General features: G+C 67.8%; 101 protein-coding genes, 3 tRNA genes and 1 pseudogene (1 of these 105 cut by a window edge). 50 read left to right on the forward strand and 55 right to left on the reverse strand.

What is annotated here, in order from left to right:
* The 3 genes from AC5Y3Z_RS10890 to AC5Y3Z_RS10900 all read left to right on the forward strand — a co-directional run.
* Positions 1-586: the 3' portion of an amino acid ABC transporter ATP-binding protein gene (locus tag AC5Y3Z_RS10890; protein WP_473138931.1), read on the forward strand. It extends 143 nt beyond the left edge of the window; 586 of the gene's 729 nt are visible here — the last part of the coding sequence; its start codon lies beyond the left edge, outside the window; the stop codon is at positions 584-586.
* Positions 587-653: 67 nt separating this feature from the next.
* Complete coding sequence (locus AC5Y3Z_RS10895) at positions 654-1157, forward strand: MarR family winged helix-turn-helix transcriptional regulator (RefSeq protein ID WP_463826326.1); 504 nt, start codon at positions 654-656, stop codon at positions 1155-1157.
* A 1-nt stretch (position 1158) separates the two neighbouring features.
* A complete protein-coding gene (locus tag AC5Y3Z_RS10900; protein WP_473138728.1) occupies positions 1159-1824 on the forward strand; it encodes an SDR family oxidoreductase in 666 nt (221 codons plus the stop codon).
* 97 nt (positions 1825-1921) lie between these two features.
* Here AC5Y3Z_RS10900 and leuS read toward each other — a convergent pair whose 3' ends face one another.
* Positions 1922-4816, reverse strand: a complete 2895-nt coding sequence (leuS, locus tag AC5Y3Z_RS10905; protein ID WP_473138727.1) for a leucine--tRNA ligase — start codon at positions 4814-4816, stop codon at positions 1922-1924.
* 196 nt (positions 4817-5012) lie between these two features.
* On the opposite strand from leuS, the gene AC5Y3Z_RS10910 reads away from it, so the two are divergent.
* Positions 5013-6098 (forward strand): LpqN/LpqT family lipoprotein, encoded by a 1086-nt coding sequence (locus AC5Y3Z_RS10910; protein ID WP_473138726.1) that lies wholly within the window; start codon positions 5013-5015, stop codon positions 6096-6098.
* A gap of 56 nt (positions 6099-6154) precedes the next feature.
* The gene (locus AC5Y3Z_RS10915) at positions 6155-6502 is read left to right on the forward strand and encodes a hypothetical protein (RefSeq protein ID WP_473138725.1); all 348 of its coding nucleotides are present in this window, start codon (positions 6155-6157) and stop codon (positions 6500-6502) included.
* A gap of 23 nt (positions 6503-6525) precedes the next feature.
* Here AC5Y3Z_RS10915 and AC5Y3Z_RS10920 read toward each other — a convergent pair whose 3' ends face one another.
* Positions 6526-7134, reverse strand: coding sequence for a YqgE/AlgH family protein (locus AC5Y3Z_RS10920; RefSeq protein ID WP_463826321.1), 609 nt, complete (start codon positions 7132-7134; stop codon positions 6526-6528).
* Positions 7135-7259: 125 nt separating this feature from the next.
* Here AC5Y3Z_RS10920 and AC5Y3Z_RS10925 point away from each other — a divergent pair, with 125 nt between their 5' ends.
* Together AC5Y3Z_RS10925 and AC5Y3Z_RS10930 are read left to right on the forward strand one after the other, a co-directional pair.
* Positions 7260-8558 carry an MFS transporter gene (locus AC5Y3Z_RS10925; RefSeq protein ID WP_473138930.1) on the forward strand — a complete coding sequence of 433 codons (1299 nt, stop codon included), beginning with the start codon at positions 7260-7262 and terminating at the stop codon, positions 8556-8558.
* Positions 8559-8571: 13 nt separating this feature from the next.
* Positions 8572-9345 (forward strand): TIGR03084 family metal-binding protein, encoded by a 774-nt coding sequence (locus AC5Y3Z_RS10930; RefSeq protein WP_473138724.1) that lies wholly within the window; start codon positions 8572-8574, stop codon positions 9343-9345.
* 234 nt (positions 9346-9579) lie between these two features.
* On the opposite strand, the gene AC5Y3Z_RS10935 is transcribed toward AC5Y3Z_RS10930, so the two are convergent.
* From AC5Y3Z_RS10935 to AC5Y3Z_RS10960, 6 genes are all read right to left on the reverse strand, one after another.
* Complete coding sequence (locus AC5Y3Z_RS10935; RefSeq protein ID WP_473138723.1) at positions 9580-10737, reverse strand: PPE domain-containing protein; 1158 nt, start codon at positions 10735-10737, stop codon at positions 9580-9582.
* A gap of 4 nt (positions 10738-10741) precedes the next feature.
* Positions 10742-11050, reverse strand: a complete 309-nt coding sequence (locus AC5Y3Z_RS10940) for a PE domain-containing protein (RefSeq protein WP_473138722.1) — start codon at positions 11048-11050, stop codon at positions 10742-10744.
* 71 nt (positions 11051-11121) lie between these two features.
* On the reverse strand, positions 11122-15213 hold the full coding sequence (gene eccCa / locus AC5Y3Z_RS10945; RefSeq protein WP_473138721.1) for a type VII secretion protein EccCa: 4092 nt from the start codon (positions 15211-15213) through the stop codon (positions 11122-11124).
* A 2-nt stretch (positions 15214-15215) separates the two neighbouring features.
* Positions 15216-16718, reverse strand: a complete 1503-nt coding sequence (gene eccB / locus AC5Y3Z_RS10950; RefSeq protein WP_473138720.1) for a type VII secretion protein EccB — start codon at positions 16716-16718, stop codon at positions 15216-15218.
* 51 nt (positions 16719-16769) lie between these two features.
* On the reverse strand, positions 16770-17126 hold the full coding sequence (locus tag AC5Y3Z_RS10955; RefSeq protein ID WP_473138929.1) for a DUF2710 family protein: 357 nt from the start codon (positions 17124-17126) through the stop codon (positions 16770-16772).
* Between the two features lie 33 nt (positions 17127-17159).
* Entirely contained in the window at positions 17160-18419 is a 1260-nt protein-coding gene (locus AC5Y3Z_RS10960; RefSeq protein WP_473138719.1) for a DUF5631 domain-containing protein, read from the reverse strand.
* Between the two features lie 91 nt (positions 18420-18510).
* Here AC5Y3Z_RS10960 and AC5Y3Z_RS10965 point away from each other — a divergent pair, with 91 nt between their 5' ends.
* The gene (locus tag AC5Y3Z_RS10965) at positions 18511-18654 is read left to right on the forward strand and encodes a hypothetical protein (RefSeq protein ID WP_473138718.1); all 144 of its coding nucleotides are present in this window, start codon (positions 18511-18513) and stop codon (positions 18652-18654) included.
* Here the strand turns inward: AC5Y3Z_RS10965 and AC5Y3Z_RS10970 are convergent.
* Genes AC5Y3Z_RS10970 through AC5Y3Z_RS10995 form a run of 6 tightly spaced genes read right to left on the reverse strand, consistent with a single transcriptional unit; the run spans position 18651 to position 22811 of the window.
* On the reverse strand, positions 18651-18962 hold the full coding sequence (locus AC5Y3Z_RS10970; protein ID WP_473138717.1) for a DUF2694 family protein: 312 nt from the start codon (positions 18960-18962) through the stop codon (positions 18651-18653). The genes AC5Y3Z_RS10965 and AC5Y3Z_RS10970 overlap by 4 nt on opposite strands.
* 15 nt (positions 18963-18977) lie before the next feature.
* A complete protein-coding gene (locus AC5Y3Z_RS10975) occupies positions 18978-19289 on the reverse strand; it encodes an ESX-1 secretion-associated protein (protein ID WP_473138716.1) in 312 nt (103 codons plus the stop codon).
* 59 nt (positions 19290-19348) lie between these two features.
* Positions 19349-20773, reverse strand: a complete 1425-nt coding sequence (locus AC5Y3Z_RS10980) for a DUF4226 domain-containing protein (protein WP_473138715.1) — start codon at positions 20771-20773, stop codon at positions 19349-19351.
* A 50-nt stretch (positions 20774-20823) separates the two neighbouring features.
* Positions 20824-21168 (reverse strand): DUF4226 domain-containing protein, encoded by a 345-nt coding sequence (locus tag AC5Y3Z_RS10985; RefSeq protein ID WP_473138714.1) that lies wholly within the window; start codon positions 21166-21168, stop codon positions 20824-20826.
* Between the two features lie 48 nt (positions 21169-21216).
* Complete coding sequence (locus tag AC5Y3Z_RS10990) at positions 21217-22020, reverse strand: C40 family peptidase (RefSeq protein ID WP_473138713.1); 804 nt, start codon at positions 22018-22020, stop codon at positions 21217-21219.
* Positions 22017-22811, reverse strand: coding sequence for a helix-turn-helix domain-containing protein (locus AC5Y3Z_RS10995; protein WP_473138712.1), 795 nt, complete (start codon positions 22809-22811; stop codon positions 22017-22019). Before AC5Y3Z_RS10995 ends, AC5Y3Z_RS10990 begins: the two co-directional genes overlap by 4 nt.
* A gap of 143 nt (positions 22812-22954) precedes the next feature.
* Here AC5Y3Z_RS10995 and AC5Y3Z_RS11000 point away from each other — a divergent pair, with 143 nt between their 5' ends.
* The 4 genes from AC5Y3Z_RS11000 to AC5Y3Z_RS11015 all read left to right on the forward strand — a co-directional run bounded on the left by AC5Y3Z_RS11000 (position 22955) and on the right by AC5Y3Z_RS11015 (position 26195).
* On the forward strand, positions 22955-23371 hold the full coding sequence (locus AC5Y3Z_RS11000; RefSeq protein ID WP_473138711.1) for a WhiB family transcriptional regulator: 417 nt from the start codon (positions 22955-22957) through the stop codon (positions 23369-23371).
* Positions 23372-23459: 88 nt separating this feature from the next.
* Positions 23460-24842 (forward strand): acyl-CoA dehydrogenase family protein, encoded by a 1383-nt coding sequence (locus AC5Y3Z_RS11005; protein ID WP_463826317.1) that lies wholly within the window; start codon positions 23460-23462, stop codon positions 24840-24842.
* Between the two features lie 22 nt (positions 24843-24864).
* Positions 24865-25857, forward strand: a complete 993-nt coding sequence (locus AC5Y3Z_RS11010; protein WP_473138710.1) for a pirin family protein — start codon at positions 24865-24867, stop codon at positions 25855-25857.
* Positions 25854-26195, forward strand: a complete 342-nt coding sequence (locus AC5Y3Z_RS11015; RefSeq protein ID WP_473138709.1) for a GNAT family N-acetyltransferase — start codon at positions 25854-25856, stop codon at positions 26193-26195. The genes AC5Y3Z_RS11010 and AC5Y3Z_RS11015 overlap by 4 nt, the downstream gene beginning before the upstream one ends.
* 9 nt (positions 26196-26204) lie before the next feature.
* Here AC5Y3Z_RS11015 and AC5Y3Z_RS11020 read toward each other — a convergent pair whose 3' ends face one another.
* The 3 genes from AC5Y3Z_RS11020 to AC5Y3Z_RS11030 form a co-directional block, all read right to left on the reverse strand.
* A complete protein-coding gene (locus tag AC5Y3Z_RS11020; protein WP_473138708.1) occupies positions 26205-27686 on the reverse strand; it encodes a PPE family protein in 1482 nt (493 codons plus the stop codon).
* 88 nt (positions 27687-27774) lie between these two features.
* Complete coding sequence (locus tag AC5Y3Z_RS11025; RefSeq protein WP_473138707.1) at positions 27775-28041, reverse strand: YdeI/OmpD-associated family protein; 267 nt, start codon at positions 28039-28041, stop codon at positions 27775-27777.
* A gap of 79 nt (positions 28042-28120) precedes the next feature.
* Entirely contained in the window at positions 28121-29368 is a 1248-nt protein-coding gene (locus tag AC5Y3Z_RS11030; protein ID WP_463826432.1) for an ammonium transporter, read from the reverse strand.
* Positions 29369-29580: 212 nt separating this feature from the next.
* Here AC5Y3Z_RS11030 and AC5Y3Z_RS11035 point away from each other — a divergent pair, with 212 nt between their 5' ends.
* Entirely contained in the window at positions 29581-30573 is a 993-nt protein-coding gene (locus AC5Y3Z_RS11035) for a hypothetical protein (protein WP_473138706.1), read from the forward strand.
* Positions 30574-30661: 88 nt separating this feature from the next.
* Here AC5Y3Z_RS11035 and AC5Y3Z_RS11040 read toward each other — a convergent pair.
* Positions 30662-30744 (reverse strand) — tRNA-Leu (locus AC5Y3Z_RS11040).
* 223 nt (positions 30745-30967) lie between these two features.
* On the opposite strand from AC5Y3Z_RS11040, the gene AC5Y3Z_RS11045 reads away from it, so the two are divergent.
* From AC5Y3Z_RS11045 to pknB, 7 genes are all read left to right on the forward strand, one after another.
* A complete protein-coding gene (locus tag AC5Y3Z_RS11045; RefSeq protein ID WP_473138705.1) occupies positions 30968-32632 on the forward strand; it encodes an FHA domain-containing protein in 1665 nt (554 codons plus the stop codon).
* Positions 32633-32755: 123 nt separating this feature from the next.
* Complete coding sequence (locus AC5Y3Z_RS11050) at positions 32756-33223, forward strand: FHA domain-containing protein FhaB/FipA (RefSeq protein ID WP_463826294.1); 468 nt, start codon at positions 32756-32758, stop codon at positions 33221-33223.
* Positions 33220-34722, forward strand: coding sequence for a PP2C family protein-serine/threonine phosphatase (locus AC5Y3Z_RS11055; RefSeq protein WP_473138704.1), 1503 nt, complete (start codon positions 33220-33222; stop codon positions 34720-34722). Before AC5Y3Z_RS11050 ends, AC5Y3Z_RS11055 begins: the two co-directional genes overlap by 4 nt.
* Complete coding sequence (locus AC5Y3Z_RS11060; RefSeq protein ID WP_463826292.1) at positions 34719-36131, forward strand: FtsW/RodA/SpoVE family cell cycle protein; 1413 nt, start codon at positions 34719-34721, stop codon at positions 36129-36131. The genes AC5Y3Z_RS11055 and AC5Y3Z_RS11060 overlap by 4 nt, the downstream gene beginning before the upstream one ends.
* The gene (pbpA, locus tag AC5Y3Z_RS11065) at positions 36128-37606 is read left to right on the forward strand and encodes a D,D-transpeptidase PbpA (RefSeq protein WP_463826291.1); all 1479 of its coding nucleotides are present in this window, start codon (positions 36128-36130) and stop codon (positions 37604-37606) included. Before AC5Y3Z_RS11060 ends, pbpA begins: the two co-directional genes overlap by 4 nt.
* On the forward strand, positions 37603-38826 hold the full coding sequence (locus AC5Y3Z_RS11070) for a serine/threonine-protein kinase (RefSeq protein WP_473138703.1): 1224 nt from the start codon (positions 37603-37605) through the stop codon (positions 38824-38826). The genes pbpA and AC5Y3Z_RS11070 overlap by 4 nt, the downstream gene beginning before the upstream one ends.
* A complete protein-coding gene (pknB, locus tag AC5Y3Z_RS11075; protein ID WP_463826289.1) occupies positions 38823-40703 on the forward strand; it encodes a Stk1 family PASTA domain-containing Ser/Thr kinase in 1881 nt (626 codons plus the stop codon). The genes AC5Y3Z_RS11070 and pknB overlap by 4 nt, the downstream gene beginning before the upstream one ends.
* On the opposite strand, the gene AC5Y3Z_RS11080 is transcribed toward pknB, so the two are convergent.
* Together AC5Y3Z_RS11080 and AC5Y3Z_RS11085 are read right to left on the reverse strand one after the other, a co-directional pair.
* Positions 40681-41382 carry an aminodeoxychorismate/anthranilate synthase component II gene (locus AC5Y3Z_RS11080; RefSeq protein ID WP_473138702.1) on the reverse strand — a complete coding sequence of 234 codons (702 nt, stop codon included), beginning with the start codon at positions 41380-41382 and terminating at the stop codon, positions 40681-40683. The genes pknB and AC5Y3Z_RS11080 overlap by 23 nt on opposite strands.
* A 34-nt stretch (positions 41383-41416) precedes the next feature.
* Positions 41417-42172, reverse strand: coding sequence for a DUF881 domain-containing protein (locus AC5Y3Z_RS11085; RefSeq protein WP_473138701.1), 756 nt, complete (start codon positions 42170-42172; stop codon positions 41417-41419).
* A gap of 154 nt (positions 42173-42326) precedes the next feature.
* Between AC5Y3Z_RS11085 and crgA the strand changes: the two genes are divergently transcribed.
* Together crgA and AC5Y3Z_RS11095 are read left to right on the forward strand one after the other, a co-directional pair.
* Entirely contained in the window at positions 42327-42608 is a 282-nt protein-coding gene (gene crgA / locus AC5Y3Z_RS11090; protein WP_418013974.1) for a cell division protein CrgA, read from the forward strand.
* A 156-nt stretch (positions 42609-42764) separates the two neighbouring features.
* Complete coding sequence (locus tag AC5Y3Z_RS11095) at positions 42765-43184, forward strand: PH domain-containing protein (RefSeq protein ID WP_473138700.1); 420 nt, start codon at positions 42765-42767, stop codon at positions 43182-43184.
* 73 nt (positions 43185-43257) lie between these two features.
* On the opposite strand, the gene AC5Y3Z_RS11100 is transcribed toward AC5Y3Z_RS11095, so the two are convergent.
* On the reverse strand, positions 43258-43803 hold the full coding sequence (locus AC5Y3Z_RS11100) for a peptidylprolyl isomerase (protein WP_463826431.1): 546 nt from the start codon (positions 43801-43803) through the stop codon (positions 43258-43260).
* A gap of 118 nt (positions 43804-43921) precedes the next feature.
* Here AC5Y3Z_RS11100 and cwsA point away from each other — a divergent pair, with 118 nt between their 5' ends.
* Positions 43922-44350: a cell wall synthesis protein CwsA gene (cwsA, locus tag AC5Y3Z_RS11105; protein WP_473138699.1), complete on the forward strand. Its 429-nt coding sequence runs from the start codon at positions 43922-43924 to the stop codon at positions 44348-44350.
* 39 nt (positions 44351-44389) lie between these two features.
* Positions 44390-44743, forward strand: coding sequence for a VOC family protein (locus tag AC5Y3Z_RS11110; RefSeq protein ID WP_473138698.1), 354 nt, complete (start codon positions 44390-44392; stop codon positions 44741-44743).
* 40 nt (positions 44744-44783) lie between these two features.
* On the opposite strand, the gene AC5Y3Z_RS11115 is transcribed toward AC5Y3Z_RS11110, so the two are convergent.
* From AC5Y3Z_RS11115 to dnaA, 10 genes are all read right to left on the reverse strand, one after another.
* Positions 44784-44856, reverse strand: a tRNA-Ala gene (locus AC5Y3Z_RS11115).
* Complete coding sequence (locus tag AC5Y3Z_RS11120) at positions 44847-45002, reverse strand: hypothetical protein (RefSeq protein WP_473138697.1); 156 nt, start codon at positions 45000-45002, stop codon at positions 44847-44849. The genes AC5Y3Z_RS11115 and AC5Y3Z_RS11120 overlap by 10 nt, the downstream gene beginning before the upstream one ends.
* A 5-nt stretch (positions 45003-45007) precedes the next feature.
* Positions 45008-45081 (reverse strand) — tRNA-Ile (locus AC5Y3Z_RS11125).
* 65 nt (positions 45082-45146) lie between these two features.
* Positions 45147-46004, reverse strand: a complete 858-nt coding sequence (locus tag AC5Y3Z_RS11130) for a DUF3566 domain-containing protein (RefSeq protein WP_463826283.1) — start codon at positions 46002-46004, stop codon at positions 45147-45149.
* A 45-nt stretch (positions 46005-46049) separates the two neighbouring features.
* On the reverse strand, positions 46050-49142 hold the full coding sequence (gene gyrA / locus AC5Y3Z_RS11135) for an intein-containing DNA gyrase subunit A (protein ID WP_473138696.1): 3093 nt from the start codon (positions 49140-49142) through the stop codon (positions 46050-46052).
* Between the two features lie 33 nt (positions 49143-49175).
* On the reverse strand, positions 49176-51209 hold the full coding sequence (gyrB, locus tag AC5Y3Z_RS11140) for a DNA topoisomerase (ATP-hydrolyzing) subunit B (RefSeq protein ID WP_463826281.1): 2034 nt from the start codon (positions 51207-51209) through the stop codon (positions 49176-49178).
* 242 nt (positions 51210-51451) lie between these two features.
* A complete protein-coding gene (locus AC5Y3Z_RS11145; protein ID WP_473138695.1) occupies positions 51452-51988 on the reverse strand; it encodes a DUF721 family protein in 537 nt (178 codons plus the stop codon).
* Positions 51985-53130, reverse strand: a complete 1146-nt coding sequence (gene recF / locus AC5Y3Z_RS11150; protein ID WP_473138694.1) for a DNA replication/repair protein RecF — start codon at positions 53128-53130, stop codon at positions 51985-51987. The genes AC5Y3Z_RS11145 and recF overlap by 4 nt, the downstream gene beginning before the upstream one ends.
* A gap of 16 nt (positions 53131-53146) precedes the next feature.
* Positions 53147-54343, reverse strand: a complete 1197-nt coding sequence (gene dnaN / locus AC5Y3Z_RS11155) for a DNA polymerase III subunit beta (RefSeq protein ID WP_463826278.1) — start codon at positions 54341-54343, stop codon at positions 53147-53149.
* Between the two features lie 527 nt (positions 54344-54870).
* Positions 54871-56352, reverse strand: coding sequence for a chromosomal replication initiator protein DnaA (gene dnaA / locus AC5Y3Z_RS11160; protein ID WP_473138693.1), 1482 nt, complete (start codon positions 56350-56352; stop codon positions 54871-54873).
* 576 nt (positions 56353-56928) lie between these two features.
* Here dnaA and rpmH point away from each other — a divergent pair.
* From rpmH to AC5Y3Z_RS11205, 9 genes are all read left to right on the forward strand, one after another.
* The gene (gene rpmH / locus AC5Y3Z_RS11165) at positions 56929-57072 is read left to right on the forward strand and encodes a 50S ribosomal protein L34 (protein ID WP_003898363.1); all 144 of its coding nucleotides are present in this window, start codon (positions 56929-56931) and stop codon (positions 57070-57072) included.
* Positions 57073-57096: 24 nt separating this feature from the next.
* Complete coding sequence (gene rnpA, locus AC5Y3Z_RS11170; RefSeq protein ID WP_463826276.1) at positions 57097-57471, forward strand: ribonuclease P protein component; 375 nt, start codon at positions 57097-57099, stop codon at positions 57469-57471.
* Entirely contained in the window at positions 57468-57776 is a 309-nt protein-coding gene (gene yidD, locus AC5Y3Z_RS11175) for a membrane protein insertion efficiency factor YidD (protein ID WP_463826275.1), read from the forward strand. The genes rnpA and yidD overlap by 4 nt, the downstream gene beginning before the upstream one ends.
* Positions 57760-58854 (forward strand): membrane protein insertase YidC, encoded by a 1095-nt coding sequence (gene yidC / locus AC5Y3Z_RS11180; protein WP_463826430.1) that lies wholly within the window; start codon positions 57760-57762, stop codon positions 58852-58854. The genes yidD and yidC overlap by 17 nt, the downstream gene beginning before the upstream one ends.
* A 104-nt stretch (positions 58855-58958) precedes the next feature.
* Positions 58959-59510, forward strand: a complete 552-nt coding sequence (locus tag AC5Y3Z_RS11185; protein WP_463826274.1) for a Jag family protein — start codon at positions 58959-58961, stop codon at positions 59508-59510.
* Positions 59511-59606: 96 nt separating this feature from the next.
* Positions 59607-60320 carry a 16S rRNA (guanine(527)-N(7))-methyltransferase RsmG gene (gene rsmG / locus AC5Y3Z_RS11190; RefSeq protein WP_473138692.1) on the forward strand — a complete coding sequence of 238 codons (714 nt, stop codon included), beginning with the start codon at positions 59607-59609 and terminating at the stop codon, positions 60318-60320.
* Complete coding sequence (locus AC5Y3Z_RS11195; RefSeq protein WP_473138691.1) at positions 60317-61333, forward strand: ParA family protein; 1017 nt, start codon at positions 60317-60319, stop codon at positions 61331-61333. Before rsmG ends, AC5Y3Z_RS11195 begins: the two co-directional genes overlap by 4 nt.
* Positions 61334-61336: 3 nt before the next feature.
* A complete protein-coding gene (locus tag AC5Y3Z_RS11200; protein WP_463826271.1) occupies positions 61337-62320 on the forward strand; it encodes a ParB/RepB/Spo0J family partition protein in 984 nt (327 codons plus the stop codon).
* Between the two features lie 354 nt (positions 62321-62674).
* Positions 62675-63436, forward strand: a complete 762-nt coding sequence (locus AC5Y3Z_RS11205) for an acetyltransferase (protein WP_473138690.1) — start codon at positions 62675-62677, stop codon at positions 63434-63436.
* Here AC5Y3Z_RS11205 and AC5Y3Z_RS11210 read toward each other — a convergent pair.
* The 8 genes from AC5Y3Z_RS11210 to AC5Y3Z_RS11245 all read right to left on the reverse strand — a co-directional run bounded on the left by AC5Y3Z_RS11210 (position 63433) and on the right by AC5Y3Z_RS11245 (position 74302).
* Positions 63433-64659: an N-acetylmuramoyl-L-alanine amidase gene (locus AC5Y3Z_RS11210; RefSeq protein ID WP_463826269.1), complete on the reverse strand. Its 1227-nt coding sequence runs from the start codon at positions 64657-64659 to the stop codon at positions 63433-63435. The two genes, AC5Y3Z_RS11205 and AC5Y3Z_RS11210, sit on opposite strands and share 4 nt — an antisense overlap.
* Before the next feature lie 134 nt (positions 64660-64793).
* Positions 64794-65144 carry a thioredoxin gene (gene trxA, locus AC5Y3Z_RS11215; protein ID WP_463826268.1) on the reverse strand — a complete coding sequence of 117 codons (351 nt, stop codon included), beginning with the start codon at positions 65142-65144 and terminating at the stop codon, positions 64794-64796.
* The gene (trxB, locus tag AC5Y3Z_RS11220; protein ID WP_473138689.1) at positions 65141-66130 is read right to left on the reverse strand and encodes a thioredoxin-disulfide reductase; all 990 of its coding nucleotides are present in this window, start codon (positions 66128-66130) and stop codon (positions 65141-65143) included. The genes trxA and trxB overlap by 4 nt, the downstream gene beginning before the upstream one ends.
* Before the next feature lie 100 nt (positions 66131-66230).
* Positions 66231-66938, reverse strand: a complete 708-nt coding sequence (locus tag AC5Y3Z_RS11225) for an RsmA family anti-sigma factor (protein WP_463826266.1) — start codon at positions 66936-66938, stop codon at positions 66231-66233.
* Positions 66901-67512, reverse strand: a complete 612-nt coding sequence (gene sigM / locus AC5Y3Z_RS11230) for an RNA polymerase sigma factor SigM (protein WP_473138688.1) — start codon at positions 67510-67512, stop codon at positions 66901-66903. The genes AC5Y3Z_RS11225 and sigM overlap by 38 nt, the downstream gene beginning before the upstream one ends.
* 36 nt (positions 67513-67548) lie before the next feature.
* Positions 67549-71100: a lipid II flippase MurJ gene (locus AC5Y3Z_RS11235; RefSeq protein ID WP_499930099.1), complete on the reverse strand. Its 3552-nt coding sequence runs from the start codon at positions 71098-71100 to the stop codon at positions 67549-67551.
* A gap of 80 nt (positions 71101-71180) precedes the next feature.
* Positions 71181-73571: a DUF6049 family protein gene (locus tag AC5Y3Z_RS11240; protein ID WP_473138687.1), complete on the reverse strand. Its 2391-nt coding sequence runs from the start codon at positions 73569-73571 to the stop codon at positions 71181-71183.
* Entirely contained in the window at positions 73568-74302 is a 735-nt protein-coding gene (locus AC5Y3Z_RS11245; RefSeq protein ID WP_463826263.1) for an NUDIX hydrolase, read from the reverse strand. The genes AC5Y3Z_RS11240 and AC5Y3Z_RS11245 overlap by 4 nt, the downstream gene beginning before the upstream one ends.
* 299 nt (positions 74303-74601) lie before the next feature.
* Between AC5Y3Z_RS11245 and AC5Y3Z_RS11250 the strand changes: the two genes are divergently transcribed.
* From AC5Y3Z_RS11250 to eccA (AC5Y3Z_RS11295), 10 genes and pseudogenes are all read left to right on the forward strand, one after another.
* Positions 74602-76053: a CCA tRNA nucleotidyltransferase gene (locus tag AC5Y3Z_RS11250; protein WP_473138686.1), complete on the forward strand. Its 1452-nt coding sequence runs from the start codon at positions 74602-74604 to the stop codon at positions 76051-76053.
* Between the two features lie 147 nt (positions 76054-76200).
* Positions 76201-76710, forward strand: a complete 510-nt coding sequence (locus tag AC5Y3Z_RS11255) for a pullulanase (protein ID WP_473138685.1) — start codon at positions 76201-76203, stop codon at positions 76708-76710.
* A 229-nt stretch (positions 76711-76939) separates the two neighbouring features.
* A pseudogene (locus tag AC5Y3Z_RS11260) lies at positions 76940-77236 on the forward strand (WXG100 family type VII secretion target); the annotation flags it as partial.
* Between the two features lie 56 nt (positions 77237-77292).
* Complete coding sequence (locus tag AC5Y3Z_RS11265) at positions 77293-77583, forward strand: WXG100 family type VII secretion target (protein ID WP_463826259.1); 291 nt, start codon at positions 77293-77295, stop codon at positions 77581-77583.
* A 62-nt stretch (positions 77584-77645) separates the two neighbouring features.
* On the forward strand, positions 77646-78479 hold the full coding sequence (locus AC5Y3Z_RS11270; protein ID WP_473138684.1) for an ESX secretion-associated protein EspG: 834 nt from the start codon (positions 77646-77648) through the stop codon (positions 78477-78479).
* 36 nt (positions 78480-78515) lie between these two features.
* On the forward strand, positions 78516-79529 hold the full coding sequence (locus tag AC5Y3Z_RS11275; protein ID WP_463826257.1) for a MinD/ParA family ATP-binding protein: 1014 nt from the start codon (positions 78516-78518) through the stop codon (positions 79527-79529).
* On the forward strand, positions 79529-81031 hold the full coding sequence (gene eccD, locus AC5Y3Z_RS11280) for a type VII secretion integral membrane protein EccD (RefSeq protein WP_463826256.1): 1503 nt from the start codon (positions 79529-79531) through the stop codon (positions 81029-81031). The genes AC5Y3Z_RS11275 and eccD (AC5Y3Z_RS11280) overlap by 1 nt, the downstream gene beginning before the upstream one ends.
* Positions 81028-82662 carry a type VII secretion-associated serine protease mycosin gene (gene mycP, locus AC5Y3Z_RS11285; protein WP_473138683.1) on the forward strand — a complete coding sequence of 545 codons (1635 nt, stop codon included), beginning with the start codon at positions 81028-81030 and terminating at the stop codon, positions 82660-82662. The genes eccD (AC5Y3Z_RS11280) and mycP (AC5Y3Z_RS11285) overlap by 4 nt, the downstream gene beginning before the upstream one ends.
* 2 nt (positions 82663-82664) lie before the next feature.
* Positions 82665-84203 carry a type VII secretion protein EccE gene (eccE, locus tag AC5Y3Z_RS11290; protein ID WP_473138682.1) on the forward strand — a complete coding sequence of 513 codons (1539 nt, stop codon included), beginning with the start codon at positions 82665-82667 and terminating at the stop codon, positions 84201-84203.
* Entirely contained in the window at positions 84200-86041 is a 1842-nt protein-coding gene (gene eccA, locus AC5Y3Z_RS11295) for a type VII secretion AAA-ATPase EccA (protein ID WP_473138681.1), read from the forward strand. Before eccE (AC5Y3Z_RS11290) ends, eccA (AC5Y3Z_RS11295) begins: the two co-directional genes overlap by 4 nt.
* Positions 86042-86076: 35 nt before the next feature.
* On the opposite strand, the gene AC5Y3Z_RS11300 is transcribed toward eccA (AC5Y3Z_RS11295), so the two are convergent.
* Positions 86077-87252 (reverse strand): thiolase family protein, encoded by a 1176-nt coding sequence (locus AC5Y3Z_RS11300; protein WP_473138680.1) that lies wholly within the window; start codon positions 87250-87252, stop codon positions 86077-86079.
* A gap of 309 nt (positions 87253-87561) precedes the next feature.
* Between AC5Y3Z_RS11300 and mycP (AC5Y3Z_RS11305) the strand changes: the two genes are divergently transcribed.
* The 6 genes from mycP (AC5Y3Z_RS11305) (at position 87562) to AC5Y3Z_RS11330 (ending at position 95584) form a co-directional block, all read left to right on the forward strand.
* The gene (mycP, locus tag AC5Y3Z_RS11305; protein ID WP_473138679.1) at positions 87562-88914 is read left to right on the forward strand and encodes a type VII secretion-associated serine protease mycosin; all 1353 of its coding nucleotides are present in this window, start codon (positions 87562-87564) and stop codon (positions 88912-88914) included.
* Positions 88911-90299 carry a type VII secretion protein EccE gene (gene eccE, locus AC5Y3Z_RS11310; protein ID WP_473138678.1) on the forward strand — a complete coding sequence of 463 codons (1389 nt, stop codon included), beginning with the start codon at positions 88911-88913 and terminating at the stop codon, positions 90297-90299. Before mycP (AC5Y3Z_RS11305) ends, eccE (AC5Y3Z_RS11310) begins: the two co-directional genes overlap by 4 nt.
* Positions 90300-90378: 79 nt before the next feature.
* Complete coding sequence (gene espB, locus AC5Y3Z_RS11315) at positions 90379-91779, forward strand: EspB family ESX-1 secretion system-associated protein (RefSeq protein ID WP_463826249.1); 1401 nt, start codon at positions 90379-90381, stop codon at positions 91777-91779.
* A 5-nt stretch (positions 91780-91784) separates the two neighbouring features.
* The gene (locus AC5Y3Z_RS11320; protein WP_463826428.1) at positions 91785-92117 is read left to right on the forward strand and encodes a YbaB/EbfC family nucleoid-associated protein; all 333 of its coding nucleotides are present in this window, start codon (positions 91785-91787) and stop codon (positions 92115-92117) included.
* Between the two features lie 299 nt (positions 92118-92416).
* Positions 92417-94708, forward strand: a complete 2292-nt coding sequence (locus AC5Y3Z_RS11325) for an EspK C-terminal domain-containing protein (protein WP_473138677.1) — start codon at positions 92417-92419, stop codon at positions 94706-94708.
* 114 nt (positions 94709-94822) lie between these two features.
* The gene (locus AC5Y3Z_RS11330) at positions 94823-95584 is read left to right on the forward strand and encodes a hypothetical protein (RefSeq protein WP_473138676.1); all 762 of its coding nucleotides are present in this window, start codon (positions 94823-94825) and stop codon (positions 95582-95584) included.
* A gap of 3 nt (positions 95585-95587) precedes the next feature.
* Here AC5Y3Z_RS11330 and eccD (AC5Y3Z_RS11335) read toward each other — a convergent pair whose 3' ends face one another.
* From eccD (AC5Y3Z_RS11335) to AC5Y3Z_RS11400, 14 genes are all read right to left on the reverse strand, one after another.
* Positions 95588-97123 carry a type VII secretion integral membrane protein EccD gene (eccD, locus tag AC5Y3Z_RS11335; protein ID WP_473138675.1) on the reverse strand — a complete coding sequence of 512 codons (1536 nt, stop codon included), beginning with the start codon at positions 97121-97123 and terminating at the stop codon, positions 95588-95590.
* Positions 97120-99024 carry a MinD/ParA family ATP-binding protein gene (locus tag AC5Y3Z_RS11340; RefSeq protein ID WP_473138674.1) on the reverse strand — a complete coding sequence of 635 codons (1905 nt, stop codon included), beginning with the start codon at positions 99022-99024 and terminating at the stop codon, positions 97120-97122. Before AC5Y3Z_RS11340 ends, eccD (AC5Y3Z_RS11335) begins: the two co-directional genes overlap by 4 nt.
* Before the next feature lie 116 nt (positions 99025-99140).
* Positions 99141-99428 (reverse strand): WXG100 family type VII secretion target, encoded by a 288-nt coding sequence (locus AC5Y3Z_RS11345; RefSeq protein ID WP_463826244.1) that lies wholly within the window; start codon positions 99426-99428, stop codon positions 99141-99143.
* Between the two features lie 40 nt (positions 99429-99468).
* On the reverse strand, positions 99469-99771 hold the full coding sequence (esxB, locus tag AC5Y3Z_RS11350; protein ID WP_065144405.1) for a type VII secretion system ESX-1 WXG100 family target CFP-10: 303 nt from the start codon (positions 99769-99771) through the stop codon (positions 99469-99471).
* Positions 99772-99862: 91 nt separating this feature from the next.
* On the reverse strand, positions 99863-100966 hold the full coding sequence (locus AC5Y3Z_RS11355; protein ID WP_463826243.1) for a PPE family protein: 1104 nt from the start codon (positions 100964-100966) through the stop codon (positions 99863-99865).
* Between the two features lie 212 nt (positions 100967-101178).
* The gene (gene eccCb / locus AC5Y3Z_RS11360) at positions 101179-102927 is read right to left on the reverse strand and encodes a type VII secretion protein EccCb (RefSeq protein WP_473138673.1); all 1749 of its coding nucleotides are present in this window, start codon (positions 102925-102927) and stop codon (positions 101179-101181) included.
* Positions 102924-105167: a type VII secretion protein EccCa gene (eccCa, locus tag AC5Y3Z_RS11365; protein WP_473138672.1), complete on the reverse strand. Its 2244-nt coding sequence runs from the start codon at positions 105165-105167 to the stop codon at positions 102924-102926. The genes eccCb and eccCa (AC5Y3Z_RS11365) overlap by 4 nt, the downstream gene beginning before the upstream one ends.
* Positions 105164-106609, reverse strand: coding sequence for a type VII secretion protein EccB (gene eccB, locus AC5Y3Z_RS11370; RefSeq protein ID WP_473138671.1), 1446 nt, complete (start codon positions 106607-106609; stop codon positions 105164-105166). The genes eccCa (AC5Y3Z_RS11365) and eccB (AC5Y3Z_RS11370) overlap by 4 nt, the downstream gene beginning before the upstream one ends.
* 3 nt (positions 106610-106612) lie before the next feature.
* The gene (gene eccA, locus AC5Y3Z_RS11375) at positions 106613-108343 is read right to left on the reverse strand and encodes a type VII secretion AAA-ATPase EccA (protein WP_463826239.1); all 1731 of its coding nucleotides are present in this window, start codon (positions 108341-108343) and stop codon (positions 106613-106615) included.
* The gene (locus AC5Y3Z_RS11380; protein ID WP_463826238.1) at positions 108340-108891 is read right to left on the reverse strand and encodes a DUF2694 domain-containing protein; all 552 of its coding nucleotides are present in this window, start codon (positions 108889-108891) and stop codon (positions 108340-108342) included. Before AC5Y3Z_RS11380 ends, eccA (AC5Y3Z_RS11375) begins: the two co-directional genes overlap by 4 nt.
* Before the next feature lie 44 nt (positions 108892-108935).
* The gene (locus AC5Y3Z_RS11385) at positions 108936-109784 is read right to left on the reverse strand and encodes an ESX secretion-associated protein EspG (RefSeq protein WP_463826237.1); all 849 of its coding nucleotides are present in this window, start codon (positions 109782-109784) and stop codon (positions 108936-108938) included.
* A gap of 2 nt (positions 109785-109786) precedes the next feature.
* Positions 109787-110095 carry an ESX-1 secretion-associated protein gene (locus AC5Y3Z_RS11390; protein ID WP_463826236.1) on the reverse strand — a complete coding sequence of 103 codons (309 nt, stop codon included), beginning with the start codon at positions 110093-110095 and terminating at the stop codon, positions 109787-109789.
* A 91-nt stretch (positions 110096-110186) separates the two neighbouring features.
* The gene (locus AC5Y3Z_RS11395; RefSeq protein WP_463826235.1) at positions 110187-111425 is read right to left on the reverse strand and encodes an EspA/EspE family type VII secretion system effector; all 1239 of its coding nucleotides are present in this window, start codon (positions 111423-111425) and stop codon (positions 110187-110189) included.
* 206 nt (positions 111426-111631) lie between these two features.
* Positions 111632-112489 (reverse strand): ESX-1 type VII secretion system transcriptional regulator EspM, encoded by an 858-nt coding sequence (locus AC5Y3Z_RS11400; RefSeq protein WP_463826427.1) that lies wholly within the window; start codon positions 112487-112489, stop codon positions 111632-111634.
* Positions 112490-113004: 515 nt separating this feature from the next.
* Between AC5Y3Z_RS11400 and AC5Y3Z_RS11405 the strand changes: the two genes are divergently transcribed.
* Entirely contained in the window at positions 113005-113295 is a 291-nt protein-coding gene (locus AC5Y3Z_RS11405) for a WhiB family transcriptional regulator (protein WP_463826234.1), read from the forward strand.
* 15 nt (positions 113296-113310) lie between these two features.
* On the opposite strand, the gene AC5Y3Z_RS11410 is transcribed toward AC5Y3Z_RS11405, so the two are convergent.
* Positions 113311-114726 carry a MinD/ParA family ATP-binding protein gene (locus AC5Y3Z_RS11410; RefSeq protein WP_499918388.1) on the reverse strand — a complete coding sequence of 472 codons (1416 nt, stop codon included), beginning with the start codon at positions 114724-114726 and terminating at the stop codon, positions 113311-113313.
* Between the last annotated feature and the right edge of the window lie 617 nt (positions 114727-115343).

The following is a 115343-nucleotide window of genomic DNA, read 5'->3' on the forward strand; positions in this document are numbered from 1 at the left end:
GCGCACCTTGAACCGGTTGTACGAGCCGGACAGCGGCGACATCCTGCTGGACGGCCGGTCGGTGTTGCGCGACGACCCCAACGAGCTGCGCCAGCGCATCGGCATGGTGTTCCAGCACTTCAACCTGTTCCCGCACCGCAGCGTGCTGGACAACGTCGCCTTGGCGCCGCGCAAGCTGCGCGGGCTACCCGCCGCGGCGGCCCGCGAGCTGGCGATGCACCACCTGGACCGGGTGGGGCTCAAAGGCAAAGCGGGTGCGCGCCCCGGGGCGCTGTCAGGTGGCCAACAGCAGCGGGTCGCGATCGCTCGCGCGCTGGCCATGGCCCCGCAGGTGATGTTCTTCGACGAGGCCACCTCAGCACTGGACCCCGAATTGGTCAAGGGGATCCTGGCGCTGATCGCCGACCTGGGCGCCGACGGCATGACAATGGTCGTAGTCACGCACGAGATGGGCTTCGCGCGCTCCGCCTCGGATGCCGTGGTGTTCATGGACCACGGCAAAGTCGTGGAGTTCGGGCCCCCGGAGCAGATCTTCGAAACCGCCGAGACCGAGCGGCTGCAGCGATTCCTCTCCCAGGTGCTGTGAACAGGGCGGGCACACCCTTCCAGACAGGGTCTTCCTTCGCCCCATGGTCGGGTTAGACTGCCGGTTTATGTCGGACAGCGAACCCACCGCCCCAGCGCTGGCGGACCTGGCGGAGGGGTTGCACCGCTCGCTATCCAAGCTGTTCGCCATCTTGCGCCGCGGCGACCCCACCACCGGCGCGGTGGCCAGTGACCTCACCCTGGCGCAGCTGTCGATCCTGATCACGCTGCTCGACCGGGGCCCGATCCGGATGACGGACCTGGCCGCACACGAACGGGTACGCACACCCACCACCACCGTGGCCATCCGCCGGTTGGAGAAGGTCGGGTTGGTGAAACGCTCGCGCGACCCGTCCGACCTGCGCGCCGTGCTGGTCGACATCACTCCGCAGGGCCGGGCGGTGCACGCCGAGTCCCTGGCCAGCCGGCACGCCTCACTGGCCGCGATGCTCAGCCAACTCCCCCACTCCGACCTGGAGGTGCTGATGAAGGCGCTGGCGCCGCTGGACCGGCTCGCCTCCAGTGAGCCGACGGGTCCCGCCCCGGCCTCGCCGTTGCCGAACCAGGTCTGAGATGCCCACCGCGTTGATCACCGGCGCCAGCGGCGGCATCGGTTCGGCGATCGCCACGGCGTTGGCACCCAGCCACACCCTGCTGTTGGCCAGCCGTCCGTCGGGACGTCTGGATGCCGTCGCGGAGCGCCTCGGCGCCACCACGTTTCCGTTGGATCTGACCGACACCGACTCGATCGAGTCCAGCTGCGAGGTCGTCGACGAACTCGACGTGCTGGTCCACAACGCCGGGGTATCCGTCCCGGGCCATGTCGCCGAGTCGCACGTCGACGAGTGGCGCGCCACGTTCAGCGTCAATGTCATTGGGGCGGTTGCGCTTACGCTGGCGCTACTGCCGGCGCTGCGCGCGGTCCGCGGCCACGTGGTGTTCATCAACTCCGGCTCGGGCCGCAACGTGTCCGCCGGCATGGCCTCCTACTCGGCCAGCAAATTCGCCCTGCGCGCGTTCGCCGACTCGCTGCGCGCCGACGAACCGCGGCTCTCGGTCACCTCGATCTACCCCGGTCGCGTCGACACCGACATGCAGCGCGAGCTCGTCGCGTACCAGGGCGGTGACTACGATCCGGCGAAGTTCCTGCGGCCGCAGACCGTCGCCGAGGTGGTGGCCAATGTGGTGGCCACGCCGCCGGACGGACACGTGCACGAAGTGGTGATCCGGCAGCGGTAGCCGCGTCCCCCGGCCCCACTGCCCGCCGAATGTGCGGCCTGCGACGGGATTTCCGCGAGTCGCGTCGTCACATGCACAGTCAGTGTTGCCGATGGCGTTAGATCACCAGGTTCACCATCCGGCCGGGGACCACGATGACCTTGCGGGGCTCCGCGCCTGCCAGGAAGGCCAGCACTTTCTCGTCCGCCAGCGCCGCGGCCTGCACGGCATCGGCGTCGGCGTCGGCGGCGACCAGCACCCGGCCGCGCACCTTGCCGTTGACCTGCACCGGGTACTCGACGGTGTCGTCGACCAGAAACGCCGGGTCAGCGACCGGGAACGGGCCGTGCGCCAGCGAGGTGGTGTGGCCGAGCCGTGACCACAACTCCTCGGCAAGGTGCGGAGCCAGCGGCGCCAGCAACAACACCAGCGGTTCGACGGCCGCCTTCGGGACACCGTCACGATGCACCTTGGTGAGGTGGTTGGTGTATTCGATCAGCTTGGCGGCCGCGGTGTTATTACGCAGTGCCGCATAGTCTTCGGACACGCCGGCGATCGTGCGGTGCAGGGCACGGGACGTCTCGGCGGCCAATTCGGCGTCCACCACCCGAAGTTCGCCGGTGTCCTCGTCGACGACGAGACGCCACACCCGCTGCAGAAAACGGTGCGCACCGACGATGTCCTTGGTGGCCCACGGACGCGACGTCTCCAGCGGGCCCATCGACATCTCGTAGACCCGCAGGGTGTCCGCGCCGTACGCGTCGCAGATGTCGTCCGGGGTCAGCGAATTCTTCAGGCTCTTACCCATCTTGCCGAATTCCTGGAACACCTCGATCTCGCCGTCCGGTGTGGGATACCGGAAGGTCCCGTCGCGCTCGATCACCTCGGCGGCCGGCACGTAGGTGCCGCGGGCGTCGGTGTAGGCGTAAGCCTGGACCAGGCCCTGGTTGACCAGCCGCCGGAACGGCTCGCGGGAGCTGACGTGGCCGAGGTCGTACAGCACCTTGTGCCAGAAGCGCGAATACAACAGGTGCAACACCGCGTGCTCGGCGCCACCAACGTAGAGGTCCACCCCGCCCGGGTCATCGACGCCGTGCTCAGCCGGGCGCGGCCCCATCCAGTAGGCCTCGTTCTCCTTGGCGCAGAAGCGCTCCGAGTTATGCGGGTCGGTGTAGCGCAGTTCGTACCAGCAGCTGCCGGCCCACTGCGGCATCACGTTCGTGTCGCGGCTGTAGGGCCGCAGACCGTCCCCCAGATCCAACTCGACGTGCACCCAGTCGGTCGCTTTGGCCAGCGGCGGTGACGGTTCACTGGCGGCGTCGTCGGGATCGAACAACACCGGCAGATAGTCCGGGACGTCGGGCAGTTCGACGGGCAGCGCGGCCTCATCGAGCGGGTGTGGGCGTCCGTCGGCGTCGTAGACGATCGGGAACGGCTCGCCCCAATACCGCTGCCGCGCGAAAAGCCAGTCCCGCAGCTTGTATTCGATCCGGACGCGGCCGCGGCCGGCCGCCTCGAGGCGCTCGGTGATGGCACGCTTGGCATCCGCGACGTGCAGGCCGTCGAGGTAGTCGGAATTGACCAGCACCCCGTCGCCGGGATACGCCGAGTGCGAAATGTCGCCGCCGGCAATGACTTCGACGATCGGCAGGTTCAACGCCCGGGCGAAGTCCCAGTCGCGTTGATCGTGTCCCGGCACGGCCATGATCGCCCCGGTCCCGTATCCGGCCAGCACGTAGTCGGCGATGAAGATCGGCACCGGTTGGGCGTTCGCCGGATTGACGGCGTAGGCGCCGAGGAAGACACCCGTCTTCTCGCGACTCTCCTGGCGTTCCAGGTCGGTCTTGGCCGCGATGGCGCGCCGGTAGGCGGCGACGGCTGCACCGGGTGTCGCGGCCCCGTATGTCCAGGACGGGTGGGTACCGTCCGGCCAGGCGGCGGCGACCAGCCCGTCGACCAGTTCATGCTCGGGGGCCAACACCAGATACGTGGCGCCGAACAGGGTGTCGGGCCGGGTGGTGAACACCTCGATGTCCCGGGCATCCCCGTCGGCCCCGGTGGCCGAGAACAGTGCGGCCACACCGGTCGAGCGTCCGATCCAGTTGCGCTGCATGGTCTTGATCGGTTCGGGCCAGTCCAGGGCGTCGAGGTCGTCGAGCAGCCGATCGGAATAGGCCGTGATCCGCATCATCCACTGCCGCAACCGTTTCCGGAACACCGGGAAGTTGCCGCGGTCGCTGCGGCCGTCAGCGGTGACCTCTTCGTTGGCCAGCACGGTACCCAGCCCGGGGCACCAGTTCACCACCGAGTCGGCGCGGTAGACCAGCCGGTGACTGTCGACGACGTCGGCCCGCTCCCCCGCCGGCAGCGTCGCCCAGTCCCTACCATCGCTCAGAGTCCTTGCACCGGAATCGAATTCGGCGACCAGTTCGGCGATCGGGCGGGCCTTGCCGGCGGCGGGGTCGAACCAGGCGTTGTAGATCTGCAAGAAGATCCACTGCGTCCACGTGTAGAACTCGACGTCGGTGGTCGAGAAGCTGCGCCGGCTGTCGTGGGCGAGACCCAGCCGACGCAGTTGCCGACGGATGTTCACCTCGTTGGCCTGGGTGCGGGTGCGCGGGTGGGTGCCGGTCTGCACCGCATACTGCTCCGCGGGTAGCCCGAACGAATCGAAACCGAACGCGTGCAACACGTTTCGGCCGTTCATCCGGAAATACCGGGCGTAGACGTCGGTGGCGATGTATCCCAGCGGGTGACCGACGTGCAACCCGTCCCCCGACGGGTAGGGGAACATGTCCAGCACGAAGAGTTTGTTGTCCGGGACCGCCGCGCCGTCCGCCGGCGCCAGCGTGCCCACCGGATTGGGCACGTTGAACGTGCCCTGCTCGGCCCAGTTGTCCTGCCAGGTGCGTTCCAGCGCAGCCGCCACCTCGACGGTGTAGCGGTACCGCGGCGCGTCGGCGTCTTTGGCGCCGGGCGGGTCGACGGGAGCGGTGGGCGGCGATTCGGTCACGCCCAACAGGGTATAAGGGGCCTTTCGCCGACCCGGCCCCGATCGCCCGGCCACGGGTTGGTCTCGGTTGCGTTGCACAGCGATCAGAGGTTCATCCCAGCTGTGTTTCGAGCGTGGTCGGCGCTGTGAGCAGTGGTTACATTCAGCCTCGATGGCGGGCTTGAACAAGCAGCTCTTCTGGAGGGACCGGGGCGAAGTGATTCGAATCGCGTGCAGTTGGCGGACCTTCGCCGGCGGTGTTGCCGCCGGGGTCGTCGGCGTCGTGATGGCGGCGGGCGGGACAGCATCGGCGGAACCGCTGGTACCTCAGCCAATCAATCCCGGACAGGTCCCGATGCAGCAGACCAGCCCGCCGGCTCAAGGATCGGCAATCTTCCCGGGCGGCGTGACGAGCAACAGATTCGCCCCCGCCCCCGCGCAGGCACCCGCCGCCGTCCCGGTCCAGGCACCCGCGGCCGTCCCGGTCCAAGCGCCCGCGGCCGTCCCGGTCCAGGCGCCCGCGGCCGTCGCCCCCGCCCCGGCGGCCACGGCACCGGCCGTCACCGGGACCCTGCGCGAATACCTGGAGGGCAAGGGCGTCAAGCTCGAAGCGCAACGACCGCTGGGATTCAAGGCCCTCGACATCACCGTGCCGATGCCGCCCCGCTGGACTCAGGTACCCGACCCCAACGTGCCCGACGCCTTCGTGGTGATCGCCGACCGGGTGGGCGGCAACAGCGTGTACACATCGAATGCGCAGGTAGTCGTGTACAAGCTGATCGGCGACTTCGACCCTGCGGAGGCGATCACCCACGGCTTCGTCGACAGTCAGCGGCTGCTGGCGTGGCAGACGACCAACGCCTCGCAGGCCAATCTCGGCACCTTCCCGTCGGCGGTGATCGAGGGCACATACCGCGAGAACGACATGACGCTGAACACCTCGCGCCGGCACGTGATCGCCAGTTCCGGCTCCGAGCGGTACCTGGTGTCGCTGTCGGTGACCACCGCCGCGTCGCAGGCGGTCAGCGACGGTCCCGCCACCGACGCGATCATCAGCGGCTTCCGGGTCAGCGCACCCGGCGCTGCTGGCCAGGCACCGCCCGCCGCGGCTCCCGCACGAGTCGGCACGCCTGCCCCGGCCTCGCTGGTACCCGCCGCACCAGTACCGGCGCCTGCTCAGTCACCGGCTCCTGCCCAGCCGCTGCAGCCCGCACCTCGGGCCGCGGTCCCCGGGGCGGTCCAGCCCGGCGCCGCCCCGGCGCAGGCGGCACCACCGTTGCTGGCCGTGGTCCCATCGCGCTGACCCGCGGGCACGGATCCCGGCGCGCACAATCGTCGGCGGGCTCGTATTGTGAGCGCATGCTTATCGCGGGCGTGCTGTGCGTGTGTGCGGCGCTAGCCGCTGCCGCCTTCGGGATCTGGTCTCTTGCCCAACCGCCCGCCGCCGATCCCACCCAGCTGGCCCTGCGCGCCATGGCGCCGACCCAGCTGGCCGCGGCCGTGATGCTGATCGCCGGGGGAGTGGTGGCGCTGGCCGCGCCGGCGCAGACCGCGCTGGTGGTGGTGATCGTGTGCGTCACCGGCGCGCTGGGCACCCTGGCTGCCGGGTCGTGGCAGAGCGCGCGCTACGCACTGCGTCGTGAGGCCGCCGCGGCCGAGGCCGGCTGTGCCGGTAACTGTGCGGGCTGCACACTGTCCTGCAACTGAGGTCCTGCCACTGAGCAGACGGGCTAGTTGCGGCTGAGGTCGATCGGGTGAGTGGCCAGCAACGAAAGCGGCAGCGGCTGACGGCGCAGCACCTGACCCCAGAGGTCCGACCGCGGTGGCGCCAACACGTCAGATGGCAACGCCGACAACACAATCCAGTCGTCGCGCTCGATCTCGCCCTCCAGTTGGCCGATGGTCCACCCCGAGTAACCCGCGAAAATTCGCACCCCTTCCACCACCGGCGCGATCAGATCGGGGTCGGCATCCAGATCGACCATCACCATGCGCCCGGCTACGTGACGTAAGCCCGGCACACCGTCGGGTTCGGCACCGACGCGCAGTACCGCCAGGCACAGGGCGGCGTCGCGCTTGACCGGTCCGCCGATGAACATCGTCTTCGGCTTGGCCGCGAGCTTGGCCCACTGCGGCAGGACGTTGTACACCGCTGTCTCGCTGGACCGGTTGAGCACCACTCCCAAGGTGCCGCCGTCGTTGTGCTCGACGATGTAGATCACGCTGCGCCGGAACGTCGGCTCGAGCAGGTCGGTGTTGGCCAGCAGCAGGGTACCGGCGCGCACGCGTTGCGCGGCTGGAGCGACCGAGTCGTCAGGGTCATCGTGCTGAGCCACCACAACATCATCGCACTCGCGGTCGCCTCACCGGTGCAAACATCCGCCGCCGGCGAAGATTTGTACTGTATTGAGACGACGCACGGCCGCTTCAGCCTTCGCCTGCGCCGATCGTGGAAGTGGGTCCCGTGATTCGCAGCCGGTTGCAGGCGAGCGCGCCCGTCGAGCTCTGGCGGTCGGTGCGGGCGCTGCCCGACTTCTGGCGACTGCTGCAGCTGCGCATGGCCAGTCAGTTCGGTGACGGACTGTTCCAGGCGGGTCTGGCGGGAGCGCTGCTGTTCAACCCCGACCGGGCTGTCGGGCCGCTGGCGATCGCCGGGGCTTTCGCGGTGCTGTTTCTGCCGTACTCGCTGTTGGGGCCGTTCGCCGGTGCGGTGTTGGACCGGTGGGATCGGCGGCTGGTGCTCATCCGGGCCAACGTGGTGCGGCTCTGTTTCATCGGCGCGATCGGCGTCATCCTCGCCGTCAGCGCGGGGGAGGTGCTGCTGCTGTGCGCCGCACTGTTGGCTAACGGCATGGCCCGGTTCGTGGCCTCCGGGTTGTCGGCGAGCCTGCCGCACGTGGTGCCGCGCGAACAGGTGGTGACGATGAACTCGGTGGCCACCGCCTCAGGCGCGGTGGCGGCCTTCCTGGGCGCCAACTTCATGCTGGTGCCGCACTGGCTCGGTGGCCCCGGTGATCGGGGTGCGGCGGTGGTCATCTTCACCGCGCTGATCCCGGTGTCGCTGGCGCTGCTGCTGTCGCGGCGCTTCGCGCCCAAGGTGCTCGGACCCGACGACACCAAACGCGCCATCCACGGCTCGGCGGTCTATGCGGTGGTCACCGGGTGGTTGCACGGGGTTCGTACCGTTTTACAACGCCCGACGGTGGCCGCCGCCCTCTCGGGCCTGGCCGCGCACCGGATGGTGGTCGGGATCAACTCGCTGGTGGTGCTGCTACTGGTCCACCACATCAAGGACGCCGATAAGACGGGCTTCGGCACCGCGCTGGTGTTCTTCGCCGCCACTGGTCTGGGAGCTTTCCTGGCCAACGTGCTGACCCCGGCTCTGGTGCGGCGCTGGGGTCGTTACGCGACGGCCAACGCTGCGCTGGTCGCGGCCGCGGTCATCCAGTGCGGCGGCGCCACACTGCTGTTGCCGGTGATGGTGGTGTGCGGCTTTCTGCTCGGGTTGGCCGGTCAGGTGGTCAAGCTGTGCGCCGATTCGGCGATGCAGATCGATGTCGACGACGCGCTGCGCGGGCACGTGTTCGCGGTGCAGGATGCGCTGTTCTGGGTGTCCTTCATCGTTGCGGTCACCGTGGCGGCGGCGTTCATTCCCGACGACGGCCGCGCGCCGGCGTACGCGTTGTACGGTTCGGTGATCTATCTGGCCGGGTTGCTGGTGCATAGTCTTGTCGGCCGACGACGCGCGGCGGTCAGCAAATAGTCGAGGAGGAATCATGGCAGGTCCAGGTCCGTTCGTCGCCGACCTGCGCGCCGAGAGCGACGACCTGGACGCGTTGGTGGCGCCGTTGCCGCCGCAACGCTGGGCCGAGCCGACCCCGGCGCCGGGCTGGACCATCGCCCACCAGATCGGGCACCTGTTGTGGACCGACCGGGTGTCGCTTTTGTCGATCACCGACGAGAACGGGTTCGCCGACGTGCTGGCCGGTGCGGCTGCCGATCCCGGTGGATTCGTCGACGCCGGCGCGGAGGAGCTGGCGGCCAGGCCTGCCGCTGAACTGCTCACCGACTGGCGCGATACCCGCGGTCGGTTGCACGCGGCGCTGTTGGAGGTTCCCGACGGACGCAAGCTGCCCTGGTTCGGGCCGCCGATGAGCGCCACGTCGATGGCCACCGCGCGGTTGATGGAGACCTGGGCGCACGGGTTGGACGTCGCCGACACGCTCGGCATCGCCCGGCCGGCCACCGACCGGTTGCGGTCGATCGCGCATATCGGTGTGCGCGCACGGGACTACGCGTACCTGGTCAATAATTTGACCCCGCCCGCCGAGCAGTTTCGGGTGGAGTTGCGCGGGCCCGGCGGGGACGTGTGGTCGTGGGGTCCGGCAGAGGCGGCGCAGCGGGTTACCGGTTCGGCGGAGGACTTCTGCTTTCTGGTGACGCAGCGGCGGCCGCTGGGGTCTCTGGATGTGACGGCGGTGGGGGAGGACGCGCAGCGCTGGCTGGGGATCGCTCAGGCGTTCGCGGGGCCGCCCGGCGCCGGGCGATGAGCGCGCCCAAGCGCGCGAAGAGAGCCGGCGCCATCTACCCAAGCTCCGGGCGATGAGCGCGCCCAAGCGCGCGAAGAGAGCCGGCGCCATCTACCCAAGCGCCGGGCGATGAGCGAACCCAAGCGCGCGAAGAGAGCCGGCGCCATCTACCCAAGCGCCGGGCGATGAGCGAACCCAAGCGCGCGAAGAGAGCCGGCGCCATCTACCCAAGCGCCGGGCGATGAGCGCGCCCAGCTAGGTACGGTCGCCGACCACGACGCGAGCGCGGGCCACGTCTTCCTTCTCGGCGGCATTTCCGCGCGCAAGCATGCCGGCCGGCGTCATCGGCACCGGAGCGCCACCGGTCGATGCAGTCGGACCGCGTACCTCAGCGGCGTTCAGCATCCCGGCGCGCAGGCTGCTGGGTTTGCCACCCTCTGGCTCGAAACTGCTGGTCGGACGGGTGTAGCTGGTCAGGCCGGCCCCGGGGAACCCGCCACCGGCACCGCCCACCGTAGCGACCCCACCACCCGAGGCGCCGGCGCCGAGCACGGGTTCGGCGGTCAGCGCTGCGGCGTTCGGCGCCCCGGCCGTGGGGAACATGCCCCCGAAGCCCTGCATCAGGCTCTGCGGCATGCTGGTGAGCCCCTGCATCATCTGCATCGGCGCCTGCGCCATCTCCTTGAGCGGCCCGGTCACGCCGGACACCATCTGCATCGGTTCCTGCATGAGCGAACTGAGCTGCTCAGTGGCTTGGGCGGGGGCCGACGTCTGCCCGGCGGCCTGCGCGACCTGCGTCGAGGCCTGCACGGCATTCTGCATACCGGTCTGGGCGGCGGCCTGGGCCACCGCTTGCGCCGCGGTCGCCGGGGCGGCCGGAGAAGCTCCCATCGGGGCGACCGGCGGGGGTACGGCTAACGTCGCGATCAATGCGGTGAGCGCCGCGGAGTAGGTCCAGCCGACGCTGCAGTTGTGCGGCCAGTGCTCACCGAAATATTCCCCGTCCCGCTCAACGATCCCCGGCGTGTTCTGTCCGAAGAAATTGGTGGCGTTGAGCACGGTCCACTCGTCGCGGTTGGTCTGGGAAACCACCGACGGGATGACCGAGGACCGCGCCAGCATGAACGCCTCGACGGCGGCCTGGGTGACGCTGATCTTTTCGGCGGTCCAACCCACCAGTGTCTGCAGACCCGCGTTGAGGCCGGTCGCGGCGACCGTGGAGGCAACCGACCCCACGCCCTGCCATTGGGCGGCGGTGATGAGGCCGTTGATCTCCGAAAGCCCTGCGGAGATTTCGTTGTTGGCTGTCTCGGTGACCCACACCACGTTGTTGGCCAGCACGGACGCCGGAGAGCCCGCTTCGAAGATCGCCGCTACGACTTCAGGCGGCCCTGTCCACCGGGGGTCGGCCATGTGCTCAGAGCCCGACGGCGCCCGCGCTGAACCCTTCGGCGGCGACGGCGGTGGAAGAAGACAGACCCTGCGCGCCGGAGAACGCGGTGCGTTGGCCGACGTGTTCGGCGGCTGTCGCGAGGTAGGCGGCCCCAGCAGCGTTGAGGGCGGCCGCGAACTCGATCGAGTCGGCGTCTGCCGCCATCGGCAACACGCCGGTGAGCGCGGCGGACCCTGCGGCTGTCGTAGCCGCCATTTCCTCGCTGATCCCGGCCTCGGTCGCTGCCGAGAGGTCGACCGCTCCCGGCACCATTCCGAACAGGCCACCACCCATTTCTGCCTCCTCAAGCTCGCTTCCGGCGTCAAGTTGGGCTGAGTCTAGGGTGACGACCCGCCCCTGTCGATTCACCTCTGGGGATCGCCGACCAGCACTCCCTCCATCACGCCGTCGGTGGTGACCAGCAGGCCACGTCCGGGCGGGAGTTGCTGGGCAGCGGTTCTGCCGAACACCTTCACCGCCGCCGGGTCGTTGTCCATGAACAGCGTGGGCGCGCGGGAGCCGGTCATCTTCTGCAGGAAGGGACTGGTTACCGACACTCCCGCCCAGTTGCCGGGCAGGCGCGACGCGATGACGTGCAGACCGATTTCGCGGGCCCGTTCGATCAACCCCCACAGCGGTGCGGTGGCGGCGGCCTTGCCGATGACACCGTGCGGACGCAACTCCTGCTCGTCGTCGATCAATACGAAGTGGTGCGGCCCGTCCCAGGTCCGGCGGCTCAGCAACTCCTGCTGACTCAGCCCTGAGGGTGGCAGCCGGTCACGCAGCGACTGCGCCAGATCGCTGAGCACCGCATCGATGTCCTCGGGCGTGTAGGCGTACGCCCGCACATGGTCACCCTGGATCTTGCCGATCAGCGACGTCTTGGGGTCGATGATGGTGATCTGGGCCTGCTCCGGCGTGCACCGGGTGACGATCATCTGTCCGATCGCCGCCAAAGTCGTTGTCTTGCCGCATAGTTGGCGTCCGACCACCAGCATGTTCGGAACCACGCGGGCCGGCAGCACCGCAGGTCGCAGCGCGGTCTCGCCGATTCCGAACGGGATGTTGAACGGATCGGCTGCTGCGGCGGCACCGCTGAACGCCTCGGCGATCTCGGCCAGAGGGATCGCGTCCGGCAGCCGCGCCAGGCTCTCCACCCGTCCGGCACCGGTCAACTCCGCGATCAGCGCGCCGATGTCACGCGTGGTCACCCGTTCCCCGTTGACTCCGAGCACCTCGGGCACCCCGACCAGTAACTCGTGGCCGTCGCGGGTCAGCCCGAACCCCGGCCGGTCCAACGTGTTGCGGGCGGCTTTCTTTCGTTCGAAGCCCTCACCCATTTGGGTTTCGTCGGGATTGCTCAGCCGCAGTTGGATACGCGCGTTGGAGACGTTGACGAGTTGTTGCTTCTGACCGACCAGCCACGCCGTGGCGGTGGTCATGATGTGCACCCCGTAGGACAGGCCCTGCCGGGCTATCGCGATCGCCCGTTCGCCCATCGCGGCGTCTTTGTCGAAGAGATCGCTGAAGTTGTCGATGACGAGGAAGACGTCGCCGAACTTGTCGTCGGGATCGGTGTGGGCCGCACCCCCGTCGGCGTCGAAACCGAAACGGCGCTCCCGGAATTCGGAGATGTCGATCTGATACCGCTTGAACGAGGCCTCGCGCGCGAGGATGAGTCCCTCGATGGAGGCGATGGTGCGCGACACCCCCTCGCGATCGGTGGGGCTGACCACCGAGGCGACGTGGGGCAGGGACTCGACCGGAAACAGCGATGCCCCGATGCAGAAGAACGTCACCCGTTCGGGTCGGTACATCAGTGCTGCGGCAGTCATCAGGGTCATCAGCGTTGTGGACTTGCCGCGCTGCGCTGTCGCGACCACCATGATGTTGTCCATTTCGGCATTGATCGCGTGCACCCGCTGGTCGTGTTCTTCAGGTATGTCCACGATCCCGATCGGAAAGACCAGGCCGGGGTTCCGCCCGTAGGCGTCATCCCACGACCTGCCCCGCCAACGCGCCACCAGCGTATCGACGGTCTCACTGACTTCCAGTGGCGGCAGCCAGATTTGATGAGGCGGGCGGGCGGGATGCGAGACCAGTGACTCGCGGATGACGTCGACGAGTTTCTTCTTGCGGAAGCCGTCTGGGTGGAACAGGTATTCGTCGGGTTCCTCGGGTTCGTCGGCGACAGCCAGTGCGGCACTGTCGGACTCACTGAGCGGCTGGTAGGTCGAGGTGTAGGCGCGTGGCTGCGAGAAACTCATGGCCACAGTGGGATTGACGTTCGTGGCCCGTTTGGGCACTACGAACGGCGCTGATACGTAGAAACACCGAAACTGTTCGAGATCCCGGGGCCCCACCTTGAGCAGGCCGTAACCGTTCTCCTGCGACGGGAGATGCAGCGCGGCGTCACTGCCGATCACGTCGCGGGAGTCCTCGGCGGTCTCGGCGCGCAGCGCCACCCGGAAGGCGATGTTGCTCTTGGCTTTACTCAACGAGGACAGGTCCAGCCGCTGCCCGCCCAGGGTGAAGAAGACGTTGCACCCGCGGCCTTCCTGACCGATATGGATGACCAGGTCGATCCACTCCGGGTGGTGGATGAACAGTTCGAGGTACTCGTCGATGATCACCAACAGGATCGGAACGGGTTCCAGGTCACGGCCGGCAAGCCGCATCTCCTCGTACTCGTTGGCGTCGCGCGCTCCGGCATCCTTGAAAAGCCGGTAGCGGCGGGCTATCTCACCGTTGATGGCCTTACGCATCCGCTCGGCCAGATGCCGATCGTCCTTGCCCAGGTTGGACAGGGACCCCGCGACGTGCGGAAACCCCTGCAGGTCTTGAGCTGCCGACTCGAACTTCATATCGACGAAGATGACGACGAAAGCCTCTGGCGAGTGGGTCAGCGCGATACCACTGCACAACGACAGGAAGTACTCCGACTTCCCCGAACCGGAGGTGCCGATCACCACGGAGTGAAAGCCGTAGCCCCCGAAGTCCTTGGCCCGCAGTATCACATACTGCAACTCACCGCCCTGTTTGACGCCAACCGGCACCATGGCCCACTTCGGATCGCCGCGGCCCCGGCTCTCACCCCACAGTCTGTCCACATCGAGCTCGCGCGGGTCGCCGATACCCAACGCCCGCAACAACTCTCCGCCCTGACTGTCGGTCTCGGACAGCTCCCCGGGACTCATCGGCGACCAGCGGGCCAGTGCCCGCGCATACCGGTTGGCGGTGCTGTCGGCGAGCATGTCGGCTACGGCGTAGAACGTTTCACGGTGCATCAGCCTGCCCTGGTGCAACGAGAAGCGCTGTTCTGCTTCGGCAAAGCCCACACCGACCCCGACCCGGGTCGCCAGCCGCAATACGGTGATGCCTGCCATGCCTTTCTGTCCGGTGACCCCTTCCCACTGCTCCGGGGTTCCGACGTTGTCGTCCACGATCACCCAGTGCGGACCCAGCGCCTGACCGGTTGCCGACTCGATCGGCGACGGCATGGACGTCGGGTTACTGCCGACCGGCGGAGTCCACGGCCCCCGACCTTTGCGATGCAACTCGGCATCGAGCGCTTCTTCCAATTCCGTTGGAGATGCGAACACCAGCCGGCGCAGGCCGCATGCGTCGAACATCTCGTCGTGCTGGTTGTGCGGCAGCCAGACCAACCAGTGCCAGGCTTCGGGCTGCCGGGTCACTACCATCAATTTGACGTCGTGGGGGCTGTGGTAGACCGCCAGCGAACACAACATCGCGCGCAGCAGGCTGTGCAGTTCACCGGGATCGTCGGCGATGAAGCTGAACCCCGGCTTGGACCGCAGGTTCAGTACCTTGCCGATGCCGCGGATCTTGCTCTGTTCCAGGATGAAATCCCGGAGCGCACCGCCGGTTACCGGTTCCAGCTCCTCGCCGATCGGAACATCGGGCCACTGCAGCGAGACCGCGGATTCGCTGGCCTGCTGCACTCCGACGCCGAGCCGGACATCGAGGAAATCCGGATCAGTCGGTCGTCGCTCCCACATGCGCGGACCCCCGATGACGGTGTCGAACCGCTGCGGGTCCGCGTGCACGAAGAGCTGACCGCGCCGCTGCTCACCGGCTGCGCGCTGCACCTCCTCGCGGTCTTCATCGAGCTGGCGCAGATAGCTGCGCCGTTGCTTTTCCTGTTCCCCCCAACTGATTCGACGTCCGCGGCCGAAGCGTCCGCCGAACATCAGCGCACCGAATCCGACCAGCCCGACCATCGGAAAGAATCCCGACTGCAAGGACCGCACCCCGGATGCGTACATCACCACCAGGGTGCCGACGATGCCGACCAACACCGCGGGCAGGGCGATCATCAACAGAATGTTGCGTGGCTCGCGCTCGGGTAAGGCCAGCGGCGCCGCGACCGCGACCCGCACCGGCGGGATGTTGGGTGGTGGCGTGCGCTTCCCGCGGACGAATCCTCGTTTGGACATGGCTAACCTCCCGTCTCGGACGAATCGGGAATGGGTGCGACCACCCCACCCGCCGGCAAGGCGTCCCGGGCGACAAGGGCCGCTTCACGACTGATGGCCGGTCCGGGCGCAAAGGTGCGCACCATCGGCCAGGGCGCTTGCACCGCAAGTTTCGGGTCCAGCCCCAGTGCCTGCAACGTCCGCTGGTCCGACTGGATGCCGTACCGAACCCCTTGCGGCGAAAGCCAATAGAGGCTTTCCCGGCTGTCCGACGTCGCAACCCCACTGGTGGTGGCCACGAAGTTCGCGGCGCCGGGCAATATCAATGTCTGATGCGCCTCAGCGGAATCGGGGTTGCGGTCGTCGCGCACGAGGTGCACCAGGCGGGAGTCCATGCTGATCGGGACCGGCAGACCACGACCGTTGACGACGGTGATGCGTGCCTGCGGGTCGTTCTGCTGCTTCTCCCAGCCCACGCAGGTGACCGGATTCGCCGTGGTGTCAACGAAATTGAACTTGCCCGACGGGTAGTAGTCGACGTTGAGGATATCGACGACCGGGATGTGTATCAGTTTGTCCGGGGCGATCAGCGTCGGTGCGGTCGAACCCTGAGAATCCGCGGTGCGCAACAGGTCTGCGACGAATGCGGTGATCTTCTGTACGCCGCCGGGCAGCAAGACATAGAAACCCGTAACGGCACCGGCAGCGTCGCGGGACTCCAGCACGCTGCCGACCTTGGCGCCGGCCACCCATCGCGACGGGGAGCCGGCCTCCGGAATCGACGGCACCACAAGCGGTTCCGTCGACGGCAACGCATCGAACAGTGCGTTGGAGATCTCAATGGGATAGGTCACGCCGGGATCCAGACCGAGGTTGAAGGTCACCGACCGGTCGGTCGCGTCGATTCGCGAGCGCCGGCCACCCCAGATCACGTAGGTCGTGCTCTTGTGGGTTACCAGGATGGCCTGGGTCGGGCTCATCGCGGCGGCCCGTCCCGCAGCGAATAGCGGGCCCGCGATGGCGGTCACCACCGGCGGGGTTGCGCTGCCCCGCCCTGCGCCACCTGTCTGAGCGGTGTCACAGACGGCCCATGCCGAGCCGGCGCCGCCGGTGGCCGGGAGGCTGTCCGGCACACCCGGGATACCGATCATCGGTCCGGTCGGGTATTTCGCAATCTCGGCGGCTGTCACCCAGGTGGGCGCCGCGGCATTGCCGACGGCCAGTCGCGCCGACGTGAGATTGAGCGCGGGGTAGAGACGCCCGTTGATCTTGGCGAAGATCGCGCCGGTGTCCCGGTTGCCGACCACAGCCGACTGGGCGATAAGACCGGCCGGCTTCATGACGTGCAGCAACGCCATCCAGCCCACACCGATCAGGACAAGCACGATCGACAACGCCACCGCCGCTTGTTGTTTGCGGTCGTCATGCTTCATGCGCACGGAGAATCTGGTGATCGCCGCGCGCAGTCGCCGGCTATAGAACAGATGCCCCGAGTTCTGGTCCCGGTTGGACAGATTGAGTGGCACTGATCGTTCTCCTTCCGGCGGTCGGCGCATGTCTGCGTGCCGACGCCGACATCACTGCAGGCTGTCGCCGTACCGTGCCCGGTTCTCGGCTTCAGCCTCTTCTCGCAGCGCTGCGATGGCGAGGTTCATCCTGTCGGCCAATTCGGTGTGCGTGTAGCCGACCATCACGTCCGGGTGCAGCGTCAGCTGCAGCAGCCGCCCGTCCGAGTTGGCCACCGCCGACACGTCGCCCAAGTCCACGCTGTACGTGACGGTCTCGGCCTGTGCGACGAGTGCTTCCCACCGGTCGGCTGCTTCGCTCAGTTCACGAAGTACCGCTTCGACGAGTGCCTCGTCTTCGGCGGCACTGCGATCACCGCTGACGCTGAGGTCGCTGAGTTCGCCGCGACGACCCGACCCCGACACCAGGACAGTATGTCGAGGGCCCCGACCAGCGTCAATTCACGATTGAGCCGGTCTGCCGGGCGCTCGATCCGCCAGTTTCTGGAACCAGGCGAAGTGATAGTTCGCCGACGTCACGTCGCCGGTGGCGCTGCTTTCGGTGGCGGCGAGCAGCATGCAATTGAGCAGTTGTTCAGGATCGACGTCGGGATACTGGGCGAGCAGCTGGTAGCGGGTCGTGTCGAGGTGCACTCGCAGCAAATCCAGTTCTTGGTCGACGACGTCGGCCCCGGCAGCAGCGGCCTTGGCCAGCGTATTGACCAGGCGCGGCAAGCCCTGGCGCCAGTGCGTGGCGACACCCAGTTCCCAACCCAGGTCGGTGACAGGAGGCAGTTCCTTCGGCTGCACGGACGCTGCCACACCGGAGAGCCCGACGGACAGCTTCGACGAGTCGCCCGGCGCATAGGTCGCCGCCTGGATCGTGTTACCCAGCAACTCCGCGGCCCGTCCGGTCCGGGTGCCGGGTTCCAGCAGGCGCACGCCTTCGGGCACCGCGATGCCCGGCGGGATCCAGCCGTGCGCCAGGTCGGTGACCAGCACCGTCGTACCGTCCTCGTGTTCGCCGACAGCCCAGCTCAGTCGCGGTTCCTGGCGGGCGACGAATGCCAGCAATAGCGGCAACCGCTCCGCGGTGGTCGGCTCGGCGTCTTCGGGGGCGGCGTCCGCAGGGGGTGCGGCTTCCGGATCCGGAGGGGGCTCGGCGGGCGGCCCGTCGTCGACGACGGCCGGCAACACCTGGGTCGCGTCAACGTCCTGTGCCGGAACCTCGTCTTGCACGGCCGGCAACACCTGGGTATCGCCGATGTCGAACGGCTCGTCCCGTATCACTGGCAGCACCTGCGTCTTGGCCAGGTCCGGCCGGGGCGCCGGCCGGACCTCGGGTGGCGGCTGGACCGGGGCTTGCTGCGCCGTGCTCTGACGGAGTTGCCGCAACGTCGATTCGACTCGCCGCACTGCCAGGGCGCGGGCCTCCTCGATCACGCGGGCCTCGGCGGCCCGCCGCGCGGTGTAGACCATGCCGGCTTGGCCGATGCCCCTGAGTTCTTCGTTCGCGGTCGCCGCTATCCGCTGCAGGTCGGACTTGAGATACTTTGCCAGCGTTGCGGTTTCGTTCCTGCTCTGCGACAGCTCGACGGGCCACAGGCCGCCGATCACCCACGGCGTGCAGTCGAGCGGCGCACTGAAGGTGGGGACCGTGAGGGATTCTTCGGTCGCTCGGCGCAGACGCTGGCGCGCCGTCACCCTGCCGAAGATTCCCACCGGCTAAGCGTAGCGGTAGCCCGGTGTTGATCGCCTCGGCTTGTGCGAGCGGTGAATTGTGCGGTTGTCGTGGTGTGGGTAGCGTGCAACCATGGCCGATTCCGGGTTGCAGCAGCAACTCGACGAGGTACGTGCGCTGCTGGCACGCGCCCGAGAGTTGTTCGGCGCCAACCCCATCGAGCCACCCGCAGATGTCGCTCCGGATCCCGACAGTGCCAGGACCTGGCTGCTCTAATCTGCCGTGGCGCGTGCGTGCAGTTGGTGGGCGAGCAGTTTTTCGATTGCCGAGTCGAGATCGGCGGCGGTGGGCACCGCGGCGGAGGGTGTCTGCCCGGCGGCGATGATCTCGTCGCGCACTTCCAACAATGCCTTGAGGCAGGAAACGTCGGCGGTCAGCAGAATCCCCTCAGCCAGAGTTTGCGCATCTGTCTCCATTGCCGCCTCACTCAGCGCGACGCTGTGCAAATAGCCACCGCGGCACGAGCGCACCAGAATGTGCCCGCTGGGATGCACGGTGTCGAAGGCCGGATTGGCGTCTGTCATGGACTCTGCTGAAACCTAGCCGTCGACGATGTCGCGGAGTTTGGCCGCGGACTCTTGCTCGCGCTGCTCCCACGTCGCGGCCGAGGTCACCAGATTCTGCGCGAGATCGGCGTGGTCGTCGGCCTGCTGCTCGTAGCACCGCCGCCGGGCTTCGAGCAGCACGCGCCCGGCCTCGCGCAGATCGCCGAAGACGGGTCCCAGCGAATCCAGGCTTTCCTGGATCGCGGCGTGGGTGGTCGGGATGCTCCGCAGCTGGCCGGCGGTCTGCTCGTGCCGGGCCGCGGCTTCACGCAGGTGCGCCGGCACCACATGAATACGATCGGCCATCTGCTGCCTCCTCCTTCAGTGCCGGCACCGTGCCGGCGATTATCGTCTCGGTTCGCTGATCAGCCGGCGACGGCCGCCGGTCGGGTGGGCGTGGGTGTCTGCGTTGCGGACGGCACCGTCGCCTGCACCGGCGTCGGCGGGTGCTCCCAGCCTAGAAAGCTGGGTCCGCTTACGGCGGAGATGCGCTGGATTTGTCCGTCGAGCAGAGCCTTGCTGTTCCCCAGGGCCAGCGCGTGACGATCGGTGAGCATGCCGATATCACCCGGCACGACCTGGGCCGGATCCAGGGGATTGGTGACCGCCGTCCCGGGGGGCGGGATGGACATGCCCTGCTGTTGGAACGCGTCTGCAATGGGGGCACCCGCTGCGGCGGCCTTGATGGCGGCGGCAAGTTGTGGACTGGCCGCAGTCACCGTCTCGCCGTTGGGCAGACTCACCGTCGTCGGACCCGACGGCTGCGGTTGCGGCTCGCCCGGCTCCGGCTCGTGCCGCGGGTCGTCGTGGTCGTCCTTCTCGCGCTCGGTCTCGTCGTCGTCGGGTCGGTGCTCACGCGGGTCGAAGTCCTCGTCGAACAGCCCGTCTGATGCACCGCGCGGGTCCCGTCCGGTTCCGCCGCCCGACAGGTTAGGCACTGAGAAACCGCTCGGGGCGCCCCAACTGGGCGCGCCCGCCCCGCTGCTCGGACTCACCCCGGTCGGGGCGGCGCCCCCGGCGCCGGTGACCGGGAGCGGTGCAGCGGCCGCGGGCTGCTGGACCGGGGCGTCGAACAGCCCCGGATCGTCCAGCAACGTCGAGTCGAGCAGCGGATCCGGACTGCCCTTCGCTGCCGGCCCACTCGACGACGACGCGGCGGGCGGACCACCGTGCCCGGTCGCGGGTTCGGCCGCCGCCGGCCGGTGCTCCGCCGGGGCGTCCGGGCCGGCCTTCGATGCGTTATACAACGACGTCCACGCCGCCATCAACGCCGACTTCGAGGTGTCGTCGAGGCCGGCTGTCGCCACCACCGCGCGGATATCGCGGAGTTTGCTGATCAGGAACCGCTGGAAGTCCCGCGCGCCGGCCGGAGTGTCCAGGTCGGACCGCGTCGCGAGGGCGGTCTCGATCTCGTGCTGGAGAGCGTCCAGCGCAGTCCTGCCTTCGGCGTTGGTCAGATGCGCGTTGAGGATGGCGGTGACGACTTGCAGATCCAGCTGCGAGCTCGCCGAATTCTGATGTGCCAGAGCAGTTTCGGCCGCGCTGATGGCGCTGGCGGCTTCGCCTTCGGAACGTTGCGGCGGCGCCTGCGGGGCTGGCGCCGGAGTGAACAAGTCCGGATGTTGGTGGCGGATCTTGGCCAGGATCACGTCCAGACGCTGTGGCGGCGTCGCGGGCGACAGTACGTCGCCCATTTCACCCGGCGTCAGCCCCGACTGCCACGCGGCCGGATCGCCGGTGCGTTGCTGAACAAGTCGCATCACGTCGAAGACGTCCTGCTGGGTCGCCACGCCGCTGGACAGTACCCACGCGCACAGCCGCGGACAATTCACTCAGCGGCTCAGATGGAATAGGTGTCCCGCAGGCGGTGCAGCACCGCGCTTTTGCTGCGGCTGACCTCGCGGGCCTCGGTCACAACCTCGGCGATCTCGCGTTGCTTGGCCGCCAGAAATCTCTCGAATTCGCGCGCCCCCATCGGGGTATCGACGGGCTGCCCGGGCAGTGCCTGTTCGATCTCGGCGGAGATCGCGTCGAGTCGCCGGACGCTGTCGCGCATGACCTGATGCGCACTGGCGAGCGCCGCTGCCAGCACGCGGTCGGCCTCGGCGATTGCCCCGTGTCTGCGCGCGAGCGCGGCCTGCCGTTGCTGAATGGCCGCTACCGACGCCCCGCCTTGTTCCGACATGGCCTCAACCTTCTCATCCGGCCCAGCCGACTGGGCGATTGCTGGTACTCACCATGGCCGCCGGATCGCTACGCTGCCGCCCAGCCGGCTGATCCGGACCGAGGCGCCGGAATAGGGCGCCTCGACCACCAGGTTGTTGCCGATCGCCAGCTGTACGTGGCCGGTGTGCGGAAAGACCAGGTCGCCGGGCCGGACTTGCGACCGCGGCACCGGCACTCCGTCGTTGATCTGCTGATAGGTCGTGCGATCGAGGTGTACGCCGGCCTGCGCGTAAGCCCATTGGACCAAGCCGGAACAGTCGAACTGGTCGGGCCCGGTGGCCCCCCAGACGTAGGGTCGGCCCAGCCGGGACAGCGCGGCGCGTACCGCGAGTCCGGCGCGCCCGGCCGGTACGGGCAACCGCCCGCCGCGGTGGTGTGCTGCCCGGTAGCGCAACGCGCGTAGCGCGGCGGCGTGTCGTCGCGAGCGGCCCCTCGCGACGGCGACGTGCTCGCGTTGAGCGCGCAACCGCGCCACGCGGCGACGCAGCGCCTCGCGCTGGGCCAGCGGCGACAGTCCCGGCACCGGGGCATCGGCGCGAGCTTCATCGAGCACGCCACGAGTGAGCTGACGGGCGGCGGACCGATCCCGGTGCGCACCGGCGACGATCGCCGCCAGCGCCGAATCCGTGTGGCCGGCCGCGCTCAGGGCGGCGTGGGCGCGGGTCGCCCGTTGCTGGTAATGATGCTGTCCGCCAACAGGATTCGGTGGCACCGCACCGGCATCGAGGCCGGTTTCGATCGGCGGGTGCGGGCCGCTGCCGGTGAACAGACCGTGGGCTCGGCTCAACGTCTCGAGCTCGGTCGGACTCATCGGTTCTGCTCGCTGTCCGGACCGGACCCGGCCACGCCGACTCCGGCTTCGGCCTCCGTGGTTTCGGTGAATGCGCGCACCCGGGGGAGCGCGCCCGCTGGAATCGCACCCCGGTTGCGGATGTCCCAGACGTCATCGACCGCGACACCGATCAGTGCGGCGATCACGGGTTCGGGCAGCGTCGAGCGCGCACATGCGCGGTCGAAGCGCGCACTCAAACTGCTGGGCAGCCGCTTCAGCAGGTCGCCGCGCGTTGCTTCGAGTGCCTGCAGGTGCTCCATCAGGCGGTCCGTCGAATCGGCACTGGCGTTGACCGCGACCCGCCAGGAGCTGGCGGCCAGCATCTCCGCTTTCACGCATTGTGCGATCACAGAGAGAATATACGTCTCATATTCGTTTGATGTCACCGGCGGTAGTCGATCGATGACGGACTTGATGGTCTCCAGTTGTGCTTCGGCGTATCCCTCCAGCACATCGGTATCGCTGTGCCGGTCGACGACCGGTGCCCCGGCGCGTCGCGGCGGCACCGGTTCGGACGGCTGCGCGGCGATCAACCGGGCGAGTTCGGCGTCCGGGTCGGCGGCGACGATGAGCCGCGAATACGTGCCCGGCGGCAGGCCCAGGCCGTTTTCCACCTTTTGCACAGTGCTTTTGTGCGGTTTGCGGGCGCCGCGCTCGAGATAGCTGAGTCCCATGATGCTGACGCCGGTCGCCGCGGCCAGGTCCGCAAGGGACCAGTCCCGCGACTCACGCAACGCGCGCATGGCCGCACCGGCCGATTCACGGCTCACGGCCGCGCTCCCCGCATAGCCGGATATTACACAGGCCGTCCACCACCCCTCCGTTTATACGTTTTCTTCTCGTTTCGCTTGTCCATCCTGAGTATGTGTGTATACGATTCTGCCTACGTTTTCCGTCGAATGGAGGTCGGCTCGTGTCAAACCCTTGTGCAACCAACCCGGAACTCTGGTTCGGCTACCCCGACGACGACGGCGGCGACGGCGCGGCCAAGGCACGCGCCTACGAGCGGTCGGCCACCGAGGCACGCATTCAGTGCCTGCGCCGGTGCCCACTGGCGCAACAGCGCCAGTGCGCCGCGCGGGCGATCGCGCACCGCGAAGAATATGGAGTGTGGGCCGGCGTGAAGTTGCCCGGCGGTCAGTACCGCAAACGCGAACAGCTCGCCGCGGCCCACGAGGTGTTGCGCCGCATCGCCGCCGGCGACATCAATGCCCGGCAGTTGCCCGAGAACGCGGCGTTGCTGGAGCGTCGGGAAAGTGACGATCTCGCCGTCGGCGCCGTGGTGTTGCATCTTCCCGCCGCCCGCGTAGGCCCGCGCTCGGCGGCTTGACCGAGGGATTGTCGGGCCACACCCGGGGTATACGGGAATTCGACAGTGGCCCCGCTCGGGCCGAGGCAGCTGAGCAAAGGCGCAACCTATGACCTTCGACCTGACCCCGACGGCAGCGCAGCACGATCTGGCGCGGCGCACCCACGAGTTCGCCGAAGAGGTGATCCGGCCCGTCGCCCTCGAATACGACCAACGCCAAGAGTTCCCCTGGCCGGTTCTGGAAGAGGCTGCGCAGCGGGGCTTCTACAGCCCGCTGTTCTACCGCGACCTGATCGGGGACCCCACCGGCATCTCGCTGCCGATGTTCATGGAGGAACTGTTCTGGGGATGCGCCGGAATCGGTCTGGCCATCGTCATGCCGGCATTGGCCCTGTCGGCGATCGGCCAGGCCGCCTCGCCGGAACAGATGCTGGAGTGGGCGCCGGAATGTTTCGGGACCCCGGGCGACATCAAGCTCGCCGCCCTGGCGATCTCCGAACCCGAGGGTGGCAGCGACGTCCGCAATCTGCGAACCCGCGCCCGCCGCGACGGAGACGACTGGGTCATCGACGGTCACAAGATGTGGATCGGCAACGGCGGTATCGCCAACGTCCACGTCGTCAACGCGGTCGTCGACGAGGAATTGGGCCATCGGGGTCAGGCGTTGTTCGTGGTGCCGGGCGGCACACCCGGTTTGGAGCTGGTGCGCAAACTCGACAAATTGGGCTGCCGCGCTTCCCACACCGCCGAACTGAAGTTCGACGGGGTGCGGATTCCGGGTGCGAATCTGCTCGGCGGCGAGGACAAGCTGGAACACAAGCTCGCCAAGGCACGCGAAGTGGTGGCCGGCGCCAAGAAGTCCGGCTCGGCGACCATGGGCACCTTCGAGCAGACCCGGCCGATGGTGGCAGCCCAGGCCATCGGGATTGCCCGCGCTGCGCTGGAGTACGCGACCGCCTACGCGACCGAACGCGAGGCCTTCGGCGGGCCCATCATCGACCATCAGGGAATCGCATTTCCGTTGGCGGACTTGGCCACTCAGATCGATGCGGCACGGCTGCTGACCTGGCGGGCATCCTGGATGGCGGCCAACAACGTGTCGTTCGAACGGGGCGAGGGCTCGATGTCCAAGCTTGCGGCGAGCGAGGTCGCTGTCAAAGCCACCGAGCGAGCCATTCAGACGATGGGCGGCTGGGGTTACATCACCGATCATCCGGTCGAGAAGTGGTATCGGGATGCGAAGCTGTACACCATCTTTGAAGGGACCAGTGAAATCCAGCGCATGGTGATCTCCAACGCGCTGGGTGCCGCCGTCGACACCCCGCCGCTGCACATCACGGTCGAGCCGACGGGTGGGCCGTTCAACAAGATGTTCGGACGCGGTACCCCGCTGCGTTCCCGCGCCGCCGACACCGCACTGTCCCTGCGGGACCGCGTTCCCGAGCCGATCATGCGGATCGCCATGAAGGCAATCCAGCCGCCGGGCAGGTGAGCCCGCGAGTGCAGACGCGAAAGTGAGCAATCTCGAGACCGCTCCGGCCGAAGTCGCCTGCAGCGCTTCGCCGGTCGAGGTTGACGCCGACATCGTCGAAGTGCTGAACCCACGTGCGGTACCGCTGGGCGGACCGCGCGCGATCCACGTGCAGCGCACCCTCCCGCAACGGCAACGGTCGCTGATCGGGGCGTGGTGCTTTGTCGACCATTACGGGCCGACGGACCATCACATGGACGTGCCGCCCCACCCGCACACCGGACTGCAAACGGCGAGTTGGCTTTTCAGTGGGGAAGTGGAACACCGTGACAGCGCCGGCGTGCATGCCACAGTGCGGCCGGGCGAACTGAATTTGATGACGGCGGGCGCCGGCATCTGTCATTCGGAGGTGTCCATTCCTGGCCAGTCACTGCACGGTGTGCAGTTGTGGATAGCCCTGCCGGATTCGGCCCGCGACACCGACCGCGGCTTTGCCCACCACCGCCCTGAACCAGTCGCGCTGCCCGGCGCGATCGCCCGGGTTTTTCTCGGCCAGCTAGCCGGAAGCCGTTCGCCGGTAAGCACATTCACTCCGTTGATCGGTGCGCAGCTCGATCTCGACCCGTCCGCGTCGCTCGAGCTCGACGTCGATCCGGCCTTCGAACACGGGGTGTTGTGCGACCAGGGCGACATCCAGCTCGGCCGAACCACTCTCGCGGCGGCCGACCTCGGGTACCAGGGTCCGGGAAACTCCATCCTGCGGCTGCGCAATATGGTGGATCGGCCGGCCCGGGTGTTGCTGCTGGGTGGCACTCCGTTCTGTGAACAGTTGGTGATGTGGTGGAACTTCGTCGCGCGCAGTCACGACGAGATCGTCACCTATCGGCGGCTGTGGCAGGAGGACCAAGACGGCCCGGAGAACCGCTTCGGTGCCGTCGAGGGATATCAGGGATCGGTCATACGCCTACCGGCGCCGCCGATGCCCACCACTCGGCTGCTGCCCAGGCCGCTGCCCCAACCGAAGGAGCGCTCGTGACCACCGACAAGACCGGCGCAGAGACCACCGTCACGACCGGCGACAACAGGTATGACATTTCCGTGGCCGGCCAATCCGTCGGCTTCGCCGATTTCGCCGATCGCGGTGATCAGCGCGTCTTCCACCACACTGAAATCGATCCCGAATTCGGCGGTCGGGGACTGGCGACCATCCTGTTGGAAGAGGCGCTGCAGACCACCAAGGCTGACGGCAAGCGCATCGTCCCGGTCTGTTCCATGGTGGTCACCGTGCTCAAGAAGCATCCCGAATACGACGACATCACCGATCCCGTCACGGCCGAGGTGGTGGGCTGGGTGAACTCCCAACCGGGTCACTGAGTCGCGGGACTACTGCTCGTCGTCCCAGGTGGTGGGCAACATCGGAATGGTCGGCCCGCCGCCGTATCCGTCGGCCGGCAGGGTGATCAGGCCGGCGGCGTCCGCCTCGCCCCGGTAGGTGCCGCCCAAGCCCATCGCGCTCGCGCCGCGAGTCGACGCGGTGACCGCGGGTTCCCCGTCGGGATCGAGGTCGTAGTCCAGCACCTCGTCGGCGTACTGCCGCTCCGGCATGGTCGCGGCGCGCCGTCGCCGGGCCCGCCGTTTCTCGCGTGCCGCAACCCCGGCGGCCGCCGCCGGAATTCCCTGCGCCGGCGCCTTCGCGCCGGTCCCTTCTCGCAGGGTCGGCGGGACGCCACCGCCCGGGTCGAAGCCCGCCACGGCATACGGCACCAACGTGCCGGCCGCGGGTGCTGCCGAAGCAGGCGCTGCTGCAGTCCCGCCCGCGCCGACCGACCCGGTGGACGCGGCGGCGGATGTCACCCCACTCGGCGCCAGACTCGCCAGCGGCAAGGCCGTGGAATGCCCGCTCAACGTCAGCGGGGTCGGAGCGGCCGACGCGCCGGCGACAGCCGGTCCCAGCGCAACCAGCTGCTGGCCCACCCCGGCCACCACGCCGAGGGTGATCGCCAGCAGCGGCTGGAGCAGCAGCTGCGGATAGGTCAGCGCCGCCCCGACATTGGAGAACACCTGGTAGGCCACGGCGGACAGGAACGGCCCCCATGTCACCAACGCCTGCGACGGATTGGTGAGGAAGTCGGTGACGAGTTTGACGCTGTTGCCCAGCGGGTCCTGCAGAAAATTGGTGATCGGCTCGAACAAGTCCTGGACATAGCCGGTGTACCACTGCAGCAGCTGGCTGATCAGGTTGGCGATGTCGATTTGGGAGCCCGCGTCAGCGGCCGGGGCCGCCGCCGCAAGTTGGCTGGGCTCGGCGGCCGCGGTAGCCGAGTCGGCCTTGACCACCATCGGGGCCGGTCCGGTCGTCGGAACCGCGGCGGTCGCCGTCGTCGCCACGGTTTGGTACGTAGCCATCGTGGTCGCTGCCTGAATCCACATCCGCAGGTAGTCGGCTTCGTTCAGTGCGATCGGGATCGTGTTGATGCCAAAGAAATTCGTCGCGACCAGCACCCCGTGCACGACGTGGTTGGCGGCCAGTTCCGGCAGTGTCGGCATCGTGGCCAGTGCCGTCGTGTAGGCCGCGGCAACGGTCTCCTGCGCAGCCGCGGCGGCGGAGCTGTTGGCCTGCGCCACCGCAAGCCAGGCCAGGTACGGGCCGTGCGCAGCGCCGTAATCCGCAGCCGACGGACCCTGCCACGACCCCGCCTGCACCGCACCCAGGACGCCGGTGAGTTCGGCAGCGGCCGCAGCGTACTCCGCGCTGAGCGCCTGCCATGCCCCCGCGGCGGCCAGTAACGGGCCGGGACCCGGCCCGGCGGACAACAATGCCGAGTGCGCTTCGGGTGGCCAGGCCATCCACATCGGACCGGTCACCCGTCAACCCCCACACGACATCACACCCACCAGTGGTCTCCCCGCCATCGAGCAAGTTGACCCGGTAGGCCGGTGCTAAACCGATCGGCTATCTGCCGTTGCGCTCGCGGTGCTTGCAGCCCGGCCAGCAGCAGGGCCGCCACTTGCCTTCTTCCAGTTCCTCTTGAGTCCTGCGGATGCGGCGCTCGCGTGTCTTTTGCTGCTTGGCGTCCTCGACCCAGCAGATGAACTCGTTGCGTGCCAGCGGGGTGATGTCGTGCCAGAGGGCCAGTGCGGTGGAGTTGGCGGTCAACGCCTCGCGCAGGTCGGCGGGGAGTGGGTGCACCACACCGCCGGGCACTTGCTGGCTGTTCACGAGGCCAGGGTAATCGAGAGGGTCATCGGGGAGAACCCGGCGATGAGACGTTCCGGCCGACGATCCGACAGCTCAGCGCTCAACCGTCCTCGTCCGCTTCCAACCGGGTACGGGAGGTCTCCTGCTGCCCGAACAGCGGCCGGTGCACCTGCTGGTGCCCCAGAACGCCCTCGGTGTACGCCGTCTCCGCGTGCTGGCTGAGGTCGACGCCATTCACCTCATCCTCCCGGCTGATGCGGAAGCCGATGACGAGGTCGATCACCTTGGCCAGCAGATAGCTGACCGTGAACGCGTAAGCACCGACGGCCACCATGGCCAGCGCCTGCTTGCCGAGCTGGCCCACCCCGCCGGCGTAGAACAGTCCATTCGGACCCTTGGTCATCACCGCGGTCGCCAGCAGACCGATCAGCAGCACCCCGACCACGCCGCCGACGAAGTGCACGCCGACGACGTCGAGCGAGTCGTCGTAGTTGAGTTTGAACTTCACCGTGATGGCGAACGCGCACACGATTCCGGCCGCCATTCCGACGACAGCGGCACCCAGGGTGTTCACGTAGCCGCACGACGGCGTGATCGCCACCAGCCCGGCCACCACTCCCGATGCGGCGCCAAAGGTGGTGGGCTTGCCGTCGCGGAGCTGTTCGACCGTCAGCCAGCCCAGCATGCCCAGGCAACCGGCGACCAGGGTGTTGAGGAAGACCGCGGAAGCGAACCCGTCGGCGGTCAGGGCCGAACCGGCGTTGAACCCGAACCAGCCGAACCACAGCAGTCCCGCTCCCAGCAGCACGAACGGCAGGTTGTGCGGACGCATGGCCTCGGTCTTGAAGCCGATGCGCGGACCCAGCACCAGGGCCAGCGCCAGGGCCGAGGTGCCGGAGACGATCTCGACTACCAGACCGCCGGCGAAGTCCAACGCGCCCAATTTGGACAGCCAGCCCGCTGGCCCCCAAACCCAGTGCGCGACAACGGAATACACCGCGATCACCCATAGCGGGACGAAGATCAGCCAGGCGCTGAATTTGGCGCGGTCGGCGATGGCGCCGCTGACCAGGGCCGCGGTGATGATCGCGAAAGTCAGCTGGAAGGTCGCGAACAGCAGTTCGGGAACCTGGCCGTGCAGCGTCTGCGGACCGATCCCACTCATCCCGGCGTGCGACAGACCGCCCAGGAATCCGCCGGCGCCGCCGTCGGAGAACGCCAGGCTGTACCCGACGAGCAGCCATGCCACGGTGACCAGCGGGATCGAGATGAAGCTCATCATGATCATGTTCAGCACGCCGGTGGTGCGCACCATGCCGCCGTAGAAGATTGCCAACCCGGGCGTCATCAGCAGCACCAGCGCCGTGCTGGCCAGCAGCCACGCGGTGGCGGCGGGATCGATGTTCAACTCAGGGCTCCCTCGATAGTCGTCGATGAGAATGTAGGCGGCATGGGTGGGGCGGCCGCCAGAAGGGGCGGTGCTTGCGCCGGGGTGAGCGACCACGCGATGCCACTCACGGGTACTCGGGTGACATCGTCGGCAGCACTACTGTCGTGCCGATGAAGGGTGTCGTGCCGGTGAGGGATCGCTGTCGTTTCGGCCTCGGCCTGATCGCCGTTGCCGCCGCTGTGGTCGCATGCACGCACGATCAGCCTGCGCCGAAAGCCACCGACTCCGGGCCACCGGATACCAGCGTGGTCGCGCCCACCAACGACGCCGACCGTGAGCGGCTGCGCACGATCCAGCAGATCCGTGGCGTCGATATCTGCGCCCTGTACGGCGGGGCGCGCACGGTGGCGGGCAAGGCACTCACCATCGAGGCACCTACCTCGCCGATCCTGTGCCGCTCCCGCATCGGCCAAGACAGCGACAACATCACGGCGACCATCTCGTTGGCGGTCGGGCCGGTGGTGCTGCCTCAGCCGGCGGCCTGGGCCAAGCACGAAACGATCGACGGCACCGATGTCACCGTCGCCGACGCATTCGCCGGACCCAACATGCCCCCGCGCGACCAGATGGTGTCGGCGGGCTGTGAGTGGGCAGCCACCTATCCCGGCAGTGTGCGCCTGACCGCCATGGTGATGGCGCCACCGCGAATCGACGGCTGCGCCATTGGCCGCAAACTCATGCAGGTGGGCCTGCACGAATTCGCCCGCAAGCCGTCCCTGGCGACGAGTTCGGTGCCCCGCACCGTGATCACCGGCGCCGACCCGTGCCGGGCACCGGCGCGACTGCGCCCGGCGCACGGCATTTCCTGGGACATTGCAGAGTTCAGCACCCATGACTGCGCCTTCGGCGTCGACGGCGGGCCGAACGTCTACCTTTCATTGGACTACGCGGAGCCCGACGGGCTCACCTACGAGCCTGAGCATTTCGACGTCGGCGGGCACGCCGTCAGCGGCGACGGCGAGGCGGGCATCTTTACGGTGGTGATCGGCCCGCAGTTCCAGGTCGGCACCAAGACGATGGTCCCGGTCGCCACGATCACCGATCCGGCGAAGGACTCCGATCGGATCCGGCTGATCGCCCAGGCGGTTGCGGATGAATACTGACGACGAGGTCAGGGGACCCGACAAACACAGAGGCCACGGACTCTACGTCCGTGGCCTCGCGCGCCGCAGTTCGTGGAACCGCTCACTGTGGGCGAAGGGGGACTTGAACCCCCACGTCCCGAAGGACACTGGCACCTGAAGCCAGCGCGTCTGCCATTCCGCCACTCGCCCGAACAACCGGAGGACCATATCACTCTAGTAGCCGCGCGCCCCAACCGCTCGGCGGGCTCGACCGGCGTCGCGCGGTAATAAGGTCTCTGATCAGTATCGATGTGATTCCCAGGAATCTCACGGTGCCGCAGCATGGCGGTATCCCGATACGATGACGGCACTCGGCCGAGTCGTTTGCCCTCCGCCGACGATCCCTGGCACAGAGTGAAGCGAGCGCGCAACGATGGGTGGCCAACGCGGGCTAGTTCAGCGCATCGAGCGCAAACTCGAGGCGACCGTCGGTGATGCGTTTGCTCGGGTCTTCGGCGGATCGATTGTGCCGCAAGAGGTGGAGGCGCTGCTGCGGCGCGAAGCGAGCGACGGCGTCCGGTCACTGCAGGGAAATCGCCTTTTGGCACCCAACGAATACATCATTACCCTCAGTGTGCACGACTCGGAGAAGTTGAACGCCGATCCGGATCTCACGTCGAGCGCTTTTGCTCGGTACTTGGCGGACTTTATCCAGGAACAGGGGTGGCAAACGTATGGTGATGTGGTCGTCCGGTTCGAGCATTCCGCGAACCTGCATACAGGCCAGTTCCGCGCCCGCGGGGCTGTCAACCCCGACGTCGAGCCCCGCCCGACGGATACCGATTCCGCCCCGCCACAATCAGATGATGCGTTTGGCGCAGAACCAGGAGTACGACCGATGACTGACAACCCAGGCTACCGCGGTCAGGGGCGGCCCGACGAGTATTACGACGACCGCTACGGACGGCAGGACGACCAGCGCGGTTACCCGCCGGAACAGGGCGGTTACCCACCGCAGCAGGGATACCCGCCGCAGGGCGGGTACGGCCAGCAGGGTGGTTACCCGGACCAGGGCGGCTACGGCCAGCAGGGTGGATACGGCGACCAGGGCGGCTACGGCCAGCAGGGCGGTTACGGCGACCAGGGCGGTTACGGCCAGCAAGGTGGCTACGGCCAGCAAGGTGGCTACGGCGACCAGGGCGGCTACGGCCAGCAAGGCGGTTACGGCCAGCAGGGTGGCTACGGCGACCAGGGCGGCTACCCGGACCAGGGGCACGGCGGGTACGGCGAGCCGGGCCAGAGCGGCTACGCGCCCACCCACGAAGCTGCGCCGCCCGCTACGCCCCAAGGTCCGCCCGGTGGCGGCTACGGCGGTCAGGGCGGCTACGGCCAGGACCAGGGTTACCAGCAGGGTGGGTACGGTCAGCCGCCGGGCGGCGGCTACGGCGATTACGGTGACTACGGCCGCGAGCCCGCCCGCCAGGACGCCGGCTACGGCGCCCCGCCGGCTCCGCCGGAGCCGCAGCGCTCGGCCTACCCCGAGGGGGGCGGCTACCAGGACCAGGGCTATCAGCAGGGCGGCGGCTACGGCCGACAGGATTACGACGCCGGGGCCTACACCCAGTACGCCGAAGCCTCGCCCGCGGGATACGCGCCTCAACAGGGCGGTTACGGCGAGCCCGCCGGCCGGGACTACGACTACGGCGCTCAGGGCCAGCAGCCGGCCTCCGACTACGGGCAGCCGCCGGCTTCGGACTACGGGCAGGGCGGTGGCTACGGCGGCTACGGGCAGGGCGGGTACGGCTCCGCCGCAGCGCAGGTCACCCTGCAGCTCGATGACGGCAGCGGCCGCACCTATCAGCTTCGCGACGGCTCCAACATCGTCGGGCGCGGCCAGGACGCCCAGTTCCGGCTGCCCGACACCGGGGTTTCCCGCCGGCACCTGGAGATCCGCTGGGACGGTCAGGTCGCATTGCTCTCGGACCTGAATTCGACCAACGGCACCACCGTCAACAACGCACCGGTGCAGGAGTGGCAACTAGCTGACGGCGACGTGATCCGGCTCGGTCACTCCGAGATCATCGTCCGCATCCACTGAGCCACACGCTCACGCTGTCGAGCCTCTCCCCACGGCGACCACCGTCCCAGTATCGTGTCTTTGCTGAGGTGCTCGGTCTCGCGGGCAGGGGGTGGGCAATGCCGGCACGGAAAGGACCGTCAGATGCAGGGGTTGGTACTGCAGCTGTCGCGTGCCGGCTTCCTGATGTTGTTATGGCTGTTCATCTGGTCGGTGCTGCGGATCCTGCGCACCGATATCTACGCCCCCACCGGAGCGGTCATGGTGCGGCGCGGGCTGGCGTTGCGGGGCAGTCTGCTTTCCCCGCGGCAGCGGCGCGACTCCGCGCGCTACCTGGTCGTGACGGAGGGCGCGCTGACCGGTGCCCGGATCACCCTCAGCGGACAGCCGGTGTTGATCGGACGCGCGGACGATTCGACCCTGGTGTTGACTGACGACTACGCGTCGACGCGGCACGCCAGGCTGTCTCAACGCGGTTCGGAATGGTATGTGGAAGATTTAGGGTCGACGAACGGCACTTACCTTGACAGGGCGAAGGTGACGACTGCGGTACGAGTTCCCATAGGTACGCCGGTTCGGATCGGCAAGACGGCGATCGAGCTGCGCCCGTGACGCTGGTATTGCGCTATGCGGCCCGCAGCGATCGCGGCCTGGTGCGGTCCAACAACGAGGACTCGGTGTATGCCGGTGCACGGTTGTTGGCCCTGGCCGACGGCATGGGCGGGCACGCCGCCGGCGAGGTGGCGTCGCAACTGGTGATCGGCGCGCTGGCGCCACTGGACTACGACGAGCCCGGCGGCGATCTGCTGGCCAAGCTCGACGCCGCGGTTCGCGAGGGCAACTCCGCGATCGCCGCGCAGGTCGAGATGGAACCCGATCTGGAAGGGATGGGGACCACCCTCACCGCGATCCTGTTCGCCGGGGACCGTCTCGGACTGGCCCACATCGGTGACTCGCGCGGCTACCTGTTCCGGGACGGCGAACTGACGCAGATCACCAAAGACGACACGTTCGTGCAGACCCTGGTCGACGAAGGACGCATCACCGCCGAGGAGGCCCACAGCCACCCGCAACGGTCGCTGATCATGCGGGCGCTGACCGGTCACGAGGTGGAGCCGACCCTGACGATGCGCGAAGCCCGCGCCGGTGACCGCTACCTGCTGTGCTCGGACGGTCTGTCCGACCCGGTCAGCAACGAGACCATCGCCGAAGCACTGCAGATCGCCGATGTCGCCGAAAGCGCTTACCGGTTGATCGAACTCGCGCTGCGCGGCGGGGGGCCCGACAACGTCACGGTGGTGGTCGCCGACGTCGTGGACGACGAGTTCGGCCAGACCCAGCCGATCCTGGCCGGCGCGGTGTCCGGCGACAGCGACGAGGACCAGCTGACGCTCCCCAACACCGCGGCCGGCCGCGCATCAGCGATCCGACCCCGCAAAGAGGTCACCAAACGCGTTGCGCCGCAAGCAGAACCGCCGAGCAAGCCGCGCTGGCCGCGGCGCCGGATCATTCTGGCCGCCGTGCTGGCGGTGCTGGTGCTGCTGGCCGGCGTGTTCATCGCCAAGCTCATCATCGGCAACAACTACTACGTCGCCAACGACAACGGCACGGTGGTCATCATGCGGGGGGTCCAGGGATCGCTGCTGGGTATCTCCCTGCACGACACGCACTCGTCGAGCTGCTTGAAAGGCAACGAGATCTCCGAGGCTCCCGCCGGACAGCAGTGCCGGCCGGTGAAGCTGGAGTACCTCAACCCGTCGGCCCGGAAGACGGTGCAGGACGGGTTGCCCGCCAACACGTTGGAGGGTGCGCGCCAGCAGCTGCGCGACCTGTCCAAGCAGCTGCTGCCGGAGTGCCCGCAGCAGCGCACGTCGTCGACAGAGCCAACAGCCCCGTCCACCAACAGCAGGGGCACCCCCGAACCCGGCAACGGCTCGACGCCGCCGGCCACCAGCTCCACGGCCCCGGCGACGACTCCGACCACGCCGGCGCAGAGCTCGCTGCCTTCGTCCAGCACCACCCCGGTAGCGCCCGCCCCGCCGTCTCCGCCGGCAACGGAAACCCAGCAACCCTCTCAGACACCAGGCGTGGACTGCCGGGCAGCGGCATGACCACAACGGAATTGCCCGCACCGGTTGCGGTGACTCCTCCGCTGCCGACCCGGCGCAACTCCGAGTTACTGCTGCTGGTGTTCGCCACGGTGATCACCGTCGCCGCGTTGGTGATCGTGGAGACCAACCAGGAGCGCGGCGTGCACTGGGACCTGGTCAGCTACGGGTTGGGCTTCCTGACACTGTTCATCTTCGCCCACCTGGTTCTCCGGCGTTTCGCGCCCTTCACCGATCCGCTGCTACTGCCGGTGGTCGCGCTGCTCAACGGTCTGGGTCTGGTGATGATCCACCGCCTGGACCTGGTGGATAAAGAGGTGGGCCGGCACGGTCACCCCAGCGCCAATCAGCAGATGCTGTGGACCCTGCTCGGTGTCGTGGCGTTCGCGCTGGTGGTGGCGCTTCTCAAGGACTACCGCCAACTGGCCCGCTACGGCTACATCTGCGGCCTGACGGGTCTGGTCTTCCTGGTCATTCCCGCGCTGCTGCCCAAGTCGCTGTCCGAGCAGAACGGCGCCAAGATCTGGATCCGGCTGCCCGGCTTCTCCATCCAGCCCGCCGAGTTCTCCAAGATTTTGCTGTTGATCTTCTTCGCCGCGGTATTGGTCGCCAAACGCAGCCTGTTCACAAGCGCCGGCAAGCACGTGATGGGGATGAACCTGCCGCGCCCCCGCGACCTGGCCCCACTGCTGGCCGCGTGGGCGATCTCGGTGGGCGTGATGGTCTTCGAAAAGGATCTGGGCACCTCGCTGCTGCTGTACTCGTCTTTTCTGGTGCTCGTCTACCTGGCGACGCAACGGTTCAGCTGGGTGGTGCTCGGGCTGGTGTTGTTCGCGCTCGGCAGTGTGGTCGCCTACTACTCGTTCAGCCATGTCCAGGTGCGGGTCCAGACCTGGCTGGACCCGTTCGCCGATCCCGACGGGGACGGCTACCAGATGGTGCAGGCGCTGTTCAGTTTCGCCACCGGTGGGATCTTCGGCACCGGTCTGGGCAACGGCCAGCCCGACACCGTGCCCGCGGCGTCCACCGACTTCATCATCGCCGCGTTCGGCGAGGAGTTGGGTCTGGTGGGCCTGGCCAGCATTTTGATGCTCTTCACCATCGTCATCATCCGCGGCATGCGCACCGCGATCGCCACTCGTGACAGCTTCGGCAAGCTGCTGGCCGCCGGTCTGGCCTCGACGCTGGCGATTCAGCTGTTCATCGTGGTCGGCGGGGTCACCAAGCTGATTCCGTTGACCGGATTGACCACGCCCTGGATGTCCTACGGCGGATCGTCGCTGCTGGCCAACTATGTGTTGCTGGCCATCTTGGCCCGCATCTCCGACGGCGCCCGGCGTCCGGTGCGCACCCGTCCCCGCAAGAAGTCGCCGATCGCGGCGGCCAGCACCGAGGTCATCGAGCGCGTATGAACACCTCGCTGCGCCGGATTTCGGTGACCGTGATGGCGCTGATCGTGCTGCTGTTGCTCAACGCCACGATGACGCAGGTCTTCACCGCCGACGGGTTGCGGGCCGACCCGCGCAATCAGCGTGTGCTGCTCGACGAATACTCGCGCCAGCGGGGCCAGATCATCGCGGGCGGCCAATTGCTCGCGTATTCGGTCGCCACCGACAGCCGGTTCCGTTTCCTGCGGGTGTACCCCAACCCCGAGGTGTACGCGCCCGTCACCGGCTTCTACTCGCTGCGCTATTCCAGCGCCGGCCTCGAACGGGCCGAGGATCCGCTGCTCAACGGGTCCGACGAACGGTTGTTCGGCCGGCGGTTGGCTGACTTCTTCACCGGTCGCGACCCGCGCGGCGGCAACGTGGACACCACCATCAACCCGCGTGTGCAGCAGGCCGCCTGGGACGCGATGCGGCAAGGCTGCAGCGGCTCCCCGTGCAAGGGCGCCGTCGTCGCGCTGGAACCCTCGACCGGCAAGATCCTGGCCCTGGTGTCCGCACCGTCTTACGACCCGAACCTGCTGGCGTCGCACAATCCCGACATCCAGGCGCAAGCCTGGCAGCGCCTCCGGGACAGCGCCGACAATCCGCTGGTCAACCGGGCGATCTCGGAGACATACCCGCCCGGTTCCACGTTCAAGGTGATCACCACCGCCGCGGCCCTGGCCGCCGGCACCAGTGAGACCGCGCCGCTGACGGCAGCGGCCAAAATTCCGTTGCCCAACAGCACCGCCACGTTGGAGAACTACGACGGCACCCCGTGTGGGCCAGGTCAGACCGTGCCGCTGAACGAGGCGTTCGCCAAGTCCTGCAACACCGCCTTCGTCCAGCTCGGACTGCTCACCGGCGCCGAGGCGATGCGCAGCGTGTCCCGGGCGTTCGGCCTGGACGACACCCCGGCGCCGATCCCGCTGCAGGTGGCCGAATCGACCGTGGGCCCCATCGCCGATGGTGCCGCGCTGGGCATGACCAGCATCGGGCAGAAGGACGTCGCGCTCACACCGTTGCAGAACGCCGAGGTTGCCGCGGCGATCGCCAACGGCGGCATCTTGATGCGGCCCTACCTGGTAGAAAGCCTCAAGGGACCCGACCTGGCCAACATCAGCAGCACTGCGCCGTATCAGCAGCGCCGCGCAGTTTCGCCGCAGGTCGCCGCTAAGCTGGCAGAGCTGATGGTCGGCGCCGAGAAAGTCGCACAGCAGAAAGGGGCCATCCCCGGCGTGCAGATCGCATCGAAGACGGGCACCGCGGAGCACGGCTCCGACCCGCGGAACACGCCACCGCACGCGTGGTACATCGCCTTCGCGCCCGCGCAGGCGCCGAAGATTGCCGTGGCGGTGCTGGTGGAAAACGGTGGTGATCGCCTGTCCGCGACCGGCGGCGCGGTCGCCGCGCCGATCGGACGGGCAGTGATCGAAGCTGCGTTGCAGGGGGGACCATGAGTCCGCGCGTCGGGGTGACGCTGTCGGGTCGTTACCGCCTGCAGCGGCTCATCGCCACCGGCGGCATGGGCCAGGTTTGGGAAGCGGTGGACAGCCGCCTGGGTCGGCGCGTCGCCGTGAAGGTGCTCAAGCAGGAATTCTCACAGGACCCGGAGTTCATCGAACGGTTCCGCTCCGAGGCCCGCACCACTGCGATGCTCAACCATCCCGGTATCGCCCAGGTGCACGACTACGGCGAAAGCCAGCTGGACGGCGAAGGCCGCACCGCCTACCTGGTCATGGAGCTGGTCAACGGTGAACCGTTGAACTCGGTGCTCAAACGCACCGGCCGCCTCTCGCTGCGGCACGCCCTGGACATGCTCGAGCAGACCGGCCGCGCGCTGCAGATCGCGCACACCAACGGTCTGGTGCACCGTGACGTCAAGCCGGGCAACATCCTGATCACCCCTACCGGTCAGGTGAAGATCACCGACTTCGGTATCGCCAAGGCCGTCGACGCCGCACCGGTCACCCAGACCGGCATGGTGATGGGCACCGCCCAGTACATCGCGCCCGAGCAGGCCCTGGGCCACGACGCGACACCGGCCAGTGACGTCTACGCGCTGGGAGTTGTTGGCTACGAAGTGGTTTCGGGCAAAAGGCCGTTCACCGGGGACGGTGCGCTGACCGTGGCGATGAAGCACATCAAGGAGCCGCCGCCGCCGTTGCCCAATGATCTGCCGCCCAATGTGCGCGAGCTCATCGAGATCACCCTGGTGAAGAATCCCAGCCAGCGCTACCGCAGCGGGGGACCGTTCGCCGACGCGGTGGCCGCGGTGCGAGCCGGCCGGCGACCACCCCGACCCAGCGCGTCCCCACCGGCCGGCCGGGCCGCCCCGGCGGCGGTCCCGTCGGCCGCCCCGGCGCGGATCGCGCCCGCGTCCTCCACCAGCCGCACCGCCGCGCCACGCCGCTCGCAGGCCGCCTCGGGTCGCCGGCCGCCGCCGGCCCGGCGGACGTTCTCCTCCGGCCAGCGGGCGCTGCTGTGGGCGGCCGGGGTACTCGGCGCGCTGGCGATCATCATCGCGGTGCTGATCGTCATTTCGAAGAACGACACCGCACAGCAGCAACAGGTGCCGCCGACGGTGAACAACACCGGAAGCGCGTCGGTCAGCCATTGGACTGACAGTGGGGAAACGGGTATCCCTGGGATGCCGGCTCAATTCGGGACCCCAGGATGACAACCCCTCAGCATCTGTCCGACCGTTACGAACTGGGCGACATCCTCGGCTTCGGAGGTATGTCCGAGGTTCACCTCGCCCGCGACCTGCGGTTGCACCGCGACGTCGCGGTCAAAGTGTTGCGCGCCGACCTCGCTCGCGACCCCAGCTTCTACCTGCGGTTCCGGCGTGAAGCGCAGAATGCCGCCGCGCTCAACCATCCGGCGATCGTCGCGGTGTACGACACCGGCGAGGCAGAGACACCGGCCGGACCGTTGCCGTACATCGTGATGGAGTACGTCGACGGCGTGACCCTGCGCGACATCGTGCACACCGAAGGCCCGATGACGCCCAAGCGGGCCATCGAGGTGATCGCCGACGCCTGCCAGGCGCTGAACTTCAGCCACCAGAACGGCATCATCCACCGCGACGTCAAGCCGGCGAACATCATGATCAGTTCCGCCAACAACGCGGTGAAGGTGATGGACTTCGGCATCGCCCGGGCAATCGCCGACGGCGGCAACAGCGTCACCCAGACCGCCGCGGTGATAGGGACCGCGCAGTACCTGTCGCCCGAGCAGGCCCGCGGCGACCCGGTGGACGCCCGCTCTGATGTGTATTCGCTGGGCTGTGTGCTCTACGAAATGCTCACCGGGGAGCCACCTTTCACCGGTGACTCACCGGTCTCGGTGGCCTACCAGCACGTCCGCGAAGATCCGGTGCCGCCCTCGGAACGGCACGAAGGAGTTTCCGCCGACCTCGACGCCGTCGTGCTCAAAGCCTTGGCCAAGAACCCGGAGAACCGGTATCAGACGGCCGCCGAGATGCGGGCCGACCTGGTCCGGGTGCACAACGGCGAGGCCCCTGAAGCTCCCAAGGTGCTGACCGGCGCCGAGCGCAAGGCATATATGTCCTACTCGGGTCCCAGCCACACCGGACCGCGGACCGACCCGCTGCCCCGGCAGAACTTCGACGAATCCGACAACCGGGGTGCGGGGTCGGTGGGTCGCTGGGTGGCCGCGGTGGCGGTACTGGCGGTGCTCACGATCGTGGTCACCATCGCGATCAACACTTTCGGTGGCAATCCCCGCAACGTCCAGGTTCCCGACGTGCGCGGCCAAGCGTCGGCGGACGCGATCGCCGCGCTGCAGAACAAGGGTTTCAAGACGCGCACCCAGCAGAAACCCGACTCGACGATCCTGCCCGACCACGTCATAGGCACCGACCCGATCGCCAACGCCTCGGTGGGCGCGGGCGACGAAATCACCATCAACGTCTCCACCGGTCCCGAGCAGCGCGAGCTGCCCGACGTGTCGTCGCTGACCTACGCCGAAGCAGTCAAGAAGCTCACCGCCGCGGGTTTCAGCAAGTTCAAGGAAGCCAAGGCGCCGTCCGCTGCGGAGCAGGCCGGCAAGGTCATCGGGACCAACCCGCCGGCGAATCAGACGTCGGCGATCACCAACGTGATCACGATCATCATCGGTTCGGGTCCAGAGACCAAGCAGATCCCCGACGTCGCGGGCCAGACGTTGGAGATGGCGCAGAAGAACCTCAGCGTGTACGGCTTTTCGAAGTTCAGTCAGGCGTTGGTGGACAGCACGCGCACCGCCGGCGACGTGATCTCCACCAATCCGCCGGCAGGCACCACGGTCCCCGTCGACTCGGTGATCGAACTGCAGGTATCCAAGGGCAATCAGTTCGTGATGCCGGATCTGTCCGGCATGTTCTGGACGGATGCCGAGCCTCGGTTGCGTGCACTGGGGTGGACCGGGGTGCTGGACAAGGGGCCCGACGTCGACGCCGGTGGTCCGCTGCACAACAAGATCGTGGTTCAGAGCCCGTCGGCCGGCAGCGGCGTCAATCGGGACGGCGTGATCACGCTGAAGTTCGGTCAGTGACTCCGGCCGGCCGGGTGGACGGTTCGACCGGGAAGTGCGGCCGCACCGCGGTAGAGACTTCGTTCTCCAAGCGACGCACCAACGTGTCGTCGCGCACCCAGCCGCAGTAGGCGAGCCAGTTCGCCAGCATCCGGTGACCGCCTTCGGTCAGGATCGACTCCGGGTGGAACTGGACGCCGTGGATGGGCAGACCGGTGTGCCGCACTGCCATGATCACCCCGCTGCGGGTGTGCGCGATGGCCTCCAACTCGGCTGGCAGCGACTCCGGCAGGATGGTCAGCGAGTGATACCGGGTGGCCGTAAACGGATCCGGAAGTCCTTGCAGCACACCGGCATTAGTGTGCAGCACACTGCTGGTCTTGCCATGCAGCAACTCGGGTGCGCGGTCGACGGTGGCACCGAACGCCACCCCGATGGCCTGGTGCCCCAGGCACACCCCGAGCAGGGGCGTGCTGGACTCGGCGCACGCGCGGACCAGGCCGATCGAGGCGCCCGCGCGCTCGGGTGTCCCCGGCCCCGGGCTGAGCAGCACACCGTCGAACTGGGTGGCGACGGCGTTCGCATCGGCCAGGCGCGCGTCGTCGTTGCGCCACACGGCGGCCTCGACGCCCAGCTGGCCCAGATACTGGACCAGGTTGAACACAAAGCTGTCGTAGTTGTCGACGACCAGGATCTGCACCGTGACAGGTTACCGCCCAGGTGCGGTGCTGTTGTCAGTAGCCGATCGGGCCCATCGGCTGCGCATAGTGCAGCCGCACCGGCTCGGAATGGCCGGCGATCTGGACGTCGGCCTTGACTTCCTCGCGGTACCCGAGCCCGAACCGGACCACGTACTGCTTGTAGAGGGTCACCAGGGGAGCGGCGGCCAGCGCCGCCTGCATGGCGGCGGCGTTGCCGATGGCGGTGATGGAATAGGGCGGGCTGTAGGTGCGACCGTTGAGCAGCAGGGTGTTGCCCACGCAACGGACCACCGACGTGGCGATGATGCGTTGGTCCTGCATCTGGATGGCTTCCGCGCCGGCACTCCACATCGCATTGAGCACCCCGTCGATGTCCTGTTGGTGCACGACGAGGTCGTCCGGGGTGGCGTCCCGCGGGAACCGGCCGTTGGCATCGCGCTGCGCGTCGTTGAGGACCACTACCAGGGCGGGGCCGCGCACCGGGTTCATGTCGGCCTCGCCGGCCAGTTCGGCGGCCCGTTGCAACATCGCGCGTAGTGCGGTGTCCGACGACCGGCCGTGTGCGGCGTCGAGCTTGCGGCTGAGCGCTTCGCGTTCGGCGTCCAGTTGACTCACCGAGGACCGGGTTTCACGGACCAGGTCCACCAGCCGCGGCGCGTCGCTACGACGGATTTCCGCACCCCCGGACACCCCGTGCGTCGCGGCCAGCAGCAGCCCGGCCAGCAGACACACCACCGGGACACCGAAGTGCCACAGCGAGCGGCGCTGATCGGATCCCTGTTCGGTCAACGGTGTGTCTCCGGCTCCTGATCGCGGTTCGCGGTGGGTGGTCGCGGATCGCCTTGAGTTAAGGTCGTACCCAAGCTCCGCGCTGCAACCGTAATCGTTGCACCTGTTCCGCATCGTTGCACCTGCTCTGCTCGTTTGACACCAGAGGTAGTAAATGCCCAAGTCCAAGGTCCGCAAGAAGAACGACTTCACCGTCAGCGCGGTGAGCCGTACGCCGGTGAAGGTGAAGGTGGGGCCGTCCAGCGTCTGGTTCGTCGCGCTGTTCATCGGGCTCATGCTGGTGGGGCTGGTCTGGTTGATGGTGTTCCAGTTGGCGGCTTACGGTCCGCAGGCTCCGGCCGCGCTGCACTGGATGGCCGAACTCGGTCCGTGGAACTACGCCATCGCGTTCGCTTTCATGATCACCGGGCTGTTGCTCACGATGCGCTGGCACTGAGCGTTGACTCAGGGGTAATGGCGGGGTGATATGTCGGTCTTGTTAGCGAGCTAGCAACCCCGCCGTTACCCAATCACACGCGTGTGATTCATCCCCACTGTTGATAGCTGCTGTGGATTAATCGTATCCATGGTGGTGAGAGGGCTCCGATAACGCATGCAGCAAACTGAATGGTCGCCGCCCACCGCCGGAATCGCAGCTTGCGGCGTCGGCGGCATGATGTTGGCTATCGCCGCTGTGACGCTGGTCACAGACCCGCCCGGGCGCTTCATCGCCGGGATTGCCGCGCTGGGTCTGCTCGTGTTTGCCGGCGCGTCGTGGCGGGCCCGTCCCAAGCTGGCTATCACCGACGACGCGCTGGTATTGCGCGGCTGGTTGCGCACGCAGCTGTTGCGCCGCGACGCGATCGACATCATCCGGATCACCGAATTCCGCCGACACGGGCGGCGGGTGCGGCTGCTGGAGATCGAGACGGTCAGCGGGGGACTGATTGTGCTGTCGCGCTGGGACCTGGGCACCGACCCTTTGGACGTGCTCGACGCCCTCACCGACGCCGGCTGGGCGGGTCACCCTTAGTGCCGAACAGACGCAAAAGCCCCCATTTCGGCACGAAATTAGGGGCTTTTGCGTCTGCTCGGCGGGGGACTGGTCAGGAAATGGTGATCGACTCGATGACGACCGGTTCCAGCGGGCGGTCGTTGCCGTCGGTCGCCGTGGTGGCGATGGTGTCGACGACGCGCTGCGACTCGGGGTCGATGACCTCGCCGTAAATCGTGTGGCGACGGTTCAGGTGCGGGGTCGGGCCCACCGTGATGAAGAACTGTGAGCCGTTGGTGCCCGGCCCGGCGTTGGCCATCGCCAGCAGGTACGGCCGGTCGAACTGCAACTCGGGGTGGAACTCGTCGGCAAACTTGTAGCCCGGACCGCCACGGCCGGTGCCGGTCGGGTCGCCGCCCTGGATCATGAAGCCCTTGATCACCCGGTGGAAGACCGCGCCGTCGTAGAACGGGCCCGACGGGCCGCCGGAGGCGTTCTGCGTCGAGTACTCCTTGGTGCCCTGCGCAAGCCCGACGAAGTTGGCGACGGTCTTGGGCGCGTGGTTGCCGAACAGGGCGACCTTGACGTCTCCCCGGTTGGTGTGCAGCGTGGCGGTGGCGGTCTGAATCGGGTTGGTCACGGGATCACAGTCTGCCACCACACCGCATCCGGCCCGCAGCCGGTGCACCTGCATCCGTTTGAGGTCAGGTACTAGCTCGACGGCGTGGTACCTGATAGGACTCGTAGGATCCGAGCGGCACGGCGAAAGGCGGCAGATGAGTGTGACGGTGGATGCCCGGTTGACTCCGCGCGAGCGACTCACCCGGGGCCTGACCTACTCGACGGTGGGACCGGTCGACGTCACCCGCGGCGTCGTCGGCCTCGGAGCCCAAGGTGCGCGCTCGACGGCCACGGAGCTCCGGCGCCGCTACCGGGAGGGCCGCCTGGCCCGCGAGCTCGCCGCCGCCCAGGAGACGATCGGCCAGGAGCTGGCCGCCGCCCAGGAAGTGGTCGCCAACCTGCCGCAGTTGCTGCAGGATGCCCGCCGCACCCAGCGCCGCAGCAAGAAGCCCTGGGTGGTCGCGGGTGCCGCCGGGGTGGCGGTGCTGGCCGCCGGTGGGGTCGCGTTCAGCATCGTGCGCCGCTCGACGCGTCCGGATCCGTCGCCGTTGCCGCCCAGCGTCGATGTGCAACAGCGTCCCTAGGCAGGTGGGTTTCACCTCCGCGCGCGCAGGGAGTCACCGATGACCGGGCACGACGTACGAATGATCATCTTGGCGACCGACGATCTCGACGAGTCGATCCGGTTCTACACCGAGACGCTGGGGATGGCGTTGAAGTTTCGCGACGGAGCCCACTTCGCGGCGCTGGACGGTGGCTCGGTGACGCTGGCGTTGGCGACCGCGGTGGACCATCCGATTCCGGGCCAGGTTGTCGTCGGGATCAAGACCGCTGACGTCGACGCCGCGGCCAAGGCGGTGGAAGCTGCCGGCGGTGGCATCGTGCAGGGCCCCCACGACGACGCGCACGAGCGGCGTGCCGTGGTCTACGACAACAAGGGCAACGGGCTGGTGTTCTACAGTCCGCTCAACCGCTGACGCCTGCCTCGCATGGCCGGCGATGGTCACGGCCAGTGTGTGGAGCCTAGGGGAATCGAACCCCTGACACCCGCCTTGCAAAGGCGGTGCTCTACCAACTGAGCTAAGGCCCCTCGTGGTGATCGGGTGCGTCATCAGAGGTCGGATCGGGCGCCACGTGCCAGACTTCGACGTCGCGCCGCGCACGGAACACGGCAGCCGCGCCGGCCGCGGCGGCCGCCGCCAGCGCGAACTTCACCCGACGTCTTGACGAACCCATGGTCGTGGGCCTAGGAGGACTCGAACCTCCGACCTCTTCGTTATCAGCGAAGCGCTCTAACCGCCTGAGCTATAGGCCCGTACTGCGCATACGGCCGAGCGAGGAGATTACCGCACCGGCCACCCGACACCCAAAACAGGCCAGCTAGTCCCGATCCGCCAGCGTCACTTCGATACCACCGATCAGATCGGTGGTGAGGTTGTAAACGAACGCGGCGATGGTGGACATCGCGGTCATCAGCACGATGTTGACCAAACCGATCAGGACGGCGCCGCCGAAGATGGTGCCGCTGGAGACGAGCTCACCGCTGCTGCCGCTGGTGTTGTTCAGCAGATCGCCGACGTTGCTGTTCAGCTTGGCCCACACGCCCATGCCGCCGAGCACCAGGTACAGGAACGCGACCGCGATCATCCAGACGAAGAACAGCGCCACCGACAGCAGCAGCGACACCTTCAATGTGCTCCACGGGTCGATGCGACGGATCTGCATGCTGGCCCGCACCGGCCCGCGGGCCCGCCGGGACCCGACCGCCACCCGCGACTCCCGCGATTCGCGGCCTTCGCTGCTGGACCGGGTTGTTCCTGACGAGGTGTCCGAGCTCCGCTCGGGAGTGGACTTGCGCGGGGTGGCCCGCGGAATCGGCCCGGACAGATCGGGCAGTTCGCTGGCATATGCCTCTGCAGGGGTGTTGTCGCTACGCACAGCTGGCGCCTCCGGCGGTGAGCCGGTGGTCGGACCCGACCCGCCGGAGATGAAACGATTCAGCCGCGCTTCGGAGCTGCTGGGCGGCCGCACTTCGGTGGGTGGGTCTGCCGCTGGACGCGGTCCCGACTGCGATGACGTCCGCGCCGCTCCGCGCTGCCACGGCGGGGCGTCGCCCGCATCCGGGATGCGGCCGGACCCGGTCGCGGCTCGGTGCGCACCGGCCCGTTCGGTTGAGCCATCCCCGTTCGGCTGGTCGCCCGGACTGGGGGCGCCGCCCGGCTCGTTCGGTGAACTCACCCCGACTCCTCACATGTGTGCTCAAGTAGCCGAGTCTATGCCCGGCTAGCTGACCGGCCCCTCTTCGCCCTCGACCTCGGCCTCGACGCTGGCTTCGGCGTTGCGGGCGATGGCCAACAGCGTGTCGCCCTCACCCAGGTTCATCAGCCGGACGCCCTTGGTCTGCCGTCCGGCCTTGCGGACCTGCCGGGCGGTGGTGCGGATGACACCGCCGCCGGAGGTGATCGCGTAGAGCTCGCTCTCGTCGTCGACGATCAGCGCCCCGACCAGTCGGCCGCGCCGCCGGTCGTACATGACCGTCAGCACACCCTTGCCGCCGCGCCCCTGCACCGGATACTCCTCGATGCCGGTCCGCTTGGCGTAGCCGCCCGAGGTGGCGACCAACAGGTAGGTGCCTTCGTGCACGACGTTGAGCGAGAGCAGCCGGTCGTCGGCGTTGAACCGCATACCTTGCACCCCTGAGGTGGCGCGGCCCATCGGCCGCAGCGCCTCGTCGGTCGCCGAGAACCGGATGGATTGGCCGTTGGCCGACACCAGCAGCAGGTCGTCATCCGAGGAGCACAGCACCGCGCCGACGAGCTCGTCGCCGTCGCGCAGGTTGACCGCCACGATTCCGCCGGACCGGTTGGAGTCGAAGTCGGTCAGTTTGGATTTCTTCACCAGCCCGTTGCGGGTGGCCAGCACCAGGTACGGCGCGTCCTCGTAGCTCTTGATCTGGATGACCTGGGCGATGCGTTCTTCGGGCTGGAAGGCCAGCAGGTTGGCGACGTGCTGACCGCGCGCGGTCCGCAACGCCTCCGGTAACTCATAGGCCTTGGCCCGGTACACCCGTCCCTGGGTGGTGAAGAACAGGATCCAGTCGTGGGTGGAGCAGACGAAAAAGTGCCGCACGATGTCGTCCTGCTTGAGCCCGGCACCCTGCACGCCTTTGCCACCGCGTTTCTGGCTGCGGTACAGATCGGTCTTGGTGCGCTTGGCGTACCCGGTTTCGGTGATGGTGACGACGACGTCCTCGCGGGCGATCAGATCTTCGTCGCTGACCTCACCGTCGGCGGCGATGATCCGGGTACGACGGTCGTCGCCGTGCTTGTCCACGATCTCGCCGAGTTCGTCGCGCACGATGCCGCGCTGCCGTTCCGGTTTGGCGAGAATGTCTTCCAGGTCAGCGATTTCGGCTTCGATCTTGGCCAGGTCGTCGACGATGCGTTGACGTTCCAGGGCGGCAAGCCGGCGCAGCTGCATGTCCAGGATCGCCTGCGCCTGGATCTCGTCGATGTCGAGCAGTTCGATCAACCCGGTGCGGGCGACGTCCACGGTCTCCGATGCCCGGATCAGCGCGATGACTTCGTCCAGCGCGTCGAGGGCTTTGACCAGACCGCGCAGAATGTGGGCCCGCTCGTTGGCTTTTCGCAGTCGGTAGGTGGTGCGCCGGACGATCACGTCGAGTTGGTGCGCGACGTAGTAGCGGATCATCTGGTCCAGCCGCAGGGTGCGCGGCACGCCGTCGACGATCGACAGCATGTTGGCACCGAAGCTGGTCTGCAGCTGGGTGTGCTTGTAGAGGTTGTTGAGCACCACCTTGGCCACCGCATCGCGCTTGAGTTCGATGACGATGCGCAGCCCGACGCGGTCGCTGGACTGGTCCTCGATGTTGGAGATTCCGGCCAGCCGGCCGTCGCGGACCTGCTCGGCGATCGAGGTGATGAAGTTGTCGTGGTTGACCTGATAAGGCAGCTCGGTAATCACCAGCGAGGTCCGGCCGCGCGAATCCTCTTCTACCTCAACGACTCCGCGCATTTTGACCGAACCGCGGCCGGTCTTGTACGCGTCAGAGATTCCCTGTGATCCGACGATCAGACCGGAGGTGGGAAAGTCCGGTCCCTTGACGCGCTCCATGACCGCGTCCAGCGTCGCCTCTTCGTCGGCGTCGTGGTTGTCCAGGCACCAGAACACCGCTTCGGCGAGTTCGCGCAGGTTGTGCGGCGGGATGTTGGTGGCCATGCCCACCGCGATGCCGCCCGAGCCGTTGGCCAGCAGGTTGGGGAACCGGCTGGGCAGCACCGTGGGTTCCTGCACCCGGCCGTCGTAGTTCGGGATGAAATCGACTGTCTCCTCGTCGATTTCGCGCAGCATCTCCATGGCCAGGGGGGTCAGCCGTGCTTCGGTGTTGTGACTGATGAAGCCGTTGGTCAGGAACGCGTGGTCTTCGGTGTCGACCCGCAGGCTGTAGACCGGTTGCACGCCGGCGTCGGTAACGGATGCGACTCGTGCGTAGTGGAAACGGCCGTCGGTGAGTTCGGATGCAATGGCCGCGGCATCCGCGTCATCTACGTAGGCCTGCAGGAATTCGGCAAGTCCCGGCACCTCGTCGACCGTGGGGGATAGGCACCCCATCGTCGGCGTGTTGGGTTCACGACCCCCACCCTCGGTGCTGAGGACCACACAGTCACCCGGCGCAATCTCTTCGATGAGCTTCCACAACAACGTGGGCACCGGTCCGATGTTCACCAGGCACAGCAGCGGGTGATTGGCCGTGCCGGTTAACTCGTGACCGCCGTTCGTGCGGACCCGGAACGTGGGGTGTTCACCCGAATGGAACAACCTGTCTGCGGAGACCGGCAGGCCGTGCCGGTCAAGCACTTTCAGGTCAATGGCGTTGTCGCTGTTGGCTTCAGCGCCCGGAACCACCTCTGCGATGGGGATGGAGCGGCCCTCGGGCAGTCCGATCAACGTGTCCCCGGTGACGCAATACCTCATTGCCGCCGGCGGATCGTTGCCCGGCGATCCGAAGTTGCCCTGCCCGTCGACCAACGGGTACCGCAGCGACCACGGCTGCGCCATCCGCACCAACGTGTCGTAGATCGAGGCGTCGCCGTGCGGGTGGTAGTTACCCATCGTCTCGGCCACTGAGCGAGCCGATTTGGCGTGGCTGCGGTCGGGACGGAATCCGGAGTCATACATCGCGTAGAGCACCCGGCGGTGCACCGGCTTGAGGCCGTCGCGCACTTCGGGCAGCGCGCGGCCGACGATCACGCTCATCGCGTAGTCGATGTAGCTGCGCTGCATCTCCTGCTGGATGTCGACCGGTTCGATCCGGTCCACCGAGTCGTCGCCGGGCGGCAGCGTCGTGTCAGTCATCTATTCCTCGTTGTATCGAAGGCGGACTGGGGATCAAACGTCAAGGAAGCGAACGTCTTTGGCGTTACGGGTGATGAAGCTGCGCCGGGCCTCGACGTCCTCGCCCATCAGGATGGAGAACAACTCGTCGGCGGCGGCGGCGTCATCGAGGGTGACCTGGCGCAATACCCGCACCGAGGGATCCATCGTGGTTTCCCACAACTCCTTAGCGTCCATCTCGCCCAGACCCTTGTAGCGCTGAATGCCGTCTTCTTTGTTGATCTTCTTCCCGGCCTTCTGGCCGGCCTCCAGCAGGCCGTCGCGTTCCCGGTCGGAGTAAGCGAATTCGGGTTCGCTGCGCTGCCACTTCAGTTTGTAGAGCGGCGGCTGCGCAAGGAACACATGGCCGTGTTCGAGCAGCGGCCTCATGAACCGGAACAGCAGCGTCAACAACAACGTCGAAATGTGTTGTCCGTCAACGTCGGCGTCGGCCATCAGCACGATCTTGTGGTACCGCAGCTTGGCGATGTCGAACTCGTCGTGGATACCGGTGCCGAGCGCGGTGATGATGGCCTGAACTTCGGTGTTCTTCAGCACCCGGTCGATGCGGGCCTTCTCGACGTTGATGATCTTGCCGCGCAACGGCAGGATCGCCTGGAACATCGAGTCCCGGCCGCTCTTGGCCGAGCCGCCGGCCGAGTCACCTTCCACCACATACAGTTCCGACTTGCGCGGGTCCGTGGAGCGGCAGTCGGCCAGCTTCCCGGGCAACCCCCCGAGGTCGGTGGCGCTCTTGCGGCGCACCAGCTCGCGGGCCTTGCGCGCCGCGATTCGGGCCTGCGCCGAGGAGACCGCCTTGTTCACCACGGTTTTGGCTTCTGACGGGTTGGACTCGAACCAGTGCGTGAGCTGCTCGTTGCACACCTTCTGCACGAACGACTTGACCTCGGTGTTGCCCAGCTTGGTCTTGGTCTGACCCTCGAACTGCGGTTCGGCGACCTTGACCGAGATGACGGCAGCCAGGCCTTCGCGGATGTCGTCACCGGTGAGGTTGGGGTCTTTGTCCTTCAGCAGCTTCTTGTCTTTGGCGTACTTGTTCACCACGGACGTCAGCGCGCTGCGGAAACCCTCTTCGTGCGTGCCGCCCTCGTGGGTGTTGATGGTGTTGGCGAAGGTGTGCACCGATTCGGAATAGCCGCCGTTCCACTGCATGGCGATTTCGACCTCGTGGCCGGTGCCTTTGCCGTCGAAGTCGATCACGCTCTGCTGGATCGGGCTCTTGGTGCGGTTGATGTGCTTGACGAAATCCACCAACCCGCCGGGGTAGTGGAAGGTGCGGTGCTTGACCTTGTGCGGCCTCTTGGATTCGGCGGCTTTCTCCTCGGCGGACTTGGGGGCTTCGGCGTGGTCGCTGACCACCTCGTCGACCACTTCGTCCTGTTCCACCCGCTCGTCGGTGAGGTTGATCGTCAGGCCCTTGTTCAGGAATGCCATCTCCTGCAGACGGCGGGCCACTGTCTCGAAGTCGTACTGGGTGGTTTCGAAGATGTCCGGGTCGGCCCAGAACCTGATGGTGGTACCGGTCTTGCGGGTTGCTTCGCCCTGTTTGAGGGTGCCGGGCACGGCCCGCTCGTAATACTGCGACCACTGGTGACCGTCGCGCTTGATGTCGACTTCCAGCCGGGTGGACAGTGCGTTGACCACCGAGACGCCGACGCCGTGCAGACCGCCGCTGACGTTGTAGCCGCTGTTCTCCCCACCGAACTTGCCGCCGGCATGCAGCTGGGTCATGACGACGTCGACGGTCGGGGCACCGGTGGCGTGCATGGCGACCGGGATACCGCGACCGTTGTCGGCCACCTCGACGCTGCCGTCGTCGAGCAGCTTCACATCGACCTGGGTGGCGTAGCCGGCCATGGCCTCGTCGACGGAGTTGTCCACCACCTCCCAGACCAGATGGTGCAGACCACGCTCCCCGGTGGAGCCGATATACATGCCCGGGCGTTTGCGGACGGCCTCGAGCCCTTCCAGAACGGTGATCGCCGAAGCGCCGTATTCGTCTTGTGCCTTCTTCTTCTGGGCAGCCACGTGCGGAACGCTCTCCTTGGGGATCGCAGCGACGATATTGGTTACCGTCGGCAAGTCGTCTATCACTCTACCGTGATGCACTGTCAGCACCGATCTTGCGGCCGCGTTTCTACCCATCTGATTGCGCCGTGCGCTCAGTTTCGTCGTTGTGGGCGCGTCCTGACGTTCCAGATATCAGTCCGCTAATTTCTGGCGGCTCTGAGACGGTGGCGTGTGAAGCGCCCCCGAGCGCCGGACGGTGCTTATCCGTACGTGTCGCGGGGTCCCCGGCCCGGGGAAGTGCGGCGTCCTTTCCGCCACGACGGGGTGGCCGGACCGGTGATCTTCAGCGAGGTCACCACACCGTTGCCGACAGCGGCCGCGATCTTGGCCAGCAGCTGGGCCTGCATCAGTCGCAGTTGGGTGGCCCAGGCCGTCGACTCCGCCGTCACACTGAGCACGCCGTCGGTCAACGACGTCGGATTCGCATGGTCGGCGATCTGATGTCCGACGACCGAATTCCACTGGCCGAACACGGTTCCCTCGGCCACCTGCGCGGTCCAGCCTCGCTGCTTGGCCAGCTCGCTGGTCAGCCGGCCCAACGGTTGGGGATCGCGCGCGTCGGGTCCCGGTCCCGACCATCGGCGCCGTGAACCGGCCACCCGGCGGCGCGGCTCGACGGGAGCCGCCCGGCCCCGGCCGGCGTCCTGTCCCCGCGCCCGGGCCGCCGCACGCGCCTCTTCCAGCGTTCGCCGAACCAGGTCCAGGCCGCGCTGGTTGACTTCGTCCTGATCGCTCATGCTGTGACCTCCGAGACCGGACCGGCGTCGCTGTCGTGTAACTCGATGTGCACACGGCCGGCCTCCCAGCCCGCGGGAATGTCCTCGGGTACGGCCGCGGTCACCAGCACCTGCTCGGCCGACTCCGCCACCGTCGCCAAGGCCCGGCGCCGCTTGGTGTCCAGTTCGGCGAACACGTCGTCGAGCAACAACACCGGGTCGCTGCCATCGGCGCGCAGCAGTTCGTAGGCGGCCAGCCGCAACGCGACCGCGAAAGACCAGGATTCCCCATGGCTGGCAAAGCCTTTGGCGGGATGCTCGCCCAGCCGCAATTCCAGGTCGTCGCGGTGTGGGCCGACCAGACACACCCCCCGCTCCAGTTCGGCGCCGCGGCGGGCGGTCAGGGCGGCCAACAGCACCGACTCCAATGAGTCGCTCTCCGCCTGCGGCGCCACCGTATCCGTGCTGGCGCGGTAACCGATTGCCGCCGAACGTGATTCGGGCGCCAACAGTTGATAGGCCTTCTGCACCTGCGGTGTCAGTTCATTGACCAGATCGATCCGGGCCGCCATCAGTTGGGCACCGATTTCGGCCAGCCGGCCGTCCCACACCTCCAGCGAATCCAGCGCACCCCGATCACTGCGAAACCGGGCCCCGGACAACGATTTCAACAAGGCGCTACGTTGCCGCAGCACCTTGTCGTAGTCGGCACGCACCCCCGCGATCATCGGCCGCCGCACGGTGGCCAACTCGTCGAGATAGCGGCGCCGGTCCGCCGGGTCGCCGCGCACCAGTGCCAGGTCCTCGGGAGCGAACAACACCGCCCGCAACACCCCGACGATCTCGCGCGTGCTGCGCACCGGCGACCGGTTCAGCCGCGCCTTATTGGCGCGGCCCGCGGCGATCTCGAGGTCCACCGCGCATTCGCGACCCTCGTTCACCACGATGGTGGACACCACGGCGCGTTCGGCGCCCGCGCGGATCAGCGGCGCATCCGTACCGACCCGATGGGATCCCAGCGTGGTCGAATACCACAGCGCCTCAAGCACATTGGTCTTCCCGAAGCCGTTACGACCGACGAATACCGTGCGCCCCGGCGCCAGTTCGAGATCCAACCGTGCCCAGGACCGGAAATCACGCAAGCCCAGATGCCGGACGTACACGTGTGCGTCCCGGCGATCAGCCCGGCAGCCGCACCGGCATCAACAGATACACGTAATCCGTCGGTACCGCGGGGAACGGACCACTGCCGCTGGGCACCGCATCGTCGGCCGAGGCCGGACGCAGCAAGGCCGGTTTGCCCGGAGTGGTGAACCCGAACGACACCCGCTCGGAATGCAGCGAACCCAGCCCGTCGGTCAGGTAGGTCGGGTTGAAGGCGATGGTCAGCGGTTCCCCGGCGTAGTCGACGGCCAGATCCTCCTCGGCACGTCCGACGTCGTCGGCGCCGGCCGACAGCCGCAGCATGTCGTCGGCGAATTCCATCCGGATCTGTGCGCCGCGTTCGGCGACCAGCGCCACCAGCTTGATCGCTTCGGTCAACTCGGCGACGTTGATGGTGGCCACCGCGCTGTGTTCAGCCGGTAGCAGTTGCCGGAATTTCGGGAATTCGGCGTCCAGCAACCGGGTGGTACTGCGTTTGCCGTTGCCGCTGATACCGAGCAGGCCTTCTTTGCCGACACCGGATCCCGAACCCAGCGACAGCCGGACTTCCGAACCGTCGGCGCCAGCCTTGGCGGCTTCGGCCAGAGTCTTGGCCGGCACCAGCACCGAGGCCTCGATGTCGGGGGACAGCGCCGACCACGTCAACTCGCGGACCGCCAGCCGAAACCGGTCGGTTGCGGCCAAAACCACCGATTCACCGGAGATCTCGACCCGGATGCCGGTGAGCATGGGCAGCGTGTCATCCCGGCCGGCAGCGATGGCGACCTGGCCGATCGCCTCGGCGAACAACTCGGCCGGCAGCGTCCCGGTCTCCTCAGGCAGGGTCGGCAGGGTCGGGTAATCCTCCACCGCCATCGTCGGCAACGAAAACCGAGCGCTACCGCAGGTCAAGGCGACCCGGTTGCCGTCGACGTAGAAATCCACCGGCTTGTTGGGCAGCGCCCGGGTGATTTCGGACAACAGTTTCCCGGACACCAAAACGCTTCCCGGGGAGGCGATTTCAGCAGCGACCTGTACTTCGGCGGAGACCTCGTAGTCGAATCCGGAGATGGTGAGCCCATCCTCGGATCCGGTCAGCAACACCCCGGACAGCACCGGCACCGTCGGCCGTGACGGCAGGTTTCTCGCCACCCACGACACCGCTTCGGCGAAGGACTCCCGGACCAGCCGAAACTTCAAATCGGTGACCGCACGTGTTGTAGCCGCGTCCATTGCGTCCCTTCACACCTGTGAACTCAAATCCGTGGGCCAGCTCCCCCGCCGGCGTTGGGGACTCCCCGTGACGACCGCCGGCGGCAGGTATCCGCCCCGACGACCGCAACAGCAGTCGAAGAACAACCGTAGAGCTTCTGGGGCGAACTTGAAAGCTCATCGCGCACCCCCGCAAACCAAGCTCGGGCCGCCGCGCAACGCCCCCGGACGAGGCTTGTCCCCAAGGGTGTACTTCAAGGAAGAAATGATGAAGAGATTTCAATAACAGTATTAGGGCGTGTGGAATCTGGGGACAACCCGGGCTTCGCGCAGCTAGCGGCCAGACGGGGCTGGGGATGACCGGGTCGCTGCCTGTGCGGGACGCGGTGGACGGCTGGGGATGAGCCACGGTTGTGCACTCAGGACGCACTGATGCACGCCGAACTCGCAGGGTTTGTGCACAGCCTGCGCACATCATCAAGCTGTTGCAGCTGTGACTCGAGGGAAGAAAGTTTTTCACCAAATTCGCGCGGGGGTGACGCAAGAACTCAGCGCTTGGAGCGCTGCCGGATCCGGGTGGTGAGTTCTTTGACGTTGTCGAAGATCTCGCGGCGCTGGGCCATCTCGCCGCGGATCTTCTTCTCCGCGTACATCACCGTGGTGTGATCGCGGCCGAAAGCCTGCCCGATCTTGGGCAGCGAGAGATCGGTGAGTTCGCGGCACAGGTACATGGCGATCTGGCGCGATTGCGCCAGCGGGCGCGCCTTGCCGGGCCCGCGTAGTTCTTCGACGGTGGTGTCGAAGTATTCAGCGGTGGCCGCCATGATGGTGGCCGCGCTGATCTGCATGCCGCTCGCGTCGGCGATCAGGTCGCGCAGCACGATCTCGGCCAGGGCCTTGTCGATGGGTGTCTTGTTCAGCGACGCGAACGCGGTGACCCGGATCAGGGCTCCCTCGAGTTCGCGGATATTGCGTTCGATGCTGCTGGCGATCAGTTCGAGGACGTCGTCGGGCACGGCCAGCCGCTCCACTTGCGCTTTCTTGCGCAGGATCGCGATGCGTGTTTCCAGGTCGGGGGGTTGCACATCGGTGATCAGTCCCCACTCGAACCGGGTGCGCAGCCGGTCTTCGAGGGTGGCCAACTGTTTGGGGGGCCGGTCGGAGGAGATGACGATCTGCTTGTTGGCGTTGTGCAGGGTGTTGAAGGTGTGGAAGAACTCTTCCTGGATCCCGTCCTTGCCTTCGATGAACTGGATGTCATCGACGAGCAACACATCGACATCCCGGTAGCTGCGTTTGAACGACACCTTGCGGTCGTCGCGCAGCGAGTTGATGAAGTCGTTGGTGAACTCCTCGGTGGAGACATACTTGACCCGCATGCCGGGGAACAACCGCTGCGCGTAGTTACCGGCGGCGTGCAGCAGGTGGGTCTTGCCCAGGCCGGACTCACCCCAGATGAACAGTGGGTTGTAGGCGCGCGCGGGCGCTTCGGCAATGGCCAGGGTGGCGGCATGGGCGAATCGGTTGGACGAACCGATGACAAAGGTGTCGAACGTGTAGCGCCGGTTGAGGCTGGTTCCGCTGGCGGCCGCGGTGTCGGTGGTGTGCGGGCGTTCGGTGAAATACGAGGGCCAACTCTGTGCGTTGCCGGCGGGCGCATCGGTGTCGGCGGTGTCGTCGGCATCGGTGCCGGGCGGCGGGCCCGCGTCGGAGGGTGCGAGCGCTCCGTCGTCCTCGGTGGGTGGGGCGATGCGGACCCCGAGTTGGATCTGTTGTCCGAGGCGACGGCTGAGTGCGTCGGTGATCTGGGTCCGCAGGTGTCGTTCGATCTCGTTCTGGACGAACACGCTGGGAACCGAGAGCAGCGCGAATCCCTCGACGATGGTCAGTGGTCGTACCAGATTCAGCCAGGCCCGTTGCTGGGGTGTCAGGGGAGTGGCGGGAGCGGATCCGTTACCGGAGTCACCGTTGAGTTCGGAGACGACCGCGTTCCACACTGTGGCGAATCCGGAACCCGGGTCATCGGTCAACGACGCATCTCCTGATCCGACGGTCGAGGGGGGTGGCGACGAACAGCTGTCCACATAGTTATCCACAGGTGTGGAAAGGACGGTCGATTACGTGCCGCAGCATAAACCACGGTCCGCGATCTCCGTGCTGGAAGACAATCATGAAGACTGTCCGGTCAGCTAGTCGATCCGCCATCCTCGCTTCATGGTCGACTCCAAACTTTTTGTCGACGCCGTTCCAAGTTCGCCCCAGCTTGGAAACGACACCCCGCGAAGCTAACAGTTTTCGTTGCGGCTGCCAACAGTTCTGTTGTATTCCGCTGGCGTTCTTGATGTTCTGGATCTTTCGGCGCTGAACGCCGCGTCACCACCGGCGGTGATATGCCGGTGGTGCTGGGTCTGCTGGGGCGAGCGAGGTTTGACCAGGCGAACCCGCATCAGTACCCTCAAACAGTCGCCCGAAAGTCGGCGATACGGCTGCGACCCGGACCCAATGCCCGGGGACCGCGCCGGCCAGCTAGCGAGACACTCTCCGACCAACGGGCTGCAAAGCATCTGCGGGCGGATGGTTATGCCAAACACAGCGAGGAGAACGCCGTGGCCAAGGGCAAGCGGACCTTCCAGCCGAACAATCGGCGTCGAGCCCGCGTACATGGTTTCCGGCTGCGGATGCGCACCCGTGCCGGGCGGGCCATCGTCGCCAACCGGCGCAGCAAGGGTCGCCGCGCTCTCACTGCCTGATCGCAAGATCGGGTTTGCCAGCAGGTGCTTTCTCCACGCAACCGCATGAGGCGGTCGACGGAGTTTGACGCGACGGTGAAGTATGGGATGCGCACAGTGCAGCCCGACGTCGTCGTCCATGTGCGCAGAGGCAGCGAGTCGTTGGGCGACCCAACCCGATGCCAAGCCCCGAGAGTCGGCCTGATCGTGGCCAAGCGAGTGGGCACCGCAGTCGAGCGGCACCGGGTGGCGCGGCGGCTGCGCCATGTGGCGCGGCCGATGCTGGAGAGTCTGCATCCGCTGGATCAGGTGGTGATCCGCGCCCTGCCCAGCAGCCGGCACGTGTCGTCGGCCTGGCTGGAGCAGCAACTGCGCCGCGGCCTGCGCCGGGCTTTCGAATTGGCGGGAACCGAGCGGTGAGCACACCGAGTATCGGCAACCCCGTGGTGCGTGCCACGATCTCTGTGATCCAGCTTTACCGGCACATGGTGTCGCCACTGCGGCCGGCCACGTGCCGGTTCATCCCGACGTGCAGTCAGTACGCCGTGGCGGCATTGGCCGAATACGGCATGCTCCGCGGGAGCTGGCTGGCGGTGGCCAGACTCGCCAAGTGTGGACCCTGGCACCGGGGCGGATGGGACCCGATCCCTGAGCGCCGGGCTGACTTCGATGACGCCGCCGTCGACCGCGCGGCACCGCAACGGGGGAGTGACACTTTTGTTTGATTGGTTCAGCCTCGACTTCGTCTACTACCCGGTGTCGTGGATTATGTGGGTCTGGTACAAAGCGTTCGCTTTCGTGCTGGGGCCGGACAACTTCTTCGCCTGGGCGTTGTCGGTGATGTTCCTGGTCTTCACATTGCGTGCGCTGCTGTACAAGCCGTTCGTCAAGCAGATTCGGACCACGCGGCAAATGCAGGAGCTGCAACCGCAGATCAAGGCCCTGCAGAAGAAGTACGGCAAGGACCGCCAGAAGATGGCGATCGAGATGCAGAAGCTGCAACGCGAGCACGGCTTCAATCCCATCCTGGGTTGCTTGCCGATGCTGGCCCAGCTGCCGGTGTTCCTTGGGCTGTATCACGTGTTGCGCTCGTTCAACCGGACCACCGGCGGCATCGGTTTGCAGAGCATGTCCCCCGAGCAGAACCGGTTGATCGGCAACTACGTCTTCACCGCGCTCGACGTGCAGAACTTCCTCAAGGCCAACCTGTTCGGTGCGCCGATCGGCGCCTCCATGACCCAGCAGGGCGGCCTGGGAGCCTTCGAACACTTCAGCCGCCCGGCAGTGATCGCGGTAGGTGCGCCGGTGATGATCCTGGCCGGCGTAGCCACCTACTTCAACAGCCGGGCTTCGGTGGCGCGACAGAGCGCCGAGGCTGCGGCGAATCCGCAGACCGCCATGATGAACAAGCTGGCTCTGTACGTGTTCCCGCTCGGCGTTGTGGTCGGCGGTCCGTTCCTGCCGCTGGCGATCATCCTGTACTGGTTCGCCAACAACATCTGGACCTTCGGTCAGCAGCATTACGTGTTCGGCATGATCGAGAAAGAGGACGAAGCTAAAAAGCAGGAAGCCATTGAGCGGCGGGCTGCCAACGCCCCGGCCCCGGGAGCCAAGCCGGTCCGCACGAGTAGGGCATCCCAGGGACCGGAGAATCGGTCCGAGTCCCCGGGTGCAGCGGACGGCGCAGCGAGCGGCGAAGAAGATCAGACCTCGACGGCTCAGGCGAACAAACCCAATTCGGCGGGCCAACGCCCGGGACGCACGCCGCGTCCGGGGGCGCGACCGAAGAAACGCAAACGTTAGCGAGCGCCCGGCACCGGCCGGTTCGGCCTGCCGGGACGCTCGAGAACCACCGCGCGGTGCGAGCACCGCGACTACCCAACCCGTGGATGAGGGGAGACATTGCTATGACCGACGCGGACACCACCGAAGTTGATATCGACACCCAGGAGAGCGACCCGGACGGTTCGGCTCCGGCCGTGGACGGTGACGATCTCGAAGACCGTCTGGTCGCCGAAGGTGAGATCGCCGGCGACTATCTGGAAGAGCTGCTGGACTTGCTGGACTTCGACGGCGACATCGACCTGGACGTCGAAGGCAACCGCGCGGTTGTCAGCATCGACGGCAGCAACGACCTGAACAAGTTGGTGGGTCGCGGCGGCGAGGTGCTCGATGCGCTGCAGGAACTGACCCGACTGGCGGTACACCAGAAGACCGGGGTACGCAGCCGGCTGATGCTCGACATCGCGAGCTGGCGTCGTCGGCGGCGGGAGGAACTAGCTGCCCTGGGTGACAAGGTGGCTCGGCGGGTTGCCGAGACGGGCGAGCGCGAAGCCCTCTCGCCGATGACGCCGTTCGAGCGCAAGATCGTCCACGATGCCGTTGCCGCGGTGGAGGGCGTGCACAGCGAGAGTGAGGGTGTAGAGCCCTCGCGCCGCGTTGTCGTGTTGCGCGACTGATACGCGTGACCGGAAAGTGACCGGCCCGTGACCACCGGAGTTACAGAGGTGTAGTTCGGCGCCGGCACGGGCGAGGCGGAGGCGGAGACCGGAGGAATGTTTCACGTGAAACATGTCGATCCGCACGGGCGCGCGCAGCCGGATGAACCAGAAGCCCAGGCCGTCAGGGCGGCGGAACACCTCTTCGGCCCGCGAATCGACATGGCGCGGCGCTACGCCGAGCTGCTGCGGACCGCTGGGGTCGAGCGAGGGTTGCTCGGTCCGAAGGAAGTCGACCGGGTGTGGGAGCGCCATATCGCGAATTCAGCCGTGATCGGCGAGCTGCTGGAGGAGCGTTCCCGGGTAGTCGACATCGGCAGCGGTGCAGGCCTGCCGGGCATCCCGCTGGCACTCGCTCGTCCAGACCTGCGTGTGGTGCTGCTCGAACCACTGCTACGCCGCAGTGAGTTTCTCGGGGAAGTCGTGGACGATCTCGATTTACCGGTCGAGGTGATTCGCGGCCGCGCGGAAGAGCGCGTGGTCCGCGACATCGTGAGAGATAGTGACGCCGCGGTGTCCCGGGCCGTAGCCGGACTGGACAAACTGACGAAGTGGAGTATGCCGTTGCTGAAGCTCGACGGACAGATGGTGGCGATCAAGGGGGAGCGCGCTCCCGACGAGGTCCGCGAACACCGGCGTGTGATGGCGGCGGCGGGGGCCGTCGATGTCAGGGTAGTGACATGTGGTGCGAACCTGTTGGAACGGCCGGCGACCGCGGTGGTGGCTCGGCGGGGGACACCGGCGCGGCGGTCGCGCGGAGGCACGACATGAGGTTCGGCCGCAACACGGGGCGCCCGAGTGACGCGATCCCGCCCCGCCCCGACGCCCCGGTGCCTGCCGACCGAGTGGCGCCGCGGCCGCCGGTAGCGCACAATCCCACCGTGAATGTTTCACGTGAAACATCAACCGAGTTCGACACCCCGATCGGTGCTGCTGCCGAGCGCGCCATGCGGGTGCTGCACACCACGCACGACGCCCTCCCGCGACCGCGCCAGCGCCGGGTCTTCACCATCGCCAATCAAAAAGGGGGAGTCGGTAAGACCACGACCGCCGTGAACCTCGCCGCGGCCCTCGCCGTGCAGGGCCTCAAGACGCTCGTGATCGACCTCGACCCACAAGGCAACGCCAGCACCGCGCTGGGCATCACCGATCGCCAGTCGGGGACACCCTCGTCCTACGAAGTGCTGATCGGTGAGGTGCCACTACGCGAGGCGTTGCGCCGCAGCCCGCACAGCGAACGCCTCTATTGCGTGCCGGCCACCATCGACCTGGCCGGCGCCGAAATTGAACTGGTCAGCATGGTGGCGCGCGAGAACCGGTTACGCAACGCACTGGTCGAGCTGGACAGCTTCGACTTCGACTACGTCTTCGTGGACTGTCCGCCCTCCCTCGGACTGCTCACCATCAACGCTCTGGTCGCCGCGCCGGAGGTGCTGATTCCCATCCAATGTGAGTACTACGCGCTTGAGGGCGTATCGCAGCTGATGCGCAACATCGAGATGGTCAAGGCGCACCTCAACCCGCAACTCGACGTCACCACCGTCATTCTGACCATGTACGACGGCCGAACCAAGCTGGCCGACCAGGTAGCCGAAGAGGTACGCCGGTACTTCGGTGACAAGGTGCTGCGCACCGTCATCCCGCGCAGCGTGAAAGTATCCGAAGCGCCGGGCTACAGCATGACCATCATCGATTACGATCCCGGTTCGCGTGGGGCCATGAGCTATCTCGACGCCAGCCGCGAACTCGCGCAACGCGACCGACCACCAGCCGGGAGGGCATAACCAATGACGACTCCGTCACGCAGGAAGGGCGGTCTGGGCCGCGGGCTGGCTTCACTGATCCCCACCGGCCCGGCCGAGGGCGACGCCGGACCCGCAACGCTGGGTCCGCGGATGGGTTCGGCAGCCGCCGATGTGGTGATCGGCGGGCCGTTGCCGGACGCCGCCGCGATGGGTGCGGTGTACCGCGAAATCGCACCGTCGGACATCGAGCCCAACCCACGCCAGCCACGCCAGGTGTTCGACGACGAAGCGCTCTCGGAGCTGGTGCACTCCATCCGCGAGTTCGGGCTGCTGCAGCCGATCGTGGTGCGTGCGGTTCCCGGAACGCCCGGCGGTGCGCGCTATCAGATCGTGATGGGGGAGCGCAGATGGCGCGCGGCGCAGGCAGCCGGCCTGGCCACTATCCCCGCTATCGTGCGCGAGACGGGCGACGATAACCTGCTGCGCGACGCCCTGCTCGAGAACATCCACCGGGTGCAGCTCAACCCGTTGGAAGAAGCGGCGGCATACCAGCAACTGCTCGACGAGTTCGGCGTCACCCACGACGAACTGGCCGCCCGCATCGGCCGCTCACGCCCGCTGATCACGAACATGATCCGGCTGCTCAAACTGCCGATCCCGGTGCAGCGCAGGGTAGCGGCAGGGGTGTTGTCCGCCGGACATGCCCGGGCGCTGCTGTCGCTGGAAGCCGGGCCGGAGGCCCAGGAGGAATTGGCGAGCCGGATCGTCGCGGAGGGTTTGTCGGTGCGGGCCACCGAGGAGGCGGTGACCCTGGCGAACCGGGCAGACGGCAGTGCGCCGACGCCGCCACGGCGCAAGCCGATCCAGATGCCGGGACTGCAAGACGTCGCCGAACGACTGTCGAACGCATTCGACACCCGGGTCACCGTCGCGCTGGGCAAGCGCAAAGGCAAGATCGTGGTTGAGTTCGGTTCGGTGGACGACTTGCAGCGGATCATCGACCTGATGACCTCGAAACCGGCCTGACCGGGCACGACCAGTCATCTTGTGTAATTACGTCACTGTGACAGTGCACTGGTCGGGTGCGGGTCCGCAGCCCGCGGACCGGCGCAAACACGCTGTGCGTCAAGCCTTTTCGACAATCGACGGGTCAACCCGGGTTGGTCGCGACCGCACGGGGGGTGGCGCCGGCCGGACAACGCAGCCGTCGGGCGCGCACTGGCCGGATACCCGTCGACTCTCCTATCCTGGAAGGGTTGCCGGTGCACATCAGGCCGGGGAGAGCGGGGCCAGCCACGCCGCCGTTGCCACGTCGCACAGACGCCGGGCGGCACGCCGAGGGCTATCGGGTTCGAGCGCCGCACGGAGGCTAGGAGACTAGTGTCAGCTCGGATTACTGCGCTGCGGCTCGAAGCATTCGAGCAGCTCCCCAAGCACGCGCGTCGGTGCGTGTTCTGGGAGGTCGATCCGGCGACCCTCGGGACCGATGACCAGCTGGCGGACCCGGAATTCGAAAAAGAAGCGTGGCTGTCCATGGTGATGCTCGAGTGGGGTTCGTGCGGGCAGGTCGCGACCGAGATCCTGGACGAACGCAGCCAGGCCGAGCCGGCGTGTGTCGGCTACGTGCTATACGCGCCGCCGCGGGCCGTTCCCCGTGCCCACCGGTTCCCGACCGCGCCGGTGTCGGCGGACGCGGTGTTGTTGACCTCGATGGGTATCGAGCGTGGGCAGGCCGACCCGGGCGTGGTGGCGGACCTGCCGCACAATTTGATCAGCCGGGTGGTCGACGAGTTGGTACGCCGCGGGGTGCGCGCGCTGGAGGCTTTCGGCCGTACCCAGGCAGCCACCGAGTTGCAGGAGCCGGTGCAGGCCGACCTGCAGCCGGTCGTTGAAGCGCTGGGGGACTGCTCGGTCGAACACTGCATCATCGATGCGGACTTTTTGCTGGACGAAGGATTCGTGGTGGTGGCGCCCCATCCGTACTTCCCGCGGCTGCGCCTCGAACTCGACAAAGGACTGGGCTGGAAGGCCGAAGTCGAGGCCGCGCTGGAACGCCTGCTGGAGAACGCCCAGCTGCAGGAGCCGGTCGGGGCGGCGACAGCCGGCAACACCTTGCAGGCGCCGGACGGTGAAATCGGTTAGGAGCCGGTGCTTCTGCTGGCCCGCTCGCGCTCGACGCTGAGTTCGTGGGCCAGCAATTCGGCGAAGGTGAAGGTGCCGGTGGGCCGATCGTTCTTACCCAGCAGATAGAGCCGCTTCACCGCGGCCAGAATGCCTTCGGCGATGGCGTCGCGCGTCTGCGCGGCAACCAGCATCTGACGGTCGTTGGGGTTGGTGATGTAACCGACATCGACCTGAACGGTGGGCATTCTGGTGAGCCGCAACAGATCCCAGGTTCGGCCGTGGACGCGACAGTCCCGTAAGCCGGTGCGGGCAACGACTTCTCGCTGGATGAAGTCGGCCAGGTTGCGGCCGATGGTGGACACCGATCCATGCGAGTTGCCGAAGTGGAACGATGCCACGCCGGTGGCCGACGGGCTGGTTTGGGTTTCACACCGCAGACTGATCATCAGGTCTGCCCCAACGGAATTCGCGATGGCCGCACGCTCGGCGTCCGACGGGCTGTGGTCGTGTGGTCTGGAGCGGAACGTCTCCATACCGATCGCGGTCATCCGGCCTTCGAGCCGACTTGCCAAGTCCCACAACACGTCTGCTTCGCTGATCGGACCGTCCGGTCCGTAGCTGATCAGGCCGTGGTCGTTGCCGCCGCGGCCCGGGTCGATGATGATCCGCTTGCCGGACAGCTTGGGTCCGGACCGTCGGACGAGTTCTTCTTCCCGGATCGCGTGTGGCGAACCGCCGCTGACCCGGGAACTGAGAAAGTACAAGGACCGCAACGTTTCTGGGCCGCAGATGCCGTCGGCGGACATGCCGTATTCCCGTTGGTAGGACATCAGCGCATTGTGGGTCTGCAGACCGAAGTGGCCGTCCACCAGACCGGTGTAGAAGCCGAGGTCCTGCAGACGCGCCTGCAGGGTCGCGACATCGTCACCATAGAGCGGAGCCCCGAATTGGTGATATAGCGTGCGGGCGCCGAGACGGTAGGAAGCTTCCTTCAACGCCCGGTAGGTGGCCTCGCCGACAACGCCGTCCACCAGCAGTCCGCGGTGCTGCTGGAATGCCCGCACTGCGTGGTCCAACTCGCCGTCGAAGACGTCGACCGCGACGTGGCTGCCGGTGTTCAGATCTTCGTCAAAATTGTCCAGCATTCCCAGTGCGGCCAGCGCGGCCCGGATTTCGGTGACAGCGGCGCCGCGGTCACCACAGCGCAGCGCGTCGCCGTCTTCGCGGCGCGGACTCGGCATACCAAGGGTCCTCCGGAACTAATTGTCACCACTGCCAATAGGCAGCGCAGTTAACCGGTATTGTCGCAGATCCTCGCCGATATCGGGAAAACCCCAGGCCAATCGGGGACCCGTTTCGTCCGGCGATCCGACTCTCAGCTGAGCCCGGGCACCGCCTCGGACAGCTCGCGCAGCAGCGCCGCCTTCCCCTTGGCGCCGACGATCCGCTTCACCGGTTCACCGTTCTTGAACAGAATCAGCGTGGGGATGGACACCACATCGAAGTCGACGGCGGTCTGCGGATTGGCGTCCACGTCCAGTTTGGCCACGGTCAGCTCGGCCGAACGTTCGGCGGCGATTTCTTCCAGGACCGGCGCCACCATCTTGCACGGACCGCACCAGGTCGCCCAAAAGTCAACCAGCACAGGCTTACTGCTGGAGAGCACCGCGGTGGGGAAGGTCGCGTCGGACACCTCGATGGTGGCGGACTGCTCCGGATTGCTCATCGCTTGGCTCCAATCAGAGTGTCGGTACTGTCGGCGTGTCCGGCTGATTCGTGTTCGGCGAGCCAGCGCTCGGCGTCGATCGCGGCCGAGCAACCGCTGCCGGCCGCGGTGATGGCCTGTCGGTAGGTGCGGTCCACCAGGTCCCCGGCCGCGAACACCCCGTCCAACGAGGTGCTGGTGGTGCGTCCCCGGACCAGGACGTACCCGTCCGGGTCGAGGTCGACCGCGCCGCGGACCAGCGCCGAGCGGGGCTCGTGGCCGATGGCGACGAACACCCCGGTCACCGGCAGCGTGGTTTCGGCACCGGTGACGTTGTCGCGAATCCGCAACCCGGTGACCGTGCTGTCGCCTTCGACGCCGAGTACCGCCTTGTTGGTCAGGACGGTGATCTTCTCGTTCGCCATAGCCCGGTTGAGCATGATCTTGGACGCCCGGAACTCCTCGCGCCGGTGCACCAGGGTCACGCTGCGCGCGAACCGGGTGAGGAAAGTCGCTTCCTCCATCGCCGAGTCGCCACCGCCGATCACGGCGATGTCCTGATCGCGGAAGAAGAACCCGTCACAGGTGGCGCAGGAGCTCACGCCACGGCCCAGCAGTTCCTGTTCACCGGGAACCTGCAGGTAACGCGCGGCGGCGCCCATCGCCAGGATGACCGCGCGGGCCCGGAACATCTCACCCTCGGCGGTCACCACGGATTTGACCGGCCCGTCCAGCGCCACCGACTCGACGTCTTCCATGCGCAGGTCGGCGCCGAAGCGCAGCGCCTGCTCGCGCATCTGGTCCATCAGCTCGGGGCCGGTGATGCCGTCGCGGAAACCGGGGAAATTCTCCACCTCGGTGGTGGTCATCAGCGCGCCGCCGAACGAGGTGCCCTCGAAGACCAACGGCTTGAGCTGCGCTCGGGCGGTGTAGAGGGCCGCGGTGTAGCCGGCCGGACCGGAACCGATGACGATTACGTCGTGAATGGTGTTAGCGGAGGCAGTCATGCGGGCCTTTCCAGCGCGAGCCGATCAAAAGACGAAGTGGATCTGCAAAGTTTACGAACGCCAGCCTAGGCAGTGCTGTTCCCGAGCTCCCGCACGACACCTACCCGCGCGGCACAGCGGTGTCGGCCAGCAGCCCGGTGTCGGCGGCGCTGCAGTTCTGCGCCACCGCGTAGGCCGTCACAGTCGCCGGGGTGTCCCCGGGCAGCACCAGCAGTACCCCGGGGCGGGCGTTGACCTCGATCGGCTGGGCGCCCAGGATTTCCGCGGCAGCCGGATAGCCGAGGCCGCTCAGGCACGACGCGCGCTGGGCGGGGTTGCCGAGCGCGCCGAAATCGGGCGGGCGGTTCAGCAACGCAACGATCTGCGCGTCCGACAGCGGGATCACCGGCGCGGGAGTGGAGACGGTGACGCGGTTGATGGTGGCACCGACGCTGGACTCCGACGCGGGGTCGTCGAGCAGCGCCATGGTGCCGACGCCGATCGCGGCGGCCAGGGCGCACCCCCCCAGAATCCCGGCGACGACGCGGGCGGGGGGCACAGCGGGCCGCGCCGCGTGCGCGGCGCGGGCTGAGCGCAGGGCGGCTGCGACACCGTCGACGGTCTCGGCCGGCGCCTCGGGTGCCGGTTGGTCACCGACCGCGGCAACATCGTGGCGCACCTGGTGCAGGGCCTGCAAGGTCGCCGCGGCCTGCGGGTCGGTGCGGATCCGGCGGCGCAGGGCAGCGGCGGTGTCGTCGTCGAGCAGACCCGCCTGCAGGTCGGCGAGCAGCTCAACCGTCAGCGGCGGGTCCGGGTCGGCGTCGTTCATCCGCCCCAGTGTCCGTCATCGCCAATTCGGCGCCCGGGCCGGTGTCCAGATACCCGAGCAGGCGGGCAAGCCGGGCCCGAGCCCGGGCGCACCGGCTCTTCACGGTCCCCTCAGCCACCCCGAGCATGCGCGCGGTGTCGGCGATCGAGTAGCCCAACATGTCGACCGCGACCACCGTGGCCCGTTGCTCGACCGGCAGCCGCAGCAGGGCCCGCTGCACCATGATCGCTGTCTCGACCTGGGCCGTACGGTCGGGGACCGGGTATTCGTCGCGCATCGGCACCGCCGGACGGGTCTGAGCGCGGCGCAGCCGATCCAGGCAGGCATTGAGCACGATGCGGTGCAGCCACGAGCTGACCGCGGCGTCGTGCCGGAACGAGCCCGCGCCGCGGTGCGCAGACAGCATGGCGTCCTGCAACGCGTCGTCGGCGTCCTCACGAGTCGCGCTGGTCAGCCGCGCCAGTTGATACAACCGGCGATGGTGGCGGCGGAACAGCTGATCGAAGGCGCGGCGCTCGCCGTTGACATGAGCTGCCAGGAGTTCGGCGTCGCTGCGCTCCCTGCCGAAACCCACCGCCGGACAGTAACCAATCGGCGTCGGCCGGGCACTTCAGGAAGCGGCTTGGATCGTGATCTCGGAGATGGCGGTCTGGCTCTTGCCGTCGGTGGTGCCCAGCGTGGAGATCCACACCAGCACGTTGGAAGTGGCAGCGGCGGCGTTGACCTGAATGGTGTTATGGCCGGGTTTGAGCGCGGTGGCCGGGGTCAGCACGGTGGTGTCGCTCAACTTCGACGGGTTCGCCGACGACGAGGAGCGGATCTCCACCTTGGTGCCGGTGCTGGTCAGATCGATCGTCACGGTGCCGACTACGGTCGCTCTGGGCAGCTGCAGCAACAGTCCGACACCGTTCTTGAAGCCGGGGAACGGCACCGGGTCGGAATACGGATCGGTCTGCCATGACGTGCCCGGGTTGCCGTCGATAACGTTCATCGCCCCGGCGACGTCGTCGGCGTCGCCTTCGGGGGAGAACACGGTGACTTTGGTGGGCTTGACGGTGCTGCCCGACGGCGCGGCGCTGCCGGGCGACTCTGGGGCTGACGTCGGCTGGTTGTTGTTCAGGCCGAGTTGGTCCCCCTTGAGCCCGTTGCCGACGTCGCCGAAGATCTTGCTCACCACCGACGCCAGCACGAGCAGCGCCACCAGCAGGACCGCCGCGCCCGCGCCGAGGCCGATCAGCAGGTTGCGCCGACGGCGGGCGTAGGCTTCGCTGCCGGGTTCGGCGCTGCGCCGCCGCGCGGTGGGGGCGGGCAGGTCCTCGATGGGGCTGAGCACCTCGGTGCGGTCGGCCACCGCGGTCGCCTGCTGCAGCAGGTTCAAAAGCGTGGAGGCACTGCGTATTCCGCCGTCCTCCTGCACTGATCGGGCGGCGACGGCGGAGATCTGGAACGGGATGTCCCGATCGACGACGGTCGGTTCGACGGCCTGCCCGGTGGCGTCGCGTTCGGCCGGGGCCAGTCCGCTGCGCACCCCGGCCTCCGGCAGCGGCCAGCGGTTCACCAGCAGGGCGTACAGCGATGCGCCGATCCCGCGGATGTCATCCTGCGGGTTGGCGTCGGGCATGGTGGCCGGGTAGGCGAGCACCACATCGCCGTCGACGGACAGGCGCACCCGGCTGGGGTGATCCAGGGACAGCGCGACACCGGCGCGGTGCGCGGCGTCGGCGGCCGCGGCCAGCGACTGCATGGCGCGGATCGCTCCGACCGGGGACGGCGAGGTGTCGGCGACTTCCTTCAACGAGCCGCCGCGGACCCACTCCGCGACCACCAGACCACCCGACCCGGTGTGCACGACGTCGAGGATGCGGGCGATGCCGGGCTTGTCGATCCGGCTCAGCCGCAGGGTGCGCGACAGGATCTCCTGCAGCACGTCTTCGGGCAGCACGCCCTCCGGGTCGACGAACGTGAGCGCGACCTGCCGGTCCAGCGCGGTGTCCAGCGCCTGCCAGAAGTGCAGCGGCGGCAGACCGCCGTGCGAGATGAGCAGCCGGTAGCGGCCGTTGGCGATCCGCGCCCCGGGCACCAGGTTGGCGTCGTCGTGCGTCGTCGATGGTTCTGGCCCACGTTCGCGCGGCGCGTCGAAGGGGATCGGTCCGCGGGACTCGGCGCCGACGTCGCCGTTGACCTGGTGGCGGGCGGGACCCCGGTCGCGGCTGGGCGGGATGTCGGGTTGAAAGTCGTCGGCCCGTGGGGCGGCAGCCTGGGGCCCCGCCTTCGAACCGAGGGGAGCGCCGGCCGAGGAACTCTCCGATGTGCGGTCGGTCACCCCCACTCCTTTCGCCAGGCCGGCCCCGGTCGCCGGAGGCTTGCGCTGGATCGGCACCGCATTCTTCCCAGGCCGGGACAGATTTCTTTGCTCAGGGTACGTGACCGGGGGACGCCCAGACGACACTGCGGCCTTGCCCGGAGGCACCTGGACGCGGTGTCGCCGCGTCCGGCGCTGAATCGCGTCCCACGCGGCCCTGGCCTCGGGGACCTGCGCGCCGAGCATGACCGCGGCCAGGATCGGGACCATGATCATCGTCAACACCACCAGGCGCAACAGCGAACCCATGCCACCGTGCGCGGTCAGCTGGTCCAGGCCCAGCAGCCGGTCGGCGACGTGTGCGATGAGGCCGGCCAGCAGCGAGGCCGCAATCGTCACCAGGATGGTGCGCACCTCGGCCAGACCGATCAGCCGGCCGCCCTCGGGTCGCAGGCTGCGGCGCAACAGCAGGTGACCGACCAGCGCGCCGGCCAGAAACCCCAGCCCGTTAGCTGTCCCGAGGTAACCGGCGACCAGTTCCTTGTTGCTCGTCAGGTGCGGCGCAAGGACCGAGCCGGCGATCTTCACCGAGGTGATGACGATGATCACCACGATCGGTGTCCACGGTTCCTCGCGCGCGTAGAACACCCGCAGCTGCAGCAGCACCAGCGCGTACGGGATCAAGGTGAACGCCGACAGCGCGATCGCCGCACCCAGGTAGCCCGCATCGACCTGGCCGAAGTGTCCGTAGGCGAACAGTGCACTACCCATCGCAGGTCCGCCGACCGTCATCAACGCCACCGTCGGGATCAGCGTGATCATGGTCAGCCGGGTGGCCAGCGACAGGTCGGCCAGCACCGCCGGGGTGTCGTTTGCCGCGGCGTTGCGACTCAGCCGCGGCATCACCACCGTCAGCACCGTCACCCCGACCATGCCGAACGGCAGCATCAGCACCAGCCAGGTGTAGTTGTAGATCGCCGGGCCGGACGCGGCCGCGGTGCTCGCGATCTGATTGCCGACCACCAGGCCCAGCTGGCTGATCAGGACGTACAGCACCATGGCGGCGGCCATGGTGCCGAACCGTTTGAGTCGCTCGTCGATTCCCCACAGCGGTCGCAGGCTGATCCGCTGGCGCCGGATCGCCACCAGCAGCACCGCGGTTTGGGCGAACACCCCCAGGCTGGTGCCGATGCCGAGCACCAGCAGTTTGGGGTTGCCCATCTCGACCGGGTCGACCGAGAGTTCACCGGGGACGGCCAGGTAGATGCCCAGGGTGGCGATCGCGACCACGTTGTTCACCACCGGCGCCCAGGCCGGCGGGCCGAAGATGTTGCGGGTGTTCAGGATGGCCATGAACACCGAGGACAGCCCGTAGACCAGCACCTGGGGCAACAACAGGTAGGCGAAGGCAGTGGTCAGGGATGCGCTGACCTCGGGATTGCGGCCCAGCATCAGCCGCACCAACAGCGGGGCGGCCGCCACCGACAGCGCCGTGGCCAGGATCAATAGGGTGGTGGCCAGAGTGACCAGCCGGCGCACGAACGCCGCACCGCCGTCGGGGTCGTCCTGTTCGGCCCGGGCCAGCACCGGCACGAAGATCGCGGTGAACGTCGCCTCCAACACCAGCGCGGCGACCAGGTTGGGCAGCTGGTTGGCCACCGAGAACGAACTGGACAGCGCCGCGCCGAGGATCGCGGCGAGCAGCACGATCCGGGCGAAGCCGGTGAGGCGGCTGATCAGCGTCGCGAACGCCATGCCCCAGGACCGCTTCACCATCGCGGCGTCGGACAGTTCTTCGCGTCGCGGGCGCGGCTGCGGACGGGGCGCTTGGGTCGGGGTCCATCCGGGGCGCGGCGGCAGACCCGGCGGCGGCACCGGGGAGCGTGGCTGAGATAGCGGCGACCGCTGCGGCGGTGGTTGCACCCGCCGGGGTGCGTGCTTCATACGCGATGCTCTTCGTGGACCCGACGATCGATCGCCTGCGGTGGGGGTTCGGGGCGGCGCGCGGGCGGGGGCGGGTCCGGGCGGTCCAGGTCGGCGCGGTCGGGCTGGCCGCGGAACCGGTGCCACAGCCGCCGGCCGGCCAGCAGCACCAGTACGGCCGCCGCGGTGAGGGTGATCGCGAACAGCACCTTGCCGTAGGCGTTGGAATGCACCGACAACCGCACCGGCTCGCCCAGGGCGGTGCCGTCCGGGGTGCGCAGCCCGACGTCGATGGCGACCCGCTGGGTGAAATTGACTTCGATCGGTACCCGCAGCGGCAGATACCCCGGGGGCAGCTCGATCTGACCCATGTCGGTGACAGTCATCCCGGGCGGGGCGTTGACCTGCAGCCGCACCCGGATCGGTACCGCGAGGTCGTTGTGCAGCGCCAGCGGCAGCGGGCTGTGCTCGGTTGCCAGCGTGTAAGAGCCGCTGGGGTTGACGATCGTTACGGCCCGGAAAAAGTCGTCGATCGTGGTGCCCACCACCAGCAACCGTTGCTGGGCCAGCCCGTTGCGGGTGTCCGGGGGCGCCGACTGGCTCAGGGCGCGCAGCATGTCCTCGCGCAGCGGCGCGGTGTACTGCACGCCGGTCAGACCGGTGCGCTCGTCGGTCATCAATGCCGAGGTCAGCTTGGAGAGCCGGGTGACCTGGCCGGCGACCTGGACGGTGATGTCGTCGCCGATCCGGCCCCGCGCCGACGGGTAGTTCCCCGGCGGCTGAGGAGGCTCGGTGTGTGCGGCCGCCTCGGCGATCAGGGCCGGCAGGGGCCGCGGCACGGCCAGCCCGGAGTGGATCGCGGTGGCCAGGGCGGTCAGGATGAGCTGCGCGTCGTCGCCGGGCAGCGTCCACGACGCCGGGGGAACCAGGATCTGGGTGCGCGGTGCGATGTCGGGCGACACGCTGCGCCACAGCATCGCGCCCAGCGCGTCCTGGCGCCGCGCGGTGGCCGAGTCGTGGTTGATGTGCACCGACAGCGACGGGTCCAGATAGGTGGGCACGATCGGGTTGCTGCCGGCTGCGGCCAGCGCGGCACCGATCGCCGGGTCGAACGGCGCGGTCACCACCCGGGTCGCCAGCCGGCGCGGCGTGATGTCGACGCTGCCGGTCGCGGTGTTGGCGTCCTGTTCGGGCGGATCCGCGGCGGCGACCGCGACCGTGCTGTCGTTGGCGTCGAGCAGGGTGACCGCACGACCGGTGAGCGGGCCGTCGGGCAGCAGGGCGGCGCCGCGCACCGAGGCGACGTCCAGGATCCGATCCACGATGTCCGCGGTCCCGGCCGTGGCGGTGGAACTCAGCCCGGGGTCGTTGACCCGTTGCAGGGCGTCCAGGTCGGCCTGGGCGTAGGGCAGCGGCACCACACAGGTGCGGTGCGCCAGCGCCCGCAACCGGCTCAGCCACAGATTCGCTGCCGCCTGGCCGGTGCCCGGATGGGTCGGTCTGCCCGGCAGCTGCGCGGGGCCGTCCGGCGAGTCGGACACCACGTAGCCGGCGGTCATCGCATTGACGGTGACGAGCAGATCCGGGTCCACGGCCAGGCACAACGCCCGGCCCACCGCCCCGTCGGGATCCACATCGCGGCTGGTCGCGAGCTCGGCAGCGGCGAGCAGGGTGTCCAGGCGCCCGCCGGTGGCCAGCGAGTTGGCCAGGTCGTCGTCGACCAGTCGCACTGGAATGGTGCCGCCGGGGACGCCGGGGGCCAGCCGGGGCCGGTCGGCCAGCGGCCACAGCATGGTCAGCCACACCGGCTTGGCGGTTTCGGGCGCCACGGCCGCTTCGATGTCAGCGCCCTTGTCGGGCGGGATGCCGACCACCGGAAGCAGGAATCGCGCGTTGTCCAGACGGGCGGGCGCGCCGTAGTCGGGCGTCCCGTTGACGTTGACCAGCACCGGGAAGATGCCGGGTTTGTCGACGGCCAGCGACGGCTTGGTCAGTGAGCGCAGCGGGGCGGACAGGATGAACCCGGCCTGTTGGCCGCGTTGCAGTTCCGGGGACACGGTCAGGAAGTCCGCGGCCGGCTCGAATTGGTCGGTGTCCCCGTCCAGCGACGTGCGCAGGGCGGCCGACGTCGAGATGGCGCCGGCGTGCTCGAGGCGCACCATGACGTCGTGCACCGGGCGGTCGCCGATGTTGGTGACCATGCCGCTGACCGTGACGACGGGGTCACTGGTGGTGGTGACGACGTCCGGGGTCACCTGGTCGATGCGCACCTGGACGAACGGCGTCGCGGTGGGCTCGCCGGCGCCGGCGAGCGGGGGGGCGGCGAGCAGACCGCCGAAACCGGCCACCATGCCGATCACCGCGGCGAGACGCACCAACCCGGTCCACCGAAGTCGCGGTGAACTCACGGCCCCTGCCCGTGGCCGTTCTTGCGGCCCAGCGCGGAGTTGTTGGCGTGGCGGGTGCGCGAATGTGTCTGCGGTCGTCGGCGGGGCGAACTCGGGGGCAGCGGCGGCAGCGCCTGCTCGCCGTCGGATTGCAGCTTGTCGATCAATTCGTCGGCGACCTCGGCCAGTTTGCGTTCGTCGGCGTAGGCAAGCCGGGACGGCAACTCCTGCAGCGGCACCCACGCCACCTCAGCGACCTCCAGATCCTCGTCGGAGAGCTCACCGCCCAGGAACCGCATCAAATAGTGGTGCACGGTCTTGTGCACCCGTCGGCCGTCGGTGACGAACCAGTAGTCGATGCGTCCCAGCGCGGCCAGGACACTGCCGCGGATCCCGGTCTCTTCGGCGACCTCACGGATGGCGGTCTGCTCGGCGGTCTCGCCGAGTTCGATGTGACCCTTGGGCAGCGACCACAGCATCCTGCCACGGCGGTCGACCCGGCCGATCAGCGCGGCGACCTGCTCGTCGCGTGGACCGTCGATGCCGTCGATGACCAGCCCGCCGGCCGACGTCTCGTGCACGGTTCGCAGCCGGTCGCTGTTGCGGCGGGCGCGACGTTTGGCTGCGGTCGCCGGGGTGGGTGGGGCGTCGGCGGGAGGGCTGTCGGTCACGCTTTCCGCCGGACGGGCGCCGCCACGACCGCGACGCCGACCCCGGCGCCGACGTGGTTTGGCCTGTTCGCCCTCCGACACCCAAGCGATATTAGCTGGCACGGGCTATTCTCCCGGACGCACTCGCCGTTGGCGAGTACCTTTGGTCACATTCGTCGCGTTAGCCTCAATAGCCCCGTGGGTGGCGGGGTTGCTGGGTGGCCGTGACGCCGAGCGTCACGCTAGCGCGACGCTGGGCGTCGAGCGCCACGCTGGCGTGACGCTCGGGGGGCCCGCCATGACGCTCGGGGGGCCCGCCATGACGCTCGGGGGCCCGCCGTGACGCTCGGGCTGCTGGCGTGCGCTGAGTCACCGCGGCATTCCTATTAGGCTCACCGAACGTGGCCGAACCCGCCCAAGACGCCGAACTGCTGACCGCGGCCGCGGTGGCACTGCACCAGTACGCGCCGGTACTGGGCGAACTGGGTGCGGCATTCACCGGCGCCGGTCATCAGCTCTATCTGGTCGGCGGTTCGGTGCGCGACGCGCTGCTGGGCCGGCTGAGCCCGGATCTGGACTTCACCACCGACGCCCGGCCCGCACAGATCCAAGCGATCGTGCGCCCGCTGGCCGAGGCGCTGTGGGACACCGGCATCGAGTTCGGCACGGTCGGGGTGGGCCTGCGCGGGCACCGGCTGGAGATCACCACGTTCCGCGCCGACACCTACGACCAGGTGTCCCGTAACCCCGAGGTGCGGTTCGGGGACCGCCTCGAAGACGATCTGGTGCGCCGCGACTTCACCGTCAACGCGATGGCCGTGGCCGTGACGCCGACCGGGGCAGGGGAATTCCTCGATCCGCTCAACGGGCTCGCGGCGTTGCGTGCCCGAGTGCTGGACACCCCGTCGTCCCCGGAGGTTTCCTTCGGCGACGACCCGCTGCGGATGCTGCGCGCCGCCCGGTTCGTCTCCCAGCTCGGGTTCACCGTGGCGCCGCGGGTACTGGCCGCCATCGAAGAGATGGCCCCGCAGCTGGCTCGGATCAGCGCCGAACGGGTGGCCGCCGAACTGGACAAGATGCTGCTCGGCAAGCACCCGGTCGCGGGCATCGAGCTGCTGGTGCAGTCCGGGATGGGCGCGGTGGTGCTGCCCGAGATCGGCGGCATGCAGATGGCCATCGACGAACACCACCAGCACAAGGACGTCTACCAGCATTCGCTGACCGTGCTGCGCCAGGCCATCGAACTCGAGGACGGGGAACCGGATCTGGTGCTGCGCTGGGCCGCGCTGCTGCACGACATCGGCAAGCCCGACACCCGGCGCCACGAGCCCAACGGCGGGGTGAGCTTCCACCACCACGAGGTGGTGGGGGCAAAGATGGTTCGCAAGCGGATGCGGGCGCTGAAGTACCCCAAACAGCTGGTCGACGACGTAGCGCAATTGGTGTTCCTGCACCTGCGGTTCCACGGCTACGGCGACGGCAAATGGACCGACTCGGCGGTGCGCCGCTACGTCACCGACGCGGGTCCGCTGTTGCCGCGGCTGCACAAGCTGGTGCGCGCCGACTGCACCACCCGCAACAAGCGCCGGGCCGCCCGGTTGCGCGCGTCCTACGACCGGCTGGAGGAGCGGATCGCCGAACTCGCCGCGCAGGAGGACCTGGACCGGGTGCGCCCGGACCTGGACGGCAACGAGATCATGCGGCTGCTGGACATCCCGGCCGGCCCGCAGGTGGGGGAGGCGTGGAAATACCTCAAGGAGCTGCGGTTGGACCGCGGGCCGCTGTCGCACGAGGAGGCCACCGCGGAGCTGTTGGCGTGGTGGGCAGCGCGGACAGCTGACCAATCGGACTAGTTCTAGGTCCGGAGAAAACACGCTGGGCTTCCAGTCGCCCTAGTGTCTCCGGTGGTTCCGGCACCGGAGGTTCGGCCAGCTGCCCATGCTGGCAGTGCCGGATAACTGCGGCGGAACCGCTGGCGGTGCCACCACGTCCAACCCGACGTGGAGTATTGCTTGAGCGGCGAGGACGGCACCGCCGCGATCTGGAATCGGACCCCCGACTTCGACCTCAACGGCGACGGCACTCCCGACGCAATCAAGCTCGATCTCGACGGGGACGGCATCGGTGACGACGTGCTGGCCGATCTGGACGGCGACGGGATCGTCGACCACGGTGTGCTGGACGTCGATGACAACGGCAGCCCGGAAAGCTATTTCGTCGACGACGGGTCCGGGACGTGGCGGGTCGCTGTGGACCGGGGCGGGCAGTTGCGGTGGTTCGGCCTGGACGGGGTCGAACACACCGGCGGGCCCCTGGTCGACTTCGACGGCCACGGTGAGCCCGACGACCGGTTGTTGGACACCGATGGTGACGGTCTGGCCGACCAGGTGCTGTGCACCGGCCCGCAGGGCGTCACCGGGTACGTCGACACCGACGGTGACGGGCGCTGGAATATCCGGCTCACCGACGTCGACGGCGACGGCACAGCCGACGCCGCAGGCAGCCTGTGAGCCCCCACGCCGTGAGCATAGCTAACTATCGGGGGCCGCCCACTTTCGTTTTGACAGAAGGTCGTTTCTGGTGTGCACTGTCAGCCTGTTCCGTGCACTCAAGCCCAGGCAGCCGGGGTGAAGTGACAGCTGGAGGCAGCCGGTTTAGTTTTACGCAGACCCTGACTCAGCGAGTGCAAATAACTAGGGAGACATATAGAGGGCAAACGCAACAGTTGTCACTCCAGAACTACTGCGTAGTACGCAGCAGCGGATCGAGACGCGCCTGCAGGAGGCGGCCGCGATCGCCAATCAATACCTGAGTGGCCACGAGAACATCATCAGCGGCACGGGTTGGGCGGGCGATGCCGGCAACACCTCCTTGAGCACCGCGGGCCACATTCACCACGACCTGCAGCAGATCATGACGGGCGGGCAGCGGCTGGCGCACGGCCTCGGCCAGGCGGCGGTGCTGATGGAAAACCACGAAGCTGACGCGGCGCACAACCTCAACGGGGTGTTCGGGGGAGGGACGCAGGCGGTCTAGCCCGAGTCGTCCCAGTCACATCCCGCTGACCACTCTCAAGTAAGGAAGCAACCGTCATGGCAGATCACATCGTTTACAACCACGGTGCCGTCGTCGGCTTCGCCGGCGAGGTCGGGGGGCAGGCCGCGCAGCTGATGGAGATTCACAGCGACGTCCTCAACCTCACCCAGGCACTGGGAGACTTCTTCCAGGGCCACGGCGCCACCGCGTTCTTCGACGCCCAGCAGCAGATGCTGCACGGCCTGGAGGACCTGATCCAGACCGTCAGCCGGCATGCCCACACCGTGCACAGCGTCGACGAGATGGCGCAGGCCACCGACGCCCAAATGGGCAACTTGTTCCTCTAGCCACATTGATCGGCCCGGGGCGCATGCATTGCGTGCGCCCCGGACCTATGTCAAGGACCATCGTGTTAACCACCACCCTCGACGGGCTCTGGGCCCTGCAAGTGCTCACCGGCATCGAGACCATCGCCCCTGAGCTCGGGCTGCGCCCGCATCTGCCCAGCGTGGAGTCGCGGCGGCTGGCGCTGGAACACCCCGTCACCGCCGAGTTGCGCGAGGCCGGCGTGCTCGACGACGCCGGCACCGTGGACAGTGCCGTGGTGGAGTGGTTGACCGTCCTGCATCGACGTGACATCGCGCTGTTCATGCAGATGCGCGCCCCTGGCCAGGTGACGCCCGATCGAGCACTCCTGGCCCGATTCGCGCAGTGGTGGGTTGCCGTGGAACGTTCCGGGGACCTGATCCGGATCAGCGGCGCCGGCATCTCGAGTGCGGAAGGCGCGGCGAGCACCGTGCTTGATGCCGAGATCACCCGCCTGTGTGGTCAGAACACACCGGCGGCGCTACGGCCGGTCACGCTGGACGCCGCCGCGTTGCGCGCGGCGTCGGCGGACCACGCTGCGGTGGTCAGGTTCCTGGCCGGTCAGGGGCTCGATGCCGATCAGCGCAAGAGCCTGACGCTGGCCGCCGATCCGGACCGGTCCGCCCAGGCGTCGATCGTGGCCATGCAGTCCGGGGTGGCGACGGGGACCTCGCGTCGAACTCACGTCGACGCGAGCGCTGTGACGGTGATCGACATCCCCGAGGGACGGTTGGTCGCCGAGAACGTCTACTCAGCGGGCAAGACGTGGACGATCCTGGCACCGGGAACCAAGAGCAACATCGCCGCTGCGATCAATCGCATGGTGCGGCGGCTGCCCGCCGATCAGGAATGGTATTCGTACCGAAAAGTCGTGTAGTCGAGAGGTATAGGTCGAGTGTTTAGCGATGGCGTCGTGACGAATTCGTGGAATGCAGCCGCGAACACCGCGGAACCAGTCGGTGCGTCCGCCGGGCGTTACCAACACCAGGAGTCCGTGTCGGGGACGTTGCGGATCTCCGACATGGTGGCGCCCCGCAAAATTCCGCCCGGCTCGGGTTGGCGGAAGTTCCTCTACCACGCGACTTTCAAGGCCCTCAACCTCGGCGAGTCACCGGCCGAACGGCACTACCGGGAACTGCAGGAGCGGATCCGCCGGCACATCCGTAAGCAGTACGTGATCGGAGTGGTCTCGGGCAAGGGAGGTGTCGGCAAGACCACCATGACAGCGTGCATCGGCGGTGTCTTCCGGGAGTGCCGGCCCGACAACGTCGTCGCGATCGACGCGGCGCCCGGATTCGGAACCCTGGCCGGCCGCATCGACGAATCACCGCCGGGCGACTATTCGGCAGTGCTCAACGACACCGACGTGCAGGGCTACGCCGACATCCGAGAACACTTGGGGCAGAACAGCATCGGTCTGGACGTATTGGCCGGCAACCGGGCCTCCGACCAACCGCGGCCCCTGGTCCCGTCGATGTTCACCGGCGTGCTGTCACGGCTGCGCCGCACCCACACCGTCATCGTGGTGGACACCTCCGACGACCTCGAACACCCCGTGATGAAGGCCGTGCTCGAGTCCTGCGACGCGCTGGTCTTCGTCTCCGGTCTGACCGCCGACACCTCGCTGCCGGTGACCCGCGCCATCGACCTGCTGAGGTCGATGGGCTACCACGAACTAGTCTCCCGCAGCACCGTGGTGCTCAACGACAGTCGCAACAAATACGACCCCGATGCGCGTGACTACCTCACCGAACGTTTCCGCCAATCCGGCGCGACCGTCGAATTCATGCCGTACGACCCGTACCTCGCCAAGGGCGGAATCATCGATACCCGCCACGAATTGACCAAGAAGACCCGGCTGCGGCTGTTCGAGATCGCTGCGGCGCTGGCCGACAAATACATTCCGGACGCCGACAGGCCGCGCTAATGGCCGCTCTGGTTGGCAAGGTCTCGTTTCCGGCCCGTTGCGCGGTCGCCGTGGTGTGCGGCGACCACCTGCTCTCACAGGTGTACCCGGCCTCGGTCCCGATCGAGGTCTTCATCGACAACATCGTCGAACTGCTCAACGACGAGCTCAAACGACGGGGCCTGCCCGGACTCGAACCCGGCGTCGGATACGAACTGCACAAGGCCAACGGGGTACGCCTCGACATCACCAAGACCCTCGACGAACTCGGCGTGGAAGACGGCGCCACTCTCATCCTGGTACCCGCTGCCGAAGGCGAGTCCTTCGAGCCGCAGTACGAGTCGCTGTCCACCGGTCTGGCCCGGGTCGGCAAGAAACTCTTCGAACCGGTCACGATGCAGACGGCCGCGCACACCGCCCTGTCGATCGTCGCGATGGTCGTCATCACCGTTCTCGGACTGGCTGTGCGGCAACGTATTTCGAACGATTCGTTGATGTCCAGCTGCGTCGTTGCAGCGCTGGCCCTCTGCTGCGGCGGTGGCGCCCTGGCCGTCTGGCGATGGTGGCCCGACCGCATCGACATGCTCGACGGGCTCGGCTGGCTGGCGGTACCGCTGACCGCGGCGGCACTGGGCGCCGGCGCGCCGGGCAGACCGGGATCCGCGCACCTGTTCATCGCCGCGCTGGCGGCCGGAGTTCTGACCTGCGGAATGGCCACGGCCACCGGGCGCCATGTCAGCGCCGCAGCGGCAGCGGTGACGCTGTGCGCACTGGGCGCCCTCGTAGCGGCCACCCGGATGTGGTGGCCGGTGCCGGCCCAGTGGCTGGGCATGACCACCCTGGTGGCGCTGCTGTTGACCCTGACCCTTGCCCCGACGTTTGCGCTGTGGGTCGCCCGGATCCGGCCGCCGTACTTCGGGTCGATCACCGGACGCGACCTGTTCCGGCGCAGCGACGGGATGCCGGTGGATGCTGTCTCGCCGGTCAGTGACGCGGTCGAGGGTGCTGAGGACGGTGCGAATCCGGACACCACGCCGCGCGGCGCCCAGATCGCGGCCGCGGCCAAACGAGCCAACAGTGTGCTCACCGGAATATGCGTGGGCGCCGGAGCGACGTTGCCGATTGCGGTGTGGGCCACCCTGATGCCGGGCCGGGACCGGGGTACGCCGGCCGCCGTGCTCGCGGCGCTGTTCGTGGTGATCTTCATCAGCCGGGGTCGGGCGTTCGCCGACAAACATCAAGCGATCGCCCTGGTCTGCGGGGCCGCGGCCGCAACATGTGTCGGTGTCGTGAAATACGTGGTGCGCGAACCGGCGTCGTCGGGACATGCGCTGGTGCCCGGGTCGGTGGTGTTGGCCATTTTCGCCGGGGCGGGACTGCTGGCGGCGCTGCTGGTGCCGGTCACCAGGTTCACGCCGCTGGTGCGAATGGCCGCCGAATGGTTGGAGATCGTGGCGATCATCGCGGCGCTGCCGCTGGCCGCCTGGATCGGTGGGCTGTTCACCTGGGTGCGCATGCGATGAGACGGCTCGCGGCCCGACTCAGCGGCGTCGTCCTGACCGGGGCAGTGCTCGCGGTTTCAGCGAACCCTGTTGCAGCACATGCAATCCCACCGCCGGTCATCGATCCCGCCCGGGTGCCGGCGGATGGCAAACCCGGTCCCGAGCAGCCGATGCGGCAGAGCAACATGTGCGCCCGAACCATCACCGTGGCGGACCCCAACGTGTCGGTCACCGCACCGGGTTTCACCATGCTCAACATCAGCAAAGCGTGGCAGTACTCCACCGGCAACGGGGTTCCGGTGGCGATCATCGACACCGGTATCAATCCCAGTCCCCGGCTGCGGGTGGTCGCCGGCGGGGACTACATCATGAGCGGTGATGGCCTGATGGACTGCGATTCGCACGGGACCATCGTGGCCTCGGTCATCGGGGCTGCGCCGCAGGGCAGCCCGATGCCCGCTCCCATGCCCAGCACCCCCGCGTTCGCACCGCCGGCCGGGCCGCCGGCTGTCGACGCCGCGCCACCGCCGCCCGGGGGACCGCCGCCACCGCCGGCCGCGCCGCCGCCGCCCGCGCCGGTGACGGTGACCGAGACCAAGCCGGCACCGCCGCCGCCTCCGCCGCCGTCCGACGAACCGGCCAACGCCCCAGGGGATCCCGGCACCGGAACCACCGATGTCCCCGAGGTGCCGGGCCCCGCGCCCGGCGCCCCCGACGGGGTGGTCGGCGTCGCGCCGCACGCCGTCATCATTTCCATCCGGCAGTCATCACGCGCCTATGAACCGGTGAACCCGGGACCCGGCGACTCGGAAGTGCGCAAGAAGGCGGGTTCGATCGCGACCCTGGCCAGCGCGATAGTGCACGCCGCCAACATGGGTGCCAAGGTCATCAATATCAGTGTGACGTCCTGTGTTTCGGCCGCTGATCCGCTTGATCAGGCCGCCATCGGCGCGGCAGTCTGGTATGCGGCCACCGTCAAGGACGCGCTGATCGTGGCTGCGGCCGGCAACGACAGCGAGGACGGCTGTGCGCAGAATCCCAGCTTCGATCCGCTGATCACATCCGACCCGCGCGACTGGCACCAGGTCAAGACCGTCTCCTCGCCGTCGTGGTTCTCCGACTACGTGTTATCGGTTGGGGCCGTGGACAATACCGGCGCACCGATCAGCAAGAGCCTGGCCGGTCCCTGGGTGGCCGCCGCGGCGCCTGGGGTAGGCATCATGGGGCTGTCGCCGCAGACCGGAGGGCCTGTCAACGCCTACCCGCCGATCCATCCGGGCGAGAAGAACATGCCCATCTGGGGTACCAGTTTCTCGGCAGCCTATGTCAGCGGCGTCGCGGCGTTGGTGCGGGCGAAGTACCCGGCGTTGTCCGCACACCAGATCATCAACCGCATCGTGCAGACGGCCCACAACCCGCCCCGGGGCGTGGACAACCAAGTCGGCTACGGCGTGGTCGATCCGGTAGCCGCGCTGACATTCGATGTGCCTGCGGGAGAACGGCTACCACCATCCGCGCACAGCCGCATCATCACCCCTGCCGCTCCGCCGCCTGCGCCGGACCACCGTGCCCGCAATGTCGCTCTGGTATTCGCCGGGCTGGTGGTGGCCGCAGTCGGGGCGGTGGCGCTGATCGCCCGGGCACGGCGGTGACGATGACGGCAGCAAGCAGGCTCGCCGTCATCGCGGTCGTGTTCAGCGCAGCTGTCCTCGGCTTGGCGCTGGGCGGGTACTGTGGTGCCGCAACAGGTTTGGCGTGCTCGGTGCTGGCAACTTCTGTCCCGTGGCGCGGTCATACCGCGTGGTCGTGGTTGCTGTTGTGGCACCGGCGGAATCGGCCGATTCCGTGGACCGCGCCGCGCACCGTCGCCAATGACCGGGCCGGGGGCGGTGTCCGATTCCAGGATGGTGTAGCGGTCGCGGCGGTGCAACTGCTGGGCAAGGCGCACGCACCGACACTGTTCACCGGCTCGACCTCCGCCCGCACCGAAAACGCTGTCGACATCGCTGATTTGCAGCCGCTGATGCAGCAGAGTCTCGGTCTCGCCATCGACTCGCTCAGCGTGATGAGCAGTGGAGCCCGGCGGCGGGCCACCGGTGACTACCCGCGGGTGTACGACACGCTGATCGGCACCCCGCCGTATGCCGGGCAGCGTGAGACCTGGGTGGTCGTGCGCGTCAGCGCGCTCGCCAATGCCGAAGCGCTGCAATGCCGTTCCTCGATCGGCACCGCGACGCTGGCCGCCGCGCAGCGGGTCAGTGCGGCCATGCGCCAACAAGGGATCCGCGCGAAAGTCGCGACCGCCACCGACATCGTCGAATTGGAGCGTCGGCTCGGCAAATCGGCGCTGGCGGTTCCGAACCGTCGCTGGCGATCGGTCCGCGGCGACGGTGGCTGGCTAAGCACCTACTGGTATCCCCCCACCGCCATCACCGAAGAGGCGCTGGCGCAGGCGTGGTCGATGCGTGCCGACGGAATCACCCAGAACGTCACACTTTTCGGGGACGGAAGCGTTACCGCCACCTTGACGGTACGCAGCGCCCAACCGCTGACCGTACCGCCGAGCACGGTGCTGCGGACGTTGCCTGGTGAGCAGGCGGGTGCCGTCGCCGCCAACTTGTGTGGCCCGATGCCGGCGCTACGCGGCGTCCGGCGCGGATCGCTGACCGGTCCGCTCGTCATTCCGATCGGTCCGTCCGGGGTGCTGCTCGGCAAAACCGCTGCAGGACAACGCATGATGCTCCCGCTGGATGATCCCGGTGAATTCAGCCGCGTCCACGTCGCCGCCGACGACGCACTGGTCAAGCGGTTGGTGGTGCGGCTGGCCGGCTCCGGTGACCGGGTGACGGTGCACACCCGGGATGCCGAACGCTGGGCCAGCGTCCGGATGCCGGAGGTGGCCGTCACTGACGCGACCAAACCGATCGCAGGAACCACGGTCAGTGTCGTCGACGGCACTGTCACACCCGGTCCCCGCCCGAATACGGTGATCTCCGTGGGGGATCCGGGTGCCCCTTACCGTGGCGCCGCGAGCGTCGTGATCACCCAGCAGGGGCAGGCGACGGTCGAGGTGGCGACCGTCATCGGGGTGCACGCCGTGGAGATCGAGCTGTTCCGGGCCGAGAATCGCTACGTCTCTTCTGAACCCACGAACGTGCGCAGCGGCGAGCTTGCGGCAGCGGAATCGCCATGACCAGCAGCACCAGCACGGCCGCCGCCCGCAAGCGGTTCGATCAGGCAATGATGTTGTTGGACCGAGATGTCGACGGTGCCAGGGCCCGGTTCGCGGAAGCCACCGAGATCGATCCGTCGATGGCGGATGCGTGGCTGGGCCGGATCGCCGCGGGCGATGAATCCTTAACGACAGTCCAGCAGCTGTACACGTACGGGTCGCGGTTGCATCGGGAGACCAACCGGCTCGGGGTGCGGTTGTCGGCGCCAATCAAAGCCGGGCCGTATCTGTCCATATCGGTGACCGAGGCCTCGCATGCCGGGCTGGCGCTGGCGAGCGCGCTCGTCGACGACCGTCAGTACGAGAAATCCGAAGCACTGCTGGCGGATTCGGCGCTGCTGGATTCGTGGGAGAACCACCAGTGGCGGCAGCATCTCGAGGCTTACCTGATGTTCGCCACGCAACGCTGGCCGGATGTGATCGCAGTGGCGGCGGCGATCTTGCCGCCGCAGGCGATCATCAGGTCGGTCGTCACGGCGGCCACCTGCGCCTTGGCTGCGCATGCCGCCGCACATCTGGGCCAGGCGCGGGTCGCACTGGAGTGGGCGGACCGGGTCGAGGTGCGAACCGGCCAGGCGATGCCCACCCAAACCAGCCGGCACCTCGCTGCCGCCGCGATCGATGCCGCCGATTTCCCGTTGATTGCCGCGGATCTGGCCTACGTCCGGGGGATGGCGCACCGTCAACTCGGCGACGAACACCAGGCGCAGGTGTGGTTGTCCAAGGCGACGATCAACGGTGCGCTGATGGAATCCGCGAAGCACGCGTTGGCCGATCCCGGCCTGCAGCTGGTGATCACCGACGAGGAAACGATCGGCACCCGGACGGACAAGTGGGACGTCAGCACCCAGCGCTCGGCTCAGCAGCGCACCGAGGCCGAACACGAGGAGCGCCGCAACGAACTGCTGACGCAGGGGCGGGCACTGCTGGAAAACCAAGTGGGCCTGGCGGAAGTCAAGCGGGCGGTCGCCGAACTGGAGGACCAGATCGAGGTACGTGCGTTGCGGTTGGCGGCCGGGCTACCGGTCGCCAACCAAACCAATCACATGCTGTTGGTGGGACCGCCCGGAACCGGAAAGACCACGACCGCTGCAGCTTTGGGAAAGATCTATGCCGGACTGGGGATTGTGCGTCACCCGGAGATCGTGGAAGTCAAGCGGGCGGACTTCTGCGGCGAGCACATCGGAGCGTCCGGGCCGAAGACCAACGAGCTGATCAACCGTTCGCTCGGCCGGATCCTGTTCATGGATGAATTCTATTCGTTGGTGGAACGTCACCAAGATGGCCGACCGGACATGATCGGCATGGAGGCGGTCAACCAGCTGCTGGTCGCGTTAGAGGTGCACCGGTTCGACTTCTGCTTCATCGGGGCGGGTTACGAGAAGGAAGTCGACGAATTCCTTACGGTCAACCCGGGTTTGGCGGGCCGCTTCAATCGCAAGTTGCGTTTCGAGTCCTACACTCCGGATGAATTGGTCGAGATCGCGGTGCGCTACGGCAGTCCGCGTGCCACCGTGATCGAGCCGGCGGCGGCCGACGCGCTGAACGCTGCGTGCGCGAAGCTGCGTGCGTATCGCGCGCCCGACGGCACGCACGGTATCGATGCGATGCACAACGGGCGCTTCGCGCGCAACGTCGTCGAACGCGCCGAACGACTGCGGGATTCGCGGGTGGCCGCCCAACACCGCAGCGCGAAAGGGTCGGTCACGATCGACGACCTGCAAACCCTACGCAGCGCCGACGTGATCACCGCGGTACGGGAAGCCTGCGCGGAAAAGCATGTGGGGCTTGATATTTGATGGAGCGACCGCGCCGCAGCGGCAGCGTCTGACGCTTACACCTCGATGACGACGGCGCCGCCCTGCCCGCCGCCGGCACACATGGCCGCGACCCCGATCCCGCCGCCGCGCCGGGCCAGCTCGTAGGTCAGGGTGGTGATCATCCGGGCACCGGACGCCGCGATCGGGTGACCGAGGCTGCAGCCGCTGCCGGAGAAGTTCACCTTCTCCTCGTCGATGCCGTACTCGCGGCACGCGGCGATCGGCACTGAGGCGAACGCCTCGTTGATCTCCCACAACGCCACGTCCTCGACGGACAACCCGGCCCGCTGCAGCACTTTGCCGATCACCTTGACCGCACCGAGCCCGCAGTCGCGCGGCGGCACGCCGGCAGCTGCCCAGGCCCGGACCTTCGCCATCACGTTCAGCCCCTCGGCGGCGGCATAGTCGGCCTCCACCAGCGCGACCGCGGCGGCCGCGTCATTGGTGCCGCTGCTGTTGCCCGCGGTGATCGAGAACCCCTCGATCTCGGGATGCAGCACCTTCAGGCCGGCTAGCTTCTCCACCGTGGTGTCGCGGCGTGGGTGTTCGTCGACGGAGAAGTCGACCACCGACCCGTCGTGCACGGTGATCTTCAGCGGCAGGATCTCGTCGGTGAACTTGCCGGCGTCCTGCGCGGCGACCGCGCGCTGGTGCGACCGAGCCGCCCAGGCATCCATCTCCTCCCGGGTGATCCCGACCGACTGCGCGGTGTTCCAGCCAACGGTGATCGACATGTCTTTGGCCGGCGCGTCCGGCGTCTCGACGTGGGTGGGCGGCATCCACCGCTCCTCGAATTTGAGCTCCGGACCGGGGATGCGCCAGTTGGTCAGCGGCGTCATGGACAGCGACTGCACCCCGCCGGCGATCAGCACCCGCTCCATGCCGGAGCCGATCTGCGCGGCAGCGTTGCCGATCGCGGTCAGGCTGCCCGCGCAGTGCCGGTTCACCGACTGTCCGGGCACATGCTCCAAACCGGTGGCGGTGGCCGCGTAGCGCGCCAAATCGCCGCCGCCGTAATGCGATTCGGCGAAGATGATGTCGTCGATGGCCGCCGGGTCCACCCCGGAGCGGCGCACCACCTCAGGCAGCACAGCGGTAATCAGCGTCTCGGGCGGGGTGTTGACGAGCGTGCCCTTGAAGGACCGACCGATCGCAGTCCGAACAGCGCCGACGATGACGGGTGTGGCCATGACAAACCTCGAGCTTTCTGTGGGGAGTCCGGCCCAATCGTAGCAAGTACCGTATTTACAATAGTAGTGAGCTATGTAACGCTCGCGTTGTCGAGCCCGCAGTCGTGCGAGGGCGGATGCCGGGGTGCCCCCTCCGGATGGCGGCGGTAGGCCCGGACTGTCCACACCATGCCTCCGACGAGCAGCACGGGACCCGGGCACACGTCCGCCCAACCCCGTCCGAATAGCGCCGTTTACGCAACCGCTACGTCTAAACTGCTCCCAGGATTTGCCACGCCGAACGAACTGAATGAACGGAGTGATTCGGGGGTGCACCGGATCTTGCTGATGGCGGTGGCGCTGGCCGTGACGACGGCGCCGTTGGTCGCGCCGCCCGCATCGGCAATCACTCCGCCCGCTATCGATCCGGGAGCGCTGCCGCCGGACGTGACGGGCCCCGACCAGCCGACCGAGCAACGCGTCCAGTGCTCCGGGCCCACCGTCCTGCCCGAATCCACCTTCCACGACCCGCCGTGGAGCAACTCCTACATCGGGGTGACCGAAGCCCATAAGTTCGCGACCGGGGCAGGGGTGACCGTCGCCGTCATCGACACCGGCGTCAACGCCTCGCCGCGGGTCCCGGCCGAACCCGGCGGCGACTTCGTCGACCAGGCCGGCAACGGGTTGTCGGACTGCGACGCGCACGGAACCCTGACCGCAGCCATCATCGGGGGGCGGCCGGCGCCCACCGACGGGTATGTCGGCGTCGCCCCGGACGCCCGTCTGCTCTCGATCCGGCAGACCTCGGAAGCGTTCGAGCCGGTCGGCTCCCAACCCAACCCGAACGACCCCAACTCGACGCCGGCAGCCGGGTCGATCCGCAGCCTCGCGCGGGCGGTGGTGCACGCCGCCAACCTCGGTGCCGGCGTCATCAACATCAGCGAGGCCGCCTGCTACAAGGTGACCAAACCGATCGACGAGGCCAGCCTGGGCGCCGCCATCGATTACGCGGTCAACGTCAAGAACGTGGTGGTGGTGGTCGCGGCCGGCAACACCGGTGGCGACTGCGCGCAGAATCCGCTGCCGGACGCCGCGAACCCCAAGGACTCGCGCGGTTGGACGAAAGTGCAGACCGTCGTCACGCCCGCGTGGTACGGAGACCTGGTGATCACCGTCGGTGGCATCGGACAGACCGGTGTACCCAGCACGTTTTCCATGCACGGGCCGTGGGTCAACGTGGCCGCCCCGGCTGAGAACATCATCTCGCTGGGCGGTCAGGGCGAGCCGGTGAATGCGCTGCAAGGCAAGGAGGGCCCGGTGCCGATCGCCGGCACCTCGTTCGCCGCGGCCTACGTCTCGGGCCTGGCCGCGCTGATCAGGCAGCGTTTTCCGCAGCTGACGCCCGCGCAGGTGATGAACCGCATCCAGGCCACCGCACGGCACCCGGGCGGCGGCACCGACAACCTGGTCGGCGACGGCGTCGTCAATGCGGTCGCGGCGTTGACCTGGGACATCACGCCCGGGCCGGGGCAGATCCCCTACAGCGTCCGGCGCATGCCGCCGCCGGTGATCACACCGGGTCCCGACCGGCGGCCGATCACCGTGGTGGCGCTGGCCGTCGGGGGCCTGGCGCTGGCCCTGGTCCTCGGGGCACTCGCCGCGCGGGCGTTGAGGCGCCGATGAGAAATCCCATCAGGCTGCGCTTCAGCACCGGGCACACGTTGCTCCTGGCGGTGCTGGCACCGCTGGTCATTCTGTATTTCCTGCAGACGCGGTACTGGTGGGCCGGCATTGTGCTGGTGGCGCTGGGCGCAGTGGTCGCATTCGTCACCTTCTCCGGCCGCCGGGTCACCGGCTGGGTGGCGACGGTGTTCGCGTGGCTGCGCCGGCGCCGCAACCCGCCCGACGTTCCGTCCGAGCCGGTGGTGGGAGCCACGGTCAAGCCGGGCGATCACGTGGCGGTGCGCTGGCGCCGCGACCATCTGATCGCGGTGATCGAACTCAAGCCGCGCCCGTTCACACCGACGGTCATCGTCGACGGCCAGGCCCACACCGACGACGTGCTGGACACCCGCCTGCTCGAAGAACTGCTGTCGGTGCACTGCCCGGATATGGAAGCCGACGTGGTCTCGGCCGGCTTCCGGGTAGGCCGCACCGCCACCCCGGAGGTGGTGAACCTGTACCAGCAGGTGATCGGCGCCGACCCGGCACCGGCCAACCGGCGGACCTGGATCATGCTGCGGGCCGACCCCGAGCAGACCCACCGGTCGGCGCAGCGCCGCGACGAAGGGGTCGCCGGTCTGGCGCGCTACCTGGTGGCCTCGGCGACCCGCATCGCCGACGCCCTGGCCAGCCACGGTGTCGACGCGGTCTGCGGGCGCAGCTTCGACGACTACGACCACGCCATCGACATCGGCTTCGCCCGCGAGAAGTGGTCGATGATCCAGGGACGCGATTCCTACACCGCCGCCTACACCGCGCCGGGCGGCCCGGACCTGTGGTGGTCGGCTCGTGCCGACCACACCATCACCCGGGTCCGGATCGCTCCCGGCGTCGCCCCGCAGGCCACCGTGCTGCTCACCACGGCGGGCAAACCGAAGACGCCGCGGGGCTTCACCCGGCTGTTCGGCGGTCAGCGGCCCGCGCTGACCGGGCAGGATCTGGTCGCCGACCGGCACTGCCAGATCCCGATCGGCTCGGCTGGAATCCTGGTCGGCGAGACGGTGAACCGGTGCCCGGTGTACCTGCCGTTCGACGACGTCGACGTCAGCCTCAACCTCGGTGACGCGCAGACGTTCACCCAGTTCGCGGTGCGTTCGGCGGCCGCGGGCGCGGCGGTGACGGTCGGTGCGCACTTCGAGGAGTTCGCTCGGCTGATCGGTGCGCAGGTGGGACCGGTGGCCAAGGTGGTGTGGCCGAACGCGACCACATATCTGGGTCCGCATCCCGGTGTCGACAAGGTGATCCTGCGCCACAACATGGTCGGCACCCCGCGACACCGTGAGCTGCCGATCCGTCGAGTCTCGCCGCCGGAGGAAAGCCGCTTCCAACTGGCCCTGCCGAAGTAGGCCTATTCGCCGAATATTGGTGCAGGCGGGCCTGTCGCCAGCCACGATAATGGTTAGAGCATAAGGAGGACGATCCGATATGACTCAGCCGCAGACCGTGACGGTGGATCAGCAGGAGATTCTGTCGCGGGCAGACGAGGTGGAAGCGCCCATGGCGACGCCACCCAACGATGTTGCCCAGACGCCGTGTGGTCTGACGGCGGCGCGGAACGCGGCCGAGCAGCTCACGTTGTCCGCCCAGAACATGCGGGACTTCCTGACCGCCGGGGCCCGGGAACGCACCCGGCTGGCGACCTCGCTGCGCAATGCCGCCAAGGCCTACGGCGAGGTCGACGAGGAGGGTGCGGAGGCGCTGAACAGCGACGGTGGCGAGGTGGCCGGTGAATCGGCCGGCGGCGTCGGCGGCGACGGCTCCGCCGGGTTGCACGACACCGAACAGGTGGCGGCCGCAGGTGACGACGGCTTCACCGATCTGAAAGCCGCGGCAACCAAACTCGAATCGGGCGACCAGGGCGCGTCGCTGGCCGGGTTCGCCGACGGCTGGAATCAACTCAGCTTCGCACTGCAGGGTGACGTCAAGCGGTTCCGCATTTTCGAGAACTGGACTGGTGACGCGGCCACCGCGTGTGAGGCGTCGCTGGATCAGCAGCGGGAATGGATCACCCACATGGCCAAGCTGGCCCTCTCGCTGGCCAAGCAGGCCCAGTACATCGCGCAGCTGCAGGTGTGGGCCCGGCGCTCCCACCCGACGCTGGCCGACATCACCAAACTCGAAGAGCTGTCCAAAGATCCCGCCTACAAGGACCAGGCCATCAAGCTCTACGCGGAGTACCAGTCCAAGTCCGAGCAGGTGCTCAACGAGTACAACTCCAAGGCTCAACTGGAGCCGGTCAACCCACCGAAGCCGCCGGCGGCCATCAAGATCGACCCGCCACCCCCGGCGCAGACCCCCGGTTTGATCCCGAACCAGGTGATGCAGGTGGCGAGCATGGCGGGCGGGGGCTCAGGATCCCCCGGGATGCAGCCCCCGATGATGCCGCCCACCGGCGCAGGCGCGGGTGGCGGCGGGATGCCGTCCGGAGTGGGCGCAGAGCTGGGCGCGGCGGGTCGTGACGCGGCGGCGAGCCTGTCCAAAGACCCTGGCGTCAAGCCGATGTCGCTGGGCGGCGGTGGTGGCGGCGGTATGCCGTCGATGCCGCTGGCGCCCTCGACCGGCGCCGGCACCGGCATTCCCGGCGAATCCATGCGGCCCGCCGGGGCCGGTGACTTCGGCGGCATCGGTCAGGCCGGTGCGGGCCGCGGCGGCGGCATGGGCGGTGGCGGCATGGGCATGCCGATGGGCGGTCACGGCCAAGGCGGGGGTGGATCGAAATCCAAGGGCGCACAACAGGATGACGAAGCGCTCTACACCGAGGACAGGGAGTGGACCGAGGCCGTCATCGGCCAACGCCGCCGGCAAGACATGAAGGAGTCGAAGTGACCGACATGGAGATGGAACCGCACGTCGCGGCGGCGTTGGCCTTGGCGGCGCGGTTTCAGCAGGCCCTCGAGGGCACGCTGAACCAGATGAACCGCGGAGCGTTCCGCGGCACCGACGAAGCCGAGAGCGTCGAGGTGACCATCAACGGACACCAGTGGCTCACCGGGGTGCGCATCAACGACGGGTTGATCAAGGAACTGGGCGCCGAGGCCGTCGGCGCCAGGGTGAACGAAGCGCTGCAGAACGCGCAAGCCGCGGCGAGCAAATACAACGACGCCGCCGGGGAGCAACTCACCGCCGCACTGGCAGCGATGGGGAAAGCAGCAGGTGCCGGCTAAGCCCGGCGCGGCTTCTCGTAAATGGCTCTGAGTCGTTATTTTTTGCGTCGGCTCGTCGTTTCTTTTTGCAGTGTGAATTTCGCTGCAGCGGTGCGTTCCGGCACCGTCCCGATCATCAAATTGCTGCATGTAGCAGGCATTCACCTCGGTTAGGCTTGGTAACCATGACATCCGGTAGCAGTGAGCGGTTCACCTGGCCTGCGGGCTGCCGCGGCTGCCTGCCGGTCCGGCGATGCCGCGCCACGATCCGGGCCCGCCGTCCTGCTGCAACCCGGCAGTTGCGGGGAGGAGAGTAGGCGATGGGCATTCCGCGGCCGACCGGCGAATACACCGGTCAGATGCTGGAGCCGGGCGGTTGGCCCGAGTCCGACGAGGACACGTTCTACGAGCGCGCCCAGCAGTACAACAGCGTCCTGCGCAACGTCACCGATGTGATCGACGCCACCCGGCAGCAGCGGCTCGAGGTGTTCGACGGCGGCGTCTGGTCGGGCGGTGCGGCCAACGCCGCCAATGGCGCGCTCGGTGCGAATATCGACGAAATGGGCACGCTGCAGGACTATCTCGTGACGGTCATTACCTGGCACCGTCATATCGCCAATCTGATCGAGCAAACCAAGTCGGAAATCGGCAACAATGTGGACAGCGCTCAGCGTGAAATCATTGTGCTGGAAAATGACACCGAGTTGGAACCCGAGCAGCGGCAGAACGCGATCAATGCGCTGGTTCGGGCGACTCACCAGGCCAACACCAGCCTGGTCGCCGAGACCGCCGAACAGGTGCTGGCGTCGAAGAACTGGAAGCCGCCGCACAACGCGCTGGAAGAACTGCTGCACCAGGTGACGCCCCCCGCCCCGGAGGTGCCGACGCTGGTCGCGCCGACGCCAGACGTGCCCGTACCGGTGGGGCCGGCCCCGACGCCGTTCGAGCCGACGCCGGCCAACCCCTATGAGCCCATCGGCCCCGGTGTCCCGGTCACCCCGATCACGCCGACGCCGTTCGAGCCGACCCCGGCCAACCCGTATGACCCGGTCGGGCCGGGCGTTCCGGTGACTCCGGTGACCCCCGCCGACCCGGTCACGCCGGTGACTCCGGTGCCGCCGGTGATCCCGGTCAATCCGAACCAGCCGGTCACCCCGGTCACGCCGGTCAAGCCGTATCCGGAGCAGCCGGTCACCCCGGTGACGCCGGTGGCACCCGCCAAACCGGTCCACCCGACTCCGGCGCCCGGCCCGGCGCCGACCCCGGTCAACCCGACCCCGGTCCACCCCGCGCCGAGCCCGTCGCCGACCCCGGTCGGCCCCACGCCGAACCAGCCGTCGCTGCCGGTCGACCCGAGCACGCCTGCCACGCCGACCACGCCCAGCACCGAACCGGCGCACGTGAAGCCCGCCGCCGCGACCGACGTGTCACCCGGACACACCGGCCAGCAGGCCGGACCGTCGCACCGCGGTGACGACGCGTCGCCGGCGATGACTCCCGCCGCGGCCGGCGGCATTCCGGCAGCCACGCGCGGCTCCGCAGCAGCAGCCGGTTCGTCGTCGTCCGCAGGCGCGGGCCAAACCGCCGGTGCGCCAGCCGCATCCGGTGCCGGATCGCGTGCCGCGGGCGGCCGCGCCCCGCTGGGCGGGGCGGGCAAGGCACCGGCCGGTGCGACCACCCGCGCTGCCGCCGCGCGACACGCAGCACCCACACGTCCGGCACCACCGGACCGCAAGGACGACGAGAAGGACCGCAAGGAACCGGCGGTTGACGTGACGGCACTGCCGTCGGTTCCGGTCTCGGCCGCGCGGGCCGCGCGCGACGCGATGGCCGCAGCATCCGGCGCGGGGGGTGCCAAGAAGGATCCGCTGCGACTGGCCCGGCGGGTCGCGGCGGCGCTCAACGCGCGGGACAGCGGCGGCGATGACGACTACGGCTTCTTCTGGGTCACCGCCGTCACCACCGACGGCGAGATCGTGGTGGCCAACAGCTACGGGCTGGCCTACCTCCCCGACGGCGTCCAGCTGCCCGCCAAGGTGCACATGGCCAGCGCCGACCGTAACGTTCCGATCGACGAAAAGGCCCGCACCGCAACGTATCCGGTGCTCGCGGTACAGGGTTGGGCGGCCTACCACGACCTGCAGCTGCGGGCGGTGATCGGAACCGCCGAACAGCTGGCCAACTCGGATGCGGGTGTCGCCAAGATCATCCTGGAGGACGACGACATTCCGGACAGCGGGAAGATGGTCGGCCGGCTCCGCCTCGAGGTGGTCGACCCGGCAGCGGCCGCTCAACTGCAGGAGACCGACGACCTGCACCTGCTGGACCTGCTGCCGCCCCCGCCGGCCGACGCGAACGCGCCCGACGACGAGCGGCACATGCTGTGGTTCGACCTGATGAAGCCGATGACCAGCACGGCGATCGGCCGCGAGGTCGCGCACCTGCGCCGGTTCCACACCTACGCCGCGCACTGTCAGGACATCGCGCTGCACGCCGCCTACCACGCAGCCGACCCGGAAACGCAACGCCCGGCCGTCGTCGACTTCCTGTACTGGCGGTATGTCAGCGGTCTGCTCGACAGCGCGCTGGCGCACGCCCAGGGCGGGCGCTAGTCCGATCCGCCGGCCCGCCGATGCCGGGACGGTCGGGAATTGCTGCAGAGAGGGCCCGGTGAAGGCCGGTAAAATTGTGAACGGTAAGACCCCACTCAGAGAAGGGATGCTGCGATGGCCGAACCGCTGACCGTGGATCCCGCTCGCTTGATCGCCGCCGCAAGCAAGCTCACCGAACTCGTCTTCCCGACGCCCCCGGCGCCGGTGACGGTGCCCGGATCGGATGCGGTGTCGGCAGCGATCAACCAGACCATGCCGGGAATCGAGTCGCTGGTCACCGACGGCCTGCCCGGTGTCACCGCGGCGCTGAAACGCACCGCGACCAGCATGGGTACCGCGGCTGATGTCTACACCAAGGCTGATCAGTCTCTGGGTCAGGCGTTGACGCAGTTCGGAGTCGGGGGCGAAGCGCCGGGTGCCAACGTGATGGGCGCCATGACCGGTCAGTCGGCGGGGCTGGGTGCGGCCATGCTGGGCGGGCCGGTGGCCGCTGCGCAGGAGGTGCTGGGGGGTGCGGCCGCAGGTGCTGCGGCGCAGGTCAGCGCGCAGGCGGCGGCGCTGTCGCCGCAAATCGCCGCAACGGTTCCGCAGCTGGTGCAACTGGCTCCGCTGGCGCAGCAGATGGCGCCGATGGGTCAACAGGTCGGCCAGAGCGTGCAGCAGGCCGCCTCGCAGGCGTCGCAGGGCGGCGGCGGGGCACAGCTTGCCAGTGACACCAAGCCGGATGAGGACAACAAGGACGACCAGGACCAGGCCGACGGTCAGCCGACCGACGGAGCCGCCGCGGGCCAGGCGACGTTGGTCAGCGCTCCGGTGGCCGCCTCCGGCGCATCCGGCCCGAAACCCGCTGAAGGCTCGGTCGTCGCGCCGATCTAGCGATCAGAACCGCAGGTTGCGGACCATGTCGTAGACGCCCGTCACCCACAGCAACAGCGGGATGACCGACGCCACCACCGCCCCGTCGACCAGTTCCGAAATCCGTTTGGCCACCGGCGAAATGCGCCGGACCGGGGCCATCGCGCCGATGATCACCAGCGAGATGAGGGCAACCGCGAGGTAGCCGGTCAGGATCAGCCACGCCCACTGCGGGTACCAGAGCACGAGTTTGACCGTCAGACCCGTCGGGATGCCGACCGACGCCGCGAGCAGGGCCCACGCGCACCAGCGATCCACGTAGAGCCGCGACCGGAACCCGCAGAGGACGGTCAGCAGCGACGCGATCACCAGTGTGTGGATGAAGAAGTGTCCGCGCGTCACCACCGCGACGGCGCCGGTGGCCAGGATCAGCGTGCCCGCCGTGACGTAGCCGATCAGCAGTTGCTTGGCCAGCTTGCTGCGTTCGGTCAGCCGAGCCGCCGACGCCGGCACCGAGGCGATGATCGCCTGCCAGGTGGGGGTCTCGTCGTTGGTGGCCTCGTCGGCCGTGACCGGGTCGAGCAGCTCCTCGTTGTCCACCGTTTCGCCGGGCACCGGGATCGGCGGCAGGGCGATGCGGGCGACGGCGACGGTCAGTTTGGCCGCGGTGGTCACCACGAACAGGCCGAATGCGATGGCGCCGGCCGGGACCCAGCGCTGATAGTCGTAGCCGTAGGCGATCGCCGCGCCGATCACCGCGATCATGGTGATGACGGCGAACGACGCCAGTTCATGTCGCCGGCGCGGCCCGCCGCGCGTCAGCAAGGTCAGGAACAGCACCGCAGTGGCGGCGGCGGCGAGCTGGGGTGCCCCCAGCGAGCTCACCCCGCGCGGCAACGGAACGGCGATGGCCGCAGCGGCCGCGATCAGCGGTACCGCCGCGATCAGCAGGCATTCGGAAAGCTGGGCCTTCTGGTAGAGGCGGTTCGCCACGAACGAGGCGGCCAGCACGGCGATCCCCACCAGGCCGATCGCCAGCGCCCAGTACCAGCTCCGCCCGGTCAGCCACCACGCCCGTAACGCGACCGCGGTGACCGGGACGGCCAGAATCGGGATTGCGACGGCCACGAAACGGTCGAGCGCCGTCCGGTCGAATTCGGGTGTCTCGTCCAACACCGCGATCGCGTCGATGACGTCTTCGACCAGCGGTCGATACCGCTCAGTCCGGCTCGCCGAGACCAGGGTCAGCAGCGACCCGTCGACGACGCCCGCCTCGTCGAGGGACTGATCGAGCTTCAACGGCGGCGAGCCGGGGCGGGCGAACGTCCACACGCCCTGCGCGGAGAAGTCGAACCCGCCCAGAATGTCGGCCGGGGTGTCCTCGAGGAGTTCGGCGAGCACCGCGACGGTCTCGTCGATGTAAGTGGACATCGGTGTCGCCGCCGGCAACACCAGGTCGGTCATCCGTCTGCCGGTCAGCACCGTGACGCGTGTGGTCGCGGGTCGGGCGGGGGCGGTGCCCGCCGCGGTCGAGCCGGCAGCAACAGCAGGTGCGCTCAACGACGTCCCGCCCTTTCAAAATCGTCGGACAATGCCGCGGCCAGCTCGAGCACCCGGCGCCGGTAGACCGGGCCGAGCTGATCGAGTCGTATCTCGGTCCCGGTGGCGATGTGCCTGTCCCATGGCAGCAGCACCACCCGGTCGGGTCGAACCAGCTGTTGAAACTGTCGCACCAATTGCTTCTCCGCGATGTTGGTTTCGCCGACCGCGACATGATTGATCACGACGACGGCGCGACCGAGCAGGTCCTGATAACCGTTGCGGTGCAGCCATTCCAGTGCGCTCTCGGCCTGGCGGGCGCTGTCCAGCGACACGTTGGTGACGATCACGATCGCCGACGCCGTCTCCAGCACACCCCGCGTCACCGGATCGAACAGGCCCGGCCCACAGTCGGCCAGCACCAGGTTGTAGAACTTCGACACCGTATCCACTGCCGCGCGCAGGTCGTCGCCGCTGAGTCCGCGTGCCGCGGTGGTGTACTCGGCGGTCGGCAGGATCTCCAGGTTGTCCGCGTTCACGCTGGTGTGCGCGCGGATGTCGTTGTAGTGCGACAGGTTCTTGTCGGCCACCAGGTCCACGATGGACGACGACGAGGTGCGGCCCGCCCGCTCGGCCAGATTGCCGCAGCCGGGGTCGGCGTCGAGGACCAGGATCCGGTCGCCGCGCACCTGCGCCAGCATGGTGCCCAACGTGACCGTCGTCGTCGTCTTGCCGACGCCGCCCTTGAGACCCAGCATCCCGATCTGATACGACCCGCGCGGCTTGCGCGCAACTCGGGTGCGCAGGTCCAATTCATACTGCTCGTCACGGGACAGGCCGAGATTGATCCGCGTCGACCTGTAGACCAGCCCCCGCCAGCCCCGTTGCGGAATCGGCTTAGCGGCGGCCGGTGACGGCGCTCGGGGCGGCGTTGAAGGTGGAGGTTGCTGCGGGGTAGCGGGTGGGGGCGCGGGTGCCCGCTGCGACGCTGCCGGTGGCGGGTCGGCCGGCGCGGGCGGCGGCTGCGCCGGCAACGGCCCTGATGGCGCTCGCCGCTTGCCGGGGCGGTCACCCGTCTGGCCGGGCTGTCCGGGTGACGCGGCCGGCCGAGCCTCGGGCATCGGAACCCGGAAGTAGGTGGCGCCCGCCGGGTCGGGCTCGCCGGACTCCGGGTCAGGCAGGTACCGGTGTCTGCGACGTGTCGGCGGCTGCTCGGGCGCCGGTGGGCTCGGTGGCTGCGGGGGGCGCTGGTGGGTGCCGAGCCGCACCCGAGGATTCGAACCTGCGTCGGGCCGGTCGGGCGGGACCCGTGCCGGGCCGGGCGGCGGGGGAGGGGGGCCGGCGACGCGAACCGGGGGCGGCGGTGGCTCCGGCTCCGGCTCCGGCTCGGGCTGCGGCGGTTCCGGCGCGCGCGGCGGCCCGCCGATCGGCATGGGCGGGTGAGGTGCCGGCGGCCGCTCGACCGGAGCGGCCTCTTGCGGTGGCGCGGCCGGCGGCGGTTCGGGTGCTGCGATGCGTTCGGGCACCACCGGGGGCGGTTTGGCCGAGTACGTCGGGAGCTCGGGGGGCGGTGGCGGCGGCGGTCCGCCGATCGGCATGGGCGGCAACGGTGACGTGGGCCGTGCGGCCGGTGCGGCCGACGCCGGTGGCGGCGCGGCCGGCATCGCGGGCGGTGGCGGTGGGGGTTCAGGTGGTTCTGGCGGAGGTGCCCCGATCGGCATGCGGGGCGGCGGTGCGCCGGGGGCCGGACCGGTGGGCTGCGACCAGTCGACGGGCGGGGTATTTCCGGCGTCGCCATTGCCGGTTGCTGAACGGCCGGGTGTGGACAACGAATTCGGATCGAAAAATGTTTGCCTGGTCTCGTCCGGGGGGGAATCGGATTCTGGCGCGGGCCGAAAGAGTTTGTCGTAGTCGGCCGGCATCAGAACCTCTCAGAAGTTCGTCACATGAAAGAAGCACGAGAAGGGGCGAGATCCCCCCGAAGGGGTCAGCTCGCCCGATCTCGTGCTTGCAGATTCTACGCGCAGAGCGCCCTTTGTCAGGCGAACATCCCGGTCACGTTGCCCTCGGTGGACTGCATGGCCTGACCGGCCTCGCTGATGGTCCGGGCCAGGTTCTGCAGCGAGTTGTTCAGCTCCTGCGCGGTGCTGTCCCACTTCTGCTGAACGCCCTGGTAGGCCTCCGAACCGCTGCCGCCCCAGGTCGCCGCGAGCTTGGTCAGCGACTGCTTTCCCTCGTCGAGCAGGGAGTGGATGCTGGAAACGTTTCCCTGGATGGTGCTGGCCGCGGCCTCGATGCCCGCGAAATTCCACTGCTGTTCTGTCATGTCGTTTGCTCCGTTTCTGGTGGTATGTGGGGGGATCGGCTCAGAAGCCCATTTGCGAGGACAGCGCCTGCTGCTGCTCTTCGTCGGCCCGGGAGTACTGGACGCCGGCCTGACGGATGTTCGTCGAAATCTCGTCGAGTTCGGCCTTCTGCTTGTTGGCGGCTTCCTGGAAGCGCACGACGGCGGCCTGGGCGGCCTGGCCGGCGGCACCCTGCCACTGACCCTGCAGCGACGCTGCGGTGGATTCGACCTGGTCGATCTGAGTCTTCAGATCACCGGAGATCCGTTCGAAGTTACCTGCCTCTTGCGCGAGGGCAGCGGCATCAGTCTTCATCTCTGCCATGCTGGACTACTTTCTCTCTTTCCAATCCTCGCCGTGGTTGGCAAGTCTTCCGGCCCGGTTGACCGGGAAGTTCCTGGTGGCTGTGGTGCGATCACCATTCGTCGTCGTCATCCCACAGCTGTTCTTCTGGTTCGTCGTGTTCGTCGCTCGCCGCGGCCGGGACCGCCAGCGCGGTCCTGGTGCCGCCGCCGGAGCCGGCACCCTGGCCCATCGCGCCGGCACCCACCGGCGCCGAACCTCCGGTCGCGGTTTCGCCGGCAGCGGCCGCCGGCATCATCGCCGGACCCACGGGCTTGTCGATCAACCCGGTCATCAGCGGCGTGCGGGTCAATGTCCCACCCGCGCCCGGGAGTGCTTCCCCGCGTAGCAATCCCGAGCCAACGCTGGCGCCCGAGCCGCCGGCGAGGGGGTGGTTCGACAGTGGGCTGGCACCGAGCAGACCCATCTGCGCTTCCTCGTCACCCAGACCCGTACCGGTGCCTGAGCTGCTGCCCAGTTGACTGAACATCGAGGTCATCTGCTGAGCGGGCTGGGCGAGTTGTTGCATCGGGCCGCTCAACTCCGCGACCTGGCCGGCCGTCGCGGACAACTGGCCCGGCGTCACGCTGCCGAGTTGGGCGGGCATCCCCAGCAGTGGGTTCGTCGCCATGGCACCTTGGCTCACCCCCGGGTCGAGGATGGCCGTCATCGGCTCGATCTTGTCGAACATGGTGTTGGCGAGCGTTTCGGCCTGGTAGATGTCCATCGCCACCGCCGCCTGGGTCCACATCCGGACGAAGTAGTCGATCTCGTTGAACGCGATCGGGACGGTGTTGATGCCGAAGAAGTTGGTCGCAGTCAGGACCGCGGTGGTGATGTGATTCATCGCGATCTCGGGCAGCGACGGTGTGGTCGCCATCGCCTGGGTGTAGGCCGCGGCCTGTGCTGTGGCCTGCATCCCGCGCGTCTTGGCCTGGGTCGAGGCGGTCTGCAACCAGGTCACCATCGGGAGGGCCGACGCGATCGCCTTGTCGCTGCTGCCGCCCGTCCAGGCCTCGCCGAGTGAGTTCAACCGGGCGGTCAATTCCGCGGCCTGGGCGTCCAGCGCGGCTGCCAGCGTCTCCCACCCGAGGGCCGCTGCCAACATCGGGGCGGGACCGGCGCCGGCCATCAGCCGAGCGGTATTCAACTCCGGTGGCATTGCGTGCCAGAACATGTGGTCAACTCCCCTCTGTTCCCGATTCGGCCAATTGCTGGAAATAATTTTCTATTTTGGTTGGACGGGCCCGCGAATATTTGCGTTCCGGACCCAAACTTCGTCGTCACCGCCGGAATTCCGTAGGCCCGATTTCTCGTTCTCCTCGGAGGCTTTCTTCGTGCGTTGCAATAATCCTAACCGGGGTCGAGGGGTGCTCCGCACACTTATTCTCAGAGCTCGTCGGGCGGTTCGATGTAGGGCGCCTGGATGACCTCCTTTCCGTCGGGCGACACGAGAAACGCCTGGCCAGGAGGCCGCCGCTTGACCTTGAACTCGCTGGACGGGAACTCCTGTTTCTCCCCGGAGAGGAACATGGTGGGCGCACCCGACCCGAACGCGGCGCCGACGAACTTGTCCATCGTGGCCTTGTATGCCTGACTCATCTGGCAGGTGACAATGATGTGCAACCCGATATCGGCCGCCGCCGGCAATAGTGGTGCCAGCGGAGCCATTGGTGGCATGCCGCTTGCGGCACCGACAATCATGTGCCAGTCGTCGACCAGTAATACGACGTCGAATCCGGTCCACCACGAACGCGAACGCAATTGCGCCGTCGTCAAATCGGTCGGCGGCAACCGCCGCTTGAGGTTCACCGCCAACGCCTGAACCGCCTCGTCCAGGCTCGCGCTGTTGCGGTTGATCGCACCGGCCTGCAGCAGGTGACTCTGCGGGACCGCGTCCAACAGGCCGGAGCGGTAGTCGGCCAGCATGAACCGCACCTGGTCGGGACTGTTGCGGGCGCAGATGGCGCGCGCGATCGCGTGGGCGATGGTCGTCTTGCCGGACTTGGCCGCACCGAAGATCAGCAGGTGTGGGTTGGTGTGCATGTGGCTGTAGGCCGGCGTGAGGTCCGCTTCACGCAGCCCGATGGGAATCTCCCAGCGGGTGCGGTAATCCGCAGCCGGCCCGGGCGGGTTCGGATCGAGCTCGTAGAGGTGGATGCGTTCGGGCAGCACCCGGACCGGGGGCGCCTTCTCGGTGGTCTGCGCGGCGATGCGTTCGACCCCGGCGGTGATCGCGTCGACGAGATTCTCCGGACTGTGCACCCCGTCGAAGCGGGGCACCCCGATCATCAGGTGGTGTTTCTCCATGGACACCGCGCGGCCCGGCCGGTTGGCCGGGATCTCCCGGGTGATGCGGTCGATCTGGGTCTCGTTGACGTCGCCGAGCCGGAACTCGATCTTGGTGCCCAGGTAGTCGCGGACACGTGACTTCAGTTCCGTCCACCGTGGCGTGGAGATGATGACGTGCACGCCGAACGCCAGGCCCTGCGCGGCCAGATCCTGCACCGGCGCTTCCAGCTCGTTGAACTCACTGACGAAGCCGGGCCACCCGTCGATGATCAGGAACACGTCGCCGTAGGGATCGGCCGCGACGGGCTGATTCGGGTCGGCGCGTAGCTGCCGGTACATCGCGATCGAGCCGACCCGGTGCTCTTTGAACATCTGCTCGCGTTGCCGCATCACGGCCTGCATCTCGGCGACCACGCGGTGGACCTTGTCGGGTTCGGAGCGGCTCGCTATGCCGCCCACGTGCGGCAGGTTCTCCAGATAGATCAGCCCGCCGCCACCGAGGTCGATGCAGTAGAACTGCACGTCGCGCGGGGAGTGGGTGGCGGCCGCCGACATCACCAACGTCTGGAGCAGGGTGGACTTTCCGGTCTGCGGTGCGCCGCCGATGCCGATGTTGCCGCCGGCACCGGACACGTCGACACCCCAGGTTTCCTGCAGGTGCCGGCGCGGCTCGTCCATGATCCCCAGGGCGAATCGCAACGGTTGTCGCCGGTCCCGGGCGATCAGTTCGTCCAGCGGCGTCGGATCGGTCAACGGCGGCAGCCACATCTTGTACGCCCGGGATTCGCCGGTGCCCAGTTGGTCGAGGATCACTTCGCGCAGGGCCCGCGTCTCGGTGTTCGTCATGACTTCACCACCTCTTCCTCGACAACCGGCGCCGCGGTGAACTGGCGGATCCGCATGGACTGCCTGCCGACCTGCGCGCCGGCACGCCCGCTGTCCCCGTTGGTGTCGGCGGCGGCCGGCGGGATGTACGGACTACCGATGTAGAAGGTGCTGAACTTCACCGGATCCTCCATGCCGACCCGCAGGAACCCGACGCCGCTTTCCTTATTGGTGATGTACTGCGCCTCGGGCGTACCGATCACCGACTTCGATTCGTGAGAACTGGTGGTGCGCAACGCTATTCGATAGGTCAGGTTCGGTTCGAGTTTGTCGATGCGGGCGCCGCCGGTCTGCAGCGACTGGGTGGCCAGCAGCAGGTGCACCCGCAGCGAGCGGCCCACCCGGCAGATGCGGTCGAACAGCGCGACGAAGTCGGGATGGCTCTGCAGCAGTTCGGCGAACTCGTCGACGACCACAAAGAGCGTTGGCAGCGGCGCCAGATCGGCACCCCGCTCGCGGTACTTCTCGTACTCGGCCACCCCGGACAGGGCGCCCGCCGCACCGACCTGGATGCCGGCCTGACGCAGGATGTTCTGCCGCCGGTCCAGCTCGCCGGTCAACACCTCACCCATCCGGCTGACCAGCTCGGCTTCTTCGGCCATGTTGGTGACGACAGCGGCGGTGTGCGGAAGTTTCTCCATACCAAGGAAAGTCGACCCGCCCTTGAAGTCGGTGAGCAGTAGGTTCACCTGATCGGGATGGGTCATCGCGACCAGCGACAGGATCAGCGTGCGCAGAAACTCCGATTTGCCCGAGCCGGTGGTGCCGATCAGCATCCCGTGCGGTCCGGCACCGAATTCGGCGCCCTCTTTGATGTCGAGGTACATCACATTGCCGGTCTTGAGTTCGTGGCCGAAGGGAATCCGCAACCGGTCCCGGTCGGTGTCGGTGTACATCCGCCAGCGGCTCGGAGTCACCTCCTCGACACTCTTGGCGCCCACCAGTTGGTGCCACTCGCTGGCCACCTTCTTCTGGACGCGTTGCGTCCGGTCGAGGATGGTTCCGGTGATCGACCAGCCGGCCAGTTTCCGGGCCACCCGGCTGGCCTCGGCCGGGGACATCCCGTCCGCGGCCGAGACCACCAGCCGAAACTGCTGGCCGGGTAGCCGGTCGTCGGCCTTGCCGTCGTCGTTGACCCGGATGCGGTAGGCCGACCCGCGGTGGTTGCCCAGCGTGATCACCGTGACTCCGGCCCGGCCGTCGGGCGGAAATCCCGCCTTGCCGCCGGTCAGGTCGACGACGACGACGTAGGGACCGGTCGGCAGCGTGTCGGGGGCGTGCGGTCCGCGCGCGGCGAGATCGGCCAGCCCGTCGGGACGGGTGTAGATCATCCGGACCGGGCCCGCCGCGTCGGTCTCGGTCTGATGCGCGACGTGCGGAAGCCATTTCAGCCAGGACCAGTCCGGGTCGTCGGGATCCTCGGTGAGCACCCGGATCTGCAACAGGTCCGGCGGGTGGAACACCGCGAGATGGCAGAGCATCGCGGTCAACAGCCGGTCGGCGCCGGGCCGGTGACCACCGATCGCGATCGTCGGAAATGTGCGGAGCTGCAGCAGCTTCGGGCAGTCGTGGATCAGACCGTGGGTGCGCAGGAACTTCACCACCCACATGTGGCTGACCGGCTCCAGGTACGGCTGGGGCGCCGCCGTGGATGCGGCCAGCTCGCCGCCGACCGCCGGCTTCAGCAACCGGTCCACCGCGGGCTGGTCACCGATCCCGATGCGGGTGGCCGCATAGAAGTCACTGTTGGCCGGCCGCGACCACTGCCGCTGGGACCCGACGATCGACAGCAGATCTTCGGGATGTGGTGCGTGGTAAGAGAAGAACGCCACCTGCGAACTGGCCGAGGAGGTGACCCGGCTGCGCAGCCCGGCCAGATAGCGCAGATACTCCTTGCGGTCGGCGTTGATTTCCGGCACTTTTTTGCCGCCACCGCCGGTGCCGCCGGCCATGCCGCCGACCATCATCATGATCATCATCAACGGCATCATCAGCATGTACGGCGACAACTGCTTGGTCCCGCCGGCCAGCATGATCGCGATCATGCCGACCATGCAGCCGCCCATCACATACGGAAGTGCCTTCTGCACACCCGACGGCGGAATCTCGATGCCGAGATCGTCGGGCGGGGTCAGGCTGATCTCACCGGGGGTCAGCCGCGGCCCGCGGGTGATGGTCGGGGTGAACTTCTTCGTCGTCATGAGGGCGCTCCAGGGGTGCCGCCGGGAACTTTTCGGGGAGTCGGATCAGCCGGCAACGTCTCGTGCTCGAGCATTGCGGCGTCCTTGGACAACACCGGCCCGTCGACCAGCAGCCGAATGATCTCCCACGGCGCGGTTTTCGGTGAGCTCAGACCGAGCGCCTTGGCCGAATCGGCGTTGGGCACCCCGTAACGCACCCCCTCGGGGTCGACGTAATACATCGATTCCCCGTAGCGCGGATCCGGGGACTGCAACCGGACGAACTTGCCGCCGTCGATGAAAATGGTTGCCGCCCCCTGGATCTGCTTGATACCGCTGTTCATCAGCGACGGTGCGATGGGCAGATGCCGCCCGGAGAGGACGGTCTGCTTGGGCGCCTGGTCCCCGGCGGCCCGTTCCCAGGTCCAGCACAGGGTGGGCTCGTCGGGGCGGGCCAGAATCTTGAGCTGCTGGTCGGGCAACGGTGAGGGGTACACCTGCTCGGGGATGCGGACCACGACGCTCGGCACCACCGCGGGAGGAGCGACCAGCCCGTGCGATTGGGTGGCGCGCAGCGCGGTCGCGGTGGTGGCGTTGACCATCGCGATGCCGTTCGGCAGCACCACGTAGTACTGCGGACCTTTTTCGGCGTGGATCTGGAACACCGACCCGATCACCAGTTCATCGGGCAGCCCGACGGTATTGGGTTCGCCCGCCCCGGGTATCGGTGGCAGCTGCCACGTGCCCTGACTGGGCAGTGCGTTGAACATGCCCTCCGAAATCGGCACAGCCTTGGCGGTGACGGGTATGCCCATCGCCGAAGTCAGGGCACGATCGTTGAGATCAATTGAGTGACGGCCCTTTTCGGTGACAATCCATTGCTGACCCTGATAGGTCGCCAGCAGCGCCTCGTTCGCATCGACCGGGTCCACCGTCGGATCGATCTTCAGCGGCATCGCGATCACCGAGGTCTGGATCAGCGGCGTGGCGGTGTCGGCGCGAGAGACCGTGTCGCACAACGTCCACACCGAGTTGTTGTCCCCGGACACCGGCGTTGCGTACGGCGCCCCGGGGATGCCCAGCGTCTGGCCCAGTGGCAATTTGGTGAGTTCGGAGGACTTCACGGTGGCCGGGTTGGCCGGATTGCCCAGCACCAGCCGCGCCGAGGTCAGGTTGTAGACCGGGTGCAACTGCCCCGAGACGATCACATAGAGCTCGTTGGTGGCGCGGTCGGTGAGAAGTGTGGTGCCGCCGAGCTTTCCCTGCGGTTTGAAGTACGCCAGCAGCCCCGCGCCCACCAGGATCACCACCGCGATGACGATGCCGAGCCACACCGAACGGCTGTAGAACTGCAGCGGGTCGTCGAACATGCGGGTGTCGCGTCGCACGATCGCGTGCTCGACGCGGCGGAGCAGGAAGCGCCACCCGCTGACCTGAACCTTGGTGGTCAGGCGAAGCCCCATGTGTCACTCTCTCATGTTGAGGTGGGCATGCACCGCGGCGATTGCCTCGGCCATGTCCGCGTTGTTGATCTCCTGCAGTCGGTCCACATCCAGAGCTTCGATGTCCAGGCCCTGCGCCAGGCGCATGTCCCGGCACTGTTCGGCAGCCTCGACCAGTTGCCGTGCGTAACGGCCGTTTCCGGCGATGTCCAGCGCCGGCCGGCCACGCAAAGTCCGATCGTGCAGCACCTTGGCCGCCGCCAGGAAGGCATCGGCCGCTTCCCCGCTGAGCGTCGAATCATTGGCGGCGGCAATGACCTTCGCAATCTCGAGGAGTTCGTCGGGGCTGTAGGTATCGAACTCGATGCGGGTGGCGAAGCGCGACCGCAGGCCCTCGTTGGTTTCCAGCAGCCGGTCGATGTCGTTGCTGTAGCCGGCGATGATCACCACCAGCCGGTCGCGGTCATTCTCCATTCGCGCCAGCAAGGTGTCCAGCGCCTCCTGCCCGAACGGGTCGGTGCGGCCATCCCGTTCCTGCACAAGGGCGTACGCCTCGTCGATGAACAGCACCCCGCCCAGGGCCTGATCGATGGTCTTGGTGGTCTTGACGGCCGACTGACCCTCGTACTCGGCGACGAAGTCCTTGCGTGAGGTCTCGACCAGCTTGGGTTCGGAGATCACCCCGAGCCCGGCAAGCATGTTCGCGACAACGCGCGCAATCGTCGTCTTGCCGGTGCCAGGCGGACCGGTGAAAATCATGTGCTTGCTGGGCTGGGCCACCTTCATGCCTTTGGCGGCGCGGACCCGCGCCATCAGGGTCGCCGCGCGGTAGCGCTCGATCTGCGTCTTGACCCGGGTCAGCCCGATCTGACGGTCCAACTCGGCCTGGGCGTCGGCAAGCAGCGCCTCGCGGCCGGAGTTGTCGGTCACCACACTGGCCGGGTCCCACGGATCCGATCGGGAGGAGATCTGCTCGGCTGTGGTGGTCTGCAACCGGTAGGACGGATCCTTCAGTGCCGCTGCGACTTTCGGATCCGGATGGGTGGTCTGCAGCCATTCCAGCAGCGCCACCGCGGCGTCCTCGTTGCCTTGGCTGCGCCGCGACAGGGCCAGGAACCACGCGATGGCCCGGGCGCACGCTTCACCGGCCGGTGAGTCGTTGGCTTCGGTCAGCCGGCGTTCAGCCTCGGTGAACAAACCCAGATTCGCCGCCGCCACACCGTGCGCCACCCCGGCGGCACCGGTCAGGAACTTGTCCGGCCACTTGCCGGCGCCCTTCACCTGGTCGATCACGTCCGTCCAGCGTTCGGCCGCGCCGTAGATCACCGCCTTGAGCCACGCGACCAGATGCTCGGACCCGCCCGCCGCCCCGGGGGCCATGGCGTCCAGAGCTTCCAGCGCGTCGGCGTAATTACCTTGCGCTGCTTCAGATGCCGCGAAGCCCATCGTCACCGCAAGTGGTGAGGTGACCGGATAGGTGATGTCGCCGTACAGACCCCCGATCGGGACCCTGGCGTTGAGCGTGCTCATCGAAATCTGCGCGGCCCCGGAAAGCCGGCCGAAATTGCGGCGCGAGTACCAGGCCCGGAACAGCGTCACGCGATCGGTGTCACCGCAGCGGATCCTGCCCACCCACGCGTCGCACGCCGACTCGTCGTCATTGGTGATCTCGGTGAACAGGTCCAGTGACCGTGCCTCCGACAACGGCAGCATGCCGACGGCACTGTCGAACAGACCGGCCAGGCGATCAGTCATTGATCACCGTTGTACCGGGCGGTGTAGTCCACGTCGTAGCGGGAGGCGAACACCTCTGCTTCCCGGGCGGCCGCCTCTTCCGGCGTCGGCAGATTCAGTGTCATGCCGACGAATTCGTGCAGCAGCGCGTTCTGTTGCGCGTCGCCGCCGGTCATCTCGCCCATGTTCTCGACCATGAAGGTGTGTTGGGCGGCCCGCGCCTTCTGCCGGGCCAGGTCGGCGATGACGAAAATTTCTTCGGCAAGCCCCGATTCGGACATGCTCGATGCCCGATCGGTCACGGTGATCTGCTGCACGCGGCCGTCCATCAACGCCGTCACCGACACCGAACCCTGCGGATTGGTGACGGTGAACAACGCCAGCTCGGGTTCCTCCTCCTGCTCGGTCAGCCCGCTCAGTGCATCGAGTTCGGTTCCGGAGCCGTCGGTTTCGGTCGGTGGGGCATAGTCACCGAGCACGTCGAGCGAGGACTCTTCGACGACGGCACCGCCGGAGAAATCCAGCGCCCCGAGGTCGTCGCTGTCGTAGTCGTTACCGGGCAGGTCCACTGTGGCGTCCCTTTCTGGACTGGTATCGGGAAAGTTCGCGGGCGTTACGCGGAGGCTTCGGCATGGTCCAACCAAGATCCGGCGGGCAGCAGCTCGAGCAGGCCGTCCAGCGCGCGTTGCAGATTCTGTTGGGTGCCGGCGAGAAAACTCCCGTACAGCTCGCCGCCCACCCGGCGGGGCAGCGAGACCAGACGCCCGTGCTCGGAGTCCAGAACGCCTGCGGCTGCGGGGGTGGTGGTGGTGGTCCCCCCGGGATGGCGCTGGCTGGCGACGATCTCGACCCAGCTGGTCGGGTTGCTGACGATCTCGCTATAGATGCGCGCCTGCGCCGGCGGAACGCCGTGCCGCGTCAGGTGTGCGGCCGTCGTGCACTCGGCGAGCTCGCTGGCGACCCCGGTCAGCGGCTCGACGGGCGCCGGCTCCGCTGAGCCCAGCACGGTCGTCACCATGCCGGCCAACCCGACCTGCGGCGCCACCAACTGCAACACCAGCATGTCGTCGTCGCGGGCCGCGACCACGTGGGTATCACCCTTGCGGCACACCACAAATCGGACCATCACGCCGGCGGCACCCGCGCCGGCTCTGTCGCGGCGCCACCAACGGCATTCCAGCGTGCGGTCGGCGCGACTGATGGTCTCAACCATCGACGCCACCCCCGGGTGCGGTTGCCCGTTGTGGTCCAGCACCCCCTGCGCGGTGAGGTCGCGCCGCACCTGGTCCCAGACCACGTCCCGCAGCTCCTCTTGGGGGATGTTGGGCCGAATGCCAAGTGCGACCGGGAAATCGACCAGGTGCAACCGATCGGCGATGACCAGCATCCCGTCGATGGTGACCTCCACGCCGACGACATCGTCAACGAGGCCCGCGCGGCCGGAAGCGAGCGGACCGGACATGATCAGCCGAAGATCTTGTCGATGACGCCGGCCAGCCCCTGGTCGGAATTGAGGTAGGCGGTCGCAGCCGAGATCAGGTTGGTGGCCAGCCCGGTGCTGACGCCCTGCACACCCTTACCGGTGTTGCTGCGGCTGGTTTCCAGGTCACGCAACGCGTTGTTGAATTTCGACGTGAACGAACCGTGGGTCATCGAGACGCGTCCGCTGATCCCGGTGACCGAATTGGTGGCGGTGCCGAATTGTCCGGCGATTTCGGTCTGCATGCCGGAGAGCACCTTCAGGAACGAAGGTACGACTTCGAGAACTGACATGGGGCAGAACCTTCCTCTACGTTTAACTTTTTTACTCGCTATGGCATTGGCTTGTTAGGGGTTTGGCCGAGTTGAGGCCGACTGCTTGGACTTACAGGACGGTGCCCGACTGGCTCTGGCCGCCGGTTCCCACATCGACGGGCGCACGCTCGCCGCCGGCAACCCCGGCCGCCGCGCCCGCACCCTGGTCGTCCCGGTCGTCCTGCTGGCCCCCTTGCTGGGCCTGCGAGGAGATCATCTGCGCCTGTTGACTGGCCATGTTGCCCATCTGACCCGGGCCGCCGCCGGCAGCCATGAGTTGCTGGAGCTGGCCCATGGTCGAGCTGATCTGCCCGACGCCCGGCAGTTGGGCGAAGCTGAGCAGGTTTCCGAAGCTCAGCACGGGCAGGCCGGCGAAGCCGCCCAAAAAGTCCGGCAGCGCGGCCAGTTCGGTCCAGGTGGGCAGTTTGCCCAAGTTGCCCACGCCCGGGAAGAGGTCGCCCAGCCCGGGCAGGCCGGGGAACACGTCGGGGATGCTGGGCAGGCCGGGCAGGTTGGGGAAGCCGGGGATGAGGCCGCCGAGGTCGGGGATGACGCCGCCGAAGTCGGGCAGGCCGGGGATGGACGGCCACTGGAATTCGGGCAGCCCCGGGATCGGCAGGTTGAAGTCCGGGACACCGACCTGCGGCGGCCAGGTGAACTCGGGCAGGCCCGGGATGTTGGGCAGGCCGGGGATCGGGAGGTCGGGCAGTTTCGGCGGCCAGATGGTGTCGATGATGCCGCCGATGATGTCGGGAATCAGCCCGGCCAGCTTGGGCAGGTTCGTCAAGATGTCGAGCAGCCGGCCGCCGAGTCCGATCATGTTGAACGCGTTCATGGCGGTCATGATCGTCAGGTAGAGCAGGGCGCCGCCGACAACCGTCATCGCCAGTGCGCAGGCCGGGATCGCCATCGCCACCGAAAGGGCGTCGCCGACGATCCAGAGGTTGTCTTCACACCATTTGCAGGCCTTGTACACGCCGTCGACCATGCTCTTCATCGCGCGTAGCACCTTGCGCGTGCTTTCGACGTGTTCGGCCTGATTCGAGATCAGGTTGCCGGTCAAATCGTCGATTTCACCCATCAGCTTGGCACGCAGTTGTTGCGCGGTGTTCTGGTTCAAATAGGCATCGGCGGCCTGGCCGATCCAGTTGGTGCCCGGAATGGCGAGGCCGATCTTGTCGGCCACGCCTTTGAACAGTGAGGAGCCGGCGTTGAAAACGTCGCCCGGGTCGGGAATGCCGTCGCCCAGCAGAAACAACTGCGTGTAAATGAAGTTGCTGGTGGTCTTGCAAATCGCGCTACCCGACATTTGCGTGGTTCCTTACGTTGGCTGTTGGCGTGCACGGACGATTTTCGTTATGCACTTTCGCATCGTGTGTCGAGCTTAACAGCGCTGCGACCGAGCTCAATGCACGAATTTTCTGGTGGGAGTGGATGTTTCGCGGGCACGGCAGGTACCCGCGCACCACGGAGTACCGGGGCAACAACGACGTTCCCCGTACCATCCCGCTCATTTCAATTGATCTGGCTGATAAGTGCTTCGATCGCAGCGGCGGCGTCCGGCGGCAACACTTCCTCCGCCTCGGCACGAACGATCGTTTCTTCGCTGACTCCGGCTGCGAGGGCCGTTTCATGGGCGGAAAGATTTGCACGCCGGCGCGCGGCATATAACCGCTGCGCGAGCGTGGCGCCGGGAGCCGTGGCACCCAAGGTCATCAATTCGTCGTGATAGCGACGCACGGCGCCCATGGCCTTGATGAGTTCCGGCGTTATCCGACTGATCCGCGTGGCCTGAACGGCGATTCCCTCGAGCTGGCGCAAATCGGCCAGAATGGGCGCTGCGCGCTCGGTGAATTCGGGATCCTCCGGCGCGGGCAATGCGGCGATCGCCAAACTGCAGGTGTCCACGGCGGCGGCCACCGCCTGGGCGATCAGCGATGCCGGGCCGTCGGCCGTCGGCGGGGGTGGTGGCGGCACCGGCGGGGCCGGCGCGGGTTGGGTGGCGACCGCCTCGCCGTCACGGATGCGCTCGATCGTCCCGGCCGGCCACTGCAGCACCTCTTCGAGCTTGGCGCGAGTCCGGTCGCGGGGCCAGCTACGGCCCTTCTCGAAGGCGATCAACGCACCCGCGTTGATGATGCCGTCGGCGGCGAGGCTGCGCTGACTGATGTCGAGCTCGCGCCGACGCGCCGCCGCGGCGGCGCCGGCCCGGGCCAGCCCGGGATCGACTTCGGGGGACTGGTCGACCGGCTCGTGTCCTGCCGGACGGTCCCGAGCGTGCTCTTCAGGCGAATTGGACGGCCTGACGGCTTCGAACGTCAACGCCTTGCCTCCAGTGAGTTGGCCGAACCGGATGTGGGACACGGTGCGCATATTGATCCTGGCGGGTCGCGCGGCGTCGAGCTTGAGCGCGGCCAGCGCAGCTGGACCGACGGTCGACTCGGTGTCAGGCATCTGCGGAGAGTCCTCGCTCGTGGATTCCAGAGCGGCCGGCCGCACGCACCCTCCGCTAGCCAACATCGTAACCGTTGCACCCTTTCATTGCTATACCTTCGCTACGCTCTTCTCAGCGGTCAGATGGTGCGGCGCATCCCGCTATAACCGGTCTACCGCTACGGTTAAGCCTAACGCCAAGCACACATGTCGGTGCGCACTTCTTTGGCGGTGGTCGCCGGGACCAGCCGTTCACGAGCAAACCCACAGCAAATTGGCAGGAAAAAACCCCTGGTGATACCAGGTTTCGTCGAGTAGGCGAGGGCTGCCTCCGCAAAACGTAGCGCCGTCCTCAGCATGGTCATAAACAAACTGTTGCACTGCGACGGTTATTGCTATACCGTTCTGCGGCAGAGGGGCACAACCTGCAACGCTTTATGGAGGAACGTAAAGACATGACCGCAACGACTCTCTCTTCGGTCCCGCAGCTGGGCGTGTGCACCCAAGACCCCGACCGTTGGACCACGACGCCCGACGCCGAGGCCAAGACCCTGTGCCGGGCGTGCCCGCGCCGGTGGCTGTGTGCCAAGGAAGCGGTGGAATTGCCTGGCGCGGAAGGCCTTTGGGCCGGCGTGGTGATCCCGGACTCCGGCCGGGCGCGGACGTTCGCGCTCAACCAACTGCGGTCGCTGGCCGAGCGCAACGGTTTCCCGGTCCGGGAGCGGATCGCCGCCCAGTCGGCGTGATGCGACGAATGCTGGTCAGCGGTCCTGCCGGCCCGGGGGGGTGCTGACGTTCGCCGGATCGGGCTGACGATTCGGGACCGGCTGGTCACGAAAGCGATCCGTCGGCGCGGCCGGGTTCCGCGATCCGAAATAGCCCGTGATCATCGCCGCGACCTGGAGAAACTTCAGGCGCGTCGCCGCCGCCAGCTGTTCGGTGACGTCGATGACGCCACCGGGTCGCAGGTGGGGATCGAAGGGAACCTCGACCACCGGCTGGCCGTGGTCGACGAACTCGCGAGCCAACAATGACCGGGTGCGTTTGTCGGCGTGGCCGTCGGAGTCGTTGAGCACGACCACGCTGCGTTGCAGCAGATCCCGAAGGTCATGGTCGGCCAACCACTCGACCGTCTTGGCCGCAGCGGCGGCGCCGTCCGCCCACGGCGAGGAAACTACGATCAGCGCGTCCAAGTCGCGCAACACTTCCCGCGTGACGGCAGCATCCATGGTGGAGCCGCAGTCGATGACCGAGATCGCGAAGTGGCGGTCCAGCCGTAGCGCAGCCTCGCGGTACACGGCCGGATCCAGCACCCGGCGGGGACCCGCCGCCGGCTCACCGCCCAGCACATAGAGGCCGGCGGCATTGCGGCCCACCCGCGACGTCACGTCGGCGAAGGTCTGCAGGTTCTTGTCGGCGGTAAACTCCCAGAACGAGCCGGTGGTACGCGGATCGATGCGGCTGCTCAGTCGGCCGAACGCGGTGTCGGCGTCGATCGCGACCACGCGGTCCTGCTGGCGTAGCTCGGCCAGGATCGAGCCCACGCTGGCGGCGACAGAGGTCTTCCCGACACCACCCTTGCCCAGGACGCCGACCTTGTGGTTGCCGTGCAGCGCGACTCGGATGGCCGCCTCGAATTGCGCGGCGCTGCGTTGCGCGGCCGATGGGCCGGGGTCAACGAGCCCGAAGGTGGCCACCTGCACCACGCGCCGCCAGCCGCGGTGTGCGGGCTGGGATCGGCGCGCCGGCGCCGCCCCGGTACCCGGCCAGGAGATCGGCGGAGGAACGTCACGGCGCTGCGGCGGCGCTGGGCTTCGGTGCGGGCTCGGCGTCGGATGCGGTGCCGGGGGCGGTCGGTGCTGCACCGGGCCGGGCGGCGCGGCGGGCATGGCTGGCGGGGGCGGGGGCGGGGGCGGCACGGCGCGCGGCGCGGGCTCGGGCACTGCAGCAGGTGGGGTGGCGTCTTCGGCCGGCGGCGGCGGGGCGAATGTCGCTCGTGGGGTCTCGGTCGCTGCCGGCGGGCTGGGGGCGGGGTGCGGCGGACGGGGCGGGACCGGCGGCCGGAAACCCGTGGTCGGCGCCGGACGCGGGGAGGCGGGCGGTGCCTCGGGCGGACGCGCAGGCACCGGCTGGTCGGGCCGCACGCGGTTGCGCAGGAATTCCTGGGGCTCGTTCATGGGCTCCTCGGGGTGCGACGGCGGCGGATCGGCACGCCGGTGCCTGGCCATTTCCGATTCCCGCGTGATGAACCCCACGGTCCGATCGGCCGGCGCCGGACGCTTCACCCCAGTATCGACCACCCGCAGCTCGGGCTGAACCGGGTGACTCCCACACCGGGACGCAACCCGGCCGCTCGTGGGCAACAACCAGATCTGCGCAAACTCGCCTACCCGACGGGTTGACCGCTCCCGCCCGGCGCGAACGCGGCCGATCTCGATTCGGCCGACTTGGCTGCCACGCCTTTTCGGCTACGGTGTTGCCGGTGTGACTGTTGGTCCGGCAGCCGACGACGACGGATCGGCAGCCCAACCCGCGCACTCAGCAAACCGGGACGGGCGACCGGGCCGGCCGCCGGAGCGGTCCACCATCGACACCGGACGTCGCACGGCTGTCAAATGCTGGTAACGGCGAATTTACGGCCCTGCGAGCAGGCAAGTTAGTATGGGTAAGTTGGCATGTCAGGCGGTTTTTGTCCTATCGTTTTAAGACTTGTCGAGACCAGGTACAGGACGACCGTTCAGCGCTGCACGGACGAAGTCCTGACCGGATTATCTCCGCTAGGCGGACAGCCTAT

The organism is Mycobacterium sp. NGS61, from assembly GCF_059812325.1.

Excerpts from the sequence above, each read along its gene's own strand:
- AC5Y3Z_RS11110 (WP_473138698.1), top strand. The coding sequence starts at position 44,390 with ATGACCGGGCACGACGTACGAATGATCATCTTGGCGACCGACGATCTC.
- eccB (WP_473138671.1), bottom strand. The coding sequence starts at position 106,609 with ATGGGGCTTCGCCTGACCACCAAGGTTCAGGTCAGCGGGTGGCGCTTC.
- AC5Y3Z_RS11050 (WP_463826294.1), top strand. The coding sequence starts at position 32,756 with ATGCAGGGGTTGGTACTGCAGCTGTCGCGTGCCGGCTTCCTGATGTTG.
- AC5Y3Z_RS10985 (WP_473138714.1), bottom strand. The coding sequence starts at position 21,168 with ATGTCGGAACAAGGCGGGGCGTCGGTAGCGGCCATTCAGCAACGGCAG.
- eccE (WP_473138678.1), top strand. The coding sequence starts at position 88,911 with ATGAGAAATCCCATCAGGCTGCGCTTCAGCACCGGGCACACGTTGCTC.
- AC5Y3Z_RS11200 (WP_463826271.1), top strand. The coding sequence starts at position 61,337 with ATGACGACTCCGTCACGCAGGAAGGGCGGTCTGGGCCGCGGGCTGGCT.
- AC5Y3Z_RS11185 (WP_463826274.1), top strand. The coding sequence starts at position 58,959 with ATGACCGACGCGGACACCACCGAAGTTGATATCGACACCCAGGAGAGC.
- AC5Y3Z_RS11410 (WP_499918388.1), bottom strand. The coding sequence starts at position 114,726 with ATGAACGAGCCCCAGGAATTCCTGCGCAACCGCGTGCGGCCCGACCAG.
- rsmG (WP_473138692.1), top strand. The coding sequence starts at position 59,607 with ATGTTTCACGTGAAACATGTCGATCCGCACGGGCGCGCGCAGCCGGAT.
- trxA (WP_463826268.1), bottom strand. The coding sequence starts at position 65,144 with ATGAGCAATCCGGAGCAGTCCGCCACCATCGAGGTGTCCGACGCGACC.
- espB (WP_463826249.1), top strand. The coding sequence starts at position 90,379 with ATGACTCAGCCGCAGACCGTGACGGTGGATCAGCAGGAGATTCTGTCG.
- AC5Y3Z_RS11320 (WP_463826428.1), top strand. The coding sequence starts at position 91,785 with ATGGAGATGGAACCGCACGTCGCGGCGGCGTTGGCCTTGGCGGCGCGG.
- AC5Y3Z_RS10975 (WP_473138716.1), bottom strand. The coding sequence starts at position 19,289 with ATGGCCGATCGTATTCATGTGGTGCCGGCGCACCTGCGTGAAGCCGCG.
- eccCa (WP_473138672.1), bottom strand. The coding sequence starts at position 105,167 with ATGACGACGAAGAAGTTCACCCCGACCATCACCCGCGGGCCGCGGCTG.
- eccE (WP_473138682.1), top strand. The coding sequence starts at position 82,665 with ATGACGGCAGCAAGCAGGCTCGCCGTCATCGCGGTCGTGTTCAGCGCA.
- eccA (WP_463826239.1), bottom strand. The coding sequence starts at position 108,343 with ATGACTGATCGCCTGGCCGGTCTGTTCGACAGTGCCGTCGGCATGCTG.
- AC5Y3Z_RS11395 (WP_463826235.1), bottom strand. The coding sequence starts at position 111,425 with ATGTCGGGTAGCGCGATTTGCAAGACCACCAGCAACTTCATTTACACG.
- AC5Y3Z_RS11195 (WP_473138691.1), top strand. The coding sequence starts at position 60,317 with ATGAGGTTCGGCCGCAACACGGGGCGCCCGAGTGACGCGATCCCGCCC.
- AC5Y3Z_RS11120 (WP_473138697.1), bottom strand. The coding sequence starts at position 45,002 with ATGGGTTCGTCAAGACGTCGGGTGAAGTTCGCGCTGGCGGCGGCCGCC.
- AC5Y3Z_RS11070 (WP_473138703.1), top strand. The coding sequence starts at position 37,603 with ATGAGTCCGCGCGTCGGGGTGACGCTGTCGGGTCGTTACCGCCTGCAG.
- AC5Y3Z_RS11045 (WP_473138705.1), top strand. The coding sequence starts at position 30,968 with ATGGGTGGCCAACGCGGGCTAGTTCAGCGCATCGAGCGCAAACTCGAG.
- AC5Y3Z_RS10965 (WP_473138718.1), top strand. The coding sequence starts at position 18,511 with ATGGCCGATTCCGGGTTGCAGCAGCAACTCGACGAGGTACGTGCGCTG.
- gyrA (WP_473138696.1), bottom strand. The coding sequence starts at position 49,142 with ATGACTGACACGACGCTGCCGCCCGGCGACGACTCGGTGGACCGGATC.
- AC5Y3Z_RS10990 (WP_473138713.1), bottom strand. The coding sequence starts at position 22,020 with ATGAGTCCGACCGAGCTCGAGACGTTGAGCCGAGCCCACGGTCTGTTC.
- AC5Y3Z_RS11330 (WP_473138676.1), top strand. The coding sequence starts at position 94,823 with ATGGCCGAACCGCTGACCGTGGATCCCGCTCGCTTGATCGCCGCCGCA.
- AC5Y3Z_RS11210 (WP_463826269.1), bottom strand. The coding sequence starts at position 64,659 with ATGCCGAGTCCGCGCCGCGAAGACGGCGACGCGCTGCGCTGTGGTGAC.
- AC5Y3Z_RS10930 (WP_473138724.1), top strand. The coding sequence starts at position 8,572 with ATGGCAGGTCCAGGTCCGTTCGTCGCCGACCTGCGCGCCGAGAGCGAC.
- AC5Y3Z_RS10895 (WP_463826326.1), top strand. The coding sequence starts at position 654 with ATGTCGGACAGCGAACCCACCGCCCCAGCGCTGGCGGACCTGGCGGAG.
- AC5Y3Z_RS11060 (WP_463826292.1), top strand. The coding sequence starts at position 34,719 with ATGACCACAACGGAATTGCCCGCACCGGTTGCGGTGACTCCTCCGCTG.
- AC5Y3Z_RS11035 (WP_473138706.1), top strand. The coding sequence starts at position 29,581 with ATGAAGGGTGTCGTGCCGGTGAGGGATCGCTGTCGTTTCGGCCTCGGC.
- AC5Y3Z_RS11390 (WP_463826236.1), bottom strand. The coding sequence starts at position 110,095 with ATGTCAGTTCTCGAAGTCGTACCTTCGTTCCTGAAGGTGCTCTCCGGC.
- pknB (WP_463826289.1), top strand. The coding sequence starts at position 38,823 with ATGACAACCCCTCAGCATCTGTCCGACCGTTACGAACTGGGCGACATC.
- eccA (WP_473138681.1), top strand. The coding sequence starts at position 84,200 with ATGACCAGCAGCACCAGCACGGCCGCCGCCCGCAAGCGGTTCGATCAG.
- AC5Y3Z_RS10900 (WP_473138728.1), top strand. The coding sequence starts at position 1,159 with ATGCCCACCGCGTTGATCACCGGCGCCAGCGGCGGCATCGGTTCGGCG.
- AC5Y3Z_RS10970 (WP_473138717.1), bottom strand. The coding sequence starts at position 18,962 with ATGACAGACGCCAATCCGGCCTTCGACACCGTGCATCCCAGCGGGCAC.
- AC5Y3Z_RS11030 (WP_463826432.1), bottom strand. The coding sequence starts at position 29,368 with ATGACGCCCGGGTTGGCAATCTTCTACGGCGGCATGGTGCGCACCACC.
- AC5Y3Z_RS11325 (WP_473138677.1), top strand. The coding sequence starts at position 92,417 with ATGGGCATTCCGCGGCCGACCGGCGAATACACCGGTCAGATGCTGGAG.
- eccCa (WP_473138721.1), bottom strand. The coding sequence starts at position 15,213 with ATGTCCAAACGAGGATTCGTCCGCGGGAAGCGCACGCCACCACCCAAC.
- AC5Y3Z_RS11300 (WP_473138680.1), bottom strand. The coding sequence starts at position 87,252 with ATGGCCACACCCGTCATCGTCGGCGCTGTTCGGACTGCGATCGGTCGG.
- AC5Y3Z_RS10915 (WP_473138725.1), top strand. The coding sequence starts at position 6,155 with ATGCTTATCGCGGGCGTGCTGTGCGTGTGTGCGGCGCTAGCCGCTGCC.
- AC5Y3Z_RS10935 (WP_473138723.1), bottom strand. The coding sequence starts at position 10,737 with ATGGCCGACCCCCGGTGGACAGGGCCGCCTGAAGTCGTAGCGGCGATC.
- eccD (WP_463826256.1), top strand. The coding sequence starts at position 79,529 with ATGGCCGCTCTGGTTGGCAAGGTCTCGTTTCCGGCCCGTTGCGCGGTC.
- crgA (WP_418013974.1), top strand. The coding sequence starts at position 42,327 with ATGCCCAAGTCCAAGGTCCGCAAGAAGAACGACTTCACCGTCAGCGCG.
- AC5Y3Z_RS11400 (WP_463826427.1), bottom strand. The coding sequence starts at position 112,489 with ATGCGCACCGTGTCCCACATCCGGTTCGGCCAACTCACTGGAGGCAAG.
- AC5Y3Z_RS11385 (WP_463826237.1), bottom strand. The coding sequence starts at position 109,784 with ATGTCCGGTCCGCTCGCTTCCGGCCGCGCGGGCCTCGTTGACGATGTC.
- AC5Y3Z_RS11145 (WP_473138695.1), bottom strand. The coding sequence starts at position 51,988 with ATGAGCGATCAGGACGAAGTCAACCAGCGCGGCCTGGACCTGGTTCGG.
- mycP (WP_473138683.1), top strand. The coding sequence starts at position 81,028 with ATGAGACGGCTCGCGGCCCGACTCAGCGGCGTCGTCCTGACCGGGGCA.
- trxB (WP_473138689.1), bottom strand. The coding sequence starts at position 66,130 with ATGACTGCCTCCGCTAACACCATTCACGACGTAATCGTCATCGGTTCC.
- eccCb (WP_473138673.1), bottom strand. The coding sequence starts at position 102,927 with ATGACGAACACCGAGACGCGGGCCCTGCGCGAAGTGATCCTCGACCAA.
- AC5Y3Z_RS11265 (WP_463826259.1), top strand. The coding sequence starts at position 77,293 with ATGGCAGATCACATCGTTTACAACCACGGTGCCGTCGTCGGCTTCGCC.
- AC5Y3Z_RS11340 (WP_473138674.1), bottom strand. The coding sequence starts at position 99,024 with ATGCCGGCCGACTACGACAAACTCTTTCGGCCCGCGCCAGAATCCGAT.
- AC5Y3Z_RS11345 (WP_463826244.1), bottom strand. The coding sequence starts at position 99,428 with ATGACAGAACAGCAGTGGAATTTCGCGGGCATCGAGGCCGCGGCCAGC.
- AC5Y3Z_RS11225 (WP_463826266.1), bottom strand. The coding sequence starts at position 66,938 with ATGAACGACGCCGACCCGGACCCGCCGCTGACGGTTGAGCTGCTCGCC.
- AC5Y3Z_RS11095 (WP_473138700.1), top strand. The coding sequence starts at position 42,765 with ATGCAGCAAACTGAATGGTCGCCGCCCACCGCCGGAATCGCAGCTTGC.
- dnaN (WP_463826278.1), bottom strand. The coding sequence starts at position 54,343 with ATGGACGCGGCTACAACACGTGCGGTCACCGATTTGAAGTTTCGGCTG.
- cwsA (WP_473138699.1), top strand. The coding sequence starts at position 43,922 with ATGAGTGTGACGGTGGATGCCCGGTTGACTCCGCGCGAGCGACTCACC.
- AC5Y3Z_RS10940 (WP_473138722.1), bottom strand. The coding sequence starts at position 11,050 with ATGGGTGGTGGCCTGTTCGGAATGGTGCCGGGAGCGGTCGACCTCTCG.
- AC5Y3Z_RS11005 (WP_463826317.1), top strand. The coding sequence starts at position 23,460 with ATGACCTTCGACCTGACCCCGACGGCAGCGCAGCACGATCTGGCGCGG.
- pbpA (WP_463826291.1), top strand. The coding sequence starts at position 36,128 with ATGAACACCTCGCTGCGCCGGATTTCGGTGACCGTGATGGCGCTGATC.
- AC5Y3Z_RS11405 (WP_463826234.1), top strand. The coding sequence starts at position 113,005 with ATGACCGCAACGACTCTCTCTTCGGTCCCGCAGCTGGGCGTGTGCACC.
- AC5Y3Z_RS11355 (WP_463826243.1), bottom strand. The coding sequence starts at position 100,966 with ATGTTCTGGCACGCAATGCCACCGGAGTTGAATACCGCTCGGCTGATG.
- esxB (WP_065144405.1), bottom strand. The coding sequence starts at position 99,771 with ATGGCAGAGATGAAGACTGATGCCGCTGCCCTCGCGCAAGAGGCAGGT.